Here is a 115,343-nt window from a genome sequence, read left to right on the forward strand (position 1 = left end):
GAACGATACACTCACTGGCGGTGCAGGTGACGACACGCTCACAGGTGGTGCGGGTGATGACACACTCACAGGCGGTTCTGGTGATGATACGGTCATCGTTAATAACTTCAGTGGTCTAGACTCATTTGACGGCGGTGCAGGGCAAGACACCATCAGATTTGAACCCAGTGATGGACGCAACCTCACAATCTTTGTAGAACAAGGGGGCGTTGGAGATGGCCGGAGAGGGGGACAATCGTTTCAGAATTTTGAGCAAATTATCACAGGGAACGGCAACGACAACCTCATTGGTGATGCAAATGACAATAGCCTGAGCGCGGGTGCTGGGAACGATACACTCACAGGCAATGCAGGTGATGACGCACTCACAGGCGGTTCTGGTGAGGATCTACTAGTCGGCGGTGAGGGTGATGACACGTTGAATGGTGGGGGCGGAATTGACACTACCGACTACTCTGAGGCAGTCAGTAGTGTCAACGTTGATCTCACGGCTGGTACGACAACGATTACGTCCCCGATTAGATTAATGCCCTTGGGTGACTCAATTACAGAAGGGCTTGAGACCGATCCTGATGGAGGCTATCGTATTCCACTGTGGAATTCCTTTGTCTCAGACGGTTTTGACATTGACTTTGTGGGTTCTCTGCAAACAGGTCCCCCGACGATTGACGTTGATCATGAGGGTCACCGTGGTTTTAGGATTGATGAAATCGCGGATTCCGTTGATGATTGGCTCAGTACTGCTCAACCCGACACCATCCTATTGATGATCGGCACCAATGATATTCTTGGAAATTTTGACCTTGAGAATGCACCTGATCGGCTGAGTAGCTTAATCGATCAAATTACCGCTCAGGCACCAGATGCTGATCTATTTGTATCCTCCATCGCGCCAGGAGAACGGGCTGTTGACGATACTCAACAGACGATAGATTTCAACGCTGCTATTCAGCCGATTATTGAAGCCAAGGGAGGAAACGTCACTTTTGTTGATATCAATAGTCAACTATCTCTCAGTGACTTAATCGATGAGATTCATCCCAATGCAGTGGGTTACGAGAAGATTGCTGATGCTTGGTACGAGGCGATTGCTGATGAAATCTCTTCAAACAATATTATTGAGCAAGACACGCTGAACAGCATAGAGAATGTCATTGGGTCTACCTTCCGTGATACGTTAACCGGGAACAATGGTGCGAACCTGCTAACGGGTGGTGAGGGAAGTGACGTACTCACGGGGAATGGAGGCGGCGATAGTTTTGTCTACACGGCCCTCTCTGAGGGGGGTGATACGATTACTGACTTTGGCAGTGATGATTTCTTCCAAATTTCAGCCGCTGCTTTTGGGGGCGGACTAACCAGTGGGGTAGCCCTTAGTACGATAGCTTCAGCTGCCGGAAGCTTTGTAAGCGGGACCTCTCCTAGTCCTCTTGGGAGTAGTGCAAACTTCCTGTATGACACGAGCGACCCCAATCAAGGTGTTCTTCGCTTCGATTCAGATGGAACTGGCTCGTCGAGTTCGTCGATCTTGGCAACTCTTACGGGCGCGCCAGGTCTTACGGCCGATCAGTTTATTCTTGTATGAGCTAATATCCCTGCAGGTTAAAGCAATGCACGACTGTGCGACCGGGGTCATTAAGGGTGTCAAAGCGATGGCTTTGCAGGGGGATAAAGGGCATAGGCAAGGGTGTGCACGACACTTGTTTCTCTAGAGACCTGATTTCTCAAAGCTTGATGGCTCTGTGCGGCTGGCGCAGCGTTTGCACGGCGGCAATGACGTGAGATGCAGCCTGATTAATATCGGTGGCTGTATTGAAGCGGCCCATACCAAAGCGCAGAGAAGCACGCGCTAGCACCGGATCACGTCCCAGAGCCGTCAGTACATGGGATGGAGTTGGTTTCGCTGAGGCACAGGCAGAACCAGAGGAAACCGCTAGGTTAGGCTGCAGTTCACGCAAAAGACGAGTGCCATCAACGCCTACCACACTGATGTTCAAGCATCCCGGCAGGTGCTGAGTGGGATGGCCATTGAGATAAATACCTTCTAGCTTTTGGAGCTGATGCCACAGATCGTCTCGGAGTTGTGCCAGCCGATGGCCCTCTGTTTCCTGATGATGCATCGCGAGTTCGACCGCTTTGCCGAGACCAACAATCAACGGTGTGGCAAGCGTCCCTGACCGCAAGCTTCTCTCCTGACCGCCGCCGTGAAGTTGGCTTGCCATGCGAGTGCCTCGGCGCAGGTAAAGAGCACCGATTCCTTTGGGGCCGTATAGCTTGTGGGCAGTGATCGACAGGAGGTCGATCTGCATCGCCTCTACGTCTAGGGGGATTTTGCCGATGGCTTGGGCTGCATCGGTGTGGAACAACACCTGATGGCGCTGGCAAAGAGCGCCGATTTCTGCAAGAGGCTGAAGAACGCCAATTTCATTATTCGCAGCCATCACAGAGACTAGAACGGTGTCGGAGCGCAGGGTCTGCTCAAGCCGGTTGAGATCGATGAGTCCTTGGTCTTGAACCGGTAGATAGGTGACCTCAAAACCCAGCGTTTCAAGGTAGCGGCAGGGCTCGAGGACTGCATTATGTTCTGTTTGGACGGTCACAATGTGACGCCCCTTTTGGAGATAGGCTTCAGCGATTCCTTTGATGGCTAAGTTGTTGGCCTCTGTAGCACCGCTGGTAAAGATTATTTCTTCTGGGGTCGCGCGGATTACGTCGGCAAGCATACGGCGCGCCTGTTTGACGGCGGCCTCTGCTTCCCAGCCGAAGAGGTGACTGCTGGAGGGATTGCCTGGGTGTTCGGTGAAGTAAGGCAGCATGGCCGTGACCACTTCGGAGTCAACCGGTGTTGTGGCTTGGTGGTCTAGATATATAGGACGCTTGGCTACCATTGTTTTGCAGCAATGCTGTTTTGAATAACTCGCAGGATGTCTGAGGACGTCGGCTCTGGATGGCCGTTTTCTTCAATCTATCAAAGTGATCCGGATCATTCCGTTTCTTTTCTCCTGCAGCTATAAAAGAGAAGGGTTGTTCTACAGGTGTTTTATGGTGCGTCAGTTGAGTCGGTGTGTTTTGGGGGTTGCGTTCACCAAAGGTGGGCTTTGGGCCATCGCAACCTGTCTCTCGCCCACAATCATGGCGGCATCAGCCTTCGCGAATCCTGCATCTTCATTCCCCTCAACCGAGATAGAGGCCTATAGAGCCCAGGGCCAAGCGGGCCTCGAGAAGTTCTTATCCACCCATACTCCCAACGCTCAGGAGCTTCCGAAACCGGAGTTGCGAGCGGCCCTAGACGCTCTGTGCAAGCAACGAGACTGTCATGCATCCCGTTTATTCTGGTATACCGATCTGACTGCGGCAAAGGCTGAGGCTGTCGCTACTGGAAAGCCTATTTTGTCCCTGCGAATGTTGGGGAATCTTGATCAAGAATTGAGCTGCGCCAACAGTCGATTTTTCCGCGTTGCACTGTACCCCAATGCCAAGGTCTCGCAGTATTTGCGCGATCGCTATATTCTCCACTGGGAATCGGTGCGCCCTGTCCCTCAAGTCACCATCGATTACGGTGATGGCCGAAAGCTACAGCGCACCCTCACAGGCAACAGTATTCACTACATCCTTAACGATCGAGGACAACCCATCGATGCACTGCCTGGACTGTATGGGCCACAGGCGTTTCTCAGCCATTTGAAGCAGGCCAAAACCCTCAATCAAAGGATGTCCCAGCTCAAGCCACGAGCATCAACGAAAGAGTTGAGGATACTCCCGCTCGACCCGAAAAATTTATTGCAGAATTATCATCGCAGTCGTCTTACTGCAACCCAAAATCAGTGGCGATCTGACTTGGCAAATATTGGCATTGATAAACTTCCAGCGCTTGCGCCTTTGCCCCTTAGCACGCCATCTGCAATTGATGCCGGACGTCTGGCTATCGGCAAGTCTATGGTTGAAACGCCCCTGCTTTCTTCCGCGTTGGGACTCGCTGCAACGGCTGACCGTAATCGCACACAGCTTGAGGAAGCGACTAATACTGCAGTCTGGCGTAAAATTGCAGACCTGCATCAAGATCAATCTCAGCTTGATCAGAACAGTAAAATGCTGATGTTGAGCAAGAATTCAGCCCAGTGGTCACAAGCAGATGCCCAATTTGAGGCCACAGTGAAGAACTTTGAGACCGCCATGGCCCTCGATACCGTGCGGAATGAATATTTGCTCCGGAGTCAAATCCATCAATGGTTTTTGGAAGAAGCTGATACTCAAACGGTGGAAGCCCTGAATACAAAAGTTTATGCCGATTTGTTCTTGACCCCAGATTCAGATCCTTGGTTGGGGTTGCGATCGCAAAGCGCCTATAGTGCCATTGAAAACGACGGTTTGCAGCAGTAGCGATATTTTCCCCTTCGGCATCCGAACGGGTAGCAAGAGGCTATTAGGATCTATGCGTTCGCCGCTCTGCTCCGCCGATTAGACAGTCCGAGCTTTAGGAGCTCGTGTACTTTTGCCTTCGGCTTGAGTCAGAAAGAAGGCATTAGCCCCCCAACCACAATTCTGGGGGGCTAATGCAGAGTTGCACAGCTCCTTCACAGCCTGATGGATACGAGCCTTGAATCAGTAGAGGGGTGAAACCGATTCCCTCTTTCAAGACGGTAGCAAACTCGATTTACCCCTTCACATTCACCACCTGCCGTAGTGAATGCACTACATCGACAAGATCAGTTTGAGCCGCCATCACCTGATCGATATCTTTGTAGGCGGCTGGGCTTTCATCCAACACTTCAGAATCGAGTCGGGCCGAGATGCCTTTCAACGCCGCTTGATGTTGCTCAAGCGTAATCTCTCGGCGGGCTTGTCCCCGAGACATGCGCCGACCAGCACCGTGAGAACAAGAGCAGAAGCTATCTTTGCTCCCTTTGCCTTTGACGATGTAAGAGGCAGTTCCCATAGAGCCAGGGATAATGCCCAGCTCGTCTTCACGGGCGCTGACAGCTCCCTTGCGAGTCACCCAGACATTATTGCCATAGTGATTCTCTCTGCGAATGTAGTTGTGATGGCAGTTGACCGCCATCTCTGTCACAGAGACCTCTAGCTCTGGCAGCACAGATCGAATCGCCTCAAGCGTTCGCTTCATCATCACCTTGCGGTTGGCTAAGGCGAAATCTTGGGCAAAGGCCACCGCTTCGACATAATCGTCGAATAGCTCAGAATGCTCCACCAGATAGGCCAAATCCTTATCGGGTAGAAATTGATCGATAAAGTACCGTTCCATTTCTTGCTTGGCTTTGCGGATGAAGTAGGAGCCAATCCGGTTCCCTAGACCTCTAGAGCCAGAATGGAGCATGACCCAGATGCGATCGCATTCATCCAAACACACTTCAATGAAGTGGTTGCCAGTTCCCAGCGTTCCCAGATGACGGGCGTTGTTCTTGCTAATCGCCTTGGGATGCTTGGACTCAATGAGCTGATAGCGAGACTCAAACCCTTTCCAGAAGGTGCTGACAATCTCAGGCAGGTCATGCCATGCACCGCGATCGCCACGTCCCCCATTATCAGTCCGACCGTGAGGCACCACGGACTCAATGGCAGACCGCATCGCATCCAGATTATCGGGTAGGTCGTTCGCTGTCAGAGTGGTTTGCAAAGCCATCATCCCGCAGCCCAGATCCACACCGACGGCGGCGGGGACCACTGCGCCTTTAGTGGCAATGACAGAGCCGATGGTTGCGCCTCTGCCCCAGTGGACATCGGGCATGGCAGCGACATGTTTGTAGATGAAGGGTAGACTGGCGACGTTTTTGAGCTGTGCGATCGCTTCTTCGCCGACATCGACGCCTTTAATCCAGGCTTTGATGGGGTGCCCACTTTTGTGGGCCATGTACTCAAAATTTACTTTGGTCATTTTCTGACCTCCTTCATTGAGAAAAAATAAAATCGTTTTGCGATCGCGGTTTCATAAAGCCATCTGAAAAGCACCACTCCTCATGTGGAAGTGGGTAGTTTGCGATGGTCTCCGACCGGCCTTCGGCCATCGCAAGTCTTTTTGGGTGCTGGCAGAGTTAGGGAAGCAACGTTTTCAGCTTCTTCATAACCTCATCGACAATCTCATCAGGGAGCTTGGCAATAAATTCAACGTTGCGCTTCTGCCAATCTAAGCTTTTGACTTGATCCGAGAGAATCACGCCCGAGACCTTTTCGTTTGACGGGATAACAACTTCAAAGGGGTACCCCTTAACCCGGTTGGTAATAGGACACAAAAGTGCTAGACGGACTTTACGGTTGTAGGACAAAGGCGACAAGATCAAGGCTGGACGCCTACCGGCTTGTTCATGTCCTATCTGAGGATTGAAGTCAATCCAAACCACATCACCCTGTTCTGGAACATAGATCATGTTCACCAAGCCTCATTGCCAACGGAGGCTCCTGTCTCTACTTCAGCATGGATATTCTCTTCGGTAACATCTTCAAGTAGCTGTTCTAAGGAATAGCTGGCTTCAAGGATGGGAGTGATAACCAATTTACCCTTAACCATACTTAACTCAACTTCAGTATCAGGCCGCAGAAGGATCTCTGCCGCAAATGATTTGGGAATCCGTAGGGCTAAGCTATTGCCCCACTTTTGCACTTTAGTTTTCATCAGGCACTCAAAGGTATATACAAAGAGTATACGCAGATTTAACTGATTCGTGTATTTAGAGGTGAGATAGCACCTCCAAATAAATAGTCCCCGAACCCGCCCTCGCCAAATTCAACAGATCAACACAGGGTTGTTAGTCGTGACGGTACACAGTGCCCTTGTCACATTGCTGGGCGTCATTTGTAAGCGGGAGTCGAACCCATTTACGCTGGCCCGCAGCATACCAAAGGTTGTTTTACAGACAACGTGGTTTCCAACTTGCCCAGTTGGCGGGTTGTGTTCGCTTCTGTTGTCAGTAGCTACCAACTATTTTCTGTTTTCGCCCGAATCTAGGCATCCAGCAGCTCTACTTGCCAGTTCAGAGCCTGTACCTGCGCATCTAGGAGGCGATGCTCCTGGGAGGCACGGTCGATCTGCCGCTGTAAATCGGCAATATCAACGGTACTGATAAACCGCACTTCTGAACGGCTGTAACGATTTTGCGTAATTGAGGCTTCCTGAATTAAGTTTTCGAGGACGCTACGCTTGGTCATTAGTGTATCTCGCTGCGCTAGGGCGTCAGACAAGTTGCCGTTGTTAAACTCAGTGCTGGAGTTGGTGCGATTGATGCGCTGGATGAGGGTTGTTAGAGTTGCGATCGCATCTTCTAATTCCATCAACAGCTCTTGAGGGTTCTCAGGCGGCTGTTCACCCTCTTGCACTTTGGCACTGCGGTTTAGTCGCTGGCGTAGTTGCACAATTTTCTTTTGACAATCAGCCCGTTGAATTAGAGCTTCTGCAAGTTTCATCGGATTCACCTCCTTTGGATAAAAATATAGAAATCCACCAGGCAGGTACTGCCCCTGCTATGACTGTGTTATCAGCACAGCGCCTCACTTTTCGGCCTCTGGTGGAAAAAGGAAGAAGGAAGGTGGAGGAATCGAACCCCTACAGCAGGGCCATACCCTGGTTTTCAAGACCAGTTGCCGACCATTCAGCGGCACCTTCCATGAGCCAATCGTGCGAAAGAATTGGGTTGACCGACGGGACTTGAACCCGCTAACGCTAGAGTCACAACCTAGCTCCTCGTCCGCTTCGGATTCGGCCAACATAATGGTGGATTCTGGTCGGATTTGAACCGACATCTTTCTGCTTGCAAAGCAGATGCTTTCCCAATTAAGCTACAGACCCATACAGGAGTGGCAGGACTCGAACCTACACAGACCGATTTAGAAGATCGGTGCCCCATCCGTTGGGCGACACTCCCATAAAAAGCGAGTGGTGAGATTCGCACTCACGCGCTGGCGTTGGCACCGCCAGATGCTACTGCTACATCACACTCGCCTAAAGCGGATAATGGGATTCAAACCCATATCAAAAGGGTGGAAGCCTTTCGTGCTAGCCGTTGCACCATATCCGCAGGGTTGGGGCCGGTGACAGGAGTTGAACCTGCAACCTGCTGATTACAAATCAGTTGCTCTGCCAATTGAGCTACACCGGCAATTGGTAGCGGAGGTGAGAGTTGCACTCACAGATGTGCAGCTTATGAGACTGCCGAGCCTCTCTTTCTCCATCTCCGCCATATTGTTTTTGGTTTGTTTGGGGCTTCGTTGTTGGGTGCTGCGTTGGCCCCCCCGGCCCCCCAATTCTGGGGGGAGAGTGGCTGTAGGTTTTGGTTTTGTGGCAGGTTGGTTTGGATGAGTTGCGATCGCAACATGCCTCACCCTCACGAACGGGTTTGCAACACTCCTCATTAGATATGGCTAACTAATGGCTGCTGAAGACGTAATTGCTCCAATTCGCAGCTCAATTCTGTGGATCAGGTACCTTAATGGTTCTTAGCTTTTTGTCGCTTGTATTCGTAAAAAGCTTCATGCGCTTGCTTTTGGTCAGGATATTGCTGCATAAATTGAGCATATTTACGATCCTCTTCTTGAAACTCCGCGAGATCTGTAACAGCGATCAGGCCACCATATTCCTCTGAGAACGTGTAAGTGCCAGCATGAAGCTCATCAGCAAAGTTAGCTAACAAGGCTCTGAAAGATGGAGCCGACACCTCCATATCGAGGTCATCATGAATCAAAACTATAACTTGCCCTACTTGACCCTCTGGAGACGGATCTAGATCTAGACAACAGTGATCACCACACCCATTCCCCAACAGAGGAATCCATCGGAGATTGAACAAATCTGGCTTAATTGGTCCCTCTATTTCACGTTGAAAGTCTATTAGTGGCTCTGTTTCCAAAACCTCTCTCCAGATATCCCATTGACGAAAGATGTCCTCCAGAGAATAAAACTCTGTCCAGCCACTGAGAAAACCTTCCTCATCAAGCCTCCCGTTGTGAATTCGGTAAGACTCTCTCACATCTTCTGGGAACTCAATACCAAGCTTTGTCTCTGCATTCTTAATATCCTCTTCCGACGCACCTGGTTGAAGGAGAGGGATGATACTTGGTGCGTGAATAGCTAAGCCTGCCTCAATTCGATCCCAGATTTCTTGCATGCTCTTTGTTCTCTACCGCTTATGTTGAGAGGTCTCAGGTTCTTGTCCTCCCATGCTAACCGTAGTATTAGCCAGTGTTACAACGCCGCTAGAGTTCTTCGCTTTTGAAGCGACTCTCCCTCAGAATTGGGGGGCCAACGCAGAGCCTAACGGCCCAAACCAACCACCCCCAATCCTCTACTGAGCAACCCCAACCGACATCACCCGATCGCGGAACCACTTCTTCCCCGCATCAGTGACAGCCCTGTTTACATCCTTCCAAGAAAGCTGAGCCACTTCAAGTTCAGCCCCGCTCTCCTTCTGGACATCCATCGCCAGCCACTTCAGAAACGCCCCCATCTGAGATATCTCCAAACAACCGCTGCAGGCTTCAGTCACCCCCTGCTCCAACCGAGCAGAAGTCACCACCAGATCCACAAACTGATCAATACTTTTGACCCGCTCAGGATCAAGCTGCACCGGCTTTTTGGTCTTAACTACCTGATGCTTTTCCCCCTTAGCCTTGAACATCAGCTCAGGATAGGTGAGACGATCAGCCGGGATGCTCTGGGGATAAAGCACAACACCTTCCCCCAAACCTTCAATCCCGAAGGTATCCTTCACCCAAGGATCGGTGTGTTCCACCTCAGTCACGAGTTGATTGATCGCTGTAGCAGCAGATTCCAACTGGTCTCGGCTACCGTAATCCAGCGTCAATGGCTCCCCCATGAAAGGCAGCACAAACACATCAGGGTGAGCAGGCAAAAGCTCAGCAATCTTCTCTGGATCAACCTCCAGCTTGGCGACTTCGTTTTCGACCCCGCCGGTCTGAACTGCAAAAACAGCAAAGATTTTGCGATCGATTTGAGAGATCGCCGTCCGTTTCTGAATTCCCTGACCGCACCATTCACCAAACAGGGTGAGATGTTCACGGCCCGCCAACCGAGCGAAATAGTCGATGTGCTGGCTCACCCAATGGGCAAAGCCCATGTTGTCATCGCCCGGCGTAATAATCTGAGAACGACTCTGAGCCGCCACCCGACCATCCGAGAACACCTGTACCCCAGCATTGGTACCATCCAGCTTAATTTTGGCTCGATAGGTCACTACCGGAGTGGCATCCAGAGCGATCAAATTCCGACGGACGTTATAGAGCAACTCCATACTCGGCCACCGCTGTAGCTGCACCGACTGGGCGACTGACTTTTGACAGTACAGATCAGATAAATCTTGCCCTACAGGTGCATCTGTTTTACCCAAAGCCATACCGTAGGACACTAACCCCCGCAGCCTAGTGGCTTTAATTTTAGTGCCATCTTTGAGGACGGAGTTGACTTGAGCGATTGAGATGCGATCGCCCACCTCATAAACCCGCTCCAAATTAGCAATAATCTGAATCGCGGGGCATCCCGGAGCCTGCATTGCATAGACCTTGAGCGCATCAGCATTCAGATGCTGATTGACGCTTTTAACTTCCATAACCATGACAGTCATCACACACCTCCTTTGGTTAGCTGACTACGGTGAATAACATAAACAATAGAGAGACTTAGCTCCCTCACCCCAGGGGGGATGATGGGCTGTGTAGGGATCGAACCTACGCACTTTCGCTTAAGAGGCGACTGCTCTACCAACTGAGCTAACAACCCTGGTGGGCCGCCCAGGGGTTGAACCTGGATCTATCCGCTTAAAAGGCGGCTGCATATCCGCTCTGCCAGCGGCCCATTGGTACTCCCGACAGGATTTGAACCTGCAAAAACTCTGTCCCTCAAACAGAGGCGTTTACCGATTTCGCCACGGGAGCGAAGTACTCCTGGTGGGAGTCGAACCCACAACCTCTGGTGTCTAAGACCAGCGCCTCTTCCGGTTGGGCTACAGGAGTATGAACAGTCCGAGTGGCAGGATTTGAACCTGCGACATCCTGGCCCCAAACCAGGCGCGCTGACCAAGCTGCGCCACACTCGGATACTTGGTACTCCCGGTGAGACTTGAACTCACAACCTCTGGTGCTTGAAACCAGCGCCTCTTCCCATTGGGCTACAGGAGCATAAAAAATTGAGAACTTGAAAAACGGATCTCGGAACTGTTCTCCGAATACCCGATACTCCTGGCGGGAGTCGAACCCACAACAAACTGTGTTTAAGACAGCCGCGTCTACCAATTGCGCCACAGGAGTAAGAAAAGGAGACGTGAAGAGATCCAGGCAAATGGTCACTTTCAACAACCTCCAACTGCCCCGCCAGGGTTCGTTCGCGTCAGCGTTTCCGAAGGAAATACCTAGAATTTCGCTGTCAAAGAGCGAAGTGTTTCCAGTTACACCACAGGGCAAGGAATGGATGCCGAGGTAGGGGTTGCACCTACAACCTCCTGATTCAGAGTCAGGCGACTTGCTATTCGTCCACTCGGCAATGAATGGCTGGAGCGAGAGGAATCGAACCTCCAACTACCTGATTAACAGTCAGGCGTTCTGCCAGTTGAACTACACTCCATCAAGCCCCCCAGGTCGGTTTTGAGCCGACGACCTCCTGTACTTCACACAGGCGCTACTACCTCTGAGCTACCGGGGGATAAATTGACTTGCACAATTGGAATTGGCGAGAACGGAAGGACTTGAACCCTCAATCTTCAGATTCGTAGTCTGAGATGTTATCCAGTTACACCACGTTCTCAAAGCGGAGAGAGAGGGAATCGAACCCCCAGTGGACTAAATCCACGACTGTTTAGCAAACAGATTGCCTTGCCAATGGCGATCTCTCCATGTTTGGTAGGTCGGGCAGGAATTGAACCTGCAACGCAATCAGCGACTGCTTTACAGGCAGTTGCCCACACCAGTAGGCGAGCCGACCTATGTGAATAGCGGTACACGTATCGATGAGGGCGTTCAAATGGCTGCTCCCATGTGTGCTCAAGAAGAGCTGCCCTCACTCAGCCGGGTACTGCTATTGGGAGTGGTGACGGGGATTGAACCCGCAATCACTTGGATGAAAGCCAAGCCGCTTAAGCCATTTGCGTACACCACTTCATGAACTGCCTGAACCAAACCAGTTCAGGCAACGCGGAGACTAGGATTTGAACCCAGAACATCAGCTTTGGAGGCTGAGGTGTTGCCATTACACCATCCCCGCATATTGCAACTGGCGTATTGATTAGGACGTCTTAAAGGTTGAACCCGATCTAGAGTGTTCTTCCATCGTCTTAACTCAACAGTCAGTTGCGATAGGTTGCAGTGGCGGGAGTTGAACCCGCATCTTCTTGGTTATGAGCCAAGCGCCTTGCCGTTAGGCTACACTGCGCCACTTGGAGTCCAGGGTGGGATTTGAACCCACGATATCGATGTTGCAGACCGACGCCTTTGAGCACTTGGCAACCTGGACACATGACTAATGACAAATTGTCGCTAGCAATAAGAAGTCTCGACGGGAGTTGCACCCGCTTCTCCTTGGCTGAGAACCAAAGCGACTTATCTAATCGTCCACGAGATATGGCGACACACGTATTGATGAGGACATCATCTTGAGCAAAGAAACGATGGGTTCAAACACCAATGTCCTCACTCAGCCGGGTGTTGCCATACTTGTAACGGGGGAAACGAGATTCGAACTCGCGATCTTTCGCTCGACAGGCGACTGCTTTAGACCGGCTAAGCTACACCCCCAGAAATGGCGGTCAATGCATTGAGTCAGACGTTTAATCGCTTTAACGATTCGGGAGAAGGCTCCCATTTCTACACTCAGTTGTTGACTGCCAAAATGTGGCAAATAATATTCAGTTGTCTAGGTTCAGAAATTGTTTTTGGCCCCGAAGGTGGAGCGCATTACATTTATACTACAAACATACTACATAAATGTCAAGGGCATACTACAAGATTTTTCAGATCCTTCTAAAAAAGGAGAGGATGGGCTACCTCAAGAGAGTCAAAACCACCTCTCCTTTATGGGTTTGAGCTAAATTACAGACGTGAGGGGTAAACCCGCCGCATGCCACAAACGATGAAGAATGAGTTCAGTCTCATAGTCGTAGGCTGCGAGAAACATCCCTTCATGGGCGTCGATGGTTTGAGCCATCCAGGTGCCGCCGAGATCAACTTCGACATATTCGGCATCGACACAGGTGATCTCTAGGGTCTCGGCATATCGGTGCAGAGCCGCATCTAGAGCCTCCAGTCCAGGCGCTTGGATGGGAAGCAAGAAAGACGCTAGGCCCATCTCGACGTGCAGGCTTCGACCGATGCGAACGCTCAAAATCACGTGCTGAGAGACCACCGCCTCTAGGGAAGCTGCTTCGTAGTCCATGTGCAGCCCCAGTTCGGTGTAAATCAATTTCAACATCTTAGCTGTCTCCTAAAGTCTGGGTTTAGTGAAGGAGAACAGAGACGGCCCTAGTTCTCAGGGTGTGGGCTGGCTTTTCCAAAACTGGTCGGCAAACGCCACGGCGGGATGGATCGGTGCTTTGGGTTTGGTGAACAAGGTCATGCCTGCTTGTTTGGGGGTGCGATCGCTTTTCCCACAGTTACAAGATTCACAGGCGGCAACCACGTTGTCCCAGGTGTGCAGTCCACCCTTTGAGCGCGGAATCACGTGATCGAGCGTCAGCTTCCGGCTGCTGTTGCAGTACTGGCAGCGATGCTGATCACGCTTGAGGACTTCGCGCCGATTCACCGGAGGAATCTTCCACTGGCGCTCTGGGTTGCCCATCAACAGGCGGATGTGTTCTGAGACCTGGAGGATCGTGGAGGGCGATCGCACTTCCCACATCTGGGTATTACCAAAGTCCAGCGCCTCAGCCTGTTCCGTCACCAGCAGCACAATGGCGCGCTTAATGTTGATCTTGGCTAGGGGTAAATACGCCTTGGAAAAGACCACCACGGAATTTTGTAATACGGCGTGTTGTACAGTCATCGGTCGAAACTCCTCAAAAAAAGAATCCCCGCTCTACACAGGGCAGAGCGGGGATTCAGCAAGATTAATGCCGGTCGTTATGTCGGTGCGAGGTCGCACCTTCCGCTCTTGATATTTGGATCTGGGTATTGTCTATCGGAAATAGGTTCCCAATTTATGCCTTCTAAGAAACTGCAGCCGAGTCCCGTCAGGGTCTCAAAACCCAATCGCGCAGCAGTTACCGCAACACAATGTTTGTGCTGCGACATTCGGCTGGCTGAGGTGGGTCTGCGTTTCATTTGAAGATATTGATCCAGAGCGGATTAAATACTACGTTTGTAGTACCCAATCTTGCACAGGTTTTCAGCTTCGTCAAGAAATTTGGCAAAATTGCCGATGTGAAGGGAATCACTCGCGCTTTTTTGCAATCTATCAAGACATTACCGACAGACGACAAGGAAGAAGTAAATCAGTCATCACTCTTTTCTTCGTTCAACATCTGGAGCAAACAATACAGAGCATGATGCAGAGTCAGAAGCTGTTCAGGCAATCTGGGTTTGGAATTTGGAGGATTTGCGATCGCATCCAACCTACCTTCGATAATCGCAACAATCTGACCAGTCCCCCTCATACCTTACAGATCCTGAAGCGGGCACAGAACTGGTTGCGACTGCCCAGCCCCATTGGGTTTTTGATGGTGCGCAGCGATCAGTGGCACTTGATTTCACATCTAGTTCTAGAAAGCCGAGCGGAGGTTAGACGTGCTCCCGATTGATATTAGCGTCTGTCCTCTACAGCTTTTGAGATTATTTTTATTCATAGACAAAAAATAAATATCTGTCTTGAGATTATCGCTACGATAAGAATGAAACAGTTGCTCAACGGCTAATGATCTGACTCTACTTGAGCAGATGGAAGACAGTCGTTCTGCGCCCTTGTTAGGAGGTTCAGTAATGTCTAAGATTTCCAGTGCGATTGCACACACAGGTTTCGGTATCACCTTAATCGCAATCTCAAGCTTGATCGCTCCCGCCGCCCAGGCCCAAGAAAACATTATTCAAATTGGGGGGTCTCCTGACGAGCAGCAATATTACCGATCCTATTGGAATGATCTAGTCGAGCTGGGGTCTCAAGCCTCGCAAGAACGACGGCCCCAAGAAACAAGCCGAATAGAGGCCGATCCAGAAGCTGACTTAGAAAAGATTGTTCGTAATTTAGATATTCGCGAGTTAGTCTTAGAGCCGATCATTCGGTTGAACGGTTCGTCTCAGGTCTTCGGTATCTTGGTCAACAAAAACCCTGACCCCGTCACAGTGTCAGCCATCAACTTTGAAGTGTTAGATGAAGACGGTAATCTACTTCAAACCGGCAGTGCTCAGCCCGAACCCAGCACCTTGGCTCCTGGACAGGTTGTTACCTTTACCAAGGTCTTGCTCACGATTCCCCCTGATGCTGGGTACGAGGTGACATTGTCAGAGCCAACTTTTGTCATTGCTCCAGGCCAAGCAGGCAGCTCGGTGCGCTAAGCAGCACTAATCTCTATTAATTTCTATTTCTGATCAGATCACGAAGCCAGTCTTGGCGATTACTCAGCTATCCCTTTAGGACTGACATGCCTAGCTGAAGTCTCTACGCTGATTAACATCAGCAAAGACAAAGAATTCAGGAGGTCATGATCATGGCTAAGGCTGCGATCATTTTAGCAACAGCGCTAGCGTTAGGAACAACGGCTCTCCCAGCCTCAGCGCTTTCCACTCAGCATCAGGTTTCTGCAGCGAATCCTGATGTATCACTCACTGAGGGGATCGGTTCAGGCCAATTGCTTGCCGGAAGAAGGCGCAGAAGAGGCCGATTTGAACGACACGGGGGAAGCTTTAAAAGACGGAGGGGGTTCTGTCGCCGGTCCTGGTCTCGACGAAAATGTGCTTTTGAAAAATTCTATGCCCGAAAGTGTCAATATCGATATCGCCGCAGAGAATGCAAGCGCATTTTTTATAGCCGATTTGATAGATATGATCGAGGTAATGACCGCTTTGACGTGTACGACGATCGCAATGACATCCGCATCGATCGCATCGCAGACTACATCCTCAAAGGCATTTTTTAACGACTAAATTTTGCTTAGGGATATCTATAAAAGGGCCAGCCAGACGAAACAAGAAGCGTTGACTGGCCCTTTCTGGCGTCTGTCCAGCAGTTCCGATCACCAAGCTATGCCTCATTCCATCGGCGCAGATCCACTCACCAAGTTACTCACTAGAATCACTCATTGCTTATTCAATCTGAAAATTTCGCTTTACGCTTAACAGCCTTCTTACGCCTGACCAACGCCATCTAAGATTACAGCAGACTATAGGGTTCTCCCACCTCAACGTCTCTGAGAGTAGGCACTCTAAGGTTTGTACAGTTTTTTTGCTAAATGCAATCAGACCGAAAAATCTTGCTATAAAGTTCTCAAAAATATATATGAGGATCTTTTTAATGAACAAGGGTGAATTAGTTGATGCCATTGTTGAAAAGGTTGATATTACAAAGAAGCAGGCTGACGTTATTTTGACGGCTGCGCTAGAGGTTGTCGTTGACACCGTGAGCGAGGGCGATAAGGTTACCGTTGTCGGTTTTGGCAGCTTTGAACCTCGCGATCGCAAGGCTAGAAATGGCCGCAATCCACAGACGGGTAAAACTCTCAAAATCAAAGCCACACGAGTTCCTGCCTTCAGTGCCGGGAAACTCTTTAAGGAAAAAGTCGCTAAATAAATCTATACCTGCACGACATTAGAGTTCTGCTGTCGTTAAACCTGTTGGAGGCGAAGAGCCAAACTCTTCGCCTCTATGGGTAATAATTTTTTACTACTTTCTGTCGCTGCATCCTAGATTCAGCACCAATTTGCGCTACATATTGAGAGAGTTAGAGAAGCCTTCGTTTTTGCAAAGGAGCAAAACTTGCCGGTTCAGTTTCGCATTCTCTCAGAACTCTTCAAAGCGCGACTATCACGGCAGATTGAGCTGTGGATCTTTCTCAGCATCCTTGTCATCGAGGCGATTCTGCTGATTCCTTCCGTTATTCGGCGTGAACAAGAGTTGCTATACCAGTTAAGTGCCGTCTCCTCTGCGCGGGCCTCTGGCATTCTTAGCTCACTGCCCCAAATTTCTGGCCCTGAGCTGCTTGAGCAACTACAAAAGCTGCAGGCAGACCCCGTTGTATTGGGAGGCACACTCTATCGCGCTGATGGCAAACGGATCGGACAGTTTGGTGAACCGCCGGAGCTGTCCTACCGTAAAGTTACCCGCAATCAGCAAGCCAAAATTCTGGATCGCTTCGGGCAACGCTATGACTCAGCCTGGATGATGGTTCCGTCTAGCAAGAAATATACATTGATCATTCGCCACGACGTCACTCAGGTCCAGCACGATATCTTCGCATTCGTGGGGCGTATTTCCCTCCTAGTGCTGATCATCTCAGTCTTTGTCACTGTAGCAACCATGATTGTGGTCTACACCATTGTGATCACCCCTGTCCTGCAGCTCCGCGCCGATCTGCTGCGGGCTGGGGAACTTGCCCTCCAAGATCAGCCACAGACAGCTCCCCCTTTTGTTTCCCTTGATCACCAGCGCCATGATGAGCTAGGGGACGTGATCACAGCCTTTGGACAGATGTATCGGCAGATCTCAGATGCGATCGCACAGCGTAAAGCTAGCGAACAGCGATTTCGGGCCTTAGTTGAACAAGCGGTCGATGCTATTTTCGTCATCAATGCCCAAGGCCGCGTCGTTGAAGTCAATCAGCAAGCCTGTCGCAATCTAGGCTACACTTCCACAGAACTCCTGATGCTCTCCGTCCCCGACATCCAAAAACAGCTAACCGCAGCAGACTTTAAAGTTCTCTGGCAGCGATTAACCCCCGGCATTCCTGTCACCATCGAAGGGATACATCGGCGTAAAGACAGCAGTACATTCCCTGTAGAAGTACGCCTCGGACTCTTTGAATTTAGCGATGAGCAGTTTATTCTGGCGCTGAGTCGAGATGCGACGGAACGTAAAGCAGCAGAAAAATTGACGGAACAGCTCGCTGAGATTGGCGAGTTAGCCACCATGATTGTTCACGAAGTCCGAAATCCACTCACCACAGTGTTAATGGGGCTCAACGCCTTCAAAAACATAGACCTGACCGAGCGGTTCCAAATGCGCCTAACCCTAGCGTTAGAAGAAGCAGAGCGGCTACAGCGCCTTCTCAACGAGATCTTGCTCTATGCGAAACAGCAGCAGTTAGAACGCACAGAACTAGATGTCAATCATCTGATCACCGACAGTATGGCATCAATCAAAGCTATTCCCTCTGTGGCCGAACGAGAACTAAAGATTGAGCTATCGGCTGTGCCTATCACTATTTCTGGCGATCGCGATAAACTACGCCAAGTCTTTATTAATCTCATTAGCAACGCCAGCGAAGCCTCCCCACCCGGAGAGATGATTCAATGGCATGTTGAAGCGGACCCAGTTCGAAACCGGGTTACCATCCGCGTCAAGAACGGGGGAGAGCCAATCCCCGCTGCGACAATCCCTAAGTTGACGCAGCCGTTTTACACCACCAAGTCTTCTGGAAATGGTCTAGGCTTAGCCATTACCAACCGAATTGTAGAGGCCCACCAAGGCACATTGCTGATTGAGTCTTCTGAGCTAGGGACAACAGTAACCGTTTCACTACCGATGCAGCCGAGTCGTCCGTCGTAACTTTGCTCTGGGGTCGCGTCGGGTCAAAGACCGACACAAGATTAGGTCCTAAGCCACCAGGGCCTGCTGCTCATCAATCACCTGCAGTAAGCTCTCAGTGCTGAAAGGCTTGACTAGATAGTCCGTACCGCCTGCCCGCAGTGCAGCTTTACGACGCAGATCGTCTCCTAGCGCTGTCGCAAAAATAATCGGCATCATCTTGCCCGCAGCACGGAGGCGTTGACAGATCTCTAGCCCCGTCAACTGCGGCAACTGCCAATCTAGAACGATGATATCTGGCGCTTGCGTCTGAGCCAAATGCAAGCCCGTCAGCCCGTCATGAGCGACAGTTACTCGATAACCTAGATCGTTTAGATCCAGCTCTAGGAGCCTGGCAATGCTTGCTTCGTCTTCAATGAGCAATACATGGATATTCATAGATCTTAGAGGGCGCTACCAGATTTGTACATTTTTATTCTGCGCGATGCCCCTGAAACCCAGCTAATCGCTATCTTAAGATTGGCTGAGTTAGACTTGACATTGGCGACAGAAGTGAGTTGAGCGGCCAGCCAACTTCATTCGATCCAGCAAGGTGCCACAGCTGCGGCAGGGTTGGCCTGCCCGACCATAGACCCAGGCAACGCCCCCATAATTGCCATTGATGCCCAAAACATCTCGAAAATCGCTGAAGGTGGTTCCTCCCTGCTCTAGGCTCGCGGATAAAACCTGAACAATTGCTGCATGTAGGCGCTCCACCTGTTGAGCAGTCAGCTTAAGACACAGAGTTGTGGGTAAAATACCGCTGACAAACAAAGACTCGTCGGCATAGATATTGCCCAACCCTGCCACAATGGACTGGTCGAGCAGGGCTGATTTAATCGAACGACGGCGACCGCTGAGCTGCTGCTCTAGGTAAGGCACAGAAAAATCAACAGAAAGCGGCTCCGGGCCAAGTCGCTGCAGGCCAGAGATAACGGTTTCGGGAGCAGTTCCGGGCGCCACCCACCACATCTGTCCAAAGGTACGTTGGTCTACAAAACGCAGCTCTTGCTGATCGGCAAAGAAGAGGCGTACGCGCGTATGCTTCTGCAAAGCGTCATCACGACGGAGCCACAGGAGCTGTCCCGTCATTCTCAAATGGACACCGAGCCAGCCTGCAGGCTGCGCCTGAGACGTCAGCTGCCCTAGCAGATATTTACCGCGTCGCTGCCAAGCTTTAAGATGCATATTTTGTATCCCCACTTCAAACTCAGCAGGGCTAGGATAAGCAATCGTCCGAGGATAGAGAACCTGAGCACCTAATAGCGGATGCCCGCAGGTTCTTTGGTCTAGACCTCGACGTACGGTTTCAACTTCAGGCAGCTCAGGCATGGAACTCGCTTACGGGTGAGGGACAAAGCTTCTAGACGTTGAGCATCTACTGCTTACCAAACAGAAGCACCCTTCTGCCGATGGGCAAGTAAGGGTGCTGGATACAGTAAAGATATTTAAAACCGTAAAGGAAGCTGGCGTCAGGTTCAGGTCAAGGACTTTAGATGCCCTTCCCCCTTTATTTCACTTCCTCTAATTCATTCATTGCAAAGTTATTGGTGTTGACACCACTGGCACTACCGCTATAGCCGGTGTAATTAACAGTGCTGAAGCGAACAATCACGGGATACTTCGTCGTTTCACTTTTATCAATAGAGGCAACTGTGCCAACTTCCCGATACCAATAGGATTCGGGACGAAGAATTTTAACTTTAGAACCACGCTCAACCATGAATCTTAATACCTTTAATGATGTGCAAAAGGATCAATTAACCTCAGCCTACTATGCTCCCGTATCACTCGAAACATCAACTCTATAAACTTTTATAACTTGTCTGGTGCTGGAATGAAGCGTGGAAAGCTAATTCGCGATGGCGTATGGCTGGTTTGCGATAGCCTGCGGTTTGTCTGTCTCGAGAAAGAAAAGCTGCGCTCAAGGGAGTCACAACCTCAAAATTGATAAACCGGCAAAGTGAAGTGAAAACAGCTCCCCTCATCTAAAGACGACTCAACCCAAAGCTTGCCGTAGTGCGCCTGCACAATTTGCTGACAGAGAGCCAAGCCAATGCCATAGCCCTCTTGGTCTTGATCGCGTGTGAGACGGAACCGGTCAACAAAAATGTATTTCTGTTTTTCCTCTGGGATGCCAGGCCCATCATCTCGGATGCTGACCTGAACTTTCTGAGTGGTGCGATGGAGCAGAGAAACTTGGATAGTGCCGCCGCAGGGCGTATACTTCAGAGCATTTTCGAGCAAATTGATGAGAACCTGACGCACTTGATCAACATCACCGTGGACCCATGGCAGATCGGCCGGGAGATCAGTTTTTAGAGTCTGTGCCTTCTCTGCGAAGTGATGGCTTAGATCATCCAAAGTTTCTTTACAGAGGGTTACTAAGCTTAGCTTTTTGGGCTGGATGTCGAGGGTGACACTCTTGCCCTGCGAGGCCTCTAAAACGCTGGTAATCATGCGTTCAATTAATCGGATTTGAGTGTGAGCATGATCCGAGAGCTTCATCAACATCTCTTTTGACAAAGAGGTCGGGTTGTCTGAATCCCACTGCCCGTCTAAAGTTTCAATTGCGATTGCAGCCGCCGTGAGAGGGTTCCGTAAGTCATGAGCGAGCATCGCCATAATTCGGTCTTTAAACTTGAGCTGCTCCTGCATCGCTTCATTTTGCTGATGCAGTCGAAAGATCTCGTCAGAGAGTTTCATGATCTGAGTTGATCGAGCCAGCGAAGGTTGCCCCCCCTGCTCAGGCAACTCCTCAAGCTCTTGACGCCAACGAGGCCAGCACTCATGGAGCTGAGCCAAAAGATTACTCCCAGCCAATACCTGCGTAGGTTCAGGATGAATTTTAACGAGGGCAGGCGTCACCACTAGCCGGTAATACTCTACTAAATAGGGCTGATCTGAAACTTCCACCACGTGCAACTTGACGCGACAGCTCACGTCTAGAGCGTCCAAATAATCTCGCACCTGCTGAATCTGCTCTTCAGCTGTCGCTCGCTTCTCAATAAACAGCAGAAGCTCTAACAACGGCTTCGCACTCTTGTTACAGTCCAGAGGTTGATCAGAAAAAGGGCACATGGCGAGGGACTGGAGTTCAACCAAACAGCCTATAAAAACGAGAAATATTAACTATTTTGAACAGACTATTAATTAAATATTAAATCACTGCGGGTCGATACGATGGCGAAACCTCGAAATAGGATCCCCAAGATCTGCAGAGCGCGCCTGTGTGGTGTCGCGTCAGGCAACCATGCTAAAACTAGACTTGGCTGTCCTCTTGAGTTGAGGCCAAGACGCTTGATTCTCTAATGCAACATTCCCCAACTGACCACCGCAACGTAGCCGCTCCTCTAAAAAATCAGTTAGAGGCAGTTAACCACCAACTTGAGAGTGCCAAGGCAGAGCAAGTTGTCAATTGGGCCGACGAAACGTTTGCTCAGGGACTTGTGGTGAGCACAAGTTTTGGCATTCAAGCCGCCGTGACGCTGCATTTAGCCACGCAGGTGCAGCCCAGAATACCGGTGATTTGGGTTGACACAGGCTATTTACCCCCCCAGACTTATCAGTTTGCTGAGCAGTTGACAGAGCGGCTACAGCTCAATCTTCAGGTTTATCAGTCTTCCGTCAGTCCAGCGCGGATGGAGGCCCTGCATGGAAAACTCTGGGAGCAGAATAGCGTTGAAGCGCTCAACCAGTATGATCAGATTCGCAAAGTAGAGCCCATGCAGCGGGCGCTACAGGATCTTAAAGCCACTGCTTGGTTGGCAGGGCTGCGGCGCGGTCAAACAGACTATCGTCAGGGGCTACAGATTGTAGGTCAACAGGCAGGCTGCTACAAGATCCTGCCAATTTTAAGCTGGAACTCAAAGGATATCTATGAATATCTAACGGCACATGACCTGCCCTACCATCCTCTTTTTGATCAAGGCTACGTTACCGTTGGAGACTGGCACTCTAGCCGCCCGGTAACCGGCGAAGATGACAGCGAGCGGGATACCCGTTTCCAGGGATTAAAGCAGGAGTGTGGTATACACCTGCCGCAGACGTTAGGAGAATCGCAAAGTCTGGACTCTAGCAGTTTGTAATGGTCTGATGGCAAGACAATCAGGCATGAAGCCGAGACTCTGCTCTGTGGCACATTGCGCAATCGCAATACGCCCCCTAGATTGATAGAAGTGCGGTCTGCACTGTTGGACGGAGGAGGTCCGTTTGAACTGGTCTACGCTATGGGTGATTGCCTTGCCACCGGTTGCGGGTGGCGTGATTGGCTACTTCACCAATGATCTGGCGATCAAAATGCTGTTTCGCCCCTACCGCGCCATTAAGCTAGGCGGGCGAGCGCTGCCGTTCACTCCAGGCCTAATCCCTCGGAATCAAGATCGGCTAGCGCAGAAGGTCTCTGATGCGATTATGACATCGCTGCTGACGCCAGAAGAGCTACAGGCGATTGCCCAGCGGCTGCTGCAAACAGAGCGGATTCAGAGCATTATTTTGTGGCTGCTGCGGCTGGCGCTCGATCAGGTAAAAGCCGACAAAAAAGAGAAGACAGCCGCCATTCTGTCGCTCATTCTTCATGATTTTGCCAGCCAGTCTCTGCCTCGGCTAGTGGCCCAACTGGCGGAGCAAGATGACTTCTTGGAGGCGCAGCTCAACCAAATTTTTGATCAAATTGTTCTAGATTTGCAGCTCAATGAAGCGCAGGCTCGGCAATTGGCGGACTGGGTGCTGGACGATGTTTTCCCGGTCAAAACGCTGCGATTGATTCTCACCGACTTTCTGACGGATCGCAATATCGCTACTTTAGATGCCAGCTTTCGAGAACGAACGCGGGGCACCTATTGGCTGGTCGCCAACGCGGTGGGGGCCGAAAGTGCACTCGTCCGTTTCCGCACGTTTCTCATTGAAGAACCCCGTGCAGCCACGCTGGTGCTGAAGGATCTGATTGTCTCTTTAGGGATGCGGCAAGGGCTAACGGAATGGTTCTCTGGTTTTTCACTGCAGACGCTACCGAATAAAACGGTAAAAGAACTGCGTCGCGCCTTCCGTGAAAGCGTACGCAGCTATACCCAGACCCGTGGGGAGCCGGTGCTGCAAAGGTTAACGCAATCCTTTGACTGGGACGAGACCGCCAAGGTTTTAGTGCAGCGGTTAAGTGTCTCAGAGGCAGTAGCTGATTCTTTGGATACGATTAGCCAAGAGTTAGCGTTGATTTTAGAACGTTACCTAGAAGGTGATTTAGAGCAGTTAGTGGCGAAAGCACTTCCCATTCTGAATCTAGATCAGGTGATTATCGATCGCGTCAATCAGACTCCACCAGAGGATTTAGAGACGGCAATTCAGGGCATTGTTAAAACAGAGCTGCAGGCTATTGTGACGCTGGGTGGTGTTTTAGGAGTCTTGATTGGTCTACTGCAGTCAGTGTTATTGGTGTTTCGTTAGGCAGCTTCAATTGTTAATCAAGGTTGCTTATGCGGGCAACCTACAATATGAAGGGCTAAGACCCAGTGCTGCTTTACTTTACTGGTGAACTGTAAAGAAGATTATGACTACGATTACCCACCCTCGAACTGAACCGTTGCAGACAGAACCGCAGCCAATTATCCAGACGTTCAATCTCCAGAAGGCTTATCGAACCGGCTTTTGGATGAACAGAAAGGTTTCTTCGCTTAAGCAGTGCAGTTTACAGGTGATGCCGGGAGAAACGTTTGGACTGCTCGGTCCCAATGGAGCGGGTAAAACGACGCTGCTCAAGACGCTGCTGGGGATTGCCAAGCCCACTGCAGGGCGTGGTTTTGTATTGGGTAAACCGTTAGGCGATCGCAACGTCAAACAAAAGATTGGCTATTTGCCTGAGAACCCTTATTTCTACGATCATCTAACGGGCTGGGAGTTTTTGGAATTTATTGCGGGCATCTTTCAGATTCCGGCGAAGGTGCAGCGGCGGCGCATTCCTGAACTGTTAGATCTGGTGAAGCTAGACCGATCAGCGGCGAAGAAAAAGCAGATGCGGAAGTATTCGAAGGGGATGCTGCAGCGGGTCGGGATGGCCCAGGCGCTGATTAATGATCCAGAGCTGGTGTTTTTAGATGAGCCAATGTCGGGGCTTGATCCACTAGGGCGCTACCAAATCAGGGAAATTATCCTGTCGCTGAAGCAGCAAGGCAAGACGGTGTTCTTCAATAGTCATGTGCTGTCGGATGTGGAAATTATTTGCGATCGCATCGCCATCCTCGCCAAGGGAGAACTAATCTGCGAGGGCACGATGGATGAGTTGCTCGGCACTAGTAGCGAACATTATCAGGTGAAAGGGAAAGGCGGCAGTCAACAGGTGCTGCAGGACTGGGTTGCCGATCTTGATTTCCAGGCGGGGCAGTGGCGCGGTCGGCTGCAGGGAAATGCAGAAGATTTTTTGCGATCGCTCTCGGCAATGGAGGCCACATTGCTCAAGTTGGATTTAGTGCGGCCTTCGTTAGAGGATTTCTTTATTCAGCAGCTGCGCCAGCGCGATATGCAAATCAGCCGTTAGGTATTCTAAGTCAAACCTATCGGTTGCGCCTTTTATATTCAGAGAACAACTGTAAGACTCCGGCCGGAATCATTAATGCTAAGAAACTAGAAAATTGATACTGCCCCTGCCTAATATTTTGAAATAGGGCCCCACCATAATACTGAATCTTCTCTGTTTGATACATCCACTTACTACCCAGCAATAGAAGCTCGTTGGCGCGATACTCCAGTCCAGAGGCACAGTAGATATCGAAATGTGATTCGGCAAGGCGATACCAGGCTAGCGGGGTTACTTGGCGACTATTGCTACCGAAGTACTTGCGCCAGAGATAAATCGGTTGAGGGGCATAAGCATAGGAACAACCCGTTGCTAGCACACGCACCCAAAATTCAACATCGTGTAAATCTTGAACCCCAAAGTTGAGATCGTAACCACCAACACTTTGCCAAAGTTTTCGCTTAATAGGAGAAGTCCCCAATAAAGTCCAATTAGAACTAAGGGACAAGGGGCGAGCTTTCAATTGGTAGCTGAGAATGGGTTGCCCGGGAGTAATGCACTGAGCTGGCTGCTGGGGATTATCTTGGCGCAGGTAGTCTCCAAAGATAAACCCAGCCGCTGGGTGCTGATCAAAAACATTCTGTACTGTTGATAAAGCCTCCGGCGGAAGCAAATCATCCCCATCTAGCATTAAGCAAATATCACCAGTTGCAGCTTGCACACCATCATTACGTGCTGCTGAGGTACCACCATTCTCATGACGATTGATAACGGTCACCAGAGGATTAGCGTCAAGGGTTCTGCAAGCCTTAATCGTTTCAGGATCCGTAGAGGAATCATTCACAACAATAATTTCCAAGGGAGTCTTAGACTGACTTATGACACTCTGGACTGCCTCATGCAATAAATCACCTTCTGAGTAACAAGTGATGATGACTGAAAGCGTATGGGACATCGTAAAATTTATTTCACTAAGGCCAACGAACTTGATTTTAGTTTCTGGGCTTGATTATCAAAGGATTAACATAGATGACTAAACCGACGAATATATCGGTAGAAAGTTATACATAAAATAGAAGTATATTTTTTTAGAAACATTACTAAACCCCAGAAAGAGTAGGCTTCCCAATTGATATGAAACCAGACACGCCAACTGAGACCGGAGTAAGGATTAAACATTAGCTTAATGAGTTGGTTTGGCTCGTTATCTGTGGACAACCAGTTAGTGGGATAAAGAGGTGATTGGCCAGGAAGACTAACTGCTGGATAACGGCCATCAACAAAAATACTAAATTTATGTTGATGCGCCCTAATCAGGTACAGCGAATCCCCTCCATAGTGAGGTGTTCTGAAAAAATCCGGATAGCCGATTTCATCAATGACTTCTCTAGGAAGACAAACGATATTACCACTTAACAAATCACATGAAATAACACTATTATCTGGTGCCTGAATAAAACGATATCCTCGTAGAGTTTTTTTCTTGCCGCCATACGCTAATCCCCCATTCTGGCAAAAGCCTTGGCTGCCAATAATTGAACGTGGATGTTTCTGACAATAGTCCACCAAGCTAGAAAGTGTATCTCGCAATATCGTTGAATCATCATTCAGCCAGATGAAATACTTAGCTCCCTGCTCATAGGAATATTTCATCCCTTGAACGATCGCCCCAGTCCACCAAAGGCTTCCATGACCTTCGAGTACATTAACTTGCGGAAAAGCATTACGAACAGCTACTCCTGTTCCATCAGTAGAACCATCATCAACAACAACAACATGAAATTTTCCTAGATCACCCGTTACATCAAGATTCTCTAGACAAGCCAGCGTAATTTCTTTGCGATTGTGAACTGGAATTATAATAAACACTAGTTCCTTAGCGGGAGATAGCATACGACCAGACATGAGTAATCGTTATTTATTTTTCATTTCCATCTCTACAGAATTTGCGTCAAAGCTTGATGCAAATTCTTTGCTGAGTTGATCCTTATATAGAATATTTTTTAAATCTCTGATTTTTTGTAAAATGCTAACAGGTAATAAAGCTCTTAGAATTATAAACAGAATAAAATTCAAGTACATTCTGACAAAAACAAATAGCGCTAACTGATCATAGGTTTTTCTACAGAAGTACCAAAATGCAGGTGGATATAAGTTAGACTTCAGCGTAAAAATCTCTTTCCACCTAGCCTTCATCGATATTGGACTTGAAGCCCATCCTTCTTCAGATGGATTGAACTCACACACAGCCGTTGCATCACCAATAACCCTTAGACGATAACCATATTTTTTTGCTTGCCATGTATAGGCTATGTCTGCCAGACAATGCGGCAATTTATCTGCAGGAGGAAAACCTAACTGATCTACAACTATTTTTGGGAAGCATACTAAATTCCCACTTAAACAATCACACTCAACAAGGCTATTTTTTGGCGTGAAAATAAGTCGGGTAGAAGTAAGAGACTTTTTATGACCACCGTAAGTAGGATATTGCAGATTCTGGGCGGAGTAGCATTGGGCAGATGCAATAATTTTCGTATGCTCTGCACATTCTGCAACCATCCTTTTAATAGTTCCAACAGAGGGGAAGGTGTCATCATTTAACCAAACAAAGTAATCAGCTCCATGCTCAATTGCATACTCCATACCCCTTACAATTGCCCCTGCCCACCACAAATCCCCATCTCCACTCAGAACAGTTACTTCAGGAAAATCCTCTTCAAGCATGGTAAATGTACCATCAGTTGAACCATCATCAACAACCACAATCTGATAACGACATAGATCTCCTATTTCTCTGAGATGCTTTAAGCAGGAAAATGTTATTGACTTTCGATTATGAACAGGAATAATAATAAAGACTAATAAATCATTTGTATGCTGCATTTTTTCTTATTTTTTCATAGATTTTTATATATCTTTGAGCTTGTAAAGAGAGTGAGTATTCTTCGCAAGCAATACTACGACATTTTTTCCCAAAAGAGGCACGTAAGGCATCATCTTCGAGTAGTTCTATAATTCCTTGGGCAAAATCATGACTGTCTTCTGGTTTAGCTAAAAACCCCGTCTTCCCAGGTCGGACGAGATCAGGAACGCCTCCTATATCAAAAGAAATAATGGGGGTTCCACAAGCCATACTTTCTTGCAATGTGAGCGGCAAATTATCCGCACGAGTCGGAAATAGAAAGAGATCAGCAGCAGAATAGGCAATGGCTTTAAAGCGATCGCTTCCTGTATACCCCAAACTGATGTGTTGAATACCAAGGTCATCTGCAGGCGTTACCTCACCAGCCCCCAGCGTCAGAAGAATAATTTCCTGTTTTAGGGAAGGGGATAATTGCGCGAGGGATCTGTATAGCAGGTCAATGCCTTTACGTAGATCACTGAGACGATCGGCAGCAAACATTAGCACCCTGCGGTTTGAAGGTATACCTAAAATAGCTCTGCACTGTTGAGGATCTAGAGGGTAGTATGAGCTTGTATTAATGCCATTGGGGATATGGTGAATAGGAAACTTATTGAGAAGACTTGCTTGAGTCAGTTTATATAGCCAAGAACTCGGAACAACTATATCTAGATTAGAATGGCTATAAAGCCAGTCTTTGAGTCGCCATTCCAAATGACTAGCATCTTTACCAATTTGAGGATAGGTCTCAGGATATGGACATTGTCCACATCCAATCTGCCAACGATTACAGTCAAAGCTATAAGCACAATGCCCTGTAAAGCTCCACATATCATGAAGAGTCCAAACCGTTGGCTTCTGCTGAGTCAAATGGGGAAGCGCTAGATAATTAAAGTAATCGCCATGAATATTATGGAGGTTAACGATATCAGCTTCTTGATAACTCTTTTGATGCTTAATATTAAAGCTGCTGAGAATATGAAGATAATTGAGACCAAAGCCTGAGAAGACACGTGAGACTAAGGCATCGATTGCCCTTTTACGGGAGATGGTTGATACAAGCTTATTTTGTGACTTGCATATATCTACAAGTAGCTGAGAATCGACTGTATTTTCCAACAGACCTTCATGTAATCGATACGCCGCAATCGCAGCACCACCTTCAATATCGGTTTGATTGATATGTAAAACCCTCATAAGCACTAGGGTACACACAATAGGATACCAACATTACAAAAAAGAGCTGCAGCATAGTCATAATATATTAGCCAGTTGAAAGCAAAATTTCCATTTTTTCTTTCCAATTGCCATTAGCAATATCATGAACCGAAATCAATCTGTTAAGTTTACCGACATCTCGCAAATATGCCTCTATTTTACCTCCACTAGTATAATCAATCGCAAAGTATGGCACATCAAGATTTTCTGCAAATACAACAGAGTGAAATCTCATGCAAATATTTAATTGTGAATGGAACATATTATGCAAAATCACAAACGGAGATACTGGCTCCCTAGCAAAGGAGACATTATTCAGCCCACTCGATCTACTCAATTTAGATTGAATAGATCTCGCAAGAGAACGATTGAAAACTCTATCATCTCCACCAACATGAAATACATGCATTGGTAGAAGGTGGACATCTAAGTTTTTAGCTTGAGCAACGAATGCAATCAAGTGTGCTAACTGAAATTCAAACTTGTTCTTAGCTAACTCGTATTCTTGTTGCTCTAAACCAAGAGAATATTCTTTTCCCCATTCTCTTAAAAAGCAAGATATTGTAGATCCCATGCCTTGAGGAGGCATAGATTGTATTAGCTTTTCCCTTTGCTCTAAGACATAGTAAGTGGCGGGATCGGCAACAGTATCTGATGGGGCAATAGAAAAATCATTGAGACAACGCTCAGTAGAAGCTCGATCTCGAAGAGTAATATGATTAGAAAGCCTAAAGATTTCAGAAACAACCTGCATATAAATTGGTTGTGACAATGGTCCAAGACCACATCCTTCAATCCTGGCAATTGAATTATATTTTGCACTTTGGATAAAAGCATAAAGGATATGATTGAGAGGCTCAATATCCATTAAAGGGCCGCCGCCAACAACCATCTCATCAACTTCTGCGCAAACGCTATCAAAGTTCTGAGTATAAGTTTCGACAATAGTAATTTCACCAAGCTCCATTTCTTTTATTGTCCATTGAGATATAAATGGGAAGAGACTGGAGAGATAGATTGTCTTAGGAGGAATAGATCGAGTTCGGAGATTTCGAACGATAGTCGATAATATAGCCTTATCGCCTACAGTTTCAGTTCCATACCAACCAAGAATTAATACTTTTTGAGAGTTTAAGTTAGAAAAATCATAACTAAGGGATTCAATCTTAGAATATTTTATTGACTTGCTAATAAGAAGATCACATTTATATTTGTTTTTCCTAATACGAGAAAATATTTTCTCGTTCAATAATTCATTTATAGTCAAAGACTCATGGTAGTCATGAATACAAGAGGAACAATCATTCTCGATAATCGCCTCCCTTGTTCTTAGATTCTGAAAATAGATATTTGATGCAGATTCGTTTAAAGAATTACCAAGGACTGGAGATTTAGGGGAGCAATATAGTAAATCGCCTGATGAGGCTAAAACTACGGCATTTGATTGATAAGGACATCCAATTTGTCTTGGCTTACCCTCCGTTAGCATTTTCCTTATATTCCTATATGTCTTTTTGTAAATTTCATCTGTTTCAAAAGCATGCTCTAGACGGAAGAAAAAAAGACCTAGATGATAGGAAGTAACATCATCAAATGCTCTTATAAATTGAGATTGCTCAGCGTTATATAATCTATCTATAAATTCTGCTACTCTAAAACGTCCATATATTCCTTTTGATATCGCATAGTCGAGAAGTTCATCAACATATAGTGCATTTGAAGCTGAAATAGTACATCCAAAGGATGTATTTATTCCTGTTTCATTATGAAAAAAATCTAAGAGAGAAGTAGCAGTATTAAAATTGCCCTTACGACCTCGTACCACATCATGTATTTCACTGATGCCATCTAAAGATATCATCAAGTTGAAATCAACATCATATGAATTACAAACTTCGGCACAGTCTAAAACTTTCTGTCTAACTGAATTTTCTATGATTCCATTAGTAATTAATCCAGCACCTAAAATCTTTGGTTTCTTAGTACAAATTACTTCAAAAATCTCAGAAAGATCAGACCTCAGGGTCGGCTCACCACCACTCACACCAATGTATTTTATATCACTAAATAATGGGTCTAGTAATACTATACTTAGTTCAGAAGGGCTGATCTCCTTGCTTTTTTTGTTTTTCCATATCAAGCACATCTGGCAGCGAGAATTACATGTATCATTGACCAATAGATTTACGACTGTTGGCTTAGGAGGTACTATCTTTCTTAGTTTTTTAAATCGGAGGTCCCTATAAGCAGACATCACAAAGGGTTTAATCTTATTCAGTCTTTCCCTGTAAATCTTTGGGATTAAGCGTTTAGCATAGCTTTTGATATGATTTTTCATCACTGACAATTATCTATATATAGAGCATTAGATGTAATTAAAATACTTTAGTAAAGTAGCAGCCTCTTCTAATATGAAATCTTCATCCTCACTGGAAAAGTGATTTTTCCAATCGCCACTTATCCCTTTTCTTACAAATATTGTTGATTTTTCTTCTGCATTTAAATCTTTAAACGGACGTCCTCTCTCGGCTTCAATTCTCTGCATTCTTTCGAAGGAAGAAGATTTTACAGCAGCCTTGATTTCCTCTTCGTTAAATCTATCTTTCCACAAAATACTTGCAAGCTTAGATACTTCTAAACAAGGATTTTTTAGTAAATCCTCATACCTAATTATTGAGATAATATTCGACGCATTAATCCATGAGTTGACGTGATCATGCCATCGACTCGGGAAAATATCTTGCTTTCTAATAAATTTCGAGAATGTCATATCTAACATTAATTTTTTTCGTAAATAGTGATAATAGGAGACATATACATCTCTCGCGTCTCTCACAAGGTATATTACTTTAGGATAGTTTTTGTTAAATAAATGATGACTTTTTATTATTCTTGGCCTTGATAAATTCTCAAGGATTTTACTATGCACACCAATCTCGGGAATGACTGAGATAGAGGTGTGAAAATCAATATCATCCTCTGTCTCAGTTATTAAATTTGCGATGATAAACCGAAGCCATGTATTCCCTGACTTTGGATAAGAGACTAGAAATGTATCATCAGGAAAAATTACTTCTTTAGCCCCCCCACCCCTAAATATTCGTGCCTTTACTTTTTTTGCAAACATAATTAAATTCTTCAAAAATCATTTTTTGTTGTATGTTTTCCAGCTCGCCTGCGAACGAATTAGACCTTCATTCTTTCCTCTTGCATTATCATTTATGCTAATATCTGCAATCTCTAGATATAATACACTGTCGATACTTATAAAATTTTTTACCCCTCTCATGCCAGCGTTGATTTTTAGTGAAAATTGTCCGGAATTCAGAAAATTTCCTGGAATTTTACATCGACTTACATAACGTCCTGGGCATCGAGATGCACCTATCTCTTCGCCATAAACATCATAGGTATCAAATAGTTTGACCCCACTAAAAGTGTTGACAGTTACTCCAATCCTGTAAGAGGTAATATCCTTTAATAGATCGTACTCTATTTCAATATAAAAATCAGATCTTGGATCGATATGTGAAGTGATTTTCCCTTGATTGTTTACAATGCGGATAGCTTTCAATAAAAATTCATTTACATTTAGATTGGCTATACCTTTTTTCCATATTTTTTCGCCTTTCTTAGTTGCATTAGAGCTTAAATATTGTGCAACAATATGCTCTGCATTATCGTTTGCACGGAGCGTTCCATTCTCAATCCAAAAGGCACTTTGACAAAGTTGAGTCACAGCTCCCATATTATGGCTGACGAACAAGACAGTTCGCCCCTTATTTGTGGCGATATCTTCCATTTTACCTAAACATTTATTTTGGAAAGCAATGTCTCCAACAGCTAAGACTTCATCAACGACAAGAATTTCTGGTTCCAAATGTGCAGCGACAGCAAAGGCTAATCTGACATACATGCCACTCGAATATCGTTTTACTGGGGTATCTAAAAACTTTTCAACCTCAGCAAAATCAACGATCTCTTCAAATTTACGTTTAATTTCAAATCTGCTCATCCCCAAAATAGCACCATTCAGATAGATATTTTCTCTACCAGTCAGTTCTGGATGAAAGCCCGTACCCACTTCTAATAAACTAGCAACTCTCCCATTAATAAAGATCCGCCCAGTGGTCGGTTCAGTAATACGGCTAAGGACCTTTAGAAGAGTCGATTTTCCAGCACCATTCCTGCCAATAATGCCAACGCGATCGCCTTGTTTAATCTCAAACGAGACATCGCTCAATGCCCAGAAATCTTCTTTCGTAGGCCCCTCACCACTGTTGTTGCTCAGTGGATTAATATATCTTCCAACGGCTTTAGCCCTATCCGCCAATACATCCCGTAGGGCCTTGTATTGCGATTGCTCTGCCTGCTTATAACCAATAATGTATTTCTTACCTAGATTCTCAGCCTTGATAACAGTCTCAGACATAACTCACCTCTCAAATTACATCTGCAAATGTGCGTTCCATTCGGCGGAAATACCAGATACCACTCCCCAACAGAAACAGTACTAGCCCTAATGACAACGCAAAACCTAAACCATAGAGTTGTGTCTCGTGGCCTAAGATAGACCAACGAAAACCGTCGATAACCCCGACCATTGGGTTAAGAAAGTAGAGCAACCGCCATCTCTCGGGCACAATGCTACTGCTAAAACCAACTGGAGAGATATAGAGTCCAAACTGGACAACAAACGGCACGATGTATCGAAAATCTCGATACTGAACATTAAGTGCAGCCAACCACAATCCAACCCCCATCGCTGCAGCAAAGGCAATCATAATAAACAGCGGCAGTACTAAAATGCGCCAACTGGGTACAAAGTTATACCAGGCCATTAATCCCACCATAATCATCCCCGAGATCAAAAAATCCACAAAGCTGACAATTACAGCGCTGGTGGGAATAATTAAGCGAGGGAAATATACCTTCGACAGCAAGTTAGAATTCGAGATCAGACTATTGCTGCATTCTGTCAGTGCATTTGCGAAAAACTGCCAAGGTAACATTGCGGCAAAAACTAGAATGGGATAAGGCACTCCCTCAGATGGGAGTTTAGCCAAATTACCAAAGACAACGGTAAACACCATCATTGTCAAGAATGGCCGAATTAAAGCCCAAGCAATACCAATTACTGTTTGTTTATAGCGCACCAAAACATCACGCCATGCGAGGAAATAGAACAGCTCTCGATATCGCCATAAGTCTTGCCAGTACTGGCGTTCAGTACGTCCAGCTTCAATAATTAATTCTGGCGGATGTTGCTGTTTGCGCATTAAAGAACCGTATGTTAAACAGCGGGTGGCTCATCCATAACATACCCATACTGAGGCATTTTTTGTCAGAGCAAGACAGAGCAGCAGCATTTCAGTAATAGTGAGGAACAAGTATATACGGTCTTACCCCCCTGTCCCCTTCAATCAGATACAAGCAGTAGAGTCTCACCATTTTTTATGAAGCAACGACAAAGATATGGCTACATACCCCCTTTTATCTCGTAAGGCTCACTAATCTGTGTCTTACAGCAAGATGTCTCTTTCTATGAAACCTAGGGAAAAACATCAATATTTTTGATCCTGTCTCTCTATGAGTGATACAAAGCAAGATAACCACAGAAAGCATCATTTACTGGGTGTTCTATTAAATATCACAAGTTATGAGGACGCTTGCGATCGCATCTCGAACTGGGCACTGACCAAACAATCCTGCTACATCATTGCAGCAAACGTTCACGTCGTAATGACGGCTTACTGGAATTCCGCCTATCGACAAGTCGTGAATCACGCGGCAATGGTTACCCCCGATGGAATGCCCTTAGTTTTGGCACTGCGCTGGTTAGGCTGGCCTCAGGCCACCAGAGTCTATGGCCCAGATTTAATGCTGCACTGCTGTCAGCGGGCGGCTCAAGATAAACTACCCATCTATTTGTATGGCGGGACAAATGCCATGCTGAAAAAGCTACAGCAAAATCTTGTGCTGCGCTTTCCAGAATTAAAAATTGTAGGGGCATACTCCCCTCCCTTCCGAGACCTAACCTTAGAAGAAGAGCAGCAAAGTCTTGAGCAAATCCATCAAAGTGGTGCAGCTATTGTCTTTGTCGCCCTCGGCTGTCCCAAACAAGAGCTATGGATGGCAAGACAGCAGGGTCAACTAGACGCCGTCATGATTGGTGTAGGCGCAGCCTTTGGTTTTCATAGCGGCGAAGTGAGTCAAGCTCCACGATGGATGATGGCACTCAGTTTAGAATGGCTATATCGTTTAATGACTGAACCTAAGCGTCTCTGGAAACGCTATCTCATAAACAATCCAGCCTTCGTTTTGTTACTGAGTCGAGAACTTCTTCGGCATACCTTGAAGCAAGATCAAACTTCCGCAGTGTCCCAAGCCAATGATCGCGACATCGCTGGGTAGGATAGGCATAGTGGTTTATCATGTCTCATCCTTAGCTTGCTTGCTGTGCACCAACCCACCCCAAAAACACCGCTTCACGAGGATATTCGAGCGATTCGTTCAGCTAACCCTGGACGCAAAAGTTTACAGCAACGGCTAAATATGGGCGTGCTCGTAGCTGTAGATTTAGCGGCTCTTGGCTGCGCTTGGAGAATTGCAGCACAACTCAATAAGCTTTACTCTCCTATTCCCTCTCAACTTGTATGGTGGAACTTCCTAGGGCTACCAAGCTTGTTTTGGGTCTTTTCTGGGATAACTCTAGTAATTTTGTTTAGTGGTGGACTTTACAGCCGCGCCATCGCCTGGAAAGACTATGTGCGCTCTGCCCAATTGGTCAGCCTCGCCTACCTGTTGGCTCTAGTCGTCAGTTACTTCTATGACCCAAAGCTGGATGCCCCGCGATCGCTCTTTTTCAGTGCCTGGTTCCTGAGCGTTACTTTCATCATCGGGTTTAGACTCCTCTCCACCCTTTTGCTCCAGCAGCTTGAGCAGAGACAGCCCACAGTAGCTCTATTCCTAATTGCTCCTGCTGAGCGCTTGCCGCGTCTCTCCAAATTGCTAGAGCAGCGATCGCACTACCACATTGTCGGTGCCGCCCTTGCCTCCACTGCCAGCGCGAACGCAACTCTCAATTCCATCCTCAGATCTAAAGCCCAGGAAGTCATCGTCGCAGAACTACCGCCAACGGAACTTGCCTCTACCCTCTATTGGCAACTCCGGCGCTTAGGAATAACCCTCCGCCTGATACCATCCAGCGTAGAAGTGCTGCATCGTCGCGGTATCTCCGAAATTTTTGCCGGAATGCCCACCCTGCGAGCCGCGCCGCCGATGCTTCTAGGGCTAGACTACCGGACTAAACGAGCTATTGATATGGTTGCTGCCGCCTGCGGGTTGTTGGTGCTGGCTCCTTTTTTAATTGGAGTTGCGATCGCAATTAAAACAACCTCTCCCGGCTCCGTTTTTTACCGGCAAGAGCGCGTCGGACTCCACGGCAAAGTCTTTCAGATGTGGAAATTTCGCACAATGGTAGCGAACGCTGCTATGCTTCAGGCCAAACTAGAAGCACAGAACGAATCACAGGACGGGATTCTATTCAAGATAAAAGATGACCCGCGCATGACTAAGATTGGTAGCTTTCTACGCCGGACCAGCATCGACGAACTGCCTCAACTTATTAATGTATTAGTCGGACAAATGAGTTTAGTGGGACCACGCCCATTACCCATTCGAGATGTTGAGCGTTTTAACTCATGGCATCATATTCGGCATCAGGTCGTTCCCGGCATAACTGGGCTGTGGCAAATCTCAGGGCGATCGCACATCGACGACTTTGACCAAGCCGCCCGCCTCGATCTCTACTACATCGACAACTGGACGCTGAATCTAGACTTTGAAATCCTGGTTGAAACCGTTCGGATTGTTCTGTTTGCCAGTGGTGCCTATTAGAGCAAGCCTAGCTTTCAGAAGCCTGTATAGATCGCCATAAGCTTTCGCAGAAAGGCTGTAGAGCGATATCTAATGCTGGACTATAAGCAAGAGAGGGGAAAAGCTCAGCCAAAAACTGAGACACCGCAGCATTCTCGACCACTGGGAAAAAGTCAGACGGAGCAGGACCATCAATGTGGCGACTGAGAACCCCAAAACCAGCACGAACGCGCGGATATTGTTGTAAGGGAGCATTTTTCTTAACCCACTGTTCGAAAGAATCAGAGCGCTCCATACCTGCCTGAAGAGCCTGAACATCCTGCGGTTTCGGTAGAGCTTGATTGGCCTGCAGTAGCGCTCTTTCAAGCCACTGGATCCGTTGTTGAGGCTCTAACCAAGCCTTGAGGATAGGGATATTAGTAGAGATAGCCTCACCTCTAGAGATCGATAAAACAGCCTTTCCAAGGGGGGGGGCACTTTTTTCCCATTGAGCTGCCGCAGCGGAGAGATTGCCCTGCCACCAATACACGCCACCTAAACATTGATGCAAGTAGGCCGTTAAAGAATCTTGGGCGGAGTGAGTCTTTAGCAGTTGTTGATAGAGCTGCACCACCTCTTCTTGTACTTGAGGGTAAAACGTTGCTGTCGGCGGCGATTGCAGCAAGGGACTGGTGAGAAAGAGAGGATCTCTGAGAATTTCAAGAGCAATGGCCTGCACCCCTAAATCTGCTTTGCCCTGTAACAGCAGACTTTGCCCCAAACTATAGAATCCCCCGCGTTTGGCAGGCATAAGCTGCGTAGATTTAAGAAAAGATTCAGTTGATTGGGACGGCTGGCGATTCAAGAGCTGTTGCCAACCCAGACTACTGGTCCCTGACTCTTGAGAAGGAGACACCTGAACGTGACGCTCGAAAAACTCCAGGCTTTGCCTAGCTCTAACTTGATTAATCTGAGCGTCATCACTACGGACACTGCCCAAGTTCCAGCCCAACTGATAGGAGTAGTAAGGCTCCCAAGGAGCAAGCTGATGGGCCTGCTCTAGATCCGTAGTAAAGGATTCAAATTGCTCTTCTGCTAAAGCCGCAAAACCTCGACTAGAAAGCTGCCACGCTCGATGAATAGGCGCGAGCCATATCCCTACAGCCAACAATAGTCCCACTAGTCCCCAGCATAAAATCTTGATACGCTTCGTGCTGTGCACCTCAGAAGATAACGGTAAATATTGGCGCAGAAGCGATAGCAGACCGACTAGGTAAAGAATCAGGGTGCCGCTGATGCAAACAATATCGAGCTGATAATCAGTCAAGGCAACGATGCCATACCCGCCTAGCCCCGCAAGCAGACTCCAGGACATAATGCGATCGCCCTCTAATTCTACGGGCTGTGCTTGCCACAGCCTTACCCCCCAATACACCAACCAGCCAATCATAAAGATGCATAGAGCAATCCCCAGCGCACCCAACTCAGCCCAAACCTGGGCAGGCGTCCCGTGGAGTTGATACACCAGTTCAGCTTCTCGGCCAGCCCAAGCCGGTCGATAGGACTGGTAAAGTAACGGAACACTGCCGGGTCCGGCACCCAAGAGTGGGTGAGCCAGCCCCATTGCCCATCCCGTTGCGTTCGTAATCAAACGAAATGCAACGGTGCTCCCCGCACTATCCCGAGAGAAAGCACTCACTAGCAGCGCACGCAGCCGATTGTTCGCCAGTACCGTACCGAAAAGACCAATCAATAGGCCCAGCCCCATCAGCCAACGGAAGCGTGGCGATAGGCGCTTCAGTAGTACTACTCCAGAGACGGCTACTAGAGCCATGCCCAACCACCCTCCACGGGAACTAGTGGTATAAAGATCCACAAGCCCTAAAAGCGCACCCAGGCCCCATACCCATTTCCATTTCGATGAGGCCCGTAGGCAAAGCCCTATAAGCAGCGGCAAGGTCAAAACTAGAAAACCCGCCACATAATTTTGGTGTCCAATGGGTGCCCAGTTGCGCAGCTCCAATACTGAAAAATCAAAGGAGCGCTCCAGTCCCGAAGCTCGTAAGTCAGCCAAACGGTTCATTTCTGGTAGCAGGGTTTGAAAGAACCAGAGGCTAAGACTCACCGCAATAAATGCCAAACTCAAGCCACCTTGGGCAGCGAGGAGCTTCTGTCTTCGTGACGGACTAGAACACCAAGTGTTGAGAGCATAGAGGGCGGCTATTGCACATAATGCAGCCCAACTATGCCAACGAGCCTGCTGCGGGAATTGAGCCAAGAGCGTTGACCCCAATACCCCCAAAACGGTGAGCGCTGTTCCATAATCAAGGCCATAGCCCAATCGGGTGAGCTGAAACTGCATCCACCACGTTCTGAGCAGCCACAGCCAGGGCAGAAATAAGCCAACCTGCCAAAGCAAGACCCAGGGCCAAGCCACCACTAAACTACTGCTGTCGGGCAATAGCGTAAATAGAGCATAAAAGCCAAATGCGAGGGGGCCAAACAGATCTCTAGAAGAAGATGGCTGGACAGATGTCTTTAGAGACGCAGTTCCATTAGACTCCATTGCAGCTCCCAAGAATAAACGTTGGTTAAGGACAGCACTCAGAGTCTATCTATATAGATCGAGACTTCCCTCAGCAGTGAGGATACCCGATTCTTTGGTGAAATTGGATGCAAGGCTGGGTCAAGCGCAAGTATGCGGCGATGAGATGTTCAGAAACCTGCCGCACGAAAGTCTTTGCCAGCATGAGGCTGAGATCGTCTGCTGATCCAGTGCTGCCTATCTTGGCACTTGTAATGAGAGCACAACCACAACAGTATCCACAATCATATGGAAAAGCCATCTTTGTTATAAAGGGAGCCTGGACCAAAATCATTGGCTTTACATTTCGCCGTAGATTGAAGGGTCGCCAAATGTTTTGCTAACCGTGTTTGCCGCCTCAGCCGCCTCTGCTCTCGATACTCATGCTCTAAAGCGGCTTTTACGATCTCGGTTGGGCCTTGCCCCGTCAGTTCACGCAGTCGCTGAATTAAGCAATTAACTTTGGCATTTTTAATATTGATATCCATATTTCCATAATTTAATTTCTACAACCAAGTTATAGACCATCTTTCTTGGGCAGATACGGAGCAAAAACCGGCTTTATCGATAAAAGTACAAAAGGCTAGAATGCTTTACTGCGGCGGTGTTGGCACGTGAGGAGTAATGAGACAAAGCACATTATGTCTATGCAGATCCACTGGCAGAGAACCGTCTTTATCAAGGCTCTATACTCTATGCGGAGAGCTTTCTAGGTAAGATCACTGAACTTTCATTGAGGTGATATGAAAACGGAAGGAGCTGGGTAATGTAGATGTGGGAGCGAAAACAACAACCTTAATTCCAACAAAGAGAGACTGAAGAATATGAAATCTACATTCACTGCTAAGTACCTCCAGCACCTAACTAGCAAGAAGAAGAACAACGAAGGATTCACGCTAATTGAGCTTTTGGTTGTGATCATCATCGTCGGCGTTTTGGCTGCCATTGCTCTACCTAGCTTCTTAAATCAGATTGGTAAAGCTCGGGGTTCTGAAGCTAAATCTACTCTAGGCACAATCAACCGTTCTCAGCAGGCTTATCGTTTAGAAAATAATACTTTTGCAACCGCGACTGGTACTCTAGACGCTAGAATCACCGAAAAATTCTATAATGTTGGCGTCACTGCAGCGGGTGTCAATACTACCTTTGCAGCTCATACAGCAGCAGCAGTCAATGGTGATCTCAAGTCCTATGGTTCTGCAGTTTCTCAAGCTGCAGATGGTACATCTTTTTCACAGATTGTTTGTGAGACAGAGGCAAACACTCAAACTGCACCAGCGGTTACATCTACAGCTGCGGGCCATTGTGCTACTCTCAACAGCAAGTCTGTTGAGTAAGTAACTTTCACAGATTGGTGAAGGCTACAGCTGCTCAACCATAAGAACATCAGGTAGGTGGAAACATCTACCTGACACCAATAAAATCTTCTATAAGATATCGGAAATATTCTAGACCAGAAGTATAAACGCAGGTCATACCTTGGCAGTTTAAGATATGAGTGACACATATTTAAATCTTTAACACTACAGTAGTACATATCACACATTCCGAATATTTTCAGACCATAAAGTTTGGATTATATGAAGAACCTACAGAAGGCAAATCCTACTGTTGCAGCAGTGAAGTGCAAATTGCAAGTCTCACTTCAAGCCCAAACCTAGGTAATCGATGCTTCCATTGGCTTTCAGAGAGTCAATTTACAAATATGAAAACAAACTGAGCAGTCAATTGCATTTCAGAGGCTTGCTCTCGACAAAAACATATAAGCCAGCTAATACCTATAGCTAGTTGCTCTCGTTGACGAGACAATCAAAATTTCAAAGACTTTACTTTACTAGAACTTCAAAGTTCTAGCAATATTATCAGTGCAGTGCACCTTAGCACAATAGTCCGGACACTTTTTTAGTGCCTGGATGACCATTCCTCTAGGGTTACGGAGTACCAATGATCATTAAATCAAAGTCAGGTCTGAACCTGAGTTGCATTTAATTCGATGTTTCCTACACTCCATATACTGAAAGCCTTATGGCTACGTTCTGAAAACTGTCCGGAGTATTGTCAGCAAACATTGCACATAAAACATTAATCCTCAAATATCAAAACGCTACAGCTTCGGTATTTTATTGCAATTTATCTAATTGAAAACAATGTTAATGCTCAATCTATTATATCGGAATAAAGGCTTTACACTGATTGAGTTACTAGTAGCAATTGTTATTATTGGCGCATTGGGAGCAATAGCTTTACCCAGCTACTTAAATCAAGCTTCTAAGGCTAAAGGATCTGAAGCAAAATCGCATCTAGGAAATATCAAGACAGCGCAAGCAGCCTATCGGCTAGAGACTAACGCTTTTGCAACGAGCTTAGGCGATTTAGATGTAAGAGTTACCGGTAAATTTTACACCTATTCAGTTGAAGGCACTCCTACTTCTCTATATGCAGAGCATCGAGCAGTTCCTGGAGCAGGGAATAATGACTTAAGGCGCTATGCTTCTGCAGTATCTCAGCCCAATGAGTCAGTATTGACATCAGTTATTTGTCAAAGCGACAGCTCTCTTGGTAGTGGTGGAACCGTGAACGTAGTCGATACAACGCTTGCCTGCGATACTGGAAGCAGTAAAATTGACTGATAAATAGATTTCGATTAGCTTATGGATAATACTTATTCAAGCGATCAAGCGAAAAACTTAGTCCAAGCAGCAAAGTCTTCTTTCTCTGAAGGCAGGTATTCTGAAGCCGCTCAACTCTATGACCAGTTAGTTTCGCTACAACCTAAGATCAGCACACATTACTGGTACTTGGGTTTATCACTGCTGCTGATAGAGCAGGAGTCTGAAGCTCAGGCGACATGGCTCGAAGGGGTAGTAGAGTTTACAGAAGACGGCACACTTTCTCTTTTAAGCATTCTAAAATTTGAAGTAGAAAGGCTCGAGACAGCCTTCAATATGCAATCAGCATGGTTGGTTCGAAAATACATCCAAGAGATTGACCCTGATGATTTAGAGAACCTCTTGATAGCTCTTGATCATTCTGCCAACTTAGGATTTCTTGCAGAGTCTGACGAACTAATCTATCAAGTTATAGATTTAATTGGCCAGCATGAACATTTCGATAGCGATGCGTTGCCAAAAGTAGTAAGCAGCCTACTCATAAATTCCCCTCATTCTACTGCTGCTGTTGATTTTATAGAGATCTGTATAGAGAAATACACAAACTCACAAAAATTAGCCAGTATTCTTTTCTCGATCATTAATGATATTCAGCAAAATCACTCTATTCGCAGAGAAAACGTTATTAGGCTAGTTCATTTATGTCTAGACTTCTCACCTCAAAACTCATCTGTCTTAATTAACCTAATCTCTCTCTATCAAGAGATAGGTCAATACAATAGAAGCATTGAGTATGGGAAACAACTTGTTGAGGTCTCTAGAACTAAATTTGATAGGATCTCGGCAATCTATCTCCTTGTAAAAGGATTTCTTTTGTCTGGCGGCAAGTGGCTAGAAGCAGAAAGTTCCTATCGAGAGTGCCATCATCTAATTCAAAGTTTTCTGAGCGAATCTCCCAGTCTTGACTTAGATAAATCAATGCGCCTGCTCGTGATTACAGGAGTAAGTCCCTACTTCTCAGATAATCCAGCAGCACATAACATCATTCGAAAGCAAATAATTCAGTCTTCTTGCACGAATTTTTCTAGGCAATCGATAGATACGGAGAAGCGGCATCAATCTAACAGGCCTCTGCGAATAGGATATATATCATCTTGTTTCCGCAGGCACTCTGTTGCATGGTTGTCTCGGTGGATTTTTCAGTATCATAATTCCGATAAGTTTCACATATATGCTTATTCGCTTAAGCGTACAGATGATGATTTACAGAACTTTATTGCCAATCAGGTACAGAATTTTGTTCATGTCTCCCCTGACGCAAAACCTACAGAAATAGCAAAGCATATCCAGCAAGATGAAATTGATATTTTGGTGGATTTAGATAGTATTACTTCTAAGAAAATCTGTTCTGTCATGATGTTGAAGCCTGCGCCTATCCAAGTTACTTGGTTGGGATCAGATGCATCTGGTGTACCAGTAATTGATTATTTCATGGCGGATCAATATGTTTTGCCTGATACTGCTCACGATTATTACACCTCAAAAATCTGGCGTTTACCTAAGACATACGTCGCGGTTGATGGCTTTGAAGCTAGCACACCCACGTTACGTCGTTGTCATTTAAGTATTCCCAACGACGCTGTTGTCTTTTTTAGCTCTCAGACAGGATATAAGCGACACCAAAAAACAGTTCACTTGCAGATGAAGATCCTGCGCGAAGTTCCTGGTAGTTTTTTCCTGGTGAGAGGATTATCTGATGGAGATTCTGTCCAAGCCTTTTTTGCAGATATAGCTGAGCAGGAAGGTGTAAGTTTCGACCGTTTTCGTTTTTTGCCAACTTTCCCTTCAGAAGAAATTCATCGAGCCAATTTACAAATTGCCGATGTCGTTCTAGATACCTATCCATACAATGGTGCAACTACAACTTTAGAAACGTTATGGATGGGTATTCCTTTAGTTACTCGCGTAGGTGAGCAGTTCGCAGCCCGTAATAGCTATGCCTTCATGATGAACGTAGGTGTTGCTGAAGGCATAGCTTGGACTGACGAAGAATATATAGAATGGGGCATCCGCCTGGGCACAGATGAAGCACTGCGCAAGAAAGTTGCTTGGCAGCTCAAGCAATCGAGACACACCTCACCCCTTTGGGATGCCAAGAAATTTACTTGCGAGATGGAAAACGCCTACTGCCAGATGTGGGCCAAGTACACCGAACAAGTCAGCTAACGGCAAAGCTATGCGGTCGTGGAGGGACTCTGCACTCAGCTAACTGGCTGAGTGAGTGGTAAGTCCTGAGGCCATGCAATTAAATTGAGGCGATCCTGATAGTCTCTCAATGAGGCAAGGGGAATCAAGGCTTTTGTAAATGGCTGATAACCGTGGATTTGATAGCCCTCCTTCTTCAGATAGTTCGTCACTTCGAGGTTGCTGCCCTGACTGCCAGCAATATTTTCGTAAAGAATAATAGGTTTGAACTTTGCTAATAGTGTTTTACTTCCTGCAAGCACAGATAGCTCATGCCCTTCAGCATCAATCTTTAGAAAGTCTATCTGCTGAAGATTTTCGCGATTACAAATCTCATCCAGCGTAAAACAATTCACCTTCTCTGCTCCATCTGGGGCATTCTCTTCCGCAACCAGCTCATTTAACTCACTCGCTGAATTGAGCGATAAATAGGAGGTACCGTTACGATCGCTAGCAGCCCCCGCATAAATCGTCACCCAATCAAACTGGTTCACTAGGCGAGTCTCCTCCAAGCAACGAATACAGCCTGAGAAGGGTTCCACAGCAATCACCCGTCCCTCAGAACCAACCCGCTTAGCGGCGCTAAACGTATACACGCCCACATTGGCTCCCACATCAATCACAGTCATCCCTGGCTGCAGCCAATGCCGCCAAAATTCCATCTCATCCTCGAACCAGTCCCCTTCCGCCAGCAGCACACTCGTCACAATGCTACGAAAGCTAGGCTCAACAGCAAGCGTAATCTCTTGGTCAAACGCAACATAGGTATTCGGTTGCTCCGCCGTCACTTGAGTCCACTGCTCAGAGGCGTCGTGCAAATTGCCACTCGTTAAACTCTGGGCAGTTGTCAACCAATGCTCAGCAGTTTGGCACTGCCCCAAATCACGATACGCAATATGAAGCGCCTGGAGTACAGACATTTCCTGGGGCGCTAATTCTGCGGCTCGATGAAGATACATCAGACTTTCCCAAGCCCCGTTCATGATGCCTGAAACTCCTGCCCTTAGATTAATTGACACAGAGCTGAGAATTGTTTGATTGGCAAGTTGCAGAAACCGAAAGCCTGTTGGGCTATAAAAGACAAACTGCGATCTCCACAGCACTTCACTCGCCAACTTCAGCCCCTGGGCAAATGCTGTCTGCTCTTCCATCATGTTGGCAAACCAACTCTGCATATCTTCGCTAGTTATCTGCCAAGTTAGAGGTCGATACATCAGTCCCTTCGGCACGTCTGAAAGCAGAGAAATTGGCTGCAACGCACTCAGAATTAAATTGAAAGAGATGTCACAGGCTGTTTCACGATCTCCCAGCATGCTTTGCAGTAAAGCTAGATGAACCTGACAAAGCGAATGACTACCTCCTTGTTGCAAGGCATCCACCGCCATCTCGACATAAAACGATCGCATCATCCCATCATCAGACCGCTCAGCCTCAATTAGAGCCATGACCCCCACATTATTGCAATCCAACTCAGTCTTCGGATTCTCCCAATCCGTCTGCTCCAAGATCTCTATGACTCCACCCCTCATCTCAGATACCACCTCAACACCCAGAGCATCAAGATACTGGAAATAGGTCTCAGAATAGGACGTGCGATCACTCATGCTCTAACTCAAATTAGGGACAGAATCGATCTTAATATCCCCAATTTCGGGCGATCTGCACACACCCTTCTGAAATCTGTGACAGCAGATCACGCATTACGAGCCAGCCAATTGACCAAATCAGTCTGGTCCGAAAAATCCAGCAGCGCATCACTTAAATTTTCTAACTGAGAGATAGGCAACCCCCGAATCTGTGCATCTACTGGGGATGAAATCGTTCCAAATCGTCGATTGAGCAACCGCAATATGAGCGCAACCTCTCCTTCCTGACGACCTTCCTGACGACCTTCCTGACGACCTTCCTGACGGCCTTCCTGCAAAGCCTCTTGATAGACCTTTGTTTGTCTCAATTCCCCAAGGCTAAACATACGTTCAATCTCCTCTCGACTGAGTTTCGGAAACTTGTAAACCATAATCGTTTCAATCATCTCTATTATCTCTCGAATTTTAGGCGTTGCACTCCGCTGGCTTCGAGCCTGTTCAACGAGTCTCTGAGCCTGCATCTCGGCGGTCTGCGGCCTAGCAACAATAAGCTGCACTAAACCGACACCCAACGAATCAGTCTCAACGGTTTGCAAATCTTCCAAATAGATCCGCTGTACCTGTGGGCAATCGAGTAAAGAACGAAAAAGATGAGACTGAGATGGCTCAGTACTACGCTTCGCAAATAGAACAGCGGCTCGCCAGTCAACCGCCTGCGGATACTGCTGCAAAAACAGGAAAATCTCTGAGAAGAAGCGGTGGTAGAACTCTGGATCAGACTGAACCTGAACCTCCACAAACCAAACGGTAGGGTCAATCGCATCTGGCTGGGGTAAAAACACACCATCAATGCGGAATGCAACTTGCTTCAGCTCAACGGAGCGGAACTGGTAATTCTGAGCAGCTTGCGCAGGCTGGCCCAAGAGTTCAAAAAAGATACTGGGTGCAGTCTGGAAAATTCGGTAGAAAAGAGAATCTGTCTTCAAGCAACATTCCTGCCTATTAACAGAATTGATTGTAGATGGAAAGTTGGACTGCCTTGATGATGAGAGCCTCGTGACTCTGCGGTGAAGAACCGACAAAAGTCTCAGTACCAATAGCTCCCCTGTTCAGATCACTTCACATCTCTCTCGAGGAACCTTACCAGTCGTTTAAGTTTCTTCATATTTAGAGGTATTGTATTAATATCCGTGGCAACAAATAGCTATCGGTTTATCCCTGAATATGCTGTGAGGAACTGGGGGAAACAGGGAAGTGAAACAACAGTTGTCATCCAAATCCTTTCTGATGGGGCGGACGCCACTACAGCCCGTGCGCGTCGGCGTGATCGGCGTAGGCAACATGGGCCAGCACCACACTCGAGTGCTGAGCTTGCTCAAAGATGTCGAACTCATTGGTATTTCTGACCTTGATCGCGAACGGGGCATTGACACCGCCAGCAAATATCAGGTGCAGTTTTTTCACAACTATCGCTCGATGCTGCCCCACGTTGATGCAGTGTGCGTCGCAGTCCCGACCCGACTGCATCACGAAGTCGGGATGACCTGCTTGCAGGCTGGCATCCATGTCTTAATTGAAAAACCAATCGCCGCCAGTATTGCGGAAGCCGAATCTCTCGTCAATACTGCAGCCCAACAACAGTGCATTCTGCAGGTGGGCCATATTGAGCGCTTTAACCCAGCCTTTCAAGAACTGACCAACGTTCTAAAAACAGAAGAAGTGCTAGCCCTCGAAGCCCATCGCATGAGTCCTTACTCCGATCGAGCAAACGATGTCTCAGTGGTTCTAGATTTGATGATCCACGACATCGATCTGCTGCAGGAAATTGCAGCCGCTCCCGTTATTAAGCTGACGGCCAGCGGCAGCCAGTCAGGACCGGGCTATCTCGACTACGTGACGGCTACGCTGGGGTTTGCCAACGGCATTGTCGCCACGCTTACCTCTAGTAAGGTGACCCATCGCAAGCAGCGACGGATAGTGGCTCACTGTAAAAACTCACTGACCGAAGCCGATTTCTTGAACAACGATATTCAGATTCACCGACAGGTCACAGCAAGCTGCATGGCGGCCCACGGACAGGTTCTCTACCGCCAGGATGGCCTCATTGAGCAGGTCTCTACGAGTAATATTGAACCCCTTCATGCGGAGTTAGAGCATTTTGTAAACTGTGTGCGAGGTGGCGATCAGCCGTCAGTGGGCGGGGCTCAGGCCCTCAAGGCTCTGCGGCTAGCTAGCCTGATAGAACAGATGGCACTTGATGGCTGTACCTGGGAAACATCTAGCGATGGACTGGAGCTAAGCTCACCTTCTGCAACGCTGCAGATCTAAAACTTAATCTCGACATCATCAGATCGAGTCACTTTCTCAATTTGAATGGTCTACACTACAGATTGCAATAACCCAACGGGCTTCATTTAGACTTGGAGAGAGGATCGAGCAATATGTCTTCAGATTTTGACCGTGGCATCATGAAGTTTGAGGGTGCCGATAAACCTGTCACGATCGCTCTGTCTGCGGTGATCGTATTAGGTTCTATTGCTGTTTTGATTGGATGGGCACTGCGCTCTGCCTATATCTTTAGCTAGTATTTTGCTGGCTCTGGCTGGAACGGTTGAAGCGTTGCGCTTGGGCAACTGCAACAGTACCGTGTACTTGAATGCCTGATTTCTGTAAAACCTGGGTGGCGGCTTTGATAGTGGCCCCAGTGGTATATATATCGTCCAGTAACAGTACAGGCCATTTAGGTCGCTGACGCTTGAAGTCCGGTCCCAGGGCAAAGGCTTGCTCTAGATTGCGCTGACGTTCGGTGATGGTCAGACCAAATTGGGCTTGGGTGGCTCGACGGCGGATTAAGGCTTGCGATCGCATCTTCAACCCGGTCACCTGACAAAAGCTACGGGCAATCAACTCTGCCTGGTTATAGCCCCGTTGAGATCGACGCTGATCATGGAGCGGAATCGGCACCACAACACATTGCTGGAGCACCTCCTGCTGTAGCCACGATTGTGCCAACCACTGACCCAACGGACGTGCGATTTCAGCTCTGCCGTCATACTTGAGGAGTGCGATCGCTCGTTTTAGAGCACCCGCATAGTTCCCCCATGCCAACACCGTAGTGCTCGAACACTTACTTTGGCACACCTGTAGTTGAGACAAACAATCTGAGCAAAAAACTGCTGTCGCCCAGCGTTGACAAAGGGGGCAGCGAGGCCGCAAGCCTAACCTAAGAATACCCTCGACAATGGAAACCCATGCCATCTGCCGAAACCTATTCGGCACTTGATAGAGAGATTGTGCAGAATACTGACAAAATACTCAAGACAGGCGCACCCGCGCTCCTAAGCCAACGTCTCCGGACAATAGCCCAGACCCTTGATAAACTGCTCTCTGAAGGCCTTGATCTCTGTTAAATCCGGTGCACCATGGGCAATGACCGCCACCTGATAGCGCTCCATCACCGTCACCGGAGACTGCCCATCTTCCAGCGCTTCTAGAACATTGCGGACCCTAACATTGGGGGAGTAGGAGACACCCAGCTCCATCAGGAAGGCTTGAAAGTCACCTTCAGCCTGCTCAGTCCATCCGGCCGCCTGGACCCGCAAAATCCAGCCGTTTAACCGATGAATAACACTCACAAACTGGGTCGGTAAATGCGGGCTGCTACGCAGATGTTGAATCGCGCGCAGTACGAGTGTTGAATTACTAAAGCTGTAGAGATAGTCCATGCCATTTTCTCCGTGGGTGCTCTTGAGGCCCTCTTGCTAGCACCTGTTACACCTGTCTTCTTCTATTGTCAGCGGGATTTTCTATGCCGGATACCGAAGAACCCCCATAATAATTAGGGAGTTATACCCAAACTTGAGAAAACCCCTTAAGAACTGGCTGAGATCCTCTCTCTGACTAAGTATTTTAGCCTAACGCCATTCTTCTTCATCGCGATTTTGTGCCCAGCATGTCTAACGCACCCTACTCCCAAGATCACTGTCTGAGCGCCTACGACTACACCCTCCCAGAGACCTTGATTGCCCAGACACCGATGGTGCCCCGCGATCGGTCACGTCTGCTCGTTGTTGAACCCACCACCCACCAGCACCGACACTTCTACGAGCTCCCTCAGCTTCTGCGATCCGGCGATTTGCTAGTACTCAACAATACCCGCGTTATTCCAGCGCGACTCTTGGGTTATAAGCTTTCAAGCAAGGGCGGTCAAATTCCCGTCGAGGTTCTGCTGTTAGAACCTCGACCCGACCAATGCTGGCTAGCGCTTGTCAAACCCGGTCGGCGGCTCAAACCAGGAGCCAATATTATCTTTGGCAATCCGGAACAACCGAGCCTGCAGGCAACGGTTCTAGAAACAGATGCAGAAACACGGGGGCGCATTATCCAGTTTCATGTCGATTCTGGCAAAGTTTTAGAGGCCAAGATCCATCAGCTAGGGCAGCTCCCGCTCCCTCCCTATATTCACCATTCCAGCGCCGCACCTGAACAATATCAAACCGTCTTCGCTGAACAACCCGGAGCCGTCGCGGCCCCCACCGCTGGCCTGCACTTTACACCTCAGTTGCTAGAACAGCTTAGTGCTCAAGGCATCCAACAAGCCTGGATTACTTTGCATGTGGGTCTCGGCACCTTCCGCCCCGTCGAGATTGACCACATTACCGATCACAGGATGCACGCCGAATGGATTGACATTTCTCCCGCCACAGTTGCAGCCGTTCAGCAGACCCAGGCTCAAGGGGGCCGCATTATTGCAGTGGGGACAACTGCCGTCCGCGCCCTGGAGGGAGCAGCGCAGTCGGGCACACTCCAGCCCTATCGAGGCAAAACGCAGATTTTTATCTATCCCGGTTATCAGTGGCAGGTCGTAGACGGGTTGATTACGAACTTTCATTTGCCCAAGTCGAGTTTGATGATGCTGGTGAGTGCGCTCATCGGTCGCCAGCGCCTGCTTACTCTCTATCAAGAGGCCATTGACGAGCGGTATCGCTTTTACTCCTTTGGTGATGCAATGTTGATTATGCCCGTTAGAGATTGATTCATGCAGCAAGAGCCGAAACCGGATGCCCAAGAGCAGGAGCTAGAGCTGCTGCGACAGGAAAAAATGATTTTACTAGGACTGATGGCGGGGGGATACGCCTACTTTTTGCGCCAGTTTATGATCGGCCATCACACCCCCACTGGCCTAAGCTCTGACCTATGCGAACAGACGATTCTAGATGCTCTTAAACGAGTGGTCTCTACTCAGGAGCGGTTTGGCTATGAGTATCTCTCTGAGATTGAAGCCGCGTTGACCCGCATGAGTCAGGCTTATCCTCTGGAGCCTTACGTGCAACAGGTGGCCTCACCTGAGCGCGATTGAGGAACGAGGAACCAGAGTTCAGATAACGGAGAGGGTGCTGCAGCTCATTTTTGACCTGCCTACGTAAAGACTCGAACCTTGGACAGACTCTTTCGCTGGGCAGCTTCGCGCCGTTTATGCCGTGCGCGACGCAGCATGTTGATCGCCTTCCTAATCAGGCCGATCATAATCAAGATTACGGCTGTGGCCGCGAACAAAGGCAGCGCTAGACCCAGCAACGTCAAAAGAACCGACAACCCTGCTTCTGCAGTTGAAACAACTGGGGTGGCCGTCCCCACGGTTAAAGTGTTGGCAGCAAAGCGAGTGGCGGCAGTGGCGCTTTCTACAATTCCCGCTGAGCCGCCGCCAGCCAAAAGTGCCAGCGACCATTGGAGAACGGGATTAAGATCGCCTAGGCTGGCTGCAGTGAGGACGGTGCCAATGGCGATGGCTGTGGGAATCTCAATCAGATCTAGTAGATTGCTAATTCCCGGCACGTAGTAGGCCAAGATTTCAATGACGGTGGCTGTTGCTAAGACCATCAAAGCAGGGTAGGTTCCCAGCCACTGCAGACTAGGCAGCAGCTGGAGGTCGCCGATGAGGGCAGCAATGCTGAGGATTAAAGGGGGGATAAAGATTCTCAGACCACAGGCGGCACTCAAGGTAATCCCAAGACATAGGCCAATCAATACGTCCATCAATGAATGTGCTCCTGTCCTTTGATGATGCAGCTGAGGTGGTCTTAAGGCTAGAGTTCTAGTGATCTTACCGAGCGATGAGTTAATGGTGCCCGGATTCTCAGTTTATGCTGTTGATCCAGATGCTGCATCTTGCATCCATGAAGTTGATGCTTGGGGGGCACTTGGGACCGGATGTTGGTTGCGATCGCAACATCCTCTGTGACAATTCGCCACTGCTCCCTGAAGAGTTGCTGCTAGACTCTCCGAGAGCAAGCAACAGATCCAGAATGATTGTTTTGAACCACTGGTCCACCGACGGCAAGCCGACTGTCACTATTTCCTGCTTCCCCGCTGAAGCATAGTGATAAAGATTCGCTATATCTGCGAGATTCGAGCTAGCGTCGCTCCCTCAGAATCATCGCGACAAAACACTGGAGTCAACTTGCTTCTCCTGGGTTCTGTTAAGCGACCTTAGCACTCGACATTTTTCAGCTCATCAACAGCGTACCCAATGCTTAGTACATTGCTTGTGGACCAAATATGGGGTCAGGACTGCTGCTGCCATCTAGATCCACGACCCGGGATAAGATCTCTTTGATAAAGGCGACAGTTCGACAGGATGCACAGGAGACCCCGTCCATGTCTAAGACCCGATGACTCTAGGTGCCCATCATGTGGGCTTAACCGTGCCTGATAAAGAGTCTCGGGCCTGTAAAAGCGCGATTCTCTAAATCTAAAGCGTGTCATCAATGAAGTTAGATCACAAAAGCGCAGAATTGGAAGTCTATGGGGTTAGATAGCTCGAAAGGGCGCTGAGCATCTAAACTATCAAACACACCTATACAGGCCCCTATGGAAGTCCAAGACCTCTCCAACCTAGTTTTTCTAGGTTTATTCCTTGTGTTTGGAGGGCACGCCTACGAAATTGCTCGCTACCTACAGTTACCACGCGTGACTTTGCTTGTGCTCACCGGCTTACTGGTCGGTCCCTCCGGGTTGGATATCATCCCCCTTTCCGTCATCAATATGTTCCCCACGATCGCCTACATTGCTTTGTCGATGGTGGCCTTCCGCTTAGGGGAAGCCTTTATTGACCTTGATCTTAAAGAAAAAGGTCTTGCGGTATTCAGTATCTCTTTGGGCAAGACCATTGCAGCCGCCAGCCTCGTCTTTGTAGGCGTGTTTCTGATCCAAAAAGATGTGGTTGTGGGTCTCTTGCTCGCAGCCCTAGCACCAGCTTCGGCTCCGGCAGCGACCCTGGATGTTATTAGCGAGACCAAGGCTAAAGGTCCACTGACCCAAACCATTGTGAGTGTCTTGGCCGTTGACAATATTTTGAGCATTACCTTGTTTGCCTTGGTTCTGATCTTCACAGACTCACTGATGGACCAAGGCCAGTCATGGCAGGAGATTTTATTAGGAGGCTGGGAGATTTTCGGAGCCGTTATCTTGGGATTTTCATTGGGCTGGCCCACCACCAAACTCGCTGAAGTCATTGATAAAGAAGAAGAACCAAGTCTACTGAAGATTCTGGGGGTGATTCTGCTCTGTGCGGGCTTAGCCTACCAGTTTCAGGTGTCCTATCTGCTAGCCTGCATTGTCCTAGGGATAACGGTGGCGAAGAGTAACCATCCTCCAATGCGCCAGGTCTTCTCGACCGTCGAGACCATCGGGGAACCTTTTTTAGTCTTCTTCTTTTTATTAGCAGGATGCGAACTGCAGCTATCGGCGCTGACCACCCTAGGGTTAATCGGCATTATTTACATGGTTGCCCGCTGTGCAGGGTTTGTGGTGGGAGGAACATTCGTCTCTCATTGGGTCAAAGCCGAACCTGTGATCCAGAAACATATTGGCTGGTGTCTATTCCCCCAAGCAGGTGTAGCTTTAGGGTTAGCGGTCATTGCCCTGGAGCATTTTCCCCAGATTGGACCGCTGTTACTCTCGGTGATTGTCAGCACCACAGTGGTCTTTGAGCTGTTCGGTCCGACGGTAACTCGGTGGCATCTATTTCAGGCTAAAGAAGTAGTGGAGACACCAGAAATCGCAAAGTAGAGTCGTTCCCCAACCTGTGCGGTAGCAAGGCCGGACAGCCTTTCTGAAGGCTTTAACCTTCTGTCCCCTCAGCATTTGATGCGTTGCGCGTGGGAGTAGCGCCTGCAGACACAACCTTTGCTTTTAGATGACCGTCTTCATATTTTCCAATCCCGAGAAAACCCTCCGTTTCATGATGGACTTGCAGATATCCTGAATGGGTCTCGATGGGAAGCTTTTGACCCCAAACAAATCGCTGCGCCAAGTCTGCCGTTAAGGTTAGCGTAGGCAGGATCTGCAGCCCCACGTCCGGCGGAATGGGACGAAATTGTTGCTGTTCAAGCTGAGTCTCTAGTGCTGCAAACGTCAGACTATCAACCAGCGAGAACCCACCGCTGCGCGTTCGACTGAGCTGTGCGAGGGTCCCTCCGACCTGCAGCATCACCCCCAAGTCACGGGCAATAGAACGAATATAGGTTCCGGCTCCACAGGCAATTTCGACTTCAGCCTCCGGCCACTCCCCCATCGGTCGCCAGTCCAGCAGCTTGAGGTCATAAACCTCTACCGAACGTGGTTTGACCGGCACCGGTTTACCCTGACGCGCCAGATCATAAAGCCGTTTGCCATCCACTTGAATGGCACTATAGGCTGGTGGAATCTGCTGCAGCGGCCCTTGAAAATGCGTCAGCGCTGACTCCAGCATGGCTTGGGTGATATGACCGGCCTCTGTTGTTTCGATAACATCACCGGCTAAGTCATCGGTAGTGGTCGTCATCCCTAACCGGATCACGGCTCGATAGACCTTATCGCTGGGTAAATAAGTCAGCAGACGGGTAGCCCGTCCTAGGGCAATGGGCAGCACGCCGGTCGCCGACGGATCAAGCGTGCCACCGTGCCCCACCTTTTTCATGCTCAAAAGCCGCCGGACTTTACCGATACAGTCATGAGAGGTCATGCCCGCAGGCTTGTGTAAATTTAAGAAGCCAAACAGCATTTTTTATTTCCCCCTTCATGTTTCTATTCTTCCGCCGCTGCCTCTTCTAACATCAGATCTTGCGTGAGCGCCAAGGGCAGTGCAGGCTGGCTCAGGGTGGAGACGTATCCCGGCGTTAAGTATTCCAGATTTTGGGGTTGATTGGTGACAAAGGCATTCATGAAGGCCAAACTCAGTGTTTTGAGATCTTGACGCGCTTCATCAGGCGCGGGACCGCCGAGGGGCAGGTCTAAAATCTCTCCAATTGAGTTTTGATCGTCTGTAGCAGGCACTCCAATGGTAGAAAAATGATTTCCACCCACCATCATGAGCAAATACTTGTTGGGAGTGGTTAACCAGCTAAAGGGACGAATTTGTTCAGAGAGCGCAGGAGCTACGGTATCGGAGCTACCAGAGACAAGCATGACGGGAACTTCGATTTCGCCGTAGGCATCAGACCCCAGGAGACTGCTGCCAATGGAGTTCACGGCAACGACGGCCTTAATTCTCGGATCTGCTAATTTATAGGGTTTGGGAATCAGCAGTCGAGCCTGACATTGAAACAGCAAAGACAGGTTAAGCGTGTTTCTGAGCTGGGCACAGTCTTCATAAAGCTGGTTGAAGGTCAGCGATGCACCGCCTAGGGCTAAGGCGGTATACCCCCCAAAGGATTGACCGAATACGCCCACTTGCTCCAAATTTAAGGGGCCGATGCTGGGATCGGTTTGCGATCGCATCTCCAGCACATCGAGCAAGAACGAAACATCTAGAGGCCGGTCAAGAAACTCCGTTGGCTTGATAATATTACGCGCACGCCCCTCCAGGAGCGCCTGTAGCTGAGCCGTATTACTGCCCGAATGCTCCGGCACAGCAACCACATAGCCATGGGAAGCAAGATGCTCTGCAAGGTAGGCATAGGTCTCTCGATTGGAATTGAAGCCGTGGGAAATGACAATAACAGGTCGAGGCCCATCAGCCTTCGCCCTCGGAACATACAAATCTGCAAAGAACTTCCGAGTGCGTCCCGTATAGGTCTGTCTCTTGACGCTGTCATCATTCAACTTTAGCGTTTGCTTCTGCCAAGCATAGGCCCCCTGAACCTGTAGCGTTTTGCCCCTCGCAATTAGATCCTCTTCAGGAACCACAGAGGGTTCAGCCTGAATGGCCTTGACCGCTAACTGAGTATCCTGGAGAACTTGCTGAGCCGACTCAAAGATCCCCAGAGCCGACCGTAGATCCACCTGAACCCCTTGGGTAGGAAAGTTGCGTATTGCCGAAAGCGCCGTCAGCCCTTCAGGATCCGCTGCCCCTAAAATCAACGCAGACCGGAGTGCCGTTAGACGACCCTGCCCCGACTTGGGACGCACCACCTGCCCTGCGCGCTGCAATAATCCCTCGCCCACAGGCGTATACAAAAACTGAGCCACAGACAATGGTGTCAGGTCAATCGGAGCAACCAAACCCGCTCTGAACTGCTCTAGCTGCTGATCGTCGAAAAAGCGAGTATAGGCTCCCAAACTCCCCTGGACTCGCCCCTCTTCGGCAAAGATCTCCAAGTCTCTCAGCGCAATCGAACGCTCGAAGAGAGAAAAAGAAATGTAGATGCGTTCAGCCGCCTGTGCCATCGGTGCCTGGCCACCCAGCACCGCCAGCCATAGACCACTTAGGCATCCTAGCCAGAATTTTTTGAACTGCGTCACTGATGGAACTCTCACGCTAAAGATCAATCGACAAAGGTATAGAGCCTAAACAGGAAAGGACTTCAAGAACTCAAGCATCATTGAGGCACGCGCGCTGTCTCTAAAACCGGCATTAAGTCCTGAGGCGAGAGCTGGCGAATCAGGCTCAGCGGCAAAGAAGACTGACTTAACTGCTGTACAGCCCCACTTGAGAGAGCTTCAGAAGGCTGTCCCTGCAAATGCGTCTGAAAAAATATCGTGCCTAAAGCCTTCAAATATTGACGAGCAACATTGGGCGTAGGCCCCACAAACTCGGGCGGAAGCGTCCAGAGCGTTTGAGCCGCCGGCCTCTCATCCTGAGTCGAAAAGTGACTTGCCGACTCGATCAAAACCAAATATTTATGGGTCTGCGGCAACCAAGTGAAGGGCTGAATCTGCTCCTGCAGACTGGGCGTCACCGTATCCATACTTCCAGACACCATCATCACTGGAGCATTGATCTGTCCTAAGCCTTCAGAGCCGAAAATACTGCTGGTGATAGGACTGATAGCCAGCACAGCCTTGACCCGCGAATCTCTTAGCGCATATTTTTTCAGCGGTACATCCAAAGCCTGACACTGAAGAATCTGGGAAATGTTCAGCGTCTCCTCAACTTGAGGACCACAGTCTTGGCGTAGTGTTGAGAAATTGAGGGTCCCACCGCCTAAAGCAAGCCCCGTGTAGCCACCAAATGAGTGCCCCACAACGCCTACCTGCTTAAGATTAAGACGTTTCCGAAGGCTGGCGGGTGAGCGTCGGGCCAACTGATCAAGCAAGAACGTCACGTCCAGGGGACGATCGATAAACTCCAGCGCCTGCGACATATCTCCAACCTCACCCGCTAACCATGCGCGGGTGTGCGCCGCCGAACTCCCTGGATGCTCGGGGACAGCCACGGCAAACCCATGGGAGGCTAAGTGTTGAGCCAAAGACGCATAGGCAAGCCGATCTGAGCTAAAACCATGGGAGATTACAATTACAGGGGCCGGATCCGATCGATCAGGCAGATAGAGATCGGCAGGGAACTGGCGAGCTTTGCCGGTCAACCGTAATCGTTTTGGGGTTCTGTCTTGAAGCCGTAACGTTTGCGTTTTCCAAGTGAAAGAACCGGGTTGCTGCAAAGCCTGCAGTTCCGCAACGCTTTGATCAGGACTAGCGGCACCTGCCGAGCGTTGCTGCACCAGCGCCACCGCCGCATTAGTCTGCTGCATCACCTGCCGCATCATTTGCAGAAGCGCTAGCCCTTCAGTTACATCTATCTGGATCCCTGCATCAGGGAAATTGCGCATCAAACTCAAAAGCGTTAACCCATCCGGATCAGCGGCCGCTGAGACCAGCGCTGTCTTTAGAGCTTCTGGACTCGCACCACCAGACTTGGACTGTATGATTTTGCTGGCGCGTGCTAAAAGCACCTCACCCACGGGCGTTGACAGCAAACTGGGAATATTTTCGGGCGGAAGGTTTAGCTTTGTCTTAAGCGTCGCTCTGATCTGCTCAAGCTGTTTAGGTGATAGATATTCAGCAAAGGTTGCCAGATCACCACTCAGCCGTCCTTCCGTGGCATACATTTCCAGATCCGCGACCGGAACAGATAGCTCTAGAGCGGCGTATTGAACATAAATCTGCTCTGCTGCTGATGTCGGTGTAGCCATTGCCGCAAAGATCAGCATTCCTAGACTGCCAATCCATCTCCAAGACCGTGTAGCGTATCTCACTCTGCCTCTGCCTGAAACCGCAAAATTGTAGCCAACTATCAGTATGAATGTATTCTGGTCACTCTTCCCTATGACCCTCAGGACAGCACCCGTGTTCCTCACCTTGAGCCTCTCTACTTTGATGGTAGATTAAGGCTTAGATAGGGGTAAGTTTGTGCGCGGCATAGATGTAGTGGAGCCTGCCCCACCTCGGAGCTAGTATGACTCAGGACCAACCGACACCGCAAGACGCTGCCCAGGCTCCAAAAGCCCCGCAGCAGAAGGTCGAACCAGATGTAGTCCAGGCCCCAGAAGTGAAGGTCGAACAAGATCTAGCAGCCCAGCCTCCAGAATCCAGCGGGCAGAAGGCTGCTTCAGATCCAGTTCCAGATGCAGACGTCCAAGACAAACAAAAGCAAGCTGCGCAAAATGCAGACCCAGCTCGAGAAGCTCGTAGACAGAGAAGAGCTGCACAAAGCGTAGCGCCAGCCCCAGAGGCTCGCAAGGCCCGCAGGCCAAACGCTGCGGCCCCGCCACCAGAAGCCCGCCGACAGCGAAAAGCTGCGCCAGAAAATACAGAGACGCCTCAGGCATCAGAGGCACAGAAGCCTAAGCCGCCGAAATCCCCGGTGACAAAAGCGGTTCAGACAGTCACTCAAATCCTGACATCGGTATTCAACACCGTTAAAAAGCCCATCGTTGGCTCAAAAGCCTATACCAACAACAAGGCAAAATTTGACTCGGGTTGGAAGCGCGTACAGCCCCTAGTCAAAGTCGTTCAGTGGCTTTGGAAAAAAATATTAAAGCCCTTCTGGACTAAGGTTGTTCAGCCACTATGGGGCAAGATTTTAGGGCTACTGCGCCCTCGACTACCAGGGCCATTCAAGACGCTCTCAGATCGAATTCTGACAGCGATTATTGTAGGACCGCTCGTTCTGATTTGGTGGCTCATAAGTTCGTTAACGTCTGCGGCCCCTGTCGCTCAGTCGCCACCAGCTCAGCCCATTGTCAGTGCGCCTAAACCGGCTCCAGTTCCAGCGCCAAAACCTGTCTTAGAGGCACCTGCCGCACCTGCTATTGTTGAAGAACCCGTTGAACCGTTACCAGCAGAGCCGGAAGAACCACAGAAAGTGGTGCTATCGGTGCAGCAGCAGGTGGCCCAGATTAGCGATCTCTACTCCACTGATTTGATTCCGCAGGTGCAGGCTGACTTTGAGGCGGATCGTCTCGTGGTGCAGGTCAGCGATCGCTGGTATAACCTCAGCAGTACAGAGCAAGATGAAATGGGGCTTGACGTTCTCCAACGGAGTGACGGTCTAGACTTCAAGACGCTAGAGTTTCGAGATCTTCAGGGGCAGCTTGTGGCCCGCAACCCCATCGTAGGTCCACATATTATTGTTCTGCAGCGCCATCAGACGTAATCGCAAAATGCTCCGGCAGAATTGGAGCATTTTGCGATTACTCGTTACTGTGGAGAGGTTATTCACTCCCATCTGCAACGTCAGCACAGATTGAGACGAGGGCCGGGGTGAACCATCATTAATCGCCATGAGGATCCGAATCGCTTGCTGGACTCACCACAGGACCCCCCTATTCAGACCGCTGTTTCGATTCCCTCAGCATCTGTCAAAGAGGAATTTACGGGGCTACAGCTTTGGAACATGAACGTGGGCTTCCTGGGCATTCAGTTTGGCTGGGGCCTTCAGATGGCCAATATGAGCGCCATTTTTGAGCATTTGGGAGCAACAGCCCATCAACTGCCCATTCTCTGGATTGCGGCTCCACTCACGGGCCTGTTCATTCAGCCCGTCATTGGTAATTTAAGTGACTTCACCTGGGGACCGCTGGGGCGACGGCGGCCCTACCTGCTGGTGGGGGGGATTCTGGCGGCCCTTGCGCTTGCCCTCATGCCCCATTGCTCAACCTTATTGATGGCGGCGGCCCTGCTGTGGCTGCTGGATGCCAGCGCCAATATTAGTATGGTGCCCTATCGCGCCTTCGTCGGGGATTTGCTGCCAAAAAAGCAGCGCACTCAAGGGTTTGCTGTTCAAAGCCTGATGGTGGGAGCAGGAGCAGTGGTGGCGTCTGCTTTCCCTTGGATTCTCAGTCATGGCTTTGCCATTTCGAACATTGCCAGTGTCCAGCATCAGATTCCGCAGACGGTAGAACTGTCCTTTTATCTGGGCGCTGTTGTGTTTTTGAGCACGATTGTCTGGACTGTGATCACGACGCCGGAGTATCCCCCCAAAAGTCTTGAGGCTCTGGAGCAGCGCCAAGAGGAGCGGGGCGGGCTCCGCAATAGTCTGCAAGAGAGCTGGAAGGCAATTCGAAGCATGCCTGCCACTATGCGCCAACTGGCCTGGGTCCAGTTCTTTACCTGGATGGGGATTTTCTGTTTCTTTATGTATTTCCCTCCGGCTGTGGCCCGCAATATTTTTGGAGCCACGAGTCAAGCCTCTCCTCTCTATAGCGCTGGAGTTGAATGGGCAGGTCTATGCTGTGCCGTTTTTAATGCGGTCTGTGTTGGGGTCTCATTTTTACTGCCGTTGCTGGCCAAGCGCACCAGCCGCCAGATTACCCACAGTGTTTGTCTGCTCTGCGGCGCAGCGAGCTTACTGTCAATGGTCGTGATTCGAGATCAGTACGTCTTATTAATTGCCATGATCGGTTTTGGCATCGCTTGGGCCAGTGCTTTATCGATGCCCTATGCCATGCTCACGGGGGTTATTCCCGACAAACAACGCGGTGTTTTTCAGGGAATCTTTAATATTTTTGTGGTGTTGCCTGAGATTGCCGTGGCTTTAGGGGCTGGGTGGGTCATGCAGTACCTTCTCCACGAGAATCGATTGATGGCAGTGGTGATGGGAGGTGTCTTTTTGCTAGTCGCAGCGGGTCTGACGCTTCTGGTTAAAATCAATCCGGTGACGACTCCTGCCGAATTATCGCTAGACGTTGAGCAGCCTGAGAAAGATAAATCTCTGGTTGCTGACAACACAGATCAGCTTCCAGTTGAAGAGAAGCTTCCAGTTGAGAAAAGTCGTAGCTAGGGTATTGGGCGATGGTCAGTCAGGGTGTGGATAATCCCATTGGTTTACCGGCATTTGGGCGGCTGACCCAGTTATTGCTGCTGGCCGTCACCGTTTTGGTCTACTGCGTTTTGGGCATTGTCATTGCCAACTCTTTGTTTGTCAGTTACGTCGGGGCGAGTCATCTGCCGATTGCGTTTATCTGCATTGGCCTATGTTCGATGCCGGCCTACGTCTTATTCTCGCAGGTTGCTGATCGCTACAGCCGTCTAAAGCTCTTCCGTTACGTGCTGCTGCTGTCGATGGTTTTGGCTGTGGGGCTGCGCTTCTTACTCAGCCAAGATGCCAAGGTGGAGTACTATGTGCTGCTGGTGTTTTCGTTTTTTCAGTGGGATTTTCACAATAATGTCCTTTACCCCAGCCTGCTAACAGACTTTTTTACGACGCTGGAATATAAGCGCTACGCGCCCTATGTGGGGATGGCGCAGGCAGTCGGTTCGCTACTAGCGGGCGGGTTGGCGACGGTTTTAGCGCAGTATTTTCGGACGCGGGATTTGCTGCTGTGTTTGCCGATGCTGTTTGCTGTTGCATTTGCCCAACTTCTCTATCTCGAGTATTCCCAGCGCCCCGTCAACGTCCAGAAGTCTGAAGCGGAAGCAGGGATTATTGAGTCTTTAAAGGCGTTTCCAGATGTCGTCAAACGCTATCCCTTAGCGCTGTACTTGGCAGGCAGCAGCTTTTTACTGGTGATTATCTACCTCAGCTCTGAGTTCCTGTGGTTCAGCATTTACGGTCAGAACTTTACCGACCAGGAACTGACCGGCTTTTTAGGACTGATGCGAATTTTGATTAGCTTTGTCCAGGTGGCCGTCATCTATGGCTTTACCCGTCCTCTGCTGCAGAGCGTCGGGGTGGCCCGCATGAACATTGTCTATCCGCTGACAACGCTGGGTAGTTTTCTAGGATTGGCCTTCAACATCAATGTGCCCGGTGCAGTGGGCCTACACTTAAACGGCGATGCCCTCTATAAAGCCATTAACATCCCCGTACATCAACTCAACTACAACGCTATTCCCAAGGAGTTTATTGGTCGGATCCGGACCCTGAGTGACGGCGTCATTTACTCAATCGGTCTGACGCTGGCGGGGGGAATGCTCTGGCTCGCCGATAATACCCTGTCTCTTAACCAAATTATTTATTTGGTGATGAGTCTAACCGTTCTGCTGCTGCTGGTCCGCCTGCCAATGGGGCGATTCTATGCCGAAGGGCTAGAGAAAATGATTCGCTCTAGCGCGATTAATCTCGATGACTTCAACGAGGCTCAAGTTCAGCTTCCGCCCCAGTCAAGCGCTGCGATTCGAGAGCTGCTGCTGCAGGAGGATCGCTATACCCAGATCAAAGGTTTGGAGCTAGCGGCCAGTATTGGTCAACCGAGCCAGTTTTTGCCCGAAGTTCAGGCGCTACTCACGGCGTCAAACCCAAGTACTGAGTCAGACTTAAGACTCCGTAATGCTGCCGTTCAGCTTTTTCGGCATGACCCCGGCATTATTCCCTACTGTGAAGATTTTTTGCGGGGTGATCGGCTCAATTTACAGGTCTTTGCGCTGGAGGTGCTGCTGCTCCATCAATATCCTTTTGCCCCATCCTCACTGCAGCAGTGGCTCAATAGACCCGAATCAGAGTTGAAGGCATCTGCGGCGCTGGCGGCGATTCAAACCCATCACGTCAAAGACCCGCAGATCGCGGCTGTCGTCAACCAGCTCTGGCAAACAGATCTGCCGGAATCGACGGCGAAAATGGTCACCCGAGTGGTCGCTCAAAGCGGAAATCGAGCCTTTGCGCCTGTGATTACAAGTATTTTGCCAAAGGCCAATCTTGAGATCACCTGTGAGGGACTGCAAGCGCTCACTTCACTGGCGCAACCGGGCGACAGCGATCTGGCAGATGTAGCCCAAAAGAAATTAGAAGATCCTGATGCAGCCGTCCGTTACGCGGCTGTTGACCTGCTGGCTCAGACCCGATGCGCGGATCGGATCCAAAATGTTGCGTCAGGACTGGGAGATCTTGATCCGCGAGTACGCCAGCGATCGGCAGTAGCACTGGCGGCCTATGGTCGGCCCGGACTAGAGCTAGCGAAGGAACGACTATCTTCATCCAATAATGATGTTGTCAATGCTGCGATCGCAACCATCGGTCAAATCCGCACCAAGCAGGCTAGCAACCTGCTGTTCGAGTATCTGACCCCGGACTTCAAGCAGCTCACCCGCACCTATCGCTGGCAGCAGCAGATTCCTCAAAACGACCCCGGCTGGGCACCTTTAGGAGTTGCGATCGCAGACTACCACCAGCGATTGATTCAAAAAATCCTCTACATCCTGGCCTGTTTAGGTCACTCCCGCACCGTCAACTCCGTCAATCGCCTGCTCGCCACGACCGAACCCGGAGATCTGGCCAACGCCATCGAAGTACTGGCCTCCCTCAGGCACCGCCGGTTTGTGTTGCCCCTGATGCCGCTACTGGAGCAAATCGTCAATCCGATGGAAACAGGCAGCCAAATTGAGGTGACGCCCCAATGGTTGCGAACTAAAGGGTATAAGCTACTCCTAGAGGCATTGGAGACCCGAGATCGCTGGATTAAAACCGGAGCCTTGATTGCCCTATCAATGGTGCCCTCTGCCCTTATCAATGATCCCGACCCGTTTGTTCAGTCCGTTGCTCAGCAGATTTTCACTCCTAATGTTCAGGCTGCATCCCCCACCAAAACCTCTATGAACCGCCTACTCCTGCTAAAAAACGTTGCTATCTTCAAGAATCTGTCTCTTGATGAGCTGCTGCTGATTGATGAGGCACTAGAGCAAGAGCAGGTACTCGCAGGCACCACAATTTTTGCTGAAGGGGACTGGGGCTCTCATCTCTATATCTTGGCTGAGGGTGCTGTGAAAATTGTGAAAACGATTGATGACAGCCTGGAACAGATTGATCTAATTACTAGCGGCCAATACTTCGGCGAAATTGCCCTGTTTGATAATGCACCGCGCTGGAACGGTGCGATCGCAACTGAATCCTCTACACTTCTCAAGCTAGAAAAAACTCGCTTTCTCAGCCTTACAACCCAGAGACCGCATATTATTCTAGAAATCTGCCGCTTTCTCAGCCAACGGCTCCGAGAGACCGATTCCTATCGCTCTGCGAGAAAATCATCGCGTTTGCCTGAGCCGTCAGTTCCGGCTCAAGACGCGGCAATGCCTTCCTAACTAGCCTAAAAAGCCGCCTCATAATATATTGCTTGCAAGGGTTTGGGCCGAATGATTATTTCGGGGCATTGGCATCATCCTCAGGCCGATGCTTCATGACTAGATTCAAGCGATAAACCACGCATGGAAATCAAAATACTTTAATTTCAGCCCCATAGCCGAAAACAGGAACAAATGGGCACCCTGAGAGCATATATAAGAATATAAATTCGCCTGTTAACGTCGAAGTCTGTTGGGAGAAACGAATTTACCAGAGAGTACGCTTCTCTGAAGAACTTATCGCCCTTCATTGTTCCAGGAAATACCTTGAAACTATTCAATCCGGCTTCTCTCTTTACCCACCTTCCCTACAGAGGGAAAGAGCTAGACGAGGCTACGGACTCTGAGAATACTGACATTCGGATCACTCGCTCTCTGACAACGGCATATACGGTCGCTTTGTCGCTGATCGCTCTACTGTCTATTGGCGCTCATCTGCTTTTGGATAACGTGATCAAAGAGAACGTATCCTCAGCGAAGGTCATCAATGTGGCAGGGCGACAGCGGATGCTTTCGCAACGCATCAGTATTTATGCGACGGCCTTAGAACAAGGGAACATAGACTTAAAGCCTGAGTTCCTGAAGCTGACGACGTTGATGGAGCAATCACACAAAGCACTAGTCTACGGTAATGGCAAACTTGATCTAACCCATAAACTCACGCCAGAACTGAGACAGCTCTACTTCAGTGAACCAGATGCTCTTGACCGTCGCACTCGTACATTTATTAAAAACACAAAAATTCTGGCTAACAGCACTGACAGCAACCAACGTCAGGAAGCCTATAAAAAAATCCAGGCTGCATCCCTCAAGCATCTGTTACCAATGTTGGATGAGGCCGTTTTTCTCTTCGAGTCTGACACCACTGAGCGAACCATGCGGCTCAGAAATGTACAGCAGGCCATGCTAGTCATTTTGCTGATGGCTCTATCTCTGGAAGCCGCATTTATTTTTCGTCCCATGGTTCATAGGGTCAAAGAAGCTACTTTCAAGCTGTACAACTTGGCGATGCACGATGCACTGACTGAGCTGTACAACCGGCGGCATTTCATGGAGACGGGGCGACGAGAGCTGCTGCTCGCACAGCGTCGCCAGCAACCCGCAACCCTCTTAATGATAGATATCGATCACTTTAAACGGATTAACGATACCTATGGTCATGCAACAGGAGATGCTGTTTTAAAAAAATTCGCCATTGTTTTACTACAGGCTCTTCGCCAAACCGATATCATCGGTCGCATTGGAGGCGAGGAGTTTGCGATCATTTTGCCTGATTGCGACGCCCCATCATCACAGAGCGTCGCTGAACGAATTCGCGCAACAATGGCAGAAACACGCCTCAGGAATCCGTCAGATTTGAGCTGGACCGTCTCTATCGGAATCGCAATTCTCGACGAAGGGACCGACAATCTAGACTCTCTCATGCAGAAAGCTGACGCAGCGCTATACAGGGCCAAAGAGAGTGGCCGAAATCAGGTTGTTATCAGTTGATTATTCAGCAGAAGTACCGCAGCCCAAAACCTGCACAGCCTGGAGCCTGGAGAAGTTCGGGGACATTATCAAACGCACAAACACCCTACCTTATCGCTTCTGTGTGATACAGTGTGTGGGCTTATGTGTGAACGGGATTTAGCTATGGCTACGAACCTCTCTATTGATGCTGATTTGCTGGAAGAGGCCCTACGAGTTGGTGGGTTTTCCACGAAAAAAGAGACGGTAAATCATGCGCTCACTGAGTTTGTGCAACGCCGAAAGCAGCGAGAAATCATCTCTCTGTTTGGTAAGTTCCCTCAAGACGCTGATTACGACTACAAAAAAGGACGGTAATGAGCGGCATCCTTGTAGACACCTGTGTTTGGTCCGTTTCCCTGCGAGGCAATTCGGAGGCTGAGACCTTTGCGGCGCAACAACTAGCTCGACTCGTTGATGATAATCAAGTAAAAATCATTGGTGCCATCAGACAAGAACTATTGTCCGGCTACACGGATAAAAGCAGGTATGAAGCACTCCGCCAGAAACTGAAGCATTTTCCGAACGAACCAGTGATAGATTCTGATTACGAAGCTGCTGCAGAGTATTCGAATTTCTGCCGCTCAAAAGGAATCCAAGGCTCACACACAGATTTCCTAATTTGCGCTGTTGCAATACGAGCTGAATTCAAAATTTATACTACAGATAAAGACTATGATCACTACGCCAAGCATTTACCAATTATGCTCTTCGAGAAAACTTAACGAGGCCCTCAGGGACGCGAACGGAAATTTTGGTTGTTGAAAGATACTCCCCAAGCTTAAGCACTATGCAACTCTTCTGTGAAGCTGAACAGGCATCTGATGATCTTCTGCGACAAAATGCAGGCGAAGCGGAGTAATGTTGATAGAGTATTTGCAGAGATGTGTGAAGAGGTTGCAGAGCACTCCTCTCAATACTTAGAAGCTGCTTTGAGCTTGATCGATCTGATGAAAACTCAAAAGCTTAAAGCAAAGACAATGGCAACTCTGAGTAAATATGCTTAGAGGTTTTTATACATTCTCTAAAACAAAAAGTATCGCTGAGCCATCGGTAATACCGTCGCCGGTTCGCAAGTCAACAACTCCCCGTCGGCCCTGACTTCATAGGTCTCAGAATCAACCTCAATATCAGGCAAGGCGTCATTCAGCTTCATGTCTTGCTTGCTGAGCTGACGGGTGTCAGAGACTGCTGCTACCTGAGTCTGTAGGCCAATCTGTTCTGGGATTCCCTGCCCCATTGCTGCTTGGGAGATGAAGGTGAGAGAAGTAGATGCGATCGCACCTCCAAATCCGCCAAACATCGGTCGCATGTGCACCGGCTGCGGAGTCGGAATACTGGCGTTAGCATCTCCCATCTGCGCCCAGGCAATAAAGCCACCCTTAATAACCATCTCTGGCTTGACGCCAAACATCGCAGGTTTCCACAGGCAAAGGTCTGCAAGCTTGCCAACTTCGACAGAACCTACATGGTCGGCAATGCCGTGAGCGATCGCAGGGTTAATCGTATACTTCGCCACGTAGCGCTTGGCACGAGTATTATCATTGCGGTCTGAATCCTCCGGCAATGGCCCCCGCTGAACCTTCATTTTGTGCGCCGTTTGCCAGGTACGAATAATCACTTCACCCACTCGGCCCATCGCCTGTGAGTCAGAGGCAATCATACTGAAGGCACCGAGATCATGGAGAATATCTTCAGCCGCAATCGTTTCTCTACGAATACGGGATTCTGCAAAAGCCACATCTTCAGGAATCCCAGCATCTAAGTGGTGACACACCATCAGCATATCGAGATGTTCATCCAGCGTGTTCACCGTATAGGGGCGCGTCGGATTGGTCGAAGAAGGCAAAACATTGGCTTCACCACAAACCTTGATAATGTCTGGTGCATGACCGCCCCCAGCACCTTCGGTGTGATAGGTATGGATGACTCGATTTTTGAACGCCGCGATCGTATTCTCCACAAAACCCGCTTCGTTAAGCGTGTCAGTGTGAATGGCGACCTGCACGTCATATTGATCAGCAACCCCCAGGCAGGTATCAATCGTCGCGGGTGTTGTACCCCAGTCTTCGTGGAGCTTGAGACCCATTGCCCCTGCTTTGACCTGCTCTTCTAGGGCTGCGGGCTGACTGGTGTTGCCCTTACCGAGAAATCCTAGATTCATGGGGAATGCGTCGGCAGAGCGCAGCATTTGATGGATATTCCAGGGGCCAGGGGTGCAGGTGGTGGCGTTAGTGCCTGCTGCCGGTCCCGTACCGCCCCCCAACATGGTGGTGACGCCAGATGCGATCGCAACTTCAATCTGCTGCGGACAAATAAAGTGAATATGCGAATCAATCCCGCCCGCCGTCAGAATCATGCCTTCCCCAGCAATAGCCTCTGTGCCAGGACCAATGACGATATCAACATTATCTTGAATATTGGGGTTCCCAGCCTTTCCGATGGCGGCGATTCTGCCATCTTTGATGCCAATATCGGCTTTGACAATGCCCCACCAGTCGAGAATTAAGGCATTGGTGATCACCGCATCGACGGCCCCGTCAGCATTGGTGGTCGGGGACTGACCCATGCCGTCGCGAATGACCTTGCCTCCACCAAACTTAACCTCATCACCGTAAGTGGTGTGATCCTGCTCAACTTCAATGATCAGTTCGGTATCGGCAAGACGGATGCGATCACCTACAGTCGGTCCATAGGTCTCGGCATAGGCGCGGCGGTCCATGCGATAGCTCATGCAGTTTCCCCTATCAAACGTTTGATCACTTACGAATCCACTGGACCTTCAACTAAAGCATTAAAACCATAGACTTCACGACGCCCCGCCAGCGCTACGAGCTGAACCTGACGCTGATCACCCGGCTCAAAACGCACAGCCGTGCCCGCCGGAATATCAAGCCGCATCCCTCGGGCCTGATCGCGCTCAAAGTCTAGGGCCGTGTTGACCTCAAAAAAATGGAAGTGGGAGCCAATCTGAACCGGCCGATCCCCTGTATTCGCCACCGCTAAGGTGACCGTGGGGCGACCTGCATTCAGTTCGATATCGCCAGACTGCGGCAAAATTTCTCCGGGAATCATTCTTTCTTACCCATGAACTTAAGTGCAACTGTAGGCTACTTTCTCTCTGACTTCTAGCCTCGACAGCATAGATTTATCTCGGCTTAACTTTCTGTGGCCGCTGCAACAGTAAAAAGAGCAGGCTCCCGACAATCAAGAGAATCCCGGCCAGCAGACTCACGGCCAATAACCACAGGGGAATTCTCTTCCTGGCGGGGGTGCAGGGGGGATAAAGAAACCGAAGGCCACCACGGTCGTCTTCGGTCAGCTTGAGCAGTGGAGCGGGTCGTCCAGCATAACCATTCATAGCCGCATTCGGCTCCAGTGCCGGAGAAGCCTGCAGGCCCTGCGCGGGTTGTTCACAATTAATTGCGATCTCAGTTGCGGGCGATCGATCGGTATCTAGATTTCGCTCGGGTAGTTCATCAGGGTGGCCGAGCCCCAGAGCATGACCGACTTCGTGCAGCACCAACGATTGAAAGTGATTACATTCTGGAATCGGCTGTTGAGCGTTGAAAAAGAAGCAGGTTTCAGCGTTAAGAATGATATCTGCGCTGTTAATGGTGCTCCCACCCTCGGCCTTCTGTCCATTGGTCAGCCTGGGGGGCTTGTTAACAGACCAGTAACTGGTATAGCCGCCCACTTCGCTAACGGCTGGATATTCTTGACCGTTGAGAACGAAGAAATCAAGCTCAGCCCCAAAGCCCTGCCAGGGTTCTGGATGATTGGGTGGAGGCAATGCGGGTGTAATAGTTCCACTCACGTCAACAAATTTGAGGACGGGATGTTCTTCGGCCCATTGATTCAGCGCGACTTTAAGGGCCGTTTTCACCTGATCACAGTCGGGAGGGTAGGGATCTCGAAATTGAGGGACGAGGCGTTCACAGAAATTGGTTGCGATCGCAACCTCCAATCCCTCATCTAAACCCCGCACGCCCTCTGTCACCGAACCCGGTTCATAGCTCCAGCGGGCAGCCGTCTCAACCGCCTCTTCCACCGTATTGACCGGCTGATCATCACGTTCTAGTAAAACAAAAGCTTGAGCAGAGGGCACCAGCCCACCGAACAGCAGCCCGCAAACAACGAACCTACGCAATCGGATCATGAACCGTCACTAACTTCGTCCCATCCGGGAACGTCGCCTCCACCTGTACCTCATGGATCATCTCTGGGATGCCCTCCATCACGTCATCTCGCGTCAGCAATGTAGTCCCATAGCTCATCAGATCCGCCACCGTGCGGCCATCCCGAGCCCCCTCTAGAATCGCGGCAGACAAATAGGCCACCGCCTCAGGATAGTTGAGCTTTAGTCCCCGATCCTTCCGTCGCTCAGCCAGCAGCGCCGCCGTGAACAGCATTAGCTTGTCCTTTTCTTGGGGAGTGAGTTGCATAGATCACCTCATTAGAAGATTTGCCAAACTCTGGGGGGACAGGCCCGACGGTTCCAAGCGGCCTGTCGAATTAGATTCCATACTTGTGTAAACCATTGTCGGGCCTCTCGACTAGAGTGGCCGCGATAGCGACACAGCATCCCCTGCTGCAGTCGGGTCACGCCTGTCCCCTGCTGGTTTTGCCCCAGCGTTCGGGCTTGGGCGACGAGTTCCGTCGTCACGGCTTGGCCGACCCAAGCAAAACTGCCGACCACTGGACAACCCGCTAATCCGTGGGGGCTGTGCCAAGTGTCGGGGCACCCAGGTAACCATTGTCGATCAATCCAGAGCGGACGTCCCTGCCGATAGACTTGGGTTTGCGATCGCCAGTCACCGGCCACAAAGGTTTCCCCCCTGGCGCTACGGCCAAAACGCGTGATCTCCCAGCCCAGCCAGCTGGCACCAGGACTCAGCTCAACCGTCAGATCTTGACGATAGATCGCCTGGTTAAACACAATTGTCTCCTGCGGCAGCCACTCTAAGATAGCGTCCGGCTCCACTCGAATCTGGATGGTTTGCCGAGCCTCGCGGCCATTCGAACGATAAATCTTGTTCGCTGACGCCGTCGTCAAAACAACATGACTGCGGGCCTGAAGCTGAATATCAGTAGAGAGAAGATCTCCTCCGACAACACCGCCCGCCGTATGGAGCATGACGCTGTGACAAACCTCTGGTCCCTCAGGGTAAAACGGACGCTGCACTTTTAACGGAGCCTGGGCCCGACAGTGCTGCACTTTTGTAGCTTCAGCGTCACAGCCATAGATCAGGTGCAGTTGTCCCTGCCACCCCTTAGCGTTAGAGGATGAAGATGAATGTGTGATCACGAGGTAAACAAAACACAATAGTCAAAAGTAGCATTGCAGGTCGCCGTTATCTACGGTCCAGATCGTAGACTCCGCCAACAGAGGGCCTGTGGTTACCGAGCAAGCTGTGCAGCCCACATCATAAAATATGCCGCGATCAAACTCAGAGTCAGGAGCAGCAAAGGATGACCTTTGCCATTGACAGCCAAGAGCGTCATCAGCAAGACAGGCACCATTACCCCTAGCTCAATGCCCAAATTTTGGTAGAGCAACGCGTTGCCCCACTGTAAACGTCCAGCACTGGGTAAGAGTCCAAAGGGCAGCTTGAATAGACGAGGGAACAGAGGCCACAGCAGCGGCAATGGCGTCACCCCGACCAGCAAATCCATCAGTAAGTGAGATGATCCAGCGCAGATAGCCTGCAAAAGGAGCGACTGGCTGCCGCTCACTCGCCACCATACTCCAGAGGACAAGGGCACCTTCCCCTTTTGATTCAAGAGCAAGAGGCATAATCCCCTTCCCAACGGCAGCAAAAGGCTAACGAAAATAGAATGAGTAATCCTGAGACCATTGTGATGACTCGCCTGCAGCGCAGGAATCGCGTAGTCAATATCGGGTGCCAGCGCCATGACCACCAGCCAGCCGAGCCAAAGGCGTGATGGCTGACGGGGTCGGCCCAACACAGAAATGGTAACAGCCGCCAAACTATGGCCGATAAAAGAGGATATTATCTCAAGCGAGATACAACAAAAAACGCTTTGGTTAGCCGCTGGACCTGCAGACCGATCTCTTTAAGCTAAAGCATGAGGGAGATCGCACACGCTTTAGCCACCCCTCAGGTCTGGCTCCAATCTTAGGATGTCAGGGCAGGCGACGAGAATGGGTACTCTAAACCTAGAGGAGATAAGCTATTGGGCTATTTTCTCGACCTTGCGCTTTTTCGAGCCATTCATTCAAATCTACACCTGAGCAGTTCTTCGCCCTTGAGATTCGATGGGATATCTGTGAGGTTCGGCTGTCGTCCAGTTTTGGGGCGGACAGTTTGAATTGAGTTTTGTTACTACTGAGATCGATTTGCGTCAGGCTTGCGTCTTTTTACTTTAGTCCTGCAGACCCTCATTGCCACCATGACTACGGAAACCATAACCTACCAGCAGCTTTGTGATCGGGGACTCAGTGACTATCAAGTTCGTTACCTAACGCAAAGCCTGATTCCCGCGAGCCTTGAGCAAGGGGTGCATTTTTATCGCCTACGAGATGTAATTGTTGAAGTTCGGCATTATCTGAATTCCAATCGTCTACCGCCACTGCATCGCGAGGCCGTCAACGACGTATTAGTGTCATTGCTCAACCAGCTAGACAACGTAGTCACTGCACCATTTGGCCTATCTCGAGACCAGCAGATTGGCTTCCATATCCAAAAAGTGCTGCAGACCCAGCCACGACCAACAGATCCCGCCAGCGTTGTCATGCTGAGCAACAGTTACCCGGAGGTCGTACCCACAGCAGCAACCGATCTCTCCAGTGGTCAGAACTGCTCTTAATCTTGAAAGTAATCTTGCACAATCTGGACAATCCGCTCGGCGGCGTGACCATCTCCAAAGGGGTTAACGGCAGTTGCCATGGTGTCGTAGGTCCCTGAGTCGCCGAGGAGCTGAGCAGCGACTTCTGCAATCTGGGTCGCATCGGTACCAATTAGCCGAGCAGTTCCCGCTTCGACAGCTTCTGGGCGTTCTGTAGTTTCCCTCAGCACCAGGACAGGCTTACCTAAGCTAGGGGCCTCTTCCTGAAGGCCGCCAGAATCTGTGAGCAAAAGATGGCAGCGCTGGATCGCGCCAACCAAGTTACCGTAATCAAGGGGTTCTGTGAGAAAGACTCTAGGATGATCGCCTAGCAGAGCCTGCAGGGGTTCTCGGACAGTGGGATTCCGATGCAGGGGCAGCACGATGGCAGTGTCGGGAAACTGCTCTAGAATTTTGAGAAACCCTTGGGCAATCTGCTGCAGAGCTGCTCCCCAATTTTCACGGCGGTGAACGGTGGCTAGCAATACTCGATACTGATCCCAGTCTAGGTCGGGAATCGAACAGTCAGGACGGGTAACGGCAACTTTCAAAAGGGCATCAATGACGGTGTTGCCAGTGTGATGAATGGCTCCGGTGACGCCGGAGCGCTCTAGGTTAGCGACGGCACGGGTCGTGGGCGCAAAGTGAAGCTGGGTGATTTGCGAAACCAGACGGCGATTGGCTTCTTCAGGGTAGGGATTGAACAGCTCATCGGTTCGCAGTCCAGCTTCAACATGGCCCAGGGGAATTTGCTGGTAGAAGGCAGCAAGGGCGGCAGCAAAGGCCGTAGTGGTATCGCCCTGAACAATGACAAGGTCGGGCTTGAGATCTTGAAACAGCCCCTGGAGTCCCTGCAAACTGCGGCATGTGATATCGGAGAGCGTTTGCTTGGCGGACATGATATCTAAGTCATGGTCAGCCTGTAGCTGAAATAGGGTCATGACCTGATCCACCATTTCTCGATGCTGGCCCGTAAGGACAACTTGAGTGAGAAAGCGGTCTGAGCTTTGGAACGCCTGAATCACAGGGGCCAACTTGATGGCTTCTGGACGGGTCCCGAGGGTAATGCAGATCCGAGTGGGGGAATTAGGCATGAAGGTACGGCAATGGGTGTGACCCAAGGGTAAAGGAGAACGAACCGCTTAATCAACTGGTATAGCGGTACGCGTATTGGCTAGGACATAAAAATGGCTGAAACCCGTCTGTGCCAAGGAAGGACTGTCTTGACTCAGCCGGGTACTGCGTATACAGCGGCACAGGCATCAATGAGGCGACGGAAAGGATCCAAAAGTAAACATGCGAAAGATCAGGCGGTCCTAGCCCAGCTAAAAACAGCCGAGAGGATCGATCTGTCTGGATCAACCCTCTCGGCTATTTTCTATATTTCGCAGATCCCTGCTAACGAAGTGGATGGGGATCAGGCAACTTAGCGGCCCCAGTCAGGCAGACAAAGGGGGATTATACGTTGCGATCGCAAGTCAAAGGACAAGCGGCATAAACAGGACTGTGCTGAGGATTCGCCTTGCCATTGAGCCAGCTTAACCAGCGCACCTGATGCGGATGAATACCCTTGAGCGTCAGCACGGCTGCTCCGGCAATGATCGCCAATACATTCGCTGAGAGGATGCCGCCCGCCACAAGAACCACTGCGCTCATCGGCAGAACCGCCTGAAGTGCGATCGCACCCAGTGACCCGAACGTCACCATCAGCACGACCACAGGGAAACCCACCACCAACCAGCAAACCGTCAGGGTGAAGGTCCAAACCAAGAAACTCTTAACCAGTAGGACCAAAGAGAGCCGTTTTAAATGAGGAGCCTGAGAAAGCATGATATTAAATCCTCCCGCAAAAGTGAATAAAGTCTAAAACCGTTTGTCGTCAATTCAAGTTTTTTTAGTATATAGAATGATCCCCACCAGTATGGGCTTTGGTTTAACAATATTTACATTTAGATTATCGCTGATGACGAATTCTTGAAGCTTATATCTAGCATCCTATAGAGCAAATCGTGAACAAGTCACAAAACCCAAAGATGGGACAAGCCGGTTTACAACGGTCGCATCTAATTTTGTTGCTTTGCCCAGAATTGAGGCGCAGGTGAACCCCACAATGCATCGAGCTTCTATAAAGCTGATCCCCACCTCCAGCCTTACAGCTTCCACCGGACTGCAGCAGTCTCCATAGAACCATTTTGACAGCTCATCTATACTCAAAAACTAGAGCAAATTGCTAACGTCAACACTTGAGTAATTGAGTATAAATCACTACGTCAACAGCAAATAATGATTTAATCTATAGCTTTCTAAAAATGAATATTTAGAATGAGTATTAATAACTATTAGAATCCGCGGAACGATCGCCTTCCGGCTGGCGATAGCGATACACATCATTGAGTCGGGCATTGCCATAGCTCAAGCTTATTTAGAGTCAGGCAAGGCTGTCCCAACTCAGTTGGGTAAAGCGATACATCGCTAGCATCACGCAGAGCGAGTCGTCATTTTCCGATCTGCTCGCCCTACTCTGAATAACACCTGAGTCCCCCATCGAGAACCGATATCTCACAAAGATCCGGCCTTTGAGAGTCACATCTGTCCCTGAAGCTGTCCACAATTAGGGTATTGGAGTATTCATCCCCATGCCTTAGCTAGATCTGTTAGGTCGAGTGCCGCGAGATGAATGAGTAACGTTGTTAACGTAGACAGGCTATGACTGATTATCAATCCACCCCTCTGCCACCCCCACCTTTTCAACCGCCCCCAAGCCCAGAGGTACCCACGCAAGTCAATCCAGAGGCACCCACACAGCTAAGCCCAGCCGACCACCTCACCTCCGCAACTCAAACCATTGGCCTAGCAGCTCCGTCGGGAACAATCATCAATCCAAGAGATCTCTCAGAGGCCACCCAGGCCATTCCACCCACTCAGCGCTCGAATCCCAGCGGCATCACCCTCAAAAGCCTAGTACAGCAGGCTTTCGAGCATAACTTTTCTGATGTTCATCTGGGTGTGGGAGAGGTGCCCCGCTTTCGAGACCGGGGCCGTCTAGAGGCTGCCCAGCATCCCGTCACAGATGCTGAAACCTTTCAATCTTGGCTCGAAGAGATTCTGACTCCCGAACAGGTTCACCAATTTAATACTGAATTAGAGTACGACGGCGCAACGCAGTACGACGGCATGGCTCGCGTGCGGATCAACGTCTTTGTCTCCCTCAAAGGTCCGGCCATGGTGCTGCGACTGATCCCTCTGCGGATTCTGACCCTGGATGAACTTAACCTCCCCCTTGTTTTCCAAGATCTGTGCCACTACCACAAAGGTCTCATCCTGGTGACCGGCCCCACCGGCTCCGGTAAGTCCACAACGCTAGCGGCAATGGTGGACTACATCAATAGTGAGATGCCCAAGCACATCATCTCCATTGAAGATCCGGTGGAATTTGTCCACCAAAGCAAGAAGTCGATGATTCGGCAGCGAGAAGTGGGCATCCATACCCATGAATTTGAAAATGCCCTTAAGGCCTCCCTTCGAGAGGATCCAGACGTGATTTTGATCGGAGAAATGCGCGATCGCATCACCGTTAACACAGCCCTCAAAGCAGCACAAACGGGTCACTTGGTGTTTGGAACCCTGCACACCAACAGCGCCGTCAAGACCATTGAGCGGATGCTGAATATCTTTAAGCCTGAGGAACAGGCTCCCATGCGAGTGCAGGTGGCAGAATCGCTAGTGGGCGTTATTGCTCAGTCATTATTGCGCACCACTGACGGTAAGCGAGCGGCCATCCATGAAGTGATGATCAATACCGATGCTGTTAAGGACTATATTCTTCGCGGTGACGTCGAAGAGATTGAGGCCATCATTCCTCAATGTAACTACGACGGCATGATGACGATGAATCAATGTATCTATCAGCTCTATGAAGAAGGGCGCATTGACGAAGAAACCGCGCTAGAGTCTTCGCCAAAGCCCAACGAAATGGCACAGATCCTGCGGGGTCGAATCTAGGCCAACCGCAAGAGGGCTACACTAACGCTAGCCCTTTTCGATCAGCCGAGGATAGTTTTGGCCCTCCATGAATCCCATCCCTCTGCATCGTTATACAAAGGCTTAGTCCTAGTAACGCCGGGGGGAGATCTCGTCTACGCCATTGACCCCAGTAAACAGCAGCACTGGCATGCTCAACTCTGTGCAGTGCTGCAGCGGCGGCTCAACTTACCTGAAGCGCCTCTGTTTTTGACACCTTCCTATACGGCAACCGTTGATCGCTGGATTGATCCGCAATCGCAGGAAGTGCGCGTTGTCGCCGAAGCCTATCCACCGGTTTGGCGCTACCGGATTTTTTTTCAAGCCATTTTTAATGTCCCCGTTCATCAGTGGCGACCGGTCCCTGTAGCCCCAGAAGAACAGGATGGCAGAGTCATCCACAGCTACCGCGAAAAATTCCCAGAGCTGTGGGAATCTCACAACTGGGTGATTCGAGCAAACGATCCCTCACCATCAGAGCCTGAGACACCAGCACCTGAGCTGGCAAAAGCACACGCTTCCACCTACGTTTTACACCTGTTTATCGCGCGCCACAGCCGCAACACAATCCAGACATTAAAGGTCTTACATCAAGTCCTAGAGCAGGCACTAGCCTGTCCCTACACCCTTAAGATTATTGACGTCACACAGCATCCTGAGCAGGCAGAGGCAGCACAGGTTCTGGCAACGCCAACGCTCGTTAGAGTGTGGCCCCAGCCGATTCAGAAACTAGTGGGCGATCTTGATCAAGCAAGGATTCTGCAGATGTTAACCGTCTAGACAGCACTGGCAGCGAGGGCTGGCTCGGAAGAATACGTCACTCCTTTGAACAAAGCATCATGGGAATTGACGCGGCATAGATTCGTTTGCAGGAGAGTTGCTCGGCACAGATTCGCCTTATGCAGATTCACTTCTAATAGATTTGCCCAGCTCAGATTGGCCTCAATCAGATTGCTACCCGCCAAATTGGCCTGATAAAAGTTAGCCATTGAAAGATTAGCCCGCATCAGATTGGCCTGCAAAAAGTCTGAAAAGCGACCTTCTGCTCCCTTGAGACTGGCTCGAGAAAGGTTAGCACGCCGCACAATGGCTTTAGAGAAATTGGCGCGATCGCATCTGGCTTCCACCAGCTTTGCCTTATAAAGATCGGCTCCTTCTAAGCTAGCCTGTCGTAAATCAGCCTGCTCTAGATTCGCGTTCATGAGATCGGCTATGCGCAGATTGGCTCTTTTAAGCGAAGCCCGGTACAGATAGGCATTTTTAAGGTTAGCCCCTTCTAAGTTGGCAAAATCGAGCTTAACGCCGCTGAGGTTAGCAAACTCAAAGCTAGCACCGCTCAAGTCAGCCCCCGACAAATCAGGCTGCTCCATGCTGGTGGTCCGCCAATAGTTCCAGGCATCAGGACCTTGCTGAAGACGCTCAAGATGTTCTAAATTTGCCATGCAAAATTTCAACGGAGGAATACCGCTGCCCTCTATAAAAGTCGATTTTGACGCCTAAGGCTGACGCTGCCTGCGAATGCTGAAGCTGGTCTGGAGTAAGCCTTCTTGGAGTGGCTCTCCAATTTCACGCTCCATTTTGATCACTTTTTGAGCTAGGTACTCAATCGTGCGTCGCTTGACCCAGCCGCGCTCGACAATAATATCTCCGAACCGCATGCCGGTCGCTTTCTGATCGTTGAGGGCGACCTCAACCTGGGAATCTGTGAGTAGTCCCGCATCGATTAAATAACCTCCTAAGCGCTTAGACAGGGGATCGTACGGCAACATAGGCTACAGATTTAAGTTGTGAACTGGACTTGAGGGCAAAAGACTCTCCCTAAGGGACAGTCTACCCCCGATCATAAGGCCTCATCTTAGGAATGCCCAATTTGAAGATCGGATCGATCAAACCTTGCCATTTAAAGTGGCGAGAGGGGTCAACTCAGCTATCTCTAAGCCCGATCACGAGTTACTCCAAGTCGAGTTCAGCCAGCAAGCTATCTTGAAGCTCAAAGTTGGCGGTCACGGTTTGGACATCATCGAGATCTTCCAGAACGTCCATCAGCTTGAGAATCATCTGTGCCGGCTCTAGACCTACAACGTCAACGGTATTGTTGGCCAGCCAGCGCGTCTCTGATTCTTTAACGGTATAACCCTGCACCTGGAGTGGCTCGGCAATTTGCTCTAGGTCATTGGGATGCGTACAAACCTCGACAAGGATCCCGTCATCATCTTCCAGAATCTCGTAGGATTCAGCCCCTAGCTCCAGTAGCGTTTCGAGAAAGTCCTCTTCGTCAGTGAGGGGACCGGCAAGGGTAATGATGCCCTTGGATTCAAACATCCAGCCGACGCAGCCTTTCTCGCCCAGGTTGCCACCGTGTTTGCTAAACGCTGACCGGAGATCGGCGGCGGTACGGTTGCGGTTGTCGGTGAGCGCTTCAATCAATACAGCTACACCGCTGGGGCCATAGCCCTCGTATTGGATATCTTCCCAGTTTTCGTCGGCACCAAGCTGGCCGGAACCCTTTGCGATCGCACGTTCAATATTTTCGTTGGGGATCCCAGCGGCTTTGGCTTTCTCAATCGCCCAGCGCAGTTGAAAATTTGCGGCTGGATCGGGAAGTCCATTGCGAGCGGCGACAATCATCGCCCGCGACAGTCGGGCAAAGACCTTGCCTTTTTTAGCATCGACCCTCGCCTTTTGACGCTTGATATTGGCCCATTTGCTATGTCCTGCCATCGGTTTAAAAACGCCTAGGTGGTGTACTCTGCATTAATCTTGACGTAGTCGTAGCTTAGATCACAGCCCCAAGCGGTACCAGATCCCTCTCCATCCCCCACCTGAACGGCAATAATCACCGGATCTTGTTTGAGATAATCGCTAGCGGCGGCGGCGTCAAAGTCTTGGGGTGTCCCCTGCTGGAGCAAGACAAAATCCCCCAGTCGGATATCGAGTCGGTCAGCATCAAAGCGAACGCCCGCTCGACCTGCCGCCATCGCAATTCGTCCCCAGTTCGGGTCGCGGCCAAACACAGCGGACTTGACCAACATGGATCCAGCAATGGTGCGGGCAATTTGGCGAGCGCCCGGATCATCTGCAGCCCCGCTCACCTGGACTTCAATTAAACAGGTCGCCCCTTCGCCATCCCGCGCCATTTTTTGAGCCAAACGCTGGCAAACTTCTGTCAGCATCGCTTCTAATTGTCTAGCCTCTGGCCCCGCCTCTGTGATCGCAGGGGTGCGAGATTGGCCGTTGGCGAGGGCCAACAACATATCGTTGGTGCTAGTGTCGCCGTCAACGGTGACTTGGTTAAAGCTGCGGTCGGCGGCGCGGCGCACCATTTGCTGCCAGAGCGTCGGCGAAACAGCGGCATCACAGGTGACAAAGGCCAGCATCGTTGCCATATCGGGGTGAATCATGCCCGACCCTTTAGCAATGCCGCCCACGCGGACGACCCGATCGCCCATGTCCATTTCTAAGGCGACCGATTTCTCCACGAGGTCGGTGGTCATGATCGCCTGATTCGCGGCTTCAGAGCCGGTCTCTGATAGCTCCGCCACTAGCTGCGGCAGGGCAGCCTCGACCTTTTCCAAAGCAATCAATTTGCCAATGACGCCCGTGGAGGAAATTAAGACGGATTCAGGGGAGATGTTGAGCGCTTGGGCAACCCACTGGGCTTTCTGAACGACGGCAGCGGCCCCAGCGGCACCCGTGGCGGCATTGGCCTGCCCCGCATTGCAGAGAATGGCCCGCACGGTGTCTTGGTTGCTGAGATTGTCGCGGCAGAAGTCAACGCAGGCTGCTCTAACCTGACTCGTAGTGAAGACGCCCGTTGCGATCGCATCTACATCTGAGACAATCAGCGCCAAGTCCGGGAGGTGGGAGGGCTTTAAACCTGCCGCCACCCCAGCCGCTCGATAGCCCTGTGGCGCTGTAACCCCACCCAAAACTTCACGCCAGTTTGTCATACTCTCTCCTTATCGCGGATCCTGACCCGTCATCAATTTTATAGCAGGACTCGGCTGAGTGAGGACAGCCCTGCAACAGCCATCCATAGTTTTCAGCTCTTTAGATGCCTCCATCGATTTGTGCCCCGCAATAGTGTTCGTTTGGGAAGGACTTCAGCGATTGAAAACTCAGGTCTAGTCAATTTCTTCCAAAGCGATTTGTCATCAATTCTTTAGGGAACCTTTGGCAATAGGTTGCTAGATTAAAAGATGGACTTTACCCGTTCTGACAGTCCGTTCATTAAGAGCTTTATGGGGTAATCCCGTTCGCTGCTCCGCTTTCCTAGTCGCTAACTCATGCCTCCACGTTCCGACTATTATCGTGTGCTTCGCGTATCTAAGCAGGCGACCCAGTCTGAGATCAAAGCTGCATTTCGGCGGTTAGCACGCCAGTACCATCCCGATCTCAATCCCGACAACCCGACTGCGGCCTCGGAGTTTCAGCGCATTAGTGAAGCTTACCGGGCTTTACTCGGCACCCCAGAACTAAATGATGAGCCTTCGGTTAGCCAAGAGACATCTCCAGCCCATCGTAAGCACTACATTCATGGCGTTCAGTGCAATGCCCAAGGCAACTATCAGCAGGCCGTTGACGCCTTCACCCAGGCCATCACATTGAACAGTCAGTACCTAGAGGCGTATTTGGGCCGCTGTCAGGCCCGGTATGTCCTCGGCGACGACCGGGGCGCAATCGAAGATGCGTACCAGGTTTTGACGCTGAATCCAAATGTGAGTCAGGCTCATTACTATCAAGGACGAGCTCGGGCCAGATTAGGATACACAGAGTCCTCGCTAGCGGCCTACACGCGCGCCATTCAAATTGATTCGAGCTATGCTTCAGCCTACTATTACCGAGGCATTGCCCACGAGAGTCTTCAGGATCGACCGGCGGCCAAACAGGATTGGCGCACCGCCAGTCGTCTCTTCCAGGCACAGGGCGATGTAAGCGGCGTGCAGAAAGCGCAAAGTAAGCTGAGGGGCTGGCCCTTACCGGCATTCCCCACCGTCAACATTAAGGCCCTCCAATTCACGCGGTGGACGGTTGCTCGAGCCTGTAAGCTGCTGCCCAATGTCCTCTTCAATCCTGGCGGCGAACTCCTGCCATCCTTTGCTCGCTGCTCCTCGGTTCAGGCCGCAGCCATAGGGTTTATCTGGGCAGCATTGGCCACCTTGACGATCTTAGCGAGCCTACTGCTGTATGAGAGTCCCCCATCTTCGATAGATGTTGTGCTGTTGAGCGGGACGGCGTTCTTGAGCCTAGTCGCAGCCAGCGCGATTGCACGTCTGCTGAATCGGTCTCGAGGCAACTGGGCCGGTGACGTTTTTGTGGCAGGTGCAGCCCTGCTACCGCTCTCTCTCTTCGCCGTTTTGGGGGGCTTAGCGCAGTCCAGCCTGGGCTTCACTGCGACTGCAGGGGTCTTATCCGGCAGCTATGTCCTTTTGACGCTGTATGTCGGCTGCACGCAGATTCATAACTTTTGGGAGCGTAGTGCAGCCTTCGCCGCACCGCTGATGGCCATCACCAGCGGCGGAATCACGGTCTGGGTTGCGACCGAATTCTTAGGGTGGGCATAATTGGAGATGGAGAAGCTAATGGCTCTATCTTCAGATAGCTGGCGCGGACTTGCGATCGCAACCTTTATTCTCTTGGGCTGGATTATTTCTGTCTGCCTCCATGAGTTCGGCCATGCCGTTGTGGCTTACTGGGGTGGCGATCAAACCGTTAAGGATAAGGGATATTTAACCCTTAATCCCCTCAAGTACAGCGATTTTTCCTATAGCCTGATCTACCCGCTGTTTTTCTTGATGCTGGGTGGGATAGCATTACCGGGCGCTGCCGTTTATATCAATACCTGGCTGCTCCGCAGCCGTCTGTGGCAAAGTGCCGTATCTGCAGCCGGACCGCTGGCAACGGCCTTAGTGGCGGTGCTGTTATCTCATCCCTTTCGTCTGGGGCTGTCATCTGAAAACTGGTTTTGGACCGCTTTAGCCTGTCTCACCTCGTTACAGGTGGTGGCGCTTTGTTTTAATCTATTGCCAGTCCCCTCTTTAGATGGCTTCGGTATTCTAGAGCCTTGGCTACCCCGCTCATGGCAGCCGTCATTACGTCAGTGGCGACGCTATGGCTTCCTGGCACTGATTGTAATTTTGTGGACTGTTCCGGTCGCGCAGCAGGTTTTCTGGGGTTTTGTGGGTACTATCAGTCGAGAGCTAGGTGTTCCACCGGACCTGATGGCCACGGGTTATTCACTGTTTCATCAATCTAGCCGCCTCCTATTTGTCGTTGTTCTGGTCATTGTCTTGATATTTCGTAAACTGTTGTCGCGTCCTCAATCGACAGACGCCTCGGACACCCAATCGCTAGAAGCGAAGCTAGCGGCCTATGACCAGGCCATTGCCTCAAAAAAGCCAACAACAGCAGATTTATGGTTTGGCAAAGGCTGCATTTTGGGGGAACTGAAGCGCTACCAAGAGGCCGTCGAAAGCTATGACCGCGCCCTAGAGCTGCAGCCCAAAAACCCAGAGAGCTGCTGGCTCAACCGCGCCATCGCTCTCTATGAAATTGGACGAGATGAAGAGGCCGTCGAAAGCTATGAGCAGGCCCTAAAGCTGAAGACACCTTCGCCAGATGACTGGTATTTTTATGGCCTGATGCTTTCAGGACTCGATCGCTACGAGGACGCCATTAACAGCTATAAAAGGGCGCTAGAAACGAAACCAGAGGATGCAGAAATCTGGTACCAGCAGGGACAGGCGCTCTACTGGCTCGGACAGCAAGATGATGCGATCGCAAGTTATGACAAGGCCGTTTACCTGCAGCCCGAGTTTGCCCAAGCCTGGTTTCGGCGAGGACTCGTGTTTAACCAGCTTCAGCAGTTCCCCAGGGCGCTCAAGAGCTTTGAGCAGGCGCTAAAAATTCAGGCCGATAGTCCCGCCGTGCTCGCCGCAAAGGGCTTCACCCTGATGCAGCTCGATCAGTATGAAGACGCCATCACCGCCCATGAGCAATCGGTAGAGATAGATCCCAACGACGCCCACGCTTGGTACAACAAAGCCTGCTGCCATGCCCATCAGGGCCAGGTGTCTCCAGCCATTGAGAGTCTGAAGCAGGCCGTACAGCTCAACCCTGAACCCACCCGCGAAATTGCCATTGACGACCCTGACTTTGAAGAACTGCACCAAGAGCCAGCTTTCCGCAAGCTAATTTACTGAAGCAGATCCCCTACAACAGAGAGCCTACTCCCCCAGCACAATCGGACAGGGGCTTGGTCACAGCGAGACGTGACGCTAATGACTGGATTGATGAGCCTCAAGAAGTGCGATCACATCTGCACACCAGTCTAAAATTCCCTTTTCATAGATAAGACCTTGCTGCAGCGTCAGGTACTGACACTTCGCGGCCCAGGGGAGCTGCTCCAGAGGCGCGAAAAACTCCTGTTCAATCTCCTGGTAAACCTGAAGCTGCTGCTGGTGCTCGCCCTGATATCGCCGCAGTTCCGTGATCAGAACTTGGGGCTTCACCAAATGCCCTGCAAATAGCTTGACCAAGATCTCCTCCTTCGTACGGCTGATTTTGCTAGGCCGACCGATCCAATTCACCATTTCTTGCCGACCCAGCTTTGTCAGCGCGAACAGCTTCTTGTTGGGACGCCCCTCCTGAGCGATCAGCTTTGCCTCAATCCAGTCCTGCCTCTCTAACTTGGCTAGCTCTCGATAAATTTGCTGATGACTCGCCGACCAAAAATAGCCCACAGACCCATCGAATTTCTTGGCTAAGTCATAGCCGCTGCAGGCGGTATCCGCCAATATTGACAAGATTGCGTAAGCAAGGCTCATATTCACTTATTGACATATTAAAAAAATTGCATATACTGTTTTTTATGCAATTAAATGCATATTAATCGTTTTGGATCATCTAGAGGTAGCTACTATGATTGCGACCGCACCTAATCCTCAGCAAACGCAGCCTTCTTGGTTTCGGGCATTCGCTCAGCCCGCTCAAGAGTTTGCGCCTACGGCCCTCTCGGTTCTCTCCGGTGCTGTTCCCTCTGGTCTCAGAGGGTCTCTTTATCGCAATGGTCCTGCACGCTTGGAGCGGGGCAGTCGCCGGGTTGGCCACTGGTTTGACGGTGACGGTGCAGTTCTCGGCGTTCATTTCACCGAGCCAGAGACCACTGGCGTTTATCGCTATGTGCAAACGTCTGGCTATCAGGCTGAAGCAGAAGCTGGAACTCTCCTGCACAGTAACTATGGCATGGTCTCCCCCGGCCCTCTGTGGAATCGGCTAAAATACGGCCCCAAGAATGCCGCCAACACCTCAGTCTTGGCCCTTTCTGATCGACTACTGGCTCTGTGGGAGGGTGGGCAACCCCATGCTCTCGATCTAACGACGCTGGAGACTCGAGGGCTGGAAAATCTAGAGGGCCTAGAGCCGCAGCAAGCCTACTCTGCCCATCCCAAGCGCGACCCACAAACCGGTGATATCTATAATTTCGGCGTCAGCTACGGCAGGCAGGGCAAGCTGCTTTTGTATCGTTGCGATCGCACAGGTAAAATTCAGCAGCAGAATGCTGTACCGCTCGATCGCCTGCCCATGATCCATGACTTCGTAATGGCCGGGCCTTACCTCGTCTTTTTCATCTCGCCCCTTTCATTAAACCCACTGCCACTTATAGCCCACCTTAAAAGCTACAGCGACTGTCTGCGATGGCAGCCTGAACTCGGCACTCAAATTCTGGTCATTGATCGTCAGACGCTAGAGGTGGTTAGTCGTAGCGAAGCAGAACCTTGGTACCAATGGCACTTTGGCAATGGCTACCTCAACAAGCAAGGCTTGATCGTTGTGGATGTGGCTCGCTATCCCAACTTCCAGACCAATCAATTTTTGCAGGAAGTGGCGACGGGACAAACACAGACGGCTGCCCCCTCGGAGCTGTGGCGAATTTACGTCAATCCTAAGACAGGCAAACTTGAGGAAACCTATCCGGTGCTGGAGCGCGACTGTGAGTTCCCGATGGTCAGTCCTCAAGACGTAGGCCAGGCCGCTCGCTACACCTATCTATCGCTGCGACAGCAGAATGCGCCACGGACCGACTTATTCAACACAGTCGGACGCTTTGATCACCAAACCAGCAACCTCATAGAAGCTGATTTAGGGGCTCACCGCTACGCGACAGAACCCATTTACGCCCCCGATCAACAGAATCCAAAACAGGGCTGGATTTTGACAGTGGTCTTTGATAGCGATCTCAACAAAAGTGAAGTCTGGATTTTCGATAGCGCTCACCTGAACTCCGATCCAGTTTGTCGATTGGGATTGCCATCCGTTGTTCCCATGGGATTCCACGGCACTTGGCGAGCAGATTAGATTTTCAACAGTCCCGCAAAGACACCGGTACTCGATAGTGCTAGCTGATCGAAACTGATATCTCGGAGATCCCACCTACTTTGGGCTGCAGCTTCTCCGCTCTTAACTACAACCTAAAGTGGTTACAGAGATGTTAAAGGCTGAGTTAAAGCGTATGCTGAGAAAAAGATACGCCGCTCAACCCCAATGGGTATCGAGTATTCTGCCCACTTTCCCAGTCCCTTTATTGCGTCTCACCTAGACCAGCTCTTGCCAGATTGGCTGGTGCCGGTTCTGTCGGTCTTAGTGGTGATGCAACATAGTCAGGTGGCTCTACTAGAGCGCAATCCTGAAACGGAGGGGCAAAAGCAAAAACTACGCCGTCAGTTTATTCACTTTGGGCAACAAATATCTGACGGCCTGCTGCCGATGGGATACTGTACTGAACTGTTTGATCCCAGAACGGGGCAGCCTCTCCTTTCCCAACCGGGAAAGATGACCCTTGATGATGTTGCGGTGGTGCAGGCAACACTCGGTTACCCGCTTGTAGAGACAGGAGGTTGCTGGCTAATCGAACATCCTGAGTGGGGAACGGCAGTCTTTCCGGCGGTGCTGATGTCTTCGGCTGAACCGGAGGTTGTGGTTGCGATCGCAAATCAAATCGCCTCCACCCCCTGCCCCAACATCTGAAGTTGATAGAGACTGGCATATAGTCCCCCCGATCTCATCAGCTCATCGTGGGTCCCAAACTCCGCTAGCTGACCGTGATTGAGCACCAAAATTCGATCCACGTTCCGAATTGTCGAGAGCCGGTGAGCAATAATGATTGCCGTACGGTCTACCAGCAACCGATCCAGCGCCTCCTGGATCATCGCTTCAGTGCCCACGTCCAGGTTCGCAGTCGCCTCATCCAAAACCAAAATTCGAGGATTGCGAATCGCGGCCCTAGCAAAGGCTAAAAGCTGCTTTTGCCCACCCGATAAGTTCGTTCCCCGCTCCCGTAGCGCCGTATCGTAGCCCTCTGGAAGCTGCTCAATAAACGAGGCCACATTCATCTGGACCGCCGCTTCTTGAATCTGCTCAAAGGAATAGTCTTCACCCAGGGCGATATTGCCCTTCACATCCCCTGCAAACAGAAATCCATCCTGCAAAATCACTCCCACATGCTGACGCAGCTCAGCCTGCGACAGATCGCGGACATCAACGCCATCCACCAAGACCTGACCTTTCGTAGCTTCATAAAGGCGGGAAAGCAAACGAATCAGAGAACTTTTTCCGGCCCCCGTCGGACCCACAATTGCAATCTTTTCACCGGGTTTAATCGTGAAATCTAGCGCCTTAAGTACATAGTCGTCTGATTTGTAAGCTAGCCAGACATCGGAGAACTTGACTTCTCCCAGCGCCGTCTTGCCATCTGCCAATGGCAGCATTTTTGGATACTGAGGATCGCCGATTTCTATGGGCTCCTGCATTAGATCGGTAATCCGCTCAATGGCAGTAAAGCCTCCCTGTAGCGTTGTGAACTTCTCTGCCAACTGCTGCAGTGGATTGAACAAACGTTGAGCAAAGAGGATAAATTCTGTCAGCGTACCGATGTCTAAACTTTCGCCTAACACCGCCTGACCACCGATGAGCAGGACGCCTGCAATTCCGACTAAGGAAGTCCACTCTAGGGTGGCCGAGACTGCAGAATCAAAAAAGATGGTTCGATCTACCGCTGTAATGTAGCGCTCATTAATCTGCCGAAAGAGTCGGGCATTATACTGCTCCCGGCGAAAGAGCTGCACGACCCCAATACCGGTGATATTTTCCTGCAGATTCGCGTTGAGATTGGAGAGCTGTTCACGCGATTTGTAGTTGGCGGCACGATACTGATTCTGAAAGTAAATAATCACGCCCGCAATCGGGACCAACAGCAAAACCAAGACCAGAGCTAACTTCCACTGCCGCAGAAACATCACAATCACCAGCACGAGGATAGTGATCATATCGGTAATGATCCCAACAGCCCCCGTGGAGAAAACATCGCCAAGCGCTTCCACATCATTGGTAATACGAGTGATCAGCTTACCGACGGGTGTGCGCTCAAAGAAGCTAGATGCCAAAGACTGGACGTGGGCAAATAGGTCGTTACGAATATCGTTGGTCATCTGCTGACCCACCTTTTGCACCATGAAGCCCTGAATACCCTGCAGGCTAAACTGAACCGTCACGGTTAGCAGCAGCGTCAAACTGAGTAGGTCGAGTCCTTCGGTGAGGTTGCGATCGCGCAGCCACGCAAAGGTACTGGGTTCATCACGAATGAACGAAATCGCTTGACCAATCAAAATAGGCTGTACGGCCCCAGCTACAGAGAGCGGTACCAGCAGCAGCGCCACCCACAGCAATTTCCGACGATGCCGCTTGGCATAGGGAATCAGGTATCCGAGCAGACGCCAGTCATTCCCAGGCGAGCGCGATTTTGATGGCGTTAGATCAGCAGCAGCAGTCATTTAAATAGATTAGCGATTCAGAATTTAGGCATGGGCTACAGCTTTATGGTCGCACAGCACCATAATCCTTGCTAAATCCTTGGGATTGAGACTTCTAAGACATTCCCAATCGTCGTTTTGGTCGATGGCTAGCAACCGATTCGGCCAGACCAATCGCAATAAAGTTAGTCAGCAAAGCCGAGCGTCCATAGCTCATCCACGGCAGCGGCAAGCCGGTCACGGGGGCAAGGCCAATATTCATGCCGATGTTAATCACAACCTGAAAAATCACCATCGAGAAGATGCCCATTACAATCAGCGATCCAAAGTCATCGGTTGTGAGCAGGGCAATCCGCACCAAGCGAAAGCAGATCAGCCAGAATGCCAGCAGAATCAAGGCACTACCGATAAATCCCAGCTCCTCGGCGGCTGCGGAAAAGATAAAGTCCGTGTGCTGCTCAGGGATAAAATCTAGCTTCGTTTGCGTTCCCTGATTGAGACCCGTTCCCCAAAGTCCCCCGGCTCCAATAGCAATGCGAGACTGAATCAGGTGATAGCCTCCGCCTAGAGGATCTTGGTCAGGGTTGAGGAACAGAACCAGGCGAGCCTTTTGGTAGTCCTGCAACAATCCCCATAGGACCGATCCGAGACCGGCAGCGGCGAGATTGAGCAGTAGTCCGCCGAGTGCCCCCAATAAATGCCTCGGAAATCCAAACCAGCCAATCAGGATAACCACCACTAACCATCCGGCCCCGAACCCCCAATGAAATTGAGCCTGTAGCGCCATGTTCAAAACAATGGCAGAGACGATCGGCGAAATCATCAGGATAATCCAGCCCAGCTTAGCGTTAGCCCAATAGAGCATTCCCAAGGCAATGGCTCCAAACACCAGTGATGTTCCTAAATCTGGCTGGACGAACACCAAGCCCCAAGGAAGCAAGAGGACAGCGAAGGTACGTGCGATCGCAAATAAACTCGTTGCCGGTCGCTGACTTAAAAGCGCCGACAGCGTAATAATCACACCCACCTTGGCAAACTCAGAGGGCTGCACATTAAAGCCCGCAATCGGAATCCAACGCTGGGCACCTAAAGCACTTGTCCCAATAAAAATGACCGCCAGCAATGCTGCATTCGTCGCCAGATAGGTTAACCAGTGCAGCGTCAGCAGATTGCGATAGTTCAGACGACTAATCAGCAGCGCCAACGCCAACCCGACAAAACCGATCGTCAGATGCTGCACCCAGAAGCCAGACCATTCCGGCTCCTGCTGCGTACTGCGGATCATAACGGCCCCCAGGGCCATAATGCCCATCGGCAAAATGAGCAGGAGCTGATCAATATCTTTCCAGGGGCTTAATGCCCTCAATAACCAGTTGGTATTGGAGCGCGTGCGCAGGGGCATGTTGTTCGTCGATCTTTGCAGTAAACACTGTCTACGATACAAGACCTAACAGCTTTAGGTGAGCGCGGCCACAGAAACCCGTGCAGCAACGCCCTGCGCAATCTCTTTTAAGGCTTTAGCTGAGGCCGAATCAGGCTCCGAGATAACAATCGGCTTTCCAGAATCTCCCCCCTGACGGACCGGAATTTCTAAAGGCACCGCCCCAATCAAGTCAACGCCCAGTTCTGCAGCCATTTTGGACCCGCCGCCCGAGCCAAAAATATCGTACTGACGGTCCGGCAAATCAGGCGGAATAAAGTAGCTCATGTTTTCCACAAGACCCAAAACCGGAACATTGAGCTGCTCAAACATCTTCAGCCCCTTGAGCGCATCCTGTAGCGCCACATTTTGGGGCGTCGTCACAATCACAGCTCCTGCCATCGGTACCGCCTGCGCCAAGGTCAACTGGGCATCCCCCGTTCCAGGGGGCATATCGACAAGCAAATAGTCGAGGTCGCCCCAATCCACTTCATAGAGGAACTTGCGAATAATGCCGTTCAGCATCGGTCCCCGCCAAACCACTGGCTGATCTTTATCGATTAAGAAGCCCATCGAGACCATCTTGATCCCATTGCTTGTGGGTGGCTCTAAGACTTCGCGCCCCTCTTCTTTTCGCACTTCAACGACCGCATCCTCTAGCCCCAGCATTGTCGGCACGTTGGGGCCATAGATGTCGGCATCAATCACGCCAACAGCGGCACCAGACTGGGCTAAAGCGGCAGCAATATTAACGGCGACGGTGCTTTTACCGACGCCGCCCTTGCCGCTAGAAACAGCAATGATGTTCTTGACGCCATCAATACCGGTACGGTCGGGGAGACTTTTCTGCTGAGGCGTTTCCGCCGTAACCTCGACCTCCACGGCTTCAATACCAGGCAGAGTACGAACAGCCGTCTTGCAGTCTTCAACAATAAATTCGCGCAGGGGGCAGGCAGGCGTTGTCAGCACCAGAGTAAAGCGAACCTGACCGCCCTTAACCTCTACATTGCGGATCATATTCAACTCCACCAGGCTCTTTTGCAGCTCTGGATCTTGCACAGGACGCAACACATCTAAGACAGCCGTCGGATCTAGGGTTTGGGGCATCATATTGCTCACAACAGTCAGGAAAATACAAAAAACATAGCAGTACCCGGCTGAGTTAGGGCAGCCCCTCCTTAGTACAGATGGGTTTCAGCCATTTTTATGTCCTAATCAATACGCGTACCGCGATAAAGCGGGATTGGGACGATCTGCTACCCACTGGCAGCAAGGTCTCTGCACCGGGAAAGACTTCTCGGCAGCAGCATGGGCATATCTACTTATTTCATCTTAAGCCACCATCACCGCACTAATGGAAGAGGGCCAGAAGACCCCTTCTACCAGATTTTCCGTATCGCGGCATCCCACGAATAAGAGAGTTGACTTCCAGAGACTGATGGCCACAAAACGCCCATCTCTCGCAAATCATCTTTAATCCTGGAACAAATCCTAATGAGTAAAAATACTCTTAAAAAACAAACAAGCAATCATTTTTAACAAAAAAAGATCTAGCATTTCGCCACGGAAGCTCAAGATGTTCAGACTCTCGCCACGATCTCTTATAGGTAAGCCAGCCTGTGAAGGATAAAACAAACCGCATTCTAAACAGCAAGGCTGCACGAGACGCAGCAATGATTAGAGCTTGAAGCCCAACGGAACAACAATTACAGCCTAAATTTTTCTAGCTGTAACTCAGGACTCTCAACGACGGAAGATCCCAAGCTTCAGCGATAGATTTTCAGGACATAAAAGAGTCAAAAGCCTTTATTCTCGTGACTTTAGATTTTTTTTGTCTATTGTTCTTATTTTTAATAAATATCGTAATTAAGATTATTTTCCAGAGCCTATTCAAGCTCAAAACTGAATTAAAGCTTAAATTTAATTTAATATTTTATTTAGGCGCTTCATAAATCTCTCCTATATTAATTTTAGTCAACGGAGCCCCTTTTCAAGCCTAATGAATTGCACAATAATTCGAACAGGTAATCGAGCCAGTCTCAATGCCTTTCTTCTCAGCGAGAATGCTGATGAGTATTTAAACCCAGACCTATGCATAGCGAGGAACGAAGGTGAAACTTGCAGTTTACGGAAAAGGTGGAATTGGTAAATCAACCACCAGTTGCAATATCTCTGTCGCTTTGGCAAAACGCGGTAAGAAAGTTTTGCAGATTGGGTGTGACCCCAAGCACGACAGCACCTTTACATTGACAGGCTTCTTGATTCCGACAATCATCGATACGCTGCAGGCGAAGGACTATCACTACGAAGACGTCTGGCCTGAAGATGTGATCTATAAAGGCTACGGCGGCGTTGACTGCGTCGAAGCGGGCGGCCCTCCTGCAGGCGCTGGCTGTGGCGGCTACGTGGTCGGTGAGACCGTCAAGCTGCTCAAGGAACTCAATGCCTTTGATGAGTACGACGTGATTCTTTTTGACGTACTGGGCGACGTGGTTTGTGGTGGCTTCGCGGCCCCGCTTAACTACGCTGACTACTGCATGATTGTTACCGACAATGGCTTTGATGCCCTGTTCGCGGCCAACCGGATTGCAGCCTCCGTGCGCGAAAAAGCTCGGACTCACCCACTGCGTCTAGCTGGCCTAATCGGCAACCGCACCTCCAAGCGCGACTTGATTGACAAGTATATTGAGTCCGTTCCTATGCCAGTGCTTGAGATTTTGCCCCTGATTGAAGACATTCGAGTGTCTCGAGTCAAAGGCAAGACCATGTTTGAAATGGCTGAAAGCGATCCTGCATTGCTGCCGGTTTGTGACTACTACCTCAACATTGCCGATCAAATTGTGTCTCGTCCCGAAGGTGTTGTGCCTGAAGATACGCCAGACCGTGAGCTATTTGCTTTGCTGTCTGACTTCTACCTCAATCCGATTGAGGCACCAAAAAGAGAAGAAGATGAATTCGATCTGATGATGGTCTAGAAAAAGTTAGCGCTGTGGTGCCGTTTCAAGCACCACAGCATTGAGTGCGCCTATTTATCTGCTGCTGATTTAGAAAAGGAAATAGAGATTATGACGCTTGCTGAAACGAAGCCTCAGGCGCTTGATTTTGAATGCGAAACTGGCAATTACCATACCTTCTGTCCGATTAGCTGTGTGGCTTGGCTTTATCAGAAGATTGAGGACAGTTTCTTCTTGGTGATTGGCACCAAGACCTGTGGTTATTTCCTCCAGAATGCAATGGGGGTGATGATTTTTGCTGAGCCTCGCTATGCAATGGCAGAGCTGGAGGAAGGTGATATTTCAGCGAAGCTCAATGACTACGAAGAACTAAAGCGATTGTGTGTGCAGATAAAACGCGATCGCAACCCCAGCGTAATCGTCTGGATCGGCACCTGCACCACCGAAATCATCAAAATGGACCTAGAGGGTCTAGCACCTCGTCTTGAAGCCGAAATTGATATCCCGATTGTGGTGGCTCGCGCGAATGGCCTCGACTACGCCTTCACTCAGGGTGAAGACACGGTGCTAGCAGCGATGGCCCATCGTTGCCCCACCGCAGAAAAAGCTACTGAGCCGGAAGAGAAGAAAGAGCGTAACGCTATCTCCTCGCTTCTCAACTTCGGCAAGCAAAAAGAAGAAGTGGCTGCAGAAGAGTCTACCTACCACGACCATGAGCCGCTGGTCCTGTTTGGCTCCTTACCTGATCCGGTCGTCACTCAACTGACCCTAGAGCTGAAAAAGCAGGGCGTTAAAGTCAGTGGCTGGCTGCCTGCGAAGCGATTCACAGAGCTGCCGGTCATTTCAGAAGGCTACTACGTCAACGGCATCAATCCGTTCTTGAGTCGCACGGCCACAACGCTCATGCGCCGCAAGAAGTGCAAGCTGATTGGCTCTCCGTTCCCCATCGGTCCCGACGGTACCCGAGCCTGGGTCGAGAAGATCTGCTCTGTGCTGGGCGTTGAACCCCAAGGCCTAGAAGAGCGCGAAGCCAAAATCTGGGCCAACATGGAAGACTATCTCGAAATTATTCGCGGAAAGTCGGTCTTCTTCATGGGTGACAACCTGCTTGAGGTCTCCCTGGCTCGCTTCTTGATTCGCTGCGGCATGACCTGCCCTGAGATCGGCATCCCCTACATGGACAAGCGCTATCAGGCGGCTGAACTAAAGCTGCTTGAGCAGACCTGCCACGAAATGGATGTTCCACTCCCTAGGATTGTGGAGAAGCCCGATAACTACAACCAGATTCAGCGCATTTACAAGGACAACGTTGATTTGGTAATTACGGGCATGGCCCACGCGAACCCCCTAGAGGCGCGTGGCATCAACACTAAGTGGTCAGTGGAATTCACCTTTGCTCAGATGCACGGATTCGGTAATGCCCGCGACATTTTGGAGCTGGTGACGCGTCCGATGCGCCGCAATAACTCATTGAAAGACCTGGGCTGGGGCAAGCTCGTTAAAGAAGAAGCTAAAGTGTAGCCCCATTTAAATCTCTCATTGGCCCTCTGGTTACGCCAGGGGGCTTTTTTGTGCACAATAAAACGCACCCTTGTTTAGATCTTTCTCGATCATCTGCTATTTCAAGAAGTCCAATCTGGCAAAATGCAGGCCATACAGGGTCAATTCTTAGGAAATTTCCAGCATTTCTGCCAAAAGATCATATCTAAATTCATTCACTAGATCAGAAACCCTATCCACCATTGCTTGGTGTTCGGGAGAGACGTCAACCAATAGCTCTAAAACAACCTCTCCACTGAGGGTCCTTATCCCTTCTTTGAACTGTGTTTGCCACTCTGACGGCATGGCTTCAAGACTGTCTACAATCGTCTGCTTCGCAGCAGTAGATACATATATATCTGTGGAAGGAGGGGAGTAGAGTGGCTGCTCAGAATCATAGATGAATTCTATGTTTAGTAGCTGGCCCATCCGCTCAAAAATCTCGCCAGGTGAGCAAGGCTTGGCAACAAAATCATCGCACCCTGCCGCCAGAGCCGTATGGCGGTCCTGCTCAAAGGCATTCGCAGTCAAAGCAATAATATGGGGACAATGCTGTGACGATGACATCCGAATGCGACGCGTCGCCTCTAAACCATCCATAATAGGCATTCTGACATCCATCAGAATGAGGTGCGGGAGCCAGTTCGTATTGAGTTGGATGGCCTGTTCACCATTCTGAGCCTCCCGCAAGTCGATGCCCGGAATAGAAAGCATCTGCGATAAAAACAGTCGATTATCTTGGCTGTCATCAACAATCAAAACGCGATAAGTAGATTGTGGGTCCATAATTCCCGTCACCTTTGCCTGCTGATTAGGTGCGGTAGGCTTGATCTCCTGGGCGGCTAGGGACTGTACAAATACATCGCAATAGAAAGTACTGCCCTCACTCTGCGTCTGATCAATGGTGACATCACCACCCATCAATTGGGCAAATTTTCGGCTGATGGCCAATCCGAGCCCAGCGCCTGAGCCAGTCTTATTCGCAGCAGACTGGAAAAAGGGCCGGAACAACAGTTCAAGTTCCTCTGAGTCAATGCCTGGTCCAGTATCGGCAACCGTAAATCGCAAACCAACGGTAGCGCTCTGGATGGGTTCCTCAAAACGAGAAAGGAGAGCGACACCTAAACTCACCTGTCCAACCTGGGTGAATTTGAGGGCATTCCCTAAAAGATTGAGTAGGATCTGCCTCAGCTTGCCTTCGTCAACCTGGACATATTGAGGAATATTCGGGTCGTGGGTGAATCGTAACTTCAGCCCCTTACCCTCAGCCTTCAGCAAAACAACTTGCTTCAATTCATCTAGAAATTGATACAGATCGAATGCATTAGATGTCAGCGCCATTGTGCCCGCTTCAATTTTAGACATTTCTAGGATGTCGTTAATCATAGAGAGCAAATGCGAACCATTTCGATTGATAATGGCTAGCTGTTCTCTTTGCAGTGTGGCCAGTTGGGCATCCTGCTGCATTAAGCTACTGAACCCCATAATCGCATTGAGAGGCGTCCTTAACTCATGGCTCATGTTGGCTAAAAACAAGCTCTTAGCTGTATTAGCGGCTTCGGCAGCATTCTTGGCAGCTTCCAGATCCTGCCGCTGCTGTTGCTCTTGTTCGAGCAATTGTGCTTGGGCTAGAGCAATCCCGACCTGAGCGGCAACGGCCTCAATTAGGCTGATCTCCTCTTGAGTCCATTGGCGACAGTGGTGGGCTTGATGAAGAGAAATCATGCCGTTCACTTGGCCCTGATAGGAGGTCCGAATCGACATTAGAGAACAGGTTTCTGTGGCTGCAATGACTGACGGTACTGAAACCAGTTGCGGCTCTGAGGCGATATTAACGGTGCAAATAGCCTGATCCTGAGATAAGATTCGCTGGACGTAGGGGGAATTCTCAACGAATATAATCGCTTCTTGAAGACTCGTTGCACTACCGTTGCCAGGGCTAGGAGAAGAACACCTCTCAGAGCCGATCATGATCGGAACATGCGAGGGTGCGACGAGGTTGGACTCTGACCCGTGACTTATGCCAAAAGTATCGACCATTGGGAATACAAAATCTTTTAGATGGCAAACGTCGTGGGCGTAGTCTGCCATCACGGGAAGACAGGGCTGGGGTCTTGTCACATAGGTATAAATCACGCAGCGGCTGACCTGAAAGACTGCACCTACAACGTTGACCGTGGTTTGAAAGATCTCGTCCGTGTCGAGGTTTTGACGAATTGCATTGGTGATCGTCGCCAGCAGTTGCTGCTGCTGAAGCTGAAGCTGAACCGTAGCCTCAGCAGCTTTACGATCGCTAATATCTCTAGCAATCCCAACAATATATTCATTCCCATCAAACTCAAGGTAGTTAGTAACGATGTCTACAGGAAAAACCCCACCCGACTTCCTCCGGTGTTCTGATTCTATTGCTAGGCTTAGGCTCTGAGTCTGTTTAATTGCCTGTGTGATGTTTTGCCACTCCGTTCCTGCTTGAGGGCAAATATCACGGATGGATAGAGAACAGAGTTCCTCATGAGAATATCGGAGATGTTTGCAGCCTGAGGGATTCCCCTCAATGACCTGCCCCTCCATATTGAAGATGAAAACATCATCAGAGATGTTATCCACGACAAATTTAGTGAATATTAAATCTTTTTCAGCTTGCTTGCGATCGCTAATATCCTGGACCACAGTCAAACACCGGGGGGACTGTTCATCAGGCGTTTGGATGAGAGAGACGGTCGTAGTTGACCAAAAATTAGTTTTATCTTGTCGTTGGTAGCGTTTTTCAACAATAAAGCTATCAATTTCTCCTGAATACAGCTTCTTAAGCTGTTCACGGGACTTTTCTTGATCTTCGAGAAGAGTCAGCTCAGCACCCGTCATCGATTCAAGTTCTTGAGCTGTATAGCCCATCATTTTGCAGAAGTAGCTATTGGTTCGGGTAATTTTACCGTCACGAAGATTGCTCTCAGCAATGCCAACGGCAGCTTGTTCAAAGGCCGCATTAGCACGGGCCTCACTCAGTTGTAGGGCTGATTCAGCTTGCTGACGCTCTTTCTCTAGTCGCTTTTGGTCGCTAATATCTTGAATCAGCCCAACGCTATAAATGGCTTCACCATTTTGTAGCTTGATTAGATAGACCATTGTCTGAGACCAGAAATACGTTCCATCTTTACGGTAATAGCGTTTTTCTAGAGCAAAATCTTCAATATTTCCAGCGTATAGCTGCTTCAATAACGTCTTAGAAGCAAGAACATCTTCAGGATGAGTCAGATCAGCAACCGTCATATCCAGCAACTCAGCTCTGGTATAGCCGATCAGGTTGCAGAAAAAGTCGTTCACTCGGGTACATTGTTGAGTTTGGACATCGACTTCTAGCAAGCCGACTGCCGCTTGATCGAAGGTAGCCCTTGCGCGGGCTTCACTGAGATGTAGCGCAGCTTCAGTGCATTTTTGATCGCCAATGTCGGTGATTGTCCCGACATAGCCAATGACTTGGCCATCAACATCTCTCTCAGCGACGGACTGCCCGTAGACCCAGGTCACTGTGCCATCAGACTTTTGAAATCGGTACTCTAACCGAAAGGGGCGATTCTCTTGAGCAGACTGAGACCATTCAGTGGCAATTAAATCGCGATCCTCTCGGTATAATCCTTGTCGCCATCCCTGCCCAATGGCATCTGCGAACGTGACGCCTGCAATCTGACACCAGCGATCATTAACGTATGTACAATTTCCGGCAGCATCGGTGCGGAAGATTCCCACTGGAACAGCAGCTGCCAGGCTTGCAAAGCGTTGTTCACTCGCTCGAAGGTTGTCTACGGCAGCTTTGCGATCGCTAATATCTCGCACAATACAGTGGAAGATTATGTCTCCCTCATATCGAATAGGAGTGAGGGTAATTTCTGCCCAAAAGACTTCTCCATCGCAGCGCTGATGAACCCACTCAAACCGAAGATTACACCGTTGTAAAGCTTCCCGAAAGAAGAGTTTGGCCTTCTCTTGAGAACGTTGACCGTCGGGTTGCCATTCCGGTGAGATCTGGTGTGGCTGGAGTGCCAACAGCTCGGCTTTACTGGGGCACTGAAGAAGAGCAACGGCTGCCTGATTGCAGTCTATGAATCCCTGTTTCCCTAGTAAAAAAATTGCATCTGAGGCCTGATTAAAGAGGGTTCTAAGGCGATTTTCCGATGCTTTGAGGAGCCTTAATCTATCCTGCTCAAGACGATAAAGCTGAGCATTGGCAAGCGAGATTGCGGCTTGAGAGCACAGGACATTGAGAACAGTGATGCGATCGCAAGTAAAAACACCCACCGCCGCTTGATTCTGCAGGTACAATAGCCCCCTAAGATGATCTTGATGCACAAGGGGCAAACACAAGACGCTGCGGGGCTGATGCATCTGTAGATACTCATCAATAATGGGTAAATCAGTCTCAAGATTATCAATGGTTACCGTCTCTTGGGTCCGTTTGACATATTGAATGAGCTGAGACGGAAGGTTGGGGAAATCTGCGAAAGCCTCTGACAGGAGTTGTGTGGTCTCAGGCGTCGCGGTAACCCTGACGTTCCAGGTACCATCAGGATCGGGCAGCAGCAGAACCAGGCGATCGGCCCCTGAGTTTTGCAACATGATCTGGGTTAACTGCTCCAGTAAGTCCTCCAGATGCAAGCGATTGGAAAGGGCCTGGGTTCCTTTAAAAACAGCGGCGATATCGAACGTCGTATTGAAACTGCAGCCCTGCACGGTTGCAGTCGAAAGGGAATGAGAGGACTGATGGATATTGCCAATACTGGCGGCACCCAGAGACCTGAAAGCTTGAGTCGCCTGCTGCAAAATGGGCTGTAAAAGCCGTGGATACTGACGCTCTAAATCTTTGATTTTTGCTTTGGCCCCCCAACGGGCATAGCAGTTATAAGCATCTTGCATGTAACTGGCCGCAACTTTCTCTTTGCCCCAGTTGAGGTAAAACTTCGCCGCTAGCTCATTTGCGAGGGCTTCTTCTTGCAGATATTCACTCTCCCTGGCCCCTGCAATGGCGAGATCGTATCGGTCTATGGCAACCGCAAAGTTGCGATCGCATCGAGCCAGTTCGGCTTCTAGCAAATCGCACTTATGCTGGTAATTCATGGGCGCAGCCTTTGCCCAATGTTGTAATTTCGTCAGACACGCCTCGACATTCTGCCTTTCAGGTGATTGCTGGAATGCCTCGCCTCCCTCTGCACAGGCAATGCGGGCAAGCGAGGAGTAAAACAGCTCTGCGGGAATGAAAAACGTCCCCGTCACTCCTGCACAATGGTCACGGGCAACCTTGCCATTTTCAACAGCCTGGGTAAAGTGACCAAACAAATAGTTTAAAAAGCTCTTCTGGAACGCGATGACAAAAACAGTCGTTAACTGCTGCTGCTCAATCAGTCTCGGGAGATGCTCGGTCTCGTCATAAACAGCCCCCACAAGCAGGGCAGGGTCATCACTGTCTCCCAGCAAATTCAGAGTGGTCTGTAATAGAGGCGCAATATAGTCGAGATGAAAGGTTTGCTTAAGGTGTTCGATAATGGCAAGTTTTTGCTCAGCTTCCCCTCGCACTTCATCAAGAGGCAAACCCGCTAAGAGCAAGTAGTGGGAATACTCAGCAGCACTGTAGCAGGCAAACTCTAGGTCGCCCGTCTCTAATCCGCTCTGAATCCCATCTCGATGGACAGGAAAAGACGCCCTGATATGTTCTTGCCAAAAGCCAATGCAGCTTGCATACAGATTCAGTACCTTGGAACGAAACTCACAAGCCTCAAACTGCTCAAGTAACGAGATTGCCAGCCGACCAAAGGCATAGCCCTCATCCATTTCTCCGAATGACTCGCACAGCAAGGTGCCATACCAGATATAGCCAAAGGTAGAGGCTGCGCAGTTTCCATGCTTTAAAGACAAGTCCACCATCGTGAACGTAATCTGTTTGAAGTTATCTGGACTCACGGCCCAAGCGGGCGTAATCATGTGAGCCATAATGTTCATTGCCGCCAGCTGATAGGGATCTAGCATGGCAGGGGCATCGATGAGTTCAGCCACGTCAGCCACTGAGTCTGGCTTGCTTTTTAGAAGCGGCACCTTAAGGAGGTTAAGAGCATTCAGGCCCGTGGCCAGTGCTTGGTGTTGGTCACCCCGGCCCACCCAAGCTCGAATTTGGACTTCGTAGACTTTAATCCGATCCAGAAGGCTTTGGGTTTGAAGCAGAATCTGTTCAGCGACAGCATCCACTTGATTGAAGTGGGTGTTTAGATACTCCACCTTCAAAGTTTCGACAAAAATATCCAGCGTTTTTTGATAGTCGCAGGTCCAACTATCTGATGGCAAAAGCTGCTGGGCAACGTCTAAATAATCAGCCGCGGCTGCATAGGCCGTTGAGGTTTTGGCTTTGCATCCTGCCTGTAGATTTAGCTGAGCCAAGTGGTTGCGTTCAGCCGTTGTGGTTAACAGATCGCAGCCCATATTAAGCTGGCCGACAATGGCAAACAGTTCCTCGCTATCCGGCTGCCCTTGCGCCGATTGCCCTTGCAGAAGCCTTTGCCCAATCCTGAGATGAATGGCCTGTTTTTCACCCTCGGGAATGAGCGCATAGGCAGCCTGCTGAACGCGGTCATGTAGAAACCGATAGCAAACGGTAATGTCTTCCGATGCAATCGCACTGTTACTCGTCTGGAAGAATTTATAGGTTTCACTTTCAGGAATGACCAGTCCCATCTGGAGCGATTGCCATAAATTTGCGGCCACCTGTTCTTGTGATTGCTCACACACCACAGCTAAGGTCGTCAATTCAAACCGATTACCGATACAGGCTGCAATTTTCAAGACATCCTGAGTTGCGACTGGCATCTGCCGCAAGCGGCTCACCATGAACGCCACCACATCGTCTGTCAGTGCAGCCTGACGGATTTCGGTGAGGTCACACTGCCAAGCTCGAACATCAGCATCGAAGTAGAGATGGGCATCATCATGCAGTCCCTGCAAGAACTGAGCGGTAAAAAATGGATTGCCCTTCGTTTTTTGATAGATTAACTGCGACAGTGGCACCGCCATCTCAGCAGAACACAGCAGCGTGTCAGTAACCCATTGGGTAATATCAGACTGGCTGAGCGGCTTTAAGGTCAGCGTGTGCGGTGCATTGAGCCGCTCCATCTCACCCAGCATCAGCATCAAGGGATGGGTGGGGAAAACTTCGTTATCCCGATAAGCCCCTAACACCAGTAAGTAGCCAGCCTCTGACTGGTGCATTAACAGCTTCAGCATTTTCAGCGACGCTGAATCAGCCCACTGCAGGTCATCTAAGAAAATGACTAAGGGGTGTTCGGGGGTGGTGAAGACCTGAATAAACTGGCCAAACAGCAAATTAAAGCGGTTCTGGGCAGCCGTCCCCGAGAGTTTGGGGGCCTCAGACTGACAACCAATCACGTGCTCTAGCTCAGGAATGACCTCAATCAGAACTTGGCCGCTGTCTCCCACCGCTTCCAGAATTTTGGTTTTCCAGTGGACTAATGCTGCATCCGATTCCCCCAATAGTTGGCCCATGAGACCACGGAAGGCTTGCACAAAGGCCGAGAAAGGAATATTGCGGTTGAACTGATCAAACTTCCCTTTGATGAAATAGCCCTTTTGGCGGGTGATGGGTTTGTGAACTTCATTGACCACAGCGGTTTTGCCAATGCCGGAGAAGCCCGACACGAGCATGAGTTCTGAGCGTCCCTGAGTGACCCGTTCAAAGGCATCCAGCAGGGTTTGCACTTCAGCTTGGCGTCCGTAGAGTTTTTCGGGGATGGAGAAGCGATCGCAACTATCCCACTGTCCCAGCTCAAACGCGGCAATTTCACCCTGATCCTGCAGCTGTTCGAGGCAAATTTCTAGATCATGCTTGAGTCCCAACGCACTCTGATAGCGGTCTTCTGCATTCTTCGCCATTAGCTTTAGGACAAGATGAGAAAGCTGAGGTGGAATGTGGGCATTGATCACCTGCGGCGGCTTAGGTGTATGCGCAAGGTGGCAATGAACCAGTTCCATAGCATCTTCAGACTGAAACGGTCGCTCACCCGTCAGCAGCTCATAGAGCGTGACCCCCAAGCTATAGAAATCGGTTCGATAATCAACGCCTCGATTCATCCGTCCGGTTTGCTCCGGAGAGAGATAGGCAAGGGTTCCTTCTAAGTCATCTGGACTGTGAACCTCTTGCTGCTCCTTCGGCAACAACGATGCAATACTGAAATCAATGAGTTTGACCTGCTGCGTTTCAGGGTGAATCAGAATATTGGCGGGTTTAATATCTTTATGAATAATGTGGCTTTGGCACAAACCGTGGAGAATATCGGCCAACTGAAGTGCGATTTTTAGAACCGCCTGACAGGATAGCTGCTGCTGATAGAGATGGAGAGCGATCGCATCATCATCTTCCATCACCAGAACATAGCCGTTTTCCCAGGACTCTAGGCTCAGGGGGGTGACAACGCCAGGGATCTGAAGATTTTGAGTCAGGATATATTGATTACGAACCTGGACCAGCTCCCGAAAGCTGGGGTAACACGATTTCATGATCTTCAGCACGACTGGGCACTGCCGCGCTTCAGACACCGCCCGATAAACCGCCGTTTGGCTTCCCTCGTGGAGTTGCTCTGTGATTGGGTAGCCGTGGATTATGGGGAACGCATCAGTTACAACAAATGCCATGATTTAGAAAGAAATTGCAATAAGGAATGATTAGCTGTTCATCAAGCTTTATAGCGGTACACGTATTGCTTAGGACATAAAAATGGCTGAAACTCGGCTGTGCTAAAGAAAGGCTGTCCTAACTCAGCCAGAGACTGCTATACCTGGTCAGGCGAATCAACAGGTCCGTCTCAGCCTTTTGGCTGAGATATTCTTCCAGGATGCCCTCAATTTCCTCAAATTTGAACTGTTGGGTTTAGCTCAAACACAGCTTAGCGACATCACTCTCGATCGCAACCCTCACATCAAAATTCTGTGGCAAAATTGCTCTATACCTATCCAGCCCCTTAGCGGAGTCGTGAAAGCGAGATCGCAACCCATGCCCCAACCGCGATCGACCCGAATCGCCGTCATCGGAGATATACACAATCACTGGAATGCTCAAGATCATTTAGCTCTAAAGTCCCTAAACGCGGATCTAGCGCTCTTCGTCGGTGACTTCGGCAACGAAGCCGTAGAAGTTGTACGCCAGATCTCAACCCTTGATCTCCCTATCGCCACCACCTTTGGCAACCATGACGCCTGGTACACCGCTACTCCCTGGGGACGGAAGCGCTGCCCCTACGATCGCGACAAAGAAGACTGGGTCAAACAGCAGATGGCCTTACTCGATCATGCTGATACGGGCTACCGTCACCAAGACTTCGATACGGTCAGCGTTGTCGGTGGCCGACCCTTTAGCTGGGGCGGCCCCGAGTGGCGGTTCACCGACTTCTACGGCGAGTGGTTCGGTGTCCATAATTTTGAAGAATCGGCCCAGCGTATACAAGAAGCGGCTAACGCTGCAGCCCACGATACGCTCATCTTCCTCGGCCATAACGGCCCTACAGGACTTGGCAAGGAGCCTGAAGACACCTGTGGTAAGGACTGGCGACCGATTGGAGGTGACTACGGCGACCCTGATTTAGCGGCGGCGATTGCAGCGGTCAAAGCCAGCGGTAAGTCCGTTCCGCTGGTGGCGTTTGGTCACATGCACCATTCTCTGAGGCATACCAAAGAGGTACAGCGGACTCGACTATGTATAGAAAACGGAACGGTGTATTTAAATGCCGCCTGTGTCCCTCGTATTATGGATACGGAAATCGGAACTCAGCGCAATTTTTCGGTGGTGACGCTGCAGGAGAATCAGGTCACGGAGGTTAATCTCGTGTGGGTAGATGAAGGACTTGCGATCGCATCAACAGAATGTCTGTATACAACGATGAAGGTAACTGAGCATTCAGCAAGTGTTTGAGATATCTATGATACGTCGTCGCTCTGCTGAAGCAATCGTAGAGTCGTTGTGACACCATCATCCGATGCCGTACCGATCTTGTGAAGCGCTTTTTACGTTTTAGGTCACCACTCGATTTCGTCCCATTGCCTTAGCCTGATAAAGGTTCTCATCACTGCGTTTCAGCCATAACTTCCAGTTCTCTTGAGGATAGAGGGTTGCGAGACCGATACTGACTGTGACGGGTCGATCAGGCAGAAGCTCAAGCGCTGCGATCGCCTCACGTAATTCTTCCGCGACAGAGCTACCATTCTTACCCCCTGTTCCGTAGAGCAGCACCAATAACTCTTCGCCCCCCAACCGAAAGACTTTATCGACACGGCGAACCCGTCCTTGGAGCAATTGACCAATGCGGCGCAACACCTGATCCCCAGCTGCATGCCCAAAGGTATCGTTGATCGATTTGAAGTGGTCGATATCTAGAGCCGCGAGGGTCATGGCAACCCCCGTCCGATGACTTTGTGCCGTTGCCTGTTCGAGCGTTTCTTCAAGCAATGTGCGATTCAGTAAACCCGTCAGCGGATCGGTGGCGGCCTGCAGTTTTAGCTTGTATTGCTGCTCATTGATCACGCGCACAAAAATAACTAAAAAGATACTGATCATCACCAGCGTCGCCATCATTCTCACCGCCAGCACCTGCTCAATGACGGTCCAAGCAACAGGGAGGGTAACGATCAGCAGGGCTACATTTGCGATCCATGCTTTTCGTTCCGGGAGCAATAGATAGAACGAGGCGGCTGCGGGATAGCACCACAAAACACCAATGATCCCTTGACTGCGAAGCGAGGTAACTAGGAAGAACAGAATAGCAGGGACCAGCCCCAGTAAGGTTAGTGAGTCATAGTAACGGTTATAACGCGTGATGGTCCAGGTGTTGAAGATAAGAATTGCGATCAGGGCTAGAGAGCCGGTTCCCAACAGCAAGCGTCCTTGAATAAAGTTATTAATCGCAAAGGGTGTCAGGAACACAAGGCATACGATCGCAAGTGCGAGGGATGATTTGCGTAAGAAATCTGGAGTCTGCTGAGGTTTCACGATTATGGGCTACGGTATTTTTATGGATATCAGGCCGCATTTAGCTTATCGGACATCAGACTACGCAACAGTCAAATATTCATCGCTGGCGGTTCATACTGGGGGCAGTGAATTGTGCCCAGGAGTGGAGAGTTGACGGATACCGCCACTTTGGTCAATGATAGAGTCTCACGACTGATCGTCGATGCCAGCGGAACTGGCGGAATTGGTAGACGCGCTAGATTCAGGTTCTAGTGTCAGCAATGACTTCCGGGTTCAAGTCCCGGGTTCCGCATTACTCTAAAAAATCCCTATGCTGACGAGTCTGCAAAATCCTTTGGTGAAGCAGATGCGGAAGCTGCAGCGAGCTAAGTATCGTAAACAGCAGGGGGTTTTTCTGCTAGAAGGTACACATCTCCTACAGGAAGCAATGGTGGTGAACTGGCCGCTAGAGGTGGCTTGCTGTACTTCCATATGGACAGAGAAATATCCATTGCTTTGGCAGCAGCTTCAGGCTCAGGTTCGTGCGGAGCTTGTGAGTACCGAAGTACTCGGGGCTATGGCAACAACGAATACGCCGGATGGGGTGATTGCGATCGCAACCTCGAAAACCACAACGCCCCCAGACATCACAAATCTCGGTTTAGTCCTAGAAACGATTCAAGATCCTGGCAACCTTGGCACCATGATCCGCACTGCAGCAGCAGCAGGCGCTGAAGGAATATTACTGAGCGCTGATACCGTCGATCCAGAACATCCGAAGGTTCTGCGGGCCTCGGCTGGCACTTGGTTTCATATCAAAATTGGCGTCTGTGAAGATCTGCGACACGATTTGCAGCGCTACCAACAGCAAGGGATGCAGTTGCTGGGCACTCGCCTAGATGCCGAGCAAAGTTACTGGGACTGCAATCTCCAGCAGCCAACGCTAATCCTAATCGGCAATGAGGGAGCTGGTCTGTCTGCATCGCTCTCTGAATTGGCCGACACCCAAGTTAAAATTCCGACGGCTCCTGTTGTGGAGTCTCTCAACGCAGGCGTCGCAGCCGCACTTCTGCTGTACGAAGCTCAGCGCCAGCGGATTTGAGCATAGTCGTTCTAAAACTGTTTTTTAGTTCGAGAGAACCCTTTGTACAAAAATTTTTCTTTAGAAGATAGGTAGTTTTCTGTGTAAAACACCTCATAGTCAGGATTTTCTGCTTCGGCTGCCTCTATCTCCTCTGAGATAAATTTATAGGACCGCCAACGCAGCCAAGTGTTGGTCGCCCAAATGCAGGTCATCCACACACTCACAATGGATATGAGTAAAAGCCAAAAATGCTTGAGGTGCATTACTTACGTTCTCGCCATAAACCGATAGGGCGCCGAAGTCACCAGCCCAATGGTGTGAACTCTAAAAATTGAGAGGTGAGATTATCAGAAATATCATCGGTTTCCCCATCGATGATCCGGCGTTCTGTGCAGAAAGAGGCGGCACTGAATCCCCCAAACTGCTTCACTGTGTTGGTGCGTAACCGCACGTTGTCATTCAAAAAACAGAAGCGCTCCACTGAACTCATGGTTTCATACTCAGTGGTGAGAATAAGCCCCTCGCCATCAACCTGATAGCGACCCACCACCGGCACGCTTTCGGCATAGCCCCGCTCCCGTAAGAGCTTTCCTTGCTGCGCGTCAGATCCGTCCGGCACCAGAACAAACACGGTCGAACCCTCATGAGCATCACTTTGATTATCCCAGGCCATCGAGCCTTTCCAGCTCACTTGGCAACCACCAATCACTAAGCTGGCATCTATCTGGTGCAGGTGACAGATCTCTACAACTTTGGGATATTCAACGGCTAAGACCTCAACCAAAATTTCAGTCTGACCGATCTCAGACCGACGGAGCAGTAAATGGTGAGTCGTGCGTTGCGATTGCCAACGTCCTTCACTGAGTCGAAAGAATTCCATGGCCTCCATTGGCCTGCCTCCTCCTCCTTCAAGCATTCCTTATCGCCTATTCTTCTTCGCCAGACCCTTTCGGGATCACAGGCTCGGTTTCTAGATCTTCTTCAGAGGCTTCGCTGCCGCCTCCAACAACAACCAAATCAATCTGCTGTCGATAGTAGTCAACGCTCTTGACCTCAACTTCAACGCGATCCCCCAGTTGATATTGGCGACGGTTCTTGCGCCCAATCAGGGTTTGTTGACGTGAGCGATATTCGTACCAGTCATCCTTGAGCGAACTAACGTGGACGAGGCCTTCGACCATCAGATCTTCAATGCGGACAAAGAAACCATAGGACTGAATGCCCGTAATTACACCCTGCAAAACTTGCCCAGTGTGGCCCTGCATCTGCTTGGTTTTCTGCAGACCCAGCAAGTCTCCCTCGGCTTGGCGACAGAGCTGCTCCGCTTCATTGAGTTGAGGGATAGCAGTTGCGATCGCACCTTCAAGCTGTCGCTGCGTCTCAGGCGGCAAAACGTTCCAGCTAATTTGGCCGTGACAGGAACTGTGACGCAGATTCACCTTTTCTTTCGCTCTGGTCGTGCGTCGGTCCCGTCCCTCTGCAAACACAGCCTGCAGCACATACTGATTGAGCAAATCGCTGTAGCGATTGAGGGGCGACGCAAATTGGCCATAGTTCTGCACATGGGCGAGACCAAAGTGCGGCCCCGAAGCATCATGGTGGGTCGCGGGCTTCAGGGTTCCTTTCAGCAAATCATAGAGAATCGGAGCCTGCTCTGCTCCCTGAAATTTCTCAACACAGGCCTGGTAATCCTGGGGCTGGACAGCCTCTTCATCCTGCAGGGAAAGCGGCACCCCTACATTACTCGCCAGCTTCAGCACATCCTGAATATCCTGCACATCCGGCGGTGACTGAACACGATACACAGCCGGCACCCCTAAGGCGTTGAGATGATTGATCACCAAGTGATTCGCTAACACCAAAAACTCAGCAACCATGGCCCGAGCATCCTCTGGCGCGCTCACCACCACTCCCAACGCATCATCATCACCACACATACGCAGCGGCGGAGAAACCAACGGCAGCACAAAGCTGCCCCGCTGCTGCCGCTGCTGCCGTAGGGCCTGACTCACCTGCTGGAACTGATCGACTAAATCATGCACTGCAGCCAGCTTCTTCGCTTCGGGCGTCTTCTGTTCTTTACGGTCGAGTACCCGTTGGGCATCCTGATAGCTGAGCTGGTGGTCTACATTGATCACCGAGGGCTGCACCTCAAACTCAACGACTTCACCCTCAGGGGTGAGCGTCATCAATACAGAGATGGCTAACCGCTCTGTTTTCGGCAATAGGGCACCAATGCGCTCCAGCAGCTCCTCAGGATACAGCGCCAGCACCTTGTCCCCTAGACACATCGTATGCCCGCGGCGAGCTGCTTCTTGGGTCAGAGTCTCACCGATGGGCAAATAATAGGACAGGTCCACGACATGAACCCCCAACTGCCAATTGCCGCCTTTAACAGATTCTAATGACAGCGCATGGTCGAGGCTCGTCGCCTGATCCGCATTGCCAATGGTCAGCGTGGGCACCTTTTGCAAGGTCACTCGCTTCTTTTGATCAGCCTTCCGCAACTTACGGGGCAGCGCCTCGACAGCTTCCTGCACTGAATCAGGGAACGTGCGCGGCAGATCGTATTTGCAATACACCAGCTCGGTATCCGCGGCAGACTGGGCATCACTACCCAGCACCTGCGTCACCCGGCCCTTAGGATGCAGCGGACCTAACGGATACTGCAGCACCTCAACATGCACCAGATTTTCGATCGCTTCTTTGAGAGCAATGTCGTGTTTCTTAGCGTCTAGCTCTAGCTCAAACAGCAGACGATCATCCAGCGGCACGGCTCGGAACTGATCGGTTTCAACTTCTTTGACCCGAGCAATCACTGACGGATTTGCACGTTCTAAGATCACCCGCACTTCGCCTTCTGGGCTGCGGCGACGACGGCCTTCCTTTGTGACTTTGACGAGTACGCGATCGCCATTCCAGGCATTGTTGAGCTGGCTCTCTCGAATATAGATATCTTCAGTCTCTTCAGCATCTTGAATTGCGAAACAGAAGCCTTTACTCGAACAGCGAAGTTTGCCCTCCACTAGCTCTTCTTCTAAAGCCCGTCGATACCGCCCCCGTTCCTTTGTTAAGACACCAATGCGGACCAGGGCATCAAGGGCAATCTGGAGATACTGCAGGCTCGATTCTTCTTCGCAGTTTAATTTTTTTTCTAAGACTTTGGGGGCAACTAGCTTATCGTCTGTAAAGCTCTTGAGCAGCGAGCTAATCGAAAGTTCCATGCAGGTAGGGATCCTTAGTTCTCAGGCAGAAATAATGTCCGTTGTTGACCCCAACATTTTAGAAATCAGCCGATGACAACTCGGTCGGCAAATTCGCGGTTGGATTTAGATCAATGCCCCAGTCATATCAGCAGGAAACCTATCGAAGATGGGTTGCGGTTGCGAATAGTCTCTGTTGAGTTTTAACCGCTTGTCCAGCAGACACTTTCTCGTCTTACTGTCATGAAATCTAAGGCATCAACGGAGGGCACAGAGTAGAGAGCTATGAAATGACTCATTTCACTGCATGCCTTAACTAATCATCGTTCCCTACAGATGTTCAACTGTCAAACCAGAAGCAAAAGAGATTATCGTTGGCCTGTGACAACATAGGCAACCCGCTTGCCAATATTCGTGGCGTGGTCGGCCATCCGCTCTAGGGCGCGAATGACCAACATCATTAGCAGCAAGGGTTCAACAGATCCTTGGATATTAGTGGTCTGGGCGAGGATCTCGTAAATTCGAGTGTAGCAATCGTCAACGGCATCATCTCGCTTTTTGATTTCAAGGCCAGACTCTGCGTCTAGGTTTGTCAGGGCAGCAAGACTCATAGAAAGCATCGCCCGCGTCAAATTCGACATATGCTCGACATCATCAATGTAGAGCGGGACCGGGTAGGGAAATAGCTGAATCGAGACCTCGCCTAGGTCTTCTGCATAATCACCAATGCGTTCTAGGTCCCGCACAAGCTGCATGAGCGTACCAATGAGTCGCAGATCTGTGGCAACGGGAGACTGCAGTGCAATTAACTGCAGACAACTCTCCTCAATTTGACGATAGTACAGATCAATTTGCTTATCCTGACGAGCCAGCCGATCGACGACCTCAACATTCCGCTCAAACAAAGCTTGGTGAGCAAGCCAGGCAGACTGTTCCACAAGCGCCCCCATCCGCAAAACATCTGATTGAATCGCTTGCACTTTGCGGTCGTATTGGCTTCTAATCACCTTGGCGGCTTGGGACACAGAGAAAGCTCCCTGACAGGTTTATACTTTAGCCATTCTGCTGAGATGTTGACGTACGCTATGATGGGCCTTGTTTTTTATAAGCCTACTCTAGCGCACCCGAATTCCTCTATTTGTATCACTCTCGTACGAATCTTTCAGCTAGAAAACGGAGCAGAGTTTTTCAGAGTTCACCACTCGTCACCTGAATACCATAGACACATATAGGAGAACTCTCGAGCGATATCATGATCTCTTTTGAGAACTTTCGACACTTTAAAGAAGTTGTGATTGCTATTTGAGATAGCTTTTAGAGAGTCTTCTTAATGTCTGTGGCAGTCTTTTGAATCTACAGGGCAGAGCATGAAAAGTCCTAGCCCCTCATTCCGAAAGTCAATCGTGAGGATGCCAAGATAGCAAAGAGCAATCTTCATTACGCGCTTTATCTCCAAGGCTTGTTGTCATGTACTCGCAGTTCAGAACTCAATACCCAATGGGCAGTCTCACCTCTGAGCTAGTGCACATGCAGCAGGGACATTATGTGGTGCGGGCCATTGTTCAGGTGGGAGAGGTAACGCTGGCGACAGGTTTATCTGCGGCAGAGACGGTTGAACAGGCCGAGGATCAGGCTCGCAGTCGCGCTTTGGTTGTCTTGGGAATTGAGTCTGGCTATGCTCACTTACTAGATCAGCCAGAGCCTCCCCCGGCCCAACTGAATCCAGCTTCCCAGGAAAATGAGCTAGAGCTGTCGCTTTCTGGGCAACCCCCAGCGTGGGAAGATCCGGTGGAAATGGCTTCAGAGTTTTTGGATCCAGAGCCAGTAGCGACATCAAAAGCTCGCAATGGCCGCCGTCGTTCGACGAAGAAGGCAGCTCCCCCGGCTGCTGACCCGATTGATTTGTCCGATATCATTGCTCAAACAGATGTAGAGCTAAAGCGTTTAGGGTGGACCAATACGCAAGGTCGGCAGTACCTGGAGCAGACTTACAATAAGCGATCTCGCCAGCAGCTCACGGATGAAGAGCTACTAGAGTTTTTGCAAACGCTGCAGGATCAGCCTGTGGCCGAGCCGCCGTTTTAGGACTCTTGAACACAATGCTTTGAAGCGTTCAAGAATCTGCTTTACGGCTCTTTTATATAATCTCTTTTATATAATTTAGATCCTGGACGACCATCCAGAAATATGAGCAACAGGATCGTTATCTTGAATGTTGCTATAGCAATCGCAACAGGGGTTATGTTAAGTTACAAGACTGTTGGTTGTATTTCGCAACATTCGTGATCTGGCTCGGTAGCTCAGTTGGTTAGAGCAGGGGACTCATAAGCCCAAGGTCGGCAGTTCAAATCTGCCTCGAGCCATTAAAGCAGAAGACAAGCAAGGCTGAGTCATCTCCCTTTATGATGTCGGTGAGTCTGCTGTGAGTTCGCACAGGTTGAATGCCAATGTGGAGCGTTTTGAGATGTCAAACCTACCCGTGTCTCTGCCCTATAAAGGTGAAGAGCTACAGCAGTGGTATTTCAAAAAAGCAACTCAAGACCCACATTTAAAAGAAATTACACGGCTCCGCGACAAAAAAATTTGTATCATGGGCGGCTGCGGACAGGTGGGATCGCATCTCGTTACGAAGCTCTATGAGTTTGGCTTCTCGCCCCAGAATTTATACGTTAATGATGATTTGCGTCTGGGCCAACGCAGTAATCTACCAGAGCCTTGTCGAGAAAATGTGGACGTGCGATCGCATCTCCAATACGCCCAAGATCCACCCCATCGACCTGACATTCTTATTTTTGTCGGTGGACGCTCCAGCGCCCCTCATTTTCAAACCCTAGCGGACGTCACTGACGAAATCGAAACCTGGAAAGCCGTCTTAGAATGGTGCGTTCAGGCCAGAATCCGGTTGATTTTTGCGTCTACCAGTAGCTTGTGCAAGACGCGCCCTTCTGTCGAGACCCAACCCGTCTGGCCCGGCTCTCTCTACGAACTTACTAAGCTGGTCATGGAAGATATGGCGGTGCAGCAAACCCTAGCGGACGACCTAACCGTTCAAATTTGTCGATTTTTCTCGGTATACGGCGTCACCGAAAAACACAAAGGCAAAGTTGGGAATCTTTATACACAATTAGTCTGGCACGCTCTAGAACAGCAGCCCTTTGAAGTCTGGGGACGGGACGGCCACTTTAAACCTGGCACCCAAACTAGAGACACCATCTTCGCTGCCGAAGTCTGCCGCGCTATCCTGCATTTGCTAACCCTACCGAAGCCCCAACCAACGCTAGAAGACATTTCGGACTTGACCTACAACATTGGTCAAGGACAGCCCACTTCCGTCAAGGACATGATCGAGCAGGTGGCCACGCTCCTGCCCGCCTCACTGCAGCCAATTACCAAAGAGGTGCAGGTACCGGACGGCATTAAAAACTATGTCGTGCATACCTGGGGCGACCCGCAAAAGCTAATACAGACCGGGTTTCAACCTGTTTTCAAACAGCATGAAGACAACCTGAAATTCATCATCTATGCACTCCTCACCCAGATGGATTGGTACTGGTCAGGCGTAGACAACATCCGAAATCATATCCTGCAGTCAAATTGTTAATTTTTGTTTATAGTTGTAGGAATAGCTTTCACATCTAAAATAACCGGGGAATTTAATGGCGCTCTATGCTGAACTTCATCGCCATCTAGGTGGCTCCGTTGTACCTCGCGTTCTGTGGCGGTTCTTCCAGCGCAGCCACTCTGATTTAGCTCAACAATTTATCGACTACACCGCCTTCGAGGACTTCTACACCCGTCCTCGAAGCTCTTTGGCTGAGTACCTAGAGCTACATACGCTGGTGGAAAGTGTTCAAAATAACGAGACGCTGCCCTACTTTATCTATCGACTGATGCGGGGAGCTTATGTCTTTGAGAATCTTGCCTATTTAGAGCTGCGCTACACGCCCTATTATCGAACGCCAGAAGATCTCAGTCAGACTCAGCGGATCGACCGCATGGCCCAAATTGTAGAAACGGTGGGTCAAGCCAGTCAGCTCAATGAATACCCCATTATTACCAGCCAAATTCTGTGTATGCACTCACGGCTGCCCTATGAGGTGAATCGCGCCATTGTCGATCTGGCCGCTCAGATGCCGAACTATATTTGCGGTATCGACATAGCCGGGGGCGATGCTCTCTATGGCGAACGGATGGATGAGTTTGTTGAACTCTATGCCTACGCACGCAATCTGGGCCTCAACACCACAGGTCACGTCTATGAAACCACAGAGGGTTGTCATCCAGAACTGCTGCCCTATTTGATGCGAATCGGTCACGGCATTCAGATTCCGCTGCTGCACCCAGAATTGCTGCCATTAGTCGCCCAACGTAAGCAGTGTCTAGAGATTTGCCCCACGACCTATTTGAAGACGGGTACACTGCAGGATATTCAACAGCTGAAGGTGGTGTTCGACCGCTGCTTTGAGGCTGGCGTAGATATTGCGATCTGTACGGACAATGCTGGACTGCACAACGTTCGACTCCCGTTTGAGTATGAGAGTCTATTGACCCATGACATTATTAGCTTTTCCCAACTCAAAACCTGTCAGGAGAACGCCTTCCGCCACGCCTTTGCATGGCCCCTCAATCAAGAACCCATCTCAATTTTGAACAGAGCACTACAGGCCAGTCCTGACCTAGCGCTGCTCACAGATACAACGCTGCCGGAGTACAGTTGACCATTGGTAGGGGAACGGCAGTAACGCTAGTTCTCTTTCTGACCGTTGACTTGCCCTTGCTGAAAAGGGGCAGATAGAGGGTTGATTCGAAAGCCAGGTGCTGAATAATTTTTAGGCAGATAATCTTCGGGGATCGTCGTTTGATTGCCGTCCCGCACCGCCGCGTAGTGAGGCGAGAGAATCTCGATATCTGCTTCGTTACAGTGGCTTTGAATCTGCTGATGAAGCTCAGAGTAGATCGTCATCATCTTGCTGGGCTGATCGG

95 protein-coding genes and 26 tRNA genes (1 of these 121 running past the window's edge) are annotated in these 115,343 nt (G+C 49.8%); 44 read left to right on the forward strand and 77 right to left on the reverse strand.

All coding sequences use genetic code 11. From position 1 onward, the window contains the following. Positions 1–1,585 (forward strand): GDSL-type esterase/lipase family protein (locus C1752_RS15450; RefSeq protein WP_233501625.1); only part of this gene is annotated, 1,585 nt, incomplete at its 5' end. Positions 1,586–1,724: 139 nt separating this feature from the next. Here C1752_RS15450 and C1752_RS15455 read toward each other — a convergent pair. Beyond that, positions 1,725–2,888, reverse strand: a complete 1,164-nt coding sequence (locus tag C1752_RS15455) for a cysteine desulfurase family protein (RefSeq protein WP_110986981.1) — start codon at positions 2,886–2,888, stop codon at positions 1,725–1,727. A gap of 154 nt (positions 2,889–3,042) precedes the next feature. On the opposite strand from C1752_RS15455, the gene C1752_RS15460 reads away from it, so the two are divergent. After that, positions 3,043–4,380, forward strand: coding sequence for a hypothetical protein (locus tag C1752_RS15460; protein WP_233501626.1), 1,338 nt, complete (start codon positions 3,043–3,045; stop codon positions 4,378–4,380). A gap of 274 nt (positions 4,381–4,654) precedes the next feature. Here C1752_RS15460 and C1752_RS15465 read toward each other — a convergent pair whose 3' ends face one another. The 32 genes from C1752_RS15465 to C1752_RS15610 all read right to left on the reverse strand — a co-directional run bounded on the left by C1752_RS15465 (position 4,655) and on the right by C1752_RS15610 (position 13,987). Further along, positions 4,655–5,890, reverse strand: coding sequence for an RtcB family protein (locus C1752_RS15465; protein WP_110986982.1), 1,236 nt, complete (start codon positions 5,888–5,890; stop codon positions 4,655–4,657). 157 nt (positions 5,891–6,047) lie between these two features. Beyond that, a complete protein-coding gene (gene mazF, locus C1752_RS15470; protein WP_110986983.1) occupies positions 6,048–6,380 on the reverse strand; it encodes an endoribonuclease MazF in 333 nt (110 codons plus the stop codon). A gap of 2 nt (positions 6,381–6,382) precedes the next feature. Next, positions 6,383–6,625, reverse strand: coding sequence for an AbrB/MazE/SpoVT family DNA-binding domain-containing protein (locus C1752_RS15475; RefSeq protein WP_110986984.1), 243 nt, complete (start codon positions 6,623–6,625; stop codon positions 6,383–6,385). Between the two features lie 329 nt (positions 6,626–6,954). After that, the gene (locus C1752_RS15480; RefSeq protein ID WP_110986985.1) at positions 6,955–7,413 is read right to left on the reverse strand and encodes a DIP1984 family protein; all 459 of its coding nucleotides are present in this window, start codon (positions 7,411–7,413) and stop codon (positions 6,955–6,957) included. Positions 7,414–7,636: 223 nt separating this feature from the next. Continuing rightward, positions 7,637–7,713: transfer RNA gene (locus C1752_RS28480), tRNA-His, on the reverse strand. A 5-nt stretch (positions 7,714–7,718) separates the two neighbouring features. Continuing rightward, a tRNA-Ala gene (locus C1752_RS15485) sits at positions 7,719–7,795 on the reverse strand. Positions 7,796–7,798: 3 nt separating this feature from the next. Further along, positions 7,799–7,871 (reverse strand) — tRNA-Arg (locus tag C1752_RS15490). A gap of 81 nt (positions 7,872–7,952) precedes the next feature. Further along, a tRNA-Gly gene (locus C1752_RS15495) sits at positions 7,953–8,024 on the reverse strand. Positions 8,025–8,029: 5 nt separating this feature from the next. After that, positions 8,030–8,105, reverse strand: a tRNA-Thr gene (locus tag C1752_RS15500). A 3-nt stretch (positions 8,106–8,108) separates the two neighbouring features. Then, positions 8,109–8,185, reverse strand: a tRNA-Met gene (locus tag C1752_RS28485). A gap of 247 nt (positions 8,186–8,432) precedes the next feature. After that, entirely contained in the window at positions 8,433–9,110 is a 678-nt protein-coding gene (locus C1752_RS15505; RefSeq protein WP_110986986.1) for an SMI1/KNR4 family protein, read from the reverse strand. A 177-nt stretch (positions 9,111–9,287) separates the two neighbouring features. Then, entirely contained in the window at positions 9,288–10,583 is a 1,296-nt protein-coding gene (locus C1752_RS15510; protein ID WP_110986987.1) for an RNA ligase family protein, read from the reverse strand. An 82-nt stretch (positions 10,584–10,665) separates the two neighbouring features. After that, positions 10,666–10,738 (reverse strand) — tRNA-Lys (locus C1752_RS15515). Continuing rightward, positions 10,739–10,813, reverse strand: a tRNA-Lys gene (locus C1752_RS15520). A 2-nt stretch (positions 10,814–10,815) separates the two neighbouring features. Continuing rightward, positions 10,816–10,893 (reverse strand) — tRNA-Leu (locus C1752_RS15525). A gap of 4 nt (positions 10,894–10,897) precedes the next feature. Continuing rightward, a tRNA-Leu gene (locus C1752_RS15530) sits at positions 10,898–10,971 on the reverse strand. 8 nt (positions 10,972–10,979) lie between these two features. Beyond that, positions 10,980–11,054, reverse strand: a tRNA-Pro gene (locus tag C1752_RS15535). A 5-nt stretch (positions 11,055–11,059) separates the two neighbouring features. Next, positions 11,060–11,136, reverse strand: a tRNA-Leu gene (locus C1752_RS15540). Between the two features lie 55 nt (positions 11,137–11,191). Continuing rightward, positions 11,192–11,265: transfer RNA gene (locus C1752_RS15545), tRNA-Leu, on the reverse strand. A 157-nt stretch (positions 11,266–11,422) separates the two neighbouring features. Next, positions 11,423–11,497, reverse strand: a tRNA-Gln gene (locus C1752_RS15550). A gap of 5 nt (positions 11,498–11,502) precedes the next feature. Continuing rightward, positions 11,503–11,578: transfer RNA gene (locus C1752_RS15555), tRNA-Asn, on the reverse strand. 5 nt (positions 11,579–11,583) lie between these two features. Further along, positions 11,584–11,656 (reverse strand) — tRNA-Phe (locus C1752_RS15560). A 25-nt stretch (positions 11,657–11,681) separates the two neighbouring features. Next, a tRNA-Arg gene (locus C1752_RS15565) sits at positions 11,682–11,758 on the reverse strand. A gap of 4 nt (positions 11,759–11,762) precedes the next feature. Continuing rightward, positions 11,763–11,846 (reverse strand) — tRNA-Ser (locus tag C1752_RS15570). 5 nt (positions 11,847–11,851) lie between these two features. Continuing rightward, positions 11,852–11,936 (reverse strand) — tRNA-Tyr (locus C1752_RS15575). A 96-nt stretch (positions 11,937–12,032) separates the two neighbouring features. Then, positions 12,033–12,109: transfer RNA gene (locus C1752_RS15580), tRNA-Glu, on the reverse strand. Positions 12,110–12,143: 34 nt separating this feature from the next. Then, positions 12,144–12,214, reverse strand: a tRNA-Trp gene (locus C1752_RS15585). A gap of 96 nt (positions 12,215–12,310) precedes the next feature. Further along, positions 12,311–12,382: transfer RNA gene (locus tag C1752_RS15590), tRNA-Ile, on the reverse strand. A gap of 5 nt (positions 12,383–12,387) precedes the next feature. Then, positions 12,388–12,463: transfer RNA gene (locus C1752_RS15595), tRNA-Cys, on the reverse strand. Between the two features lie 206 nt (positions 12,464–12,669). After that, positions 12,670–12,744 (reverse strand) — tRNA-Asp (locus C1752_RS15600). Positions 12,745–13,033: 289 nt separating this feature from the next. After that, positions 13,034–13,417 (reverse strand): alr0857 family protein, encoded by a 384-nt coding sequence (locus C1752_RS15605; RefSeq protein WP_110986988.1) that lies wholly within the window; start codon positions 13,415–13,417, stop codon positions 13,034–13,036. 57 nt (positions 13,418–13,474) lie between these two features. Beyond that, positions 13,475–13,987: an HNH endonuclease gene (locus tag C1752_RS15610; protein WP_110986989.1), complete on the reverse strand. Its 513-nt coding sequence runs from the start codon at positions 13,985–13,987 to the stop codon at positions 13,475–13,477. A 502-nt stretch (positions 13,988–14,489) separates the two neighbouring features. Between C1752_RS15610 and C1752_RS15620 the strand changes: the two genes are divergently transcribed. From C1752_RS15620 to C1752_RS15640, 5 genes are all read left to right on the forward strand, one after another. Continuing rightward, positions 14,490–14,741, forward strand: coding sequence for a hypothetical protein (locus C1752_RS15620; protein ID WP_233501627.1), 252 nt, complete (start codon positions 14,490–14,492; stop codon positions 14,739–14,741). A gap of 178 nt (positions 14,742–14,919) precedes the next feature. After that, positions 14,920–15,492: an FxLYD domain-containing protein gene (locus tag C1752_RS15625; RefSeq protein ID WP_233501628.1), complete on the forward strand. Its 573-nt coding sequence runs from the start codon at positions 14,920–14,922 to the stop codon at positions 15,490–15,492. Between the two features lie 152 nt (positions 15,493–15,644). After that, entirely contained in the window at positions 15,645–16,073 is a 429-nt protein-coding gene (locus C1752_RS15630) for a hypothetical protein (RefSeq protein ID WP_146242356.1), read from the forward strand. Between the two features lie 374 nt (positions 16,074–16,447). Then, positions 16,448–16,723 (forward strand): HU family DNA-binding protein, encoded by a 276-nt coding sequence (locus C1752_RS15635; RefSeq protein ID WP_110986993.1) that lies wholly within the window; start codon positions 16,448–16,450, stop codon positions 16,721–16,723. A 186-nt stretch (positions 16,724–16,909) separates the two neighbouring features. After that, a complete protein-coding gene (locus tag C1752_RS15640) occupies positions 16,910–18,697 on the forward strand; it encodes a sensor histidine kinase (protein ID WP_110986994.1) in 1,788 nt (595 codons plus the stop codon). Between the two features lie 48 nt (positions 18,698–18,745). Here C1752_RS15640 and C1752_RS15645 read toward each other — a convergent pair whose 3' ends face one another. The 4 genes from C1752_RS15645 to C1752_RS15660 form a co-directional block, all read right to left on the reverse strand. Continuing rightward, positions 18,746–19,114 (reverse strand): response regulator transcription factor, encoded by a 369-nt coding sequence (locus C1752_RS15645; RefSeq protein WP_110986995.1) that lies wholly within the window; start codon positions 19,112–19,114, stop codon positions 18,746–18,748. 90 nt (positions 19,115–19,204) lie between these two features. Next, positions 19,205–20,047 (reverse strand): DNA-formamidopyrimidine glycosylase, encoded by an 843-nt coding sequence (locus tag C1752_RS15650; protein WP_110986996.1) that lies wholly within the window; start codon positions 20,045–20,047, stop codon positions 19,205–19,207. Between the two features lie 178 nt (positions 20,048–20,225). Next, complete coding sequence (locus tag C1752_RS15655) at positions 20,226–20,438, reverse strand: photosystem I reaction center subunit IV (protein ID WP_110986997.1); 213 nt, start codon at positions 20,436–20,438, stop codon at positions 20,226–20,228. A gap of 218 nt (positions 20,439–20,656) precedes the next feature. Then, positions 20,657–21,745, reverse strand: coding sequence for a histidine kinase (locus C1752_RS15660; protein WP_233501629.1), 1,089 nt, complete (start codon positions 21,743–21,745; stop codon positions 20,657–20,659). Positions 21,746–22,026: 281 nt separating this feature from the next. On the opposite strand from C1752_RS15660, the gene C1752_RS15665 reads away from it, so the two are divergent. The 3 genes from C1752_RS15665 to C1752_RS15675 all read left to right on the forward strand — a co-directional run bounded on the left by C1752_RS15665 (position 22,027) and on the right by C1752_RS15675 (position 25,244). Next, positions 22,027–22,803, forward strand: coding sequence for a phosphoadenylyl-sulfate reductase (locus C1752_RS15665; RefSeq protein ID WP_110986999.1), 777 nt, complete (start codon positions 22,027–22,029; stop codon positions 22,801–22,803). A gap of 124 nt (positions 22,804–22,927) precedes the next feature. Next, positions 22,928–24,157 carry a DUF445 domain-containing protein gene (locus tag C1752_RS15670; RefSeq protein ID WP_110987000.1) on the forward strand — a complete coding sequence of 410 codons (1,230 nt, stop codon included), beginning with the start codon at positions 22,928–22,930 and terminating at the stop codon, positions 24,155–24,157. Positions 24,158–24,260: 103 nt separating this feature from the next. Continuing rightward, positions 24,261–25,244 carry an ABC transporter ATP-binding protein gene (locus tag C1752_RS15675; RefSeq protein WP_110987001.1) on the forward strand — a complete coding sequence of 328 codons (984 nt, stop codon included), beginning with the start codon at positions 24,261–24,263 and terminating at the stop codon, positions 25,242–25,244. A gap of 16 nt (positions 25,245–25,260) precedes the next feature. On the opposite strand, the gene C1752_RS15680 is transcribed toward C1752_RS15675, so the two are convergent. The 8 genes from C1752_RS15680 to C1752_RS15715 form a co-directional block, all read right to left on the reverse strand. Beyond that, positions 25,261–26,178, reverse strand: coding sequence for a glycosyltransferase family 2 protein (locus tag C1752_RS15680; protein ID WP_110987002.1), 918 nt, complete (start codon positions 26,176–26,178; stop codon positions 25,261–25,263). 65 nt (positions 26,179–26,243) lie between these two features. Beyond that, positions 26,244–27,128 carry a glycosyltransferase family 2 protein gene (locus tag C1752_RS15685; protein ID WP_233501630.1) on the reverse strand — a complete coding sequence of 295 codons (885 nt, stop codon included), beginning with the start codon at positions 27,126–27,128 and terminating at the stop codon, positions 26,244–26,246. 9 nt (positions 27,129–27,137) lie between these two features. Next, positions 27,138–28,109, reverse strand: a complete 972-nt coding sequence (locus C1752_RS15690; RefSeq protein WP_110987004.1) for a glycosyltransferase family 2 protein — start codon at positions 28,107–28,109, stop codon at positions 27,138–27,140. Further along, positions 28,093–29,325 (reverse strand): glycosyltransferase family 4 protein, encoded by a 1,233-nt coding sequence (locus C1752_RS15695; RefSeq protein WP_110987005.1) that lies wholly within the window; start codon positions 29,323–29,325, stop codon positions 28,093–28,095. The genes C1752_RS15690 and C1752_RS15695 overlap by 17 nt, the downstream gene beginning before the upstream one ends. Positions 29,326–29,392: 67 nt before the next feature. After that, on the reverse strand, positions 29,393–31,684 hold the full coding sequence (locus tag C1752_RS15700; protein ID WP_110987006.1) for a polysaccharide pyruvyl transferase family protein: 2,292 nt from the start codon (positions 31,682–31,684) through the stop codon (positions 29,393–29,395). Between the two features lie 27 nt (positions 31,685–31,711). After that, entirely contained in the window at positions 31,712–32,473 is a 762-nt protein-coding gene (locus C1752_RS15705; RefSeq protein ID WP_110987007.1) for a sulfotransferase domain-containing protein, read from the reverse strand. A gap of 18 nt (positions 32,474–32,491) precedes the next feature. Next, complete coding sequence (locus C1752_RS15710; RefSeq protein WP_110987008.1) at positions 32,492–33,778, reverse strand: ABC transporter ATP-binding protein; 1,287 nt, start codon at positions 33,776–33,778, stop codon at positions 32,492–32,494. A gap of 10 nt (positions 33,779–33,788) precedes the next feature. Next, positions 33,789–34,625, reverse strand: a complete 837-nt coding sequence (locus C1752_RS15715; RefSeq protein WP_110987009.1) for an ABC transporter permease — start codon at positions 34,623–34,625, stop codon at positions 33,789–33,791. 310 nt (positions 34,626–34,935) lie between these two features. Between C1752_RS15715 and C1752_RS15720 the strand changes: the two genes are divergently transcribed. Further along, positions 34,936–35,760, forward strand: coding sequence for a WecB/TagA/CpsF family glycosyltransferase (locus C1752_RS15720; RefSeq protein ID WP_110987010.1), 825 nt, complete (start codon positions 34,936–34,938; stop codon positions 35,758–35,760). Between the two features lie 45 nt (positions 35,761–35,805). Then, the gene (locus C1752_RS15725; RefSeq protein WP_233501631.1) at positions 35,806–37,245 is read left to right on the forward strand and encodes a sugar transferase; all 1,440 of its coding nucleotides are present in this window, start codon (positions 35,806–35,808) and stop codon (positions 37,243–37,245) included. Between the two features lie 7 nt (positions 37,246–37,252). Here C1752_RS15725 and C1752_RS15730 read toward each other — a convergent pair whose 3' ends face one another. Both C1752_RS15730 and C1752_RS15735 read right to left on the reverse strand, forming a co-directional pair. Next, positions 37,253–39,769 (reverse strand): O-antigen ligase family protein, encoded by a 2,517-nt coding sequence (locus tag C1752_RS15730; RefSeq protein WP_110987012.1) that lies wholly within the window; start codon positions 39,767–39,769, stop codon positions 37,253–37,255. Positions 39,770–40,032: 263 nt separating this feature from the next. Next, complete coding sequence (locus C1752_RS15735; protein WP_110987013.1) at positions 40,033–40,275, reverse strand: type II toxin-antitoxin system VapB family antitoxin; 243 nt, start codon at positions 40,273–40,275, stop codon at positions 40,033–40,035. Between the two features lie 336 nt (positions 40,276–40,611). Between C1752_RS15735 and C1752_RS15740 the strand changes: the two genes are divergently transcribed. The 3 genes from C1752_RS15740 (at position 40,612) to C1752_RS29355 (ending at position 44,622) form a co-directional block, all read left to right on the forward strand. Then, positions 40,612–41,124, forward strand: coding sequence for a type IV pilin-like G/H family protein (locus C1752_RS15740; protein ID WP_110987014.1), 513 nt, complete (start codon positions 40,612–40,614; stop codon positions 41,122–41,124). Between the two features lie 810 nt (positions 41,125–41,934). Next, on the forward strand, positions 41,935–42,417 hold the full coding sequence (locus C1752_RS15745; protein ID WP_110987015.1) for a type IV pilin-like G/H family protein: 483 nt from the start codon (positions 41,935–41,937) through the stop codon (positions 42,415–42,417). A gap of 21 nt (positions 42,418–42,438) precedes the next feature. Continuing rightward, complete coding sequence (locus C1752_RS29355) at positions 42,439–44,622, forward strand: O-linked N-acetylglucosamine transferase, SPINDLY family protein (RefSeq protein WP_110987016.1); 2,184 nt, start codon at positions 42,439–42,441, stop codon at positions 44,620–44,622. 35 nt (positions 44,623–44,657) lie between these two features. Here C1752_RS29355 and C1752_RS15755 read toward each other — a convergent pair whose 3' ends face one another. Both C1752_RS15755 and C1752_RS15760 read right to left on the reverse strand, forming a co-directional pair. Continuing rightward, positions 44,658–46,244: an FkbM family methyltransferase gene (locus C1752_RS15755; protein ID WP_110987017.1), complete on the reverse strand. Its 1,587-nt coding sequence runs from the start codon at positions 46,242–46,244 to the stop codon at positions 44,658–44,660. 89 nt (positions 46,245–46,333) lie between these two features. Next, complete coding sequence (locus C1752_RS15760; protein ID WP_110987018.1) at positions 46,334–47,212, reverse strand: Rpn family recombination-promoting nuclease/putative transposase; 879 nt, start codon at positions 47,210–47,212, stop codon at positions 46,334–46,336. A 301-nt stretch (positions 47,213–47,513) separates the two neighbouring features. Here C1752_RS15760 and C1752_RS15765 point away from each other — a divergent pair, with 301 nt between their 5' ends. Both C1752_RS15765 and C1752_RS28990 read left to right on the forward strand, forming a co-directional pair. Then, complete coding sequence (locus C1752_RS15765) at positions 47,514–48,554, forward strand: Gfo/Idh/MocA family oxidoreductase (protein WP_110987019.1); 1,041 nt, start codon at positions 47,514–47,516, stop codon at positions 48,552–48,554. A gap of 113 nt (positions 48,555–48,667) precedes the next feature. Next, the gene (locus C1752_RS28990) at positions 48,668–48,811 is read left to right on the forward strand and encodes a hypothetical protein (RefSeq protein ID WP_199464416.1); all 144 of its coding nucleotides are present in this window, start codon (positions 48,668–48,670) and stop codon (positions 48,809–48,811) included. Here the strand turns inward: C1752_RS28990 and C1752_RS15770 are convergent. Continuing rightward, the gene (locus C1752_RS15770) at positions 48,804–49,337 is read right to left on the reverse strand and encodes a ComF family protein (RefSeq protein WP_233501632.1); all 534 of its coding nucleotides are present in this window, start codon (positions 49,335–49,337) and stop codon (positions 48,804–48,806) included. The two genes, C1752_RS28990 and C1752_RS15770, sit on opposite strands and share 8 nt — an antisense overlap. A 227-nt stretch (positions 49,338–49,564) precedes the next feature. Then, positions 49,565–49,951: a hypothetical protein gene (locus tag C1752_RS15775; RefSeq protein WP_110987021.1), complete on the reverse strand. Its 387-nt coding sequence runs from the start codon at positions 49,949–49,951 to the stop codon at positions 49,565–49,567. 227 nt (positions 49,952–50,178) lie between these two features. Here C1752_RS15775 and queA point away from each other — a divergent pair, with 227 nt between their 5' ends. Together queA and C1752_RS15785 are read left to right on the forward strand one after the other, a co-directional pair. Further along, entirely contained in the window at positions 50,179–51,261 is a 1,083-nt protein-coding gene (queA, locus tag C1752_RS15780; protein WP_110987022.1) for a tRNA preQ1(34) S-adenosylmethionine ribosyltransferase-isomerase QueA, read from the forward strand. Positions 51,262–51,264: 3 nt separating this feature from the next. After that, positions 51,265–51,585 (forward strand): hypothetical protein, encoded by a 321-nt coding sequence (locus tag C1752_RS15785; RefSeq protein WP_110987023.1) that lies wholly within the window; start codon positions 51,265–51,267, stop codon positions 51,583–51,585. A gap of 59 nt (positions 51,586–51,644) precedes the next feature. Here C1752_RS15785 and C1752_RS15790 read toward each other — a convergent pair whose 3' ends face one another. Next, on the reverse strand, positions 51,645–52,262 hold the full coding sequence (locus tag C1752_RS15790) for a DUF4126 domain-containing protein (RefSeq protein ID WP_110987024.1): 618 nt from the start codon (positions 52,260–52,262) through the stop codon (positions 51,645–51,647). A 140-nt stretch (positions 52,263–52,402) separates the two neighbouring features. On the opposite strand from C1752_RS15790, the gene C1752_RS28490 reads away from it, so the two are divergent. Both C1752_RS28490 and C1752_RS15800 read left to right on the forward strand, forming a co-directional pair. Continuing rightward, a complete protein-coding gene (locus tag C1752_RS28490; RefSeq protein WP_158535109.1) occupies positions 52,403–52,606 on the forward strand; it encodes a hypothetical protein in 204 nt (67 codons plus the stop codon). 490 nt (positions 52,607–53,096) lie between these two features. Next, positions 53,097–54,296 (forward strand): cation:proton antiporter, encoded by a 1,200-nt coding sequence (locus C1752_RS15800; RefSeq protein WP_233501633.1) that lies wholly within the window; start codon positions 53,097–53,099, stop codon positions 54,294–54,296. A gap of 52 nt (positions 54,297–54,348) precedes the next feature. Here C1752_RS15800 and truB read toward each other — a convergent pair whose 3' ends face one another. The 3 genes from truB to C1752_RS15815 form a co-directional block, all read right to left on the reverse strand. Continuing rightward, complete coding sequence (gene truB, locus C1752_RS15805) at positions 54,349–55,266, reverse strand: tRNA pseudouridine(55) synthase TruB (RefSeq protein ID WP_110987147.1); 918 nt, start codon at positions 55,264–55,266, stop codon at positions 54,349–54,351. A gap of 26 nt (positions 55,267–55,292) precedes the next feature. After that, on the reverse strand, positions 55,293–56,948 hold the full coding sequence (locus C1752_RS15810; protein WP_110987027.1) for an alpha/beta hydrolase: 1,656 nt from the start codon (positions 56,946–56,948) through the stop codon (positions 55,293–55,295). Positions 56,949–57,025: 77 nt separating this feature from the next. Next, positions 57,026–58,681, reverse strand: coding sequence for an alpha/beta hydrolase (locus tag C1752_RS15815; RefSeq protein WP_146242357.1), 1,656 nt, complete (start codon positions 58,679–58,681; stop codon positions 57,026–57,028). Positions 58,682–58,881: 200 nt separating this feature from the next. On the opposite strand from C1752_RS15815, the gene C1752_RS15820 reads away from it, so the two are divergent. The 6 genes from C1752_RS15820 to vapC all read left to right on the forward strand — a co-directional run bounded on the left by C1752_RS15820 (position 58,882) and on the right by vapC (position 67,213). Then, positions 58,882–60,081: a hypothetical protein gene (locus tag C1752_RS15820; RefSeq protein WP_110987029.1), complete on the forward strand. Its 1,200-nt coding sequence runs from the start codon at positions 58,882–58,884 to the stop codon at positions 60,079–60,081. A 147-nt stretch (positions 60,082–60,228) separates the two neighbouring features. Further along, positions 60,229–61,707 (forward strand): MFS transporter, encoded by a 1,479-nt coding sequence (locus C1752_RS15825; RefSeq protein WP_370664153.1) that lies wholly within the window; start codon positions 60,229–60,231, stop codon positions 61,705–61,707. An 11-nt stretch (positions 61,708–61,718) separates the two neighbouring features. Beyond that, positions 61,719–64,940: a cyclic nucleotide-binding domain-containing protein gene (locus C1752_RS15830; protein WP_110987030.1), complete on the forward strand. Its 3,222-nt coding sequence runs from the start codon at positions 61,719–61,721 to the stop codon at positions 64,938–64,940. A gap of 306 nt (positions 64,941–65,246) precedes the next feature. Beyond that, complete coding sequence (locus tag C1752_RS15835) at positions 65,247–66,470, forward strand: diguanylate cyclase (RefSeq protein ID WP_110987031.1); 1,224 nt, start codon at positions 65,247–65,249, stop codon at positions 66,468–66,470. A gap of 144 nt (positions 66,471–66,614) precedes the next feature. Further along, positions 66,615–66,806, forward strand: coding sequence for a type II toxin-antitoxin system VapB family antitoxin (locus tag C1752_RS15840; protein WP_110987032.1), 192 nt, complete (start codon positions 66,615–66,617; stop codon positions 66,804–66,806). Next, complete coding sequence (vapC, locus tag C1752_RS15845) at positions 66,806–67,213, forward strand: type II toxin-antitoxin system VapC family toxin (protein ID WP_110987033.1); 408 nt, start codon at positions 66,806–66,808, stop codon at positions 67,211–67,213. The genes C1752_RS15840 and vapC overlap by 1 nt, the downstream gene beginning before the upstream one ends. A 299-nt stretch (positions 67,214–67,512) precedes the next feature. Here the strand turns inward: vapC and ureC are convergent, their stop codons facing one another. From ureC to C1752_RS15880, 6 genes are all read right to left on the reverse strand, one after another. Then, positions 67,513–69,222, reverse strand: a complete 1,710-nt coding sequence (gene ureC, locus C1752_RS15855) for an urease subunit alpha (RefSeq protein WP_110987035.1) — start codon at positions 69,220–69,222, stop codon at positions 67,513–67,515. A 29-nt stretch (positions 69,223–69,251) separates the two neighbouring features. After that, complete coding sequence (locus C1752_RS15860; RefSeq protein ID WP_110987036.1) at positions 69,252–69,563, reverse strand: urease subunit beta; 312 nt, start codon at positions 69,561–69,563, stop codon at positions 69,252–69,254. A gap of 73 nt (positions 69,564–69,636) precedes the next feature. Continuing rightward, positions 69,637–70,596 carry a zinc metalloprotease gene (locus C1752_RS15865; protein ID WP_146242358.1) on the reverse strand — a complete coding sequence of 320 codons (960 nt, stop codon included), beginning with the start codon at positions 70,594–70,596 and terminating at the stop codon, positions 69,637–69,639. A 34-nt stretch (positions 70,597–70,630) separates the two neighbouring features. Further along, a complete protein-coding gene (gene ureA / locus C1752_RS15870) occupies positions 70,631–70,933 on the reverse strand; it encodes an urease subunit gamma (RefSeq protein ID WP_110987038.1) in 303 nt (100 codons plus the stop codon). Positions 70,934–70,944: 11 nt separating this feature from the next. After that, positions 70,945–71,793, reverse strand: coding sequence for an urease accessory protein UreD (locus C1752_RS15875; protein ID WP_110987149.1), 849 nt, complete (start codon positions 71,791–71,793; stop codon positions 70,945–70,947). Between the two features lie 95 nt (positions 71,794–71,888). Further along, positions 71,889–72,479, reverse strand: coding sequence for a metal-dependent hydrolase (locus C1752_RS15880; RefSeq protein ID WP_233501637.1), 591 nt, complete (start codon positions 72,477–72,479; stop codon positions 71,889–71,891). 423 nt (positions 72,480–72,902) lie between these two features. Here C1752_RS15880 and C1752_RS15885 point away from each other — a divergent pair, with 423 nt between their 5' ends. Beyond that, the gene (locus tag C1752_RS15885; protein ID WP_146242359.1) at positions 72,903–73,319 is read left to right on the forward strand and encodes a hypothetical protein; all 417 of its coding nucleotides are present in this window, start codon (positions 72,903–72,905) and stop codon (positions 73,317–73,319) included. Here C1752_RS15885 and wecB read toward each other — a convergent pair. Next, the gene (gene wecB, locus C1752_RS15890; RefSeq protein ID WP_110987041.1) at positions 73,316–74,431 is read right to left on the reverse strand and encodes a non-hydrolyzing UDP-N-acetylglucosamine 2-epimerase; all 1,116 of its coding nucleotides are present in this window, start codon (positions 74,429–74,431) and stop codon (positions 73,316–73,318) included. The genes C1752_RS15885 and wecB overlap by 4 nt on opposite strands. 93 nt (positions 74,432–74,524) lie before the next feature. Between wecB and C1752_RS28495 the strand changes: the two genes are divergently transcribed. Then, entirely contained in the window at positions 74,525–74,767 is a 243-nt protein-coding gene (locus C1752_RS28495) for a hypothetical protein (RefSeq protein WP_158535110.1), read from the forward strand. A gap of 28 nt (positions 74,768–74,795) precedes the next feature. Here the strand turns inward: C1752_RS28495 and C1752_RS15895 are convergent, their stop codons facing one another. Further along, positions 74,796–75,167 (reverse strand): hypothetical protein, encoded by a 372-nt coding sequence (locus tag C1752_RS15895; protein ID WP_199464418.1) that lies wholly within the window; start codon positions 75,165–75,167, stop codon positions 74,796–74,798. An 876-nt stretch (positions 75,168–76,043) separates the two neighbouring features. Between C1752_RS15895 and C1752_RS15900 the strand changes: the two genes are divergently transcribed. Together C1752_RS15900 and C1752_RS15905 are read left to right on the forward strand one after the other, a co-directional pair. Continuing rightward, positions 76,044–77,339, forward strand: a complete 1,296-nt coding sequence (locus C1752_RS15900) for a type IV pilus twitching motility protein PilT (protein ID WP_110987043.1) — start codon at positions 76,044–76,046, stop codon at positions 77,337–77,339. Between the two features lie 57 nt (positions 77,340–77,396). Beyond that, complete coding sequence (locus C1752_RS15905) at positions 77,397–78,137, forward strand: circadian clock KaiB family protein (RefSeq protein WP_110987044.1); 741 nt, start codon at positions 77,397–77,399, stop codon at positions 78,135–78,137. On the opposite strand, the gene C1752_RS15910 is transcribed toward C1752_RS15905, so the two are convergent. From C1752_RS15910 to argJ, 4 genes are all read right to left on the reverse strand, one after another. Then, positions 78,134–78,799: a pentapeptide repeat-containing protein gene (locus C1752_RS15910; RefSeq protein ID WP_110987045.1), complete on the reverse strand. Its 666-nt coding sequence runs from the start codon at positions 78,797–78,799 to the stop codon at positions 78,134–78,136. The genes C1752_RS15905 and C1752_RS15910 overlap by 4 nt on opposite strands. 54 nt (positions 78,800–78,853) lie before the next feature. Next, entirely contained in the window at positions 78,854–79,126 is a 273-nt protein-coding gene (locus tag C1752_RS15915; RefSeq protein WP_110987046.1) for a cyclic di-GMP-binding domain-containing protein, MshE-related, read from the reverse strand. Between the two features lie 181 nt (positions 79,127–79,307). Beyond that, positions 79,308–80,078: a YebC/PmpR family DNA-binding transcriptional regulator gene (locus C1752_RS15920; protein WP_110987047.1), complete on the reverse strand. Its 771-nt coding sequence runs from the start codon at positions 80,076–80,078 to the stop codon at positions 79,308–79,310. Positions 80,079–80,092: 14 nt separating this feature from the next. Continuing rightward, complete coding sequence (gene argJ, locus C1752_RS15925; protein WP_110987048.1) at positions 80,093–81,307, reverse strand: bifunctional glutamate N-acetyltransferase/amino-acid acetyltransferase ArgJ; 1,215 nt, start codon at positions 81,305–81,307, stop codon at positions 80,093–80,095. A 363-nt stretch (positions 81,308–81,670) separates the two neighbouring features. Between argJ and C1752_RS15930 the strand changes: the two genes are divergently transcribed. Both C1752_RS15930 and C1752_RS30570 read left to right on the forward strand, forming a co-directional pair. After that, positions 81,671–82,921 (forward strand): DnaJ domain-containing protein, encoded by a 1,251-nt coding sequence (locus C1752_RS15930; RefSeq protein ID WP_233501638.1) that lies wholly within the window; start codon positions 81,671–81,673, stop codon positions 82,919–82,921. Between the two features lie 18 nt (positions 82,922–82,939). Next, complete coding sequence (locus C1752_RS30570; protein ID WP_233501639.1) at positions 82,940–84,559, forward strand: tetratricopeptide repeat protein; 1,620 nt, start codon at positions 82,940–82,942, stop codon at positions 84,557–84,559. Positions 84,560–84,634: 75 nt separating this feature from the next. Here the strand turns inward: C1752_RS30570 and C1752_RS15940 are convergent, their stop codons facing one another. Continuing rightward, positions 84,635–85,183 carry a PadR family transcriptional regulator gene (locus C1752_RS15940; RefSeq protein ID WP_110987050.1) on the reverse strand — a complete coding sequence of 183 codons (549 nt, stop codon included), beginning with the start codon at positions 85,181–85,183 and terminating at the stop codon, positions 84,635–84,637. Between the two features lie 94 nt (positions 85,184–85,277). Here C1752_RS15940 and C1752_RS15945 point away from each other — a divergent pair, with 94 nt between their 5' ends. Then, positions 85,278–86,714, forward strand: coding sequence for a carotenoid oxygenase family protein (locus C1752_RS15945; RefSeq protein WP_110987051.1), 1,437 nt, complete (start codon positions 85,278–85,280; stop codon positions 86,712–86,714). Between the two features lie 186 nt (positions 86,715–86,900). Further along, positions 86,901–87,383, forward strand: a complete 483-nt coding sequence (locus C1752_RS15950) for a methylmalonic aciduria and homocystinuria type D protein (protein ID WP_110987052.1) — start codon at positions 86,901–86,903, stop codon at positions 87,381–87,383. Here C1752_RS15950 and C1752_RS15955 read toward each other — a convergent pair. From C1752_RS15955 to C1752_RS15965, 3 genes are all read right to left on the reverse strand, one after another. After that, positions 87,350–89,185: an ABC transporter ATP-binding protein gene (locus tag C1752_RS15955; protein WP_110987053.1), complete on the reverse strand. Its 1,836-nt coding sequence runs from the start codon at positions 89,183–89,185 to the stop codon at positions 87,350–87,352. The genes C1752_RS15950 and C1752_RS15955 overlap by 34 nt on opposite strands. A gap of 94 nt (positions 89,186–89,279) precedes the next feature. Next, positions 89,280–90,566 carry a rod shape-determining protein RodA gene (gene rodA / locus C1752_RS15960; protein ID WP_110987054.1) on the reverse strand — a complete coding sequence of 429 codons (1,287 nt, stop codon included), beginning with the start codon at positions 90,564–90,566 and terminating at the stop codon, positions 89,280–89,282. A 54-nt stretch (positions 90,567–90,620) separates the two neighbouring features. After that, a complete protein-coding gene (locus C1752_RS15965) occupies positions 90,621–91,691 on the reverse strand; it encodes an Mrp/NBP35 family ATP-binding protein (RefSeq protein WP_110987055.1) in 1,071 nt (356 codons plus the stop codon). A gap of 1,004 nt (positions 91,692–92,695) precedes the next feature. Here C1752_RS15965 and bchL point away from each other — a divergent pair. Both bchL and C1752_RS15975 read left to right on the forward strand, forming a co-directional pair. Beyond that, positions 92,696–93,559 carry a ferredoxin:protochlorophyllide reductase (ATP-dependent) iron-sulfur ATP-binding protein gene (gene bchL / locus C1752_RS15970; protein WP_110987056.1) on the forward strand — a complete coding sequence of 288 codons (864 nt, stop codon included), beginning with the start codon at positions 92,696–92,698 and terminating at the stop codon, positions 93,557–93,559. Positions 93,560–93,649: 90 nt separating this feature from the next. Next, the gene (locus C1752_RS15975) at positions 93,650–95,059 is read left to right on the forward strand and encodes a ferredoxin:protochlorophyllide reductase (ATP-dependent) subunit N (protein WP_110987057.1); all 1,410 of its coding nucleotides are present in this window, start codon (positions 93,650–93,652) and stop codon (positions 95,057–95,059) included. Between the two features lie 147 nt (positions 95,060–95,206). Here C1752_RS15975 and C1752_RS15980 read toward each other — a convergent pair whose 3' ends face one another. Beyond that, entirely contained in the window at positions 95,207–103,765 is an 8,559-nt protein-coding gene (locus C1752_RS15980) for a PAS domain S-box protein (protein ID WP_110987058.1), read from the reverse strand. 358 nt (positions 103,766–104,123) lie between these two features. On the opposite strand from C1752_RS15980, the gene C1752_RS15985 reads away from it, so the two are divergent. Beyond that, positions 104,124–105,038 carry a TIGR04168 family protein gene (locus tag C1752_RS15985; RefSeq protein ID WP_110987151.1) on the forward strand — a complete coding sequence of 305 codons (915 nt, stop codon included), beginning with the start codon at positions 104,124–104,126 and terminating at the stop codon, positions 105,036–105,038. Positions 105,039–105,137: 99 nt separating this feature from the next. Here the strand turns inward: C1752_RS15985 and C1752_RS15990 are convergent, their stop codons facing one another. Then, entirely contained in the window at positions 105,138–106,112 is a 975-nt protein-coding gene (locus C1752_RS15990) for a GGDEF domain-containing protein (RefSeq protein ID WP_146242360.1), read from the reverse strand. A gap of 190 nt (positions 106,113–106,302) precedes the next feature. Between C1752_RS15990 and C1752_RS15995 the strand changes: the two genes are divergently transcribed. After that, positions 106,303–106,386: transfer RNA gene (locus tag C1752_RS15995), tRNA-Leu, on the forward strand. Between the two features lie 18 nt (positions 106,387–106,404). Beyond that, positions 106,405–107,175, forward strand: a complete 771-nt coding sequence (locus tag C1752_RS16000; RefSeq protein ID WP_110987060.1) for a TrmH family RNA methyltransferase — start codon at positions 106,405–106,407, stop codon at positions 107,173–107,175. A 283-nt stretch (positions 107,176–107,458) separates the two neighbouring features. On the opposite strand, the gene C1752_RS16010 is transcribed toward C1752_RS16000, so the two are convergent. The 3 genes from C1752_RS16010 to phoU all read right to left on the reverse strand — a co-directional run bounded on the left by C1752_RS16010 (position 107,459) and on the right by phoU (position 111,385). Then, complete coding sequence (locus tag C1752_RS16010; RefSeq protein ID WP_110987062.1) at positions 107,459–108,046, reverse strand: phycobiliprotein lyase; 588 nt, start codon at positions 108,044–108,046, stop codon at positions 107,459–107,461. 37 nt (positions 108,047–108,083) lie between these two features. Beyond that, positions 108,084–110,381, reverse strand: a complete 2,298-nt coding sequence (locus tag C1752_RS16015; protein ID WP_110987063.1) for a ribonuclease R family protein — start codon at positions 110,379–110,381, stop codon at positions 108,084–108,086. A gap of 347 nt (positions 110,382–110,728) precedes the next feature. Beyond that, positions 110,729–111,385 (reverse strand): phosphate signaling complex protein PhoU, encoded by a 657-nt coding sequence (phoU, locus tag C1752_RS16020; protein ID WP_110987064.1) that lies wholly within the window; start codon positions 111,383–111,385, stop codon positions 110,729–110,731. A 442-nt stretch (positions 111,386–111,827) separates the two neighbouring features. Here phoU and C1752_RS16025 point away from each other — a divergent pair, with 442 nt between their 5' ends. From C1752_RS16025 to C1752_RS16040, 4 genes are all read left to right on the forward strand, one after another. Further along, positions 111,828–112,445 carry a slr1353 family protein gene (locus C1752_RS16025; protein ID WP_110987065.1) on the forward strand — a complete coding sequence of 206 codons (618 nt, stop codon included), beginning with the start codon at positions 111,828–111,830 and terminating at the stop codon, positions 112,443–112,445. A gap of 204 nt (positions 112,446–112,649) precedes the next feature. Beyond that, positions 112,650–112,723 (forward strand) — tRNA-Met (locus tag C1752_RS16030). A 101-nt stretch (positions 112,724–112,824) separates the two neighbouring features. Beyond that, the gene (locus C1752_RS16035) at positions 112,825–113,961 is read left to right on the forward strand and encodes an NAD-dependent epimerase/dehydratase family protein (protein ID WP_110987066.1); all 1,137 of its coding nucleotides are present in this window, start codon (positions 112,825–112,827) and stop codon (positions 113,959–113,961) included. Between the two features lie 55 nt (positions 113,962–114,016). Next, positions 114,017–115,078 (forward strand): adenosine deaminase, encoded by a 1,062-nt coding sequence (locus tag C1752_RS16040; RefSeq protein WP_110987067.1) that lies wholly within the window; start codon positions 114,017–114,019, stop codon positions 115,076–115,078. Positions 115,079–115,104: 26 nt separating this feature from the next. Here C1752_RS16040 and C1752_RS16045 read toward each other — a convergent pair whose 3' ends face one another. Continuing rightward, positions 115,105–115,343, reverse strand: partial view of a mechanosensitive ion channel family protein gene (locus tag C1752_RS16045; RefSeq protein ID WP_110987068.1) — the end only. Its footprint extends 1,471 nt past the window's final position; only the last 239 of its 1,710 coding nucleotides appear in the window; its start codon lies beyond the right edge, outside the window — the gene reads right to left on this strand; its stop codon occupies positions 115,105–115,107.

This window comes from Acaryochloris thomasi RCC1774 (assembly GCF_003231495.1).
Taxonomy (GTDB): Bacteria; Cyanobacteriota; Cyanobacteriia; order Thermosynechococcales; family Thermosynechococcaceae; genus RCC1774.

What these genes read in the sequence shown, in the direction of transcription:
- C1752_RS15830 (WP_110987030.1), top strand. Translation starts at nt 61,719, where the DNA reads ATGGTCAGTCAGGGTGTGGATAATCCCATTGGTTTACCGGCATTTGGG.
- C1752_RS15945 (WP_110987051.1), top strand. Translation starts at nt 85,278, where the DNA reads ATGATTGCGACCGCACCTAATCCTCAGCAAACGCAGCCTTCTTGGTTT.
- C1752_RS15620 (WP_233501627.1), top strand. Translation starts at nt 14,490, where the DNA reads ATGCAGAGTCAGAAGCTGTTCAGGCAATCTGGGTTTGGAATTTGGAGG.
- queA (WP_110987022.1), top strand. Translation starts at nt 50,179, where the DNA reads ATGTCTAACGCACCCTACTCCCAAGATCACTGTCTGAGCGCCTACGAC.
- C1752_RS15610 (WP_110986989.1), bottom strand. Translation starts at nt 13,987, where the DNA reads ATGACTGTACAACACGCCGTATTACAAAATTCCGTGGTGGTCTTTTCC.
- C1752_RS15465 (WP_110986982.1), bottom strand. Translation starts at nt 5,890, where the DNA reads ATGACCAAAGTAAATTTTGAGTACATGGCCCACAAAAGTGGGCACCCC.
- C1752_RS30570 (WP_233501639.1), top strand. Translation starts at nt 82,940, where the DNA reads ATGGCTCTATCTTCAGATAGCTGGCGCGGACTTGCGATCGCAACCTTT.
- C1752_RS15460 (WP_233501626.1), top strand. Translation starts at nt 3,043, where the DNA reads ATGGTGCGTCAGTTGAGTCGGTGTGTTTTGGGGGTTGCGTTCACCAAA.
- argJ (WP_110987048.1), bottom strand. Translation starts at nt 81,307, where the DNA reads ATGACAAACTGGCGTGAAGTTTTGGGTGGGGTTACAGCGCCACAGGGC.
- C1752_RS15885 (WP_146242359.1), top strand. Translation starts at nt 72,903, where the DNA reads ATGACTACGGAAACCATAACCTACCAGCAGCTTTGTGATCGGGGACTC.
- C1752_RS15910 (WP_110987045.1), bottom strand. Translation starts at nt 78,799, where the DNA reads ATGGCAAATTTAGAACATCTTGAGCGTCTTCAGCAAGGTCCTGATGCC.
- C1752_RS15745 (WP_110987015.1), top strand. Translation starts at nt 41,935, where the DNA reads ATGTTAATGCTCAATCTATTATATCGGAATAAAGGCTTTACACTGATT.
- C1752_RS15735 (WP_110987013.1), bottom strand. Translation starts at nt 40,275, where the DNA reads ATGGATATCAATATTAAAAATGCCAAAGTTAATTGCTTAATTCAGCGA.
- C1752_RS15720 (WP_110987010.1), top strand. Translation starts at nt 34,936, where the DNA reads ATGAGTGATACAAAGCAAGATAACCACAGAAAGCATCATTTACTGGGT.
- C1752_RS16015 (WP_110987063.1), bottom strand. Translation starts at nt 110,381, where the DNA reads ATGGAACTTTCGATTAGCTCGCTGCTCAAGAGCTTTACAGACGATAAG.
- C1752_RS15710 (WP_110987008.1), bottom strand. Translation starts at nt 33,778, where the DNA reads ATGTCTGAGACTGTTATCAAGGCTGAGAATCTAGGTAAGAAATACATT.
- C1752_RS15860 (WP_110987036.1), bottom strand. Translation starts at nt 69,563, where the DNA reads ATGATTCCCGGAGAAATTTTGCCGCAGTCTGGCGATATCGAACTGAAT.
- rodA (WP_110987054.1), bottom strand. Translation starts at nt 90,566, where the DNA reads ATGCCCCTGCGCACGCGCTCCAATACCAACTGGTTATTGAGGGCATTA.
- C1752_RS15965 (WP_110987055.1), bottom strand. Translation starts at nt 91,691, where the DNA reads ATGCCCCAAACCCTAGATCCGACGGCTGTCTTAGATGTGTTGCGTCCT.
- C1752_RS15790 (WP_110987024.1), bottom strand. Translation starts at nt 52,262, where the DNA reads ATGGACGTATTGATTGGCCTATGTCTTGGGATTACCTTGAGTGCCGCC.
- C1752_RS15695 (WP_110987005.1), bottom strand. Translation starts at nt 29,325, where the DNA reads ATGAGGGTTTTACATATCAATCAAACCGATATTGAAGGTGGTGCTGCG.
- C1752_RS28495 (WP_158535110.1), top strand. Translation starts at nt 74,525, where the DNA reads ATGGCTGAAACCCGTCTGTGCCAAGGAAGGACTGTCTTGACTCAGCCG.
- C1752_RS15650 (WP_110986996.1), bottom strand. Translation starts at nt 20,047, where the DNA reads ATGCCTGAGCTGCCTGAAGTTGAAACCGTACGTCGAGGTCTAGACCAA.
- C1752_RS28490 (WP_158535109.1), top strand. Translation starts at nt 52,403, where the DNA reads ATGAAGTTGATGCTTGGGGGGCACTTGGGACCGGATGTTGGTTGCGAT.
- C1752_RS15630 (WP_146242356.1), top strand. Translation starts at nt 15,645, where the DNA reads ATGGCTAAGGCTGCGATCATTTTAGCAACAGCGCTAGCGTTAGGAACA.
- C1752_RS15455 (WP_110986981.1), bottom strand. Translation starts at nt 2,888, where the DNA reads ATGGTAGCCAAGCGTCCTATATATCTAGACCACCAAGCCACAACACCG.
- C1752_RS28990 (WP_199464416.1), top strand. Translation starts at nt 48,668, where the DNA reads ATGTCTTCAGATTTTGACCGTGGCATCATGAAGTTTGAGGGTGCCGAT.
- C1752_RS15755 (WP_110987017.1), bottom strand. Translation starts at nt 46,244, where the DNA reads ATGAGTGATCGCACGTCCTATTCTGAGACCTATTTCCAGTATCTTGAT.
- C1752_RS15655 (WP_110986997.1), bottom strand. Translation starts at nt 20,438, where the DNA reads ATGGTTGAGCGTGGTTCTAAAGTTAAAATTCTTCGTCCCGAATCCTAT.
- C1752_RS15940 (WP_110987050.1), bottom strand. Translation starts at nt 85,183, where the DNA reads ATGAGCCTTGCTTACGCAATCTTGTCAATATTGGCGGATACCGCCTGC.
- ureA (WP_110987038.1), bottom strand. Translation starts at nt 70,933, where the DNA reads ATGCAACTCACTCCCCAAGAAAAGGACAAGCTAATGCTGTTCACGGCG.
- C1752_RS15635 (WP_110986993.1), top strand. Translation starts at nt 16,448, where the DNA reads ATGAACAAGGGTGAATTAGTTGATGCCATTGTTGAAAAGGTTGATATT.
- C1752_RS15920 (WP_110987047.1), bottom strand. Translation starts at nt 80,078, where the DNA reads ATGGCAGGACATAGCAAATGGGCCAATATCAAGCGTCAAAAGGCGAGG.
- C1752_RS15785 (WP_110987023.1), top strand. Translation starts at nt 51,265, where the DNA reads ATGCAGCAAGAGCCGAAACCGGATGCCCAAGAGCAGGAGCTAGAGCTG.
- C1752_RS15900 (WP_110987043.1), top strand. Translation starts at nt 76,044, where the DNA reads ATGACTGATTATCAATCCACCCCTCTGCCACCCCCACCTTTTCAACCG.
- C1752_RS15675 (WP_110987001.1), top strand. Translation starts at nt 24,261, where the DNA reads ATGACTACGATTACCCACCCTCGAACTGAACCGTTGCAGACAGAACCG.
- C1752_RS15685 (WP_233501630.1), bottom strand. Translation starts at nt 27,128, where the DNA reads ATGTCTGGTCGTATGCTATCTCCCGCTAAGGAACTAGTGTTTATTATA.
- C1752_RS15895 (WP_199464418.1), bottom strand. Translation starts at nt 75,167, where the DNA reads ATGCTTTCTCAGGCTCCTCATTTAAAACGGCTCTCTTTGGTCCTACTG.
- vapC (WP_110987033.1), top strand. Translation starts at nt 66,806, where the DNA reads ATGAGCGGCATCCTTGTAGACACCTGTGTTTGGTCCGTTTCCCTGCGA.
- ureC (WP_110987035.1), bottom strand. Translation starts at nt 69,222, where the DNA reads ATGAGCTATCGCATGGACCGCCGCGCCTATGCCGAGACCTATGGACCG.
- C1752_RS15915 (WP_110987046.1), bottom strand. Translation starts at nt 79,126, where the DNA reads ATGTTGCCGTACGATCCCCTGTCTAAGCGCTTAGGAGGTTATTTAATC.
- C1752_RS15480 (WP_110986985.1), bottom strand. Translation starts at nt 7,413, where the DNA reads ATGAAACTTGCAGAAGCTCTAATTCAACGGGCTGATTGTCAAAAGAAA.
- C1752_RS15985 (WP_110987151.1), top strand. Translation starts at nt 104,124, where the DNA reads ATGCCCCAACCGCGATCGACCCGAATCGCCGTCATCGGAGATATACAC.
- C1752_RS16010 (WP_110987062.1), bottom strand. Translation starts at nt 108,046, where the DNA reads ATGGAGGCCATGGAATTCTTTCGACTCAGTGAAGGACGTTGGCAATCG.
- C1752_RS15680 (WP_110987002.1), bottom strand. Translation starts at nt 26,178, where the DNA reads ATGTCCCATACGCTTTCAGTCATCATCACTTGTTACTCAGAAGGTGAT.
- C1752_RS16035 (WP_110987066.1), top strand. Translation starts at nt 112,825, where the DNA reads ATGTCAAACCTACCCGTGTCTCTGCCCTATAAAGGTGAAGAGCTACAG.
- C1752_RS15820 (WP_110987029.1), top strand. Translation starts at nt 58,882, where the DNA reads ATGACTCAGGACCAACCGACACCGCAAGACGCTGCCCAGGCTCCAAAA.
- C1752_RS15775 (WP_110987021.1), bottom strand. Translation starts at nt 49,951, where the DNA reads ATGGACTATCTCTACAGCTTTAGTAATTCAACACTCGTACTGCGCGCG.
- C1752_RS15975 (WP_110987057.1), top strand. Translation starts at nt 93,650, where the DNA reads ATGACGCTTGCTGAAACGAAGCCTCAGGCGCTTGATTTTGAATGCGAA.
- C1752_RS15740 (WP_110987014.1), top strand. Translation starts at nt 40,612, where the DNA reads ATGAAATCTACATTCACTGCTAAGTACCTCCAGCACCTAACTAGCAAG.
- C1752_RS15510 (WP_110986987.1), bottom strand. Translation starts at nt 10,583, where the DNA reads ATGACTGTCATGGTTATGGAAGTTAAAAGCGTCAATCAGCATCTGAAT.
- C1752_RS15700 (WP_110987006.1), bottom strand. Translation starts at nt 31,684, where the DNA reads ATGAAAAATCATATCAAAAGCTATGCTAAACGCTTAATCCCAAAGATT.
- C1752_RS15690 (WP_110987004.1), bottom strand. Translation starts at nt 28,109, where the DNA reads ATGCAGCATACAAATGATTTATTAGTCTTTATTATTATTCCTGTTCAT.
- C1752_RS15645 (WP_110986995.1), bottom strand. Translation starts at nt 19,114, where the DNA reads ATGAATATCCATGTATTGCTCATTGAAGACGAAGCAAGCATTGCCAGG.
- C1752_RS15800 (WP_233501633.1), top strand. Translation starts at nt 53,097, where the DNA reads ATGGAAGTCCAAGACCTCTCCAACCTAGTTTTTCTAGGTTTATTCCTT.
- C1752_RS15605 (WP_110986988.1), bottom strand. Translation starts at nt 13,417, where the DNA reads ATGTTGAAATTGATTTACACCGAACTGGGGCTGCACATGGACTACGAA.
- C1752_RS15475 (WP_110986984.1), bottom strand. Translation starts at nt 6,625, where the DNA reads ATGAAAACTAAAGTGCAAAAGTGGGGCAATAGCTTAGCCCTACGGATT.
- wecB (WP_110987041.1), bottom strand. Translation starts at nt 74,431, where the DNA reads ATGCCTAATTCCCCCACTCGGATCTGCATTACCCTCGGGACCCGTCCA.
- C1752_RS15955 (WP_110987053.1), bottom strand. Translation starts at nt 89,185, where the DNA reads ATGACTGCTGCTGCTGATCTAACGCCATCAAAATCGCGCTCGCCTGGG.
- C1752_RS15625 (WP_233501628.1), top strand. Translation starts at nt 14,920, where the DNA reads ATGTCTAAGATTTCCAGTGCGATTGCACACACAGGTTTCGGTATCACC.
- C1752_RS16000 (WP_110987060.1), top strand. Translation starts at nt 106,405, where the DNA reads ATGCTGACGAGTCTGCAAAATCCTTTGGTGAAGCAGATGCGGAAGCTG.
- C1752_RS16025 (WP_110987065.1), top strand. Translation starts at nt 111,828, where the DNA reads ATGTACTCGCAGTTCAGAACTCAATACCCAATGGGCAGTCTCACCTCT.
- C1752_RS15730 (WP_110987012.1), bottom strand. Translation starts at nt 39,769, where the DNA reads ATGGAGTCTAATGGAACTGCGTCTCTAAAGACATCTGTCCAGCCATCT.
- C1752_RS29355 (WP_110987016.1), top strand. Translation starts at nt 42,439, where the DNA reads ATGGATAATACTTATTCAAGCGATCAAGCGAAAAACTTAGTCCAAGCA.
- C1752_RS15665 (WP_110986999.1), top strand. Translation starts at nt 22,027, where the DNA reads ATGCAACATTCCCCAACTGACCACCGCAACGTAGCCGCTCCTCTAAAA.
- C1752_RS15950 (WP_110987052.1), top strand. Translation starts at nt 86,901, where the DNA reads ATGGGTATCGAGTATTCTGCCCACTTTCCCAGTCCCTTTATTGCGTCT.
- C1752_RS16040 (WP_110987067.1), top strand. Translation starts at nt 114,017, where the DNA reads ATGGCGCTCTATGCTGAACTTCATCGCCATCTAGGTGGCTCCGTTGTA.
- C1752_RS15715 (WP_110987009.1), bottom strand. Translation starts at nt 34,625, where the DNA reads ATGCGCAAACAGCAACATCCGCCAGAATTAATTATTGAAGCTGGACGT.
- C1752_RS15505 (WP_110986986.1), bottom strand. Translation starts at nt 9,110, where the DNA reads ATGCAAGAAATCTGGGATCGAATTGAGGCAGGCTTAGCTATTCACGCA.
- C1752_RS15705 (WP_110987007.1), bottom strand. Translation starts at nt 32,473, where the DNA reads ATGTTTGCAAAAAAAGTAAAGGCACGAATATTTAGGGGTGGGGGGGCT.
- C1752_RS15765 (WP_110987019.1), top strand. Translation starts at nt 47,514, where the DNA reads ATGGGGCGGACGCCACTACAGCCCGTGCGCGTCGGCGTGATCGGCGTA.
- C1752_RS15840 (WP_110987032.1), top strand. Translation starts at nt 66,615, where the DNA reads ATGGCTACGAACCTCTCTATTGATGCTGATTTGCTGGAAGAGGCCCTA.
- mazF (WP_110986983.1), bottom strand. Translation starts at nt 6,380, where the DNA reads ATGATCTATGTTCCAGAACAGGGTGATGTGGTTTGGATTGACTTCAAT.
- C1752_RS15980 (WP_110987058.1), bottom strand. Translation starts at nt 103,765, where the DNA reads ATGGCATTTGTTGTAACTGATGCGTTCCCCATAATCCACGGCTACCCA.